Source organism: Gordonia sp. YY1, assembly GCF_009872315.1.
GTDB lineage: Bacteria > Actinomycetota > Actinomycetes > Mycobacteriales > Mycobacteriaceae > Gordonia > Gordonia amicalis.
This window is the reverse complement of the sequence record NZ_WXYI01000005.1, coordinates 65,333-180,675: the sequence shown is the minus strand read 5'-3', so window position 1 is coordinate 180,675 and position 115,343 is coordinate 65,333. Positions and strand designations below refer to the sequence as shown.

Annotated in this window: 103 protein-coding genes, 1 tRNA gene and 3 pseudogenes (1 of these 107 cut by a window edge); 49 read left to right on the top strand and 58 right to left on the bottom strand. The window is 67.0% G+C overall.

All coding sequences use genetic code 11. From position 1 onward, the window contains the following. From BPODLACK_RS09450 to BPODLACK_RS09380, 15 genes are all read right to left on the bottom strand, one after another. Positions 1-316, bottom strand: the 5' portion of a protein-coding gene (locus BPODLACK_RS09450; RefSeq protein ID WP_096273531.1) for a HEAT repeat domain-containing protein. 371 nt of this gene lie to the left of the window's left edge; the window shows 316 of its 687 coding nt (coding positions 1-316); it begins with the start codon at positions 314-316; its stop codon lies off the left edge, out of view. Positions 317-391: 75 nt separating this feature from the next. Beyond that, entirely contained in the window at positions 392-2,743 is a 2,352-nt protein-coding gene (locus BPODLACK_RS09445) for a glycoside hydrolase family 65 protein (protein ID WP_159405161.1), read from the bottom strand. Next, positions 2,740-3,462: an HAD family hydrolase gene (locus BPODLACK_RS09440; protein WP_024497880.1), complete on the bottom strand. Its 723-nt coding sequence runs from the start codon at positions 3,460-3,462 to the stop codon at positions 2,740-2,742. Before BPODLACK_RS09440 ends, BPODLACK_RS09445 begins: the two co-directional genes overlap by 4 nt. A 58-nt stretch (positions 3,463-3,520) precedes the next feature. Then, entirely contained in the window at positions 3,521-4,234 is a 714-nt protein-coding gene (locus BPODLACK_RS09435; protein ID WP_006437084.1) for a GntR family transcriptional regulator, read from the bottom strand. Continuing rightward, a complete protein-coding gene (locus BPODLACK_RS09430) occupies positions 4,231-4,857 on the bottom strand; it encodes an oxygenase MpaB family protein (RefSeq protein WP_328721460.1) in 627 nt (208 codons plus the stop codon). The genes BPODLACK_RS09435 and BPODLACK_RS09430 overlap by 4 nt, the downstream gene beginning before the upstream one ends. After that, positions 4,857-5,771, bottom strand: a complete 915-nt coding sequence (locus BPODLACK_RS09425; RefSeq protein ID WP_024497878.1) for an oxygenase MpaB family protein — start codon at positions 5,769-5,771, stop codon at positions 4,857-4,859. Before BPODLACK_RS09425 ends, BPODLACK_RS09430 begins: the two co-directional genes overlap by 1 nt. 28 nt (positions 5,772-5,799) lie before the next feature. Then, positions 5,800-6,417, bottom strand: a complete 618-nt coding sequence (locus BPODLACK_RS09420) for a hypothetical protein (RefSeq protein ID WP_006437081.1) — start codon at positions 6,415-6,417, stop codon at positions 5,800-5,802. Further along, the gene (locus BPODLACK_RS09415) at positions 6,407-7,648 is read right to left on the bottom strand and encodes an MlaD family protein (RefSeq protein ID WP_157228319.1); all 1,242 of its coding nucleotides are present in this window, start codon (positions 7,646-7,648) and stop codon (positions 6,407-6,409) included. The genes BPODLACK_RS09420 and BPODLACK_RS09415 overlap by 11 nt, the downstream gene beginning before the upstream one ends. 29 nt (positions 7,649-7,677) lie before the next feature. Then, positions 7,678-8,835, bottom strand: a complete 1,158-nt coding sequence (locus BPODLACK_RS09410; RefSeq protein ID WP_159405160.1) for an MCE family protein — start codon at positions 8,833-8,835, stop codon at positions 7,678-7,680. Continuing rightward, positions 8,835-9,998, bottom strand: a complete 1,164-nt coding sequence (locus tag BPODLACK_RS09405) for an MCE family protein (protein ID WP_024497875.1) — start codon at positions 9,996-9,998, stop codon at positions 8,835-8,837. The genes BPODLACK_RS09410 and BPODLACK_RS09405 overlap by 1 nt, the downstream gene beginning before the upstream one ends. Continuing rightward, positions 9,998-11,041, bottom strand: a complete 1,044-nt coding sequence (locus tag BPODLACK_RS09400; protein WP_159405159.1) for an MlaD family protein — start codon at positions 11,039-11,041, stop codon at positions 9,998-10,000. The genes BPODLACK_RS09405 and BPODLACK_RS09400 overlap by 1 nt, the downstream gene beginning before the upstream one ends. A 42-nt stretch (positions 11,042-11,083) precedes the next feature. Then, the gene (locus tag BPODLACK_RS09395; protein WP_159405158.1) at positions 11,084-12,103 is read right to left on the bottom strand and encodes an MlaD family protein; all 1,020 of its coding nucleotides are present in this window, start codon (positions 12,101-12,103) and stop codon (positions 11,084-11,086) included. Beyond that, positions 12,100-13,419: an MCE family protein gene (locus tag BPODLACK_RS09390; RefSeq protein WP_159405157.1), complete on the bottom strand. Its 1,320-nt coding sequence runs from the start codon at positions 13,417-13,419 to the stop codon at positions 12,100-12,102. Before BPODLACK_RS09390 ends, BPODLACK_RS09395 begins: the two co-directional genes overlap by 4 nt. A 1-nt stretch (position 13,420) precedes the next feature. Then, a complete protein-coding gene (locus tag BPODLACK_RS09385) occupies positions 13,421-14,284 on the bottom strand; it encodes an MlaE family ABC transporter permease (RefSeq protein WP_410471358.1) in 864 nt (287 codons plus the stop codon). Continuing rightward, the gene (locus BPODLACK_RS09380) at positions 14,284-15,093 is read right to left on the bottom strand and encodes an MlaE family ABC transporter permease (RefSeq protein WP_024497870.1); all 810 of its coding nucleotides are present in this window, start codon (positions 15,091-15,093) and stop codon (positions 14,284-14,286) included. The genes BPODLACK_RS09385 and BPODLACK_RS09380 overlap by 1 nt, the downstream gene beginning before the upstream one ends. 216 nt (positions 15,094-15,309) lie before the next feature. Here BPODLACK_RS09380 and BPODLACK_RS09375 point away from each other — a divergent pair, with 216 nt between their 5' ends. The 4 genes from BPODLACK_RS09375 to rsmA all read left to right on the top strand — a co-directional run bounded on the left by BPODLACK_RS09375 (position 15,310) and on the right by rsmA (position 19,266). Continuing rightward, complete coding sequence (locus BPODLACK_RS09375) at positions 15,310-16,149, top strand: PhzF family phenazine biosynthesis protein (RefSeq protein WP_159405156.1); 840 nt, start codon at positions 15,310-15,312, stop codon at positions 16,147-16,149. A gap of 41 nt (positions 16,150-16,190) precedes the next feature. Continuing rightward, positions 16,191-17,099, top strand: a complete 909-nt coding sequence (locus BPODLACK_RS09370; RefSeq protein WP_159405155.1) for a TatD family hydrolase — start codon at positions 16,191-16,193, stop codon at positions 17,097-17,099. A gap of 173 nt (positions 17,100-17,272) precedes the next feature. Next, positions 17,273-18,400, top strand: coding sequence for a resuscitation-promoting factor (locus BPODLACK_RS09365; RefSeq protein WP_024497867.1), 1,128 nt, complete (start codon positions 17,273-17,275; stop codon positions 18,398-18,400). Then, positions 18,364-19,266 carry a 16S rRNA (adenine(1518)-N(6)/adenine(1519)-N(6))-dimethyltransferase RsmA gene (rsmA, locus tag BPODLACK_RS09360; protein WP_024497866.1) on the top strand — a complete coding sequence of 301 codons (903 nt, stop codon included), beginning with the start codon at positions 18,364-18,366 and terminating at the stop codon, positions 19,264-19,266. Before BPODLACK_RS09365 ends, rsmA begins: the two co-directional genes overlap by 37 nt. A 304-nt stretch (positions 19,267-19,570) precedes the next feature. On the opposite strand, the gene BPODLACK_RS09355 is transcribed toward rsmA, so the two are convergent. Further along, positions 19,571-20,563, bottom strand: a complete 993-nt coding sequence (locus BPODLACK_RS09355) for an LLM class F420-dependent oxidoreductase (RefSeq protein WP_024497865.1) — start codon at positions 20,561-20,563, stop codon at positions 19,571-19,573. Between the two features lie 118 nt (positions 20,564-20,681). Between BPODLACK_RS09355 and BPODLACK_RS09350 the strand changes: the two genes are divergently transcribed. The 3 genes from BPODLACK_RS09350 to BPODLACK_RS09340 are packed head-to-tail and all read left to right on the top strand — an operon-like array spanning position 20,682 to position 23,537. Next, entirely contained in the window at positions 20,682-21,350 is a 669-nt protein-coding gene (locus BPODLACK_RS09350; protein WP_159405154.1) for an HAD family hydrolase, read from the top strand. Positions 21,351-21,386: 36 nt separating this feature from the next. Next, the gene (locus BPODLACK_RS09345; protein WP_159405153.1) at positions 21,387-22,337 is read left to right on the top strand and encodes a 4-(cytidine 5'-diphospho)-2-C-methyl-D-erythritol kinase; all 951 of its coding nucleotides are present in this window, start codon (positions 21,387-21,389) and stop codon (positions 22,335-22,337) included. Between the two features lie 54 nt (positions 22,338-22,391). Then, entirely contained in the window at positions 22,392-23,537 is a 1,146-nt protein-coding gene (locus BPODLACK_RS09340) for an alpha/beta fold hydrolase (protein WP_024497862.1), read from the top strand. A gap of 1 nt (position 23,538) precedes the next feature. Here the strand turns inward: BPODLACK_RS09340 and BPODLACK_RS09335 are convergent, their stop codons facing one another. Both BPODLACK_RS09335 and BPODLACK_RS09330 read right to left on the bottom strand, forming a co-directional pair. Next, on the bottom strand, positions 23,539-25,368 hold the full coding sequence (locus BPODLACK_RS09335; RefSeq protein ID WP_159405152.1) for an ABC-F family ATP-binding cassette domain-containing protein: 1,830 nt from the start codon (positions 25,366-25,368) through the stop codon (positions 23,539-23,541). 32 nt (positions 25,369-25,400) lie between these two features. Continuing rightward, positions 25,401-26,285 carry an SGNH/GDSL hydrolase family protein gene (locus tag BPODLACK_RS09330; protein WP_024497860.1) on the bottom strand — a complete coding sequence of 295 codons (885 nt, stop codon included), beginning with the start codon at positions 26,283-26,285 and terminating at the stop codon, positions 25,401-25,403. Positions 26,286-26,462: 177 nt separating this feature from the next. On the opposite strand from BPODLACK_RS09330, the gene BPODLACK_RS09325 reads away from it, so the two are divergent. Continuing rightward, positions 26,463-27,347: a type IV toxin-antitoxin system AbiEi family antitoxin domain-containing protein gene (locus BPODLACK_RS09325; protein WP_024497859.1), complete on the top strand. Its 885-nt coding sequence runs from the start codon at positions 26,463-26,465 to the stop codon at positions 27,345-27,347. Positions 27,348-27,392: 45 nt separating this feature from the next. Here the strand turns inward: BPODLACK_RS09325 and BPODLACK_RS09320 are convergent, their stop codons facing one another. Then, complete coding sequence (locus BPODLACK_RS09320; RefSeq protein WP_024497858.1) at positions 27,393-28,550, bottom strand: acyl-CoA dehydrogenase family protein; 1,158 nt, start codon at positions 28,548-28,550, stop codon at positions 27,393-27,395. 36 nt (positions 28,551-28,586) lie between these two features. Further along, on the bottom strand, positions 28,587-29,783 hold the full coding sequence (locus BPODLACK_RS09315) for an acyl-CoA dehydrogenase family protein (RefSeq protein WP_024497857.1): 1,197 nt from the start codon (positions 29,781-29,783) through the stop codon (positions 28,587-28,589). A 378-nt stretch (positions 29,784-30,161) separates the two neighbouring features. Here BPODLACK_RS09315 and BPODLACK_RS09310 point away from each other — a divergent pair, with 378 nt between their 5' ends. The 4 genes from BPODLACK_RS09310 (at position 30,162) to BPODLACK_RS09295 (ending at position 35,337) form a co-directional block, all read left to right on the top strand. Next, positions 30,162-31,577, top strand: a complete 1,416-nt coding sequence (locus BPODLACK_RS09310) for an MFS transporter (RefSeq protein WP_024497856.1) — start codon at positions 30,162-30,164, stop codon at positions 31,575-31,577. 170 nt (positions 31,578-31,747) lie between these two features. After that, positions 31,748-32,881 (top strand): thiolase family protein, encoded by a 1,134-nt coding sequence (locus tag BPODLACK_RS09305; protein ID WP_024497855.1) that lies wholly within the window; start codon positions 31,748-31,750, stop codon positions 32,879-32,881. A 48-nt stretch (positions 32,882-32,929) separates the two neighbouring features. Beyond that, a complete protein-coding gene (locus BPODLACK_RS09300) occupies positions 32,930-33,694 on the top strand; it encodes an SDR family NAD(P)-dependent oxidoreductase (RefSeq protein ID WP_024497854.1) in 765 nt (254 codons plus the stop codon). Beyond that, the gene (locus BPODLACK_RS09295; protein WP_024497853.1) at positions 33,691-35,337 is read left to right on the top strand and encodes a class I adenylate-forming enzyme family protein; all 1,647 of its coding nucleotides are present in this window, start codon (positions 33,691-33,693) and stop codon (positions 35,335-35,337) included. The genes BPODLACK_RS09300 and BPODLACK_RS09295 overlap by 4 nt, the downstream gene beginning before the upstream one ends. Positions 35,338-35,522: 185 nt before the next feature. Here BPODLACK_RS09295 and BPODLACK_RS09290 read toward each other — a convergent pair whose 3' ends face one another. Then, positions 35,523-36,722 carry an acyl-CoA dehydrogenase family protein gene (locus BPODLACK_RS09290; RefSeq protein WP_024497852.1) on the bottom strand — a complete coding sequence of 400 codons (1,200 nt, stop codon included), beginning with the start codon at positions 36,720-36,722 and terminating at the stop codon, positions 35,523-35,525. Positions 36,723-36,898: 176 nt separating this feature from the next. On the opposite strand from BPODLACK_RS09290, the gene fabG (BPODLACK_RS09285) reads away from it, so the two are divergent. Beyond that, positions 36,899-37,657, top strand: coding sequence for a 3-oxoacyl-ACP reductase FabG (fabG, locus tag BPODLACK_RS09285; RefSeq protein ID WP_024497851.1), 759 nt, complete (start codon positions 36,899-36,901; stop codon positions 37,655-37,657). Positions 37,658-37,708: 51 nt separating this feature from the next. Next, positions 37,709-38,932, top strand: a complete 1,224-nt coding sequence (locus tag BPODLACK_RS09280) for an acetyl-CoA C-acetyltransferase (protein WP_024497850.1) — start codon at positions 37,709-37,711, stop codon at positions 38,930-38,932. 161 nt (positions 38,933-39,093) lie between these two features. Here BPODLACK_RS09280 and BPODLACK_RS09275 read toward each other — a convergent pair whose 3' ends face one another. The 6 genes from BPODLACK_RS09275 to BPODLACK_RS09250 form a co-directional block, all read right to left on the bottom strand. After that, on the bottom strand, positions 39,094-39,966 hold the full coding sequence (locus tag BPODLACK_RS09275; protein WP_024497849.1) for a LysR family transcriptional regulator: 873 nt from the start codon (positions 39,964-39,966) through the stop codon (positions 39,094-39,096). A 6-nt stretch (positions 39,967-39,972) separates the two neighbouring features. Then, on the bottom strand, positions 39,973-40,875 hold the full coding sequence (locus BPODLACK_RS09270; protein ID WP_024497848.1) for a LysR family transcriptional regulator: 903 nt from the start codon (positions 40,873-40,875) through the stop codon (positions 39,973-39,975). Positions 40,876-40,908: 33 nt separating this feature from the next. Then, positions 40,909-41,670, bottom strand: a complete 762-nt coding sequence (locus tag BPODLACK_RS09265; RefSeq protein ID WP_024497847.1) for a crotonase/enoyl-CoA hydratase family protein — start codon at positions 41,668-41,670, stop codon at positions 40,909-40,911. Positions 41,671-41,727: 57 nt separating this feature from the next. Beyond that, positions 41,728-42,861 (bottom strand): MBL fold metallo-hydrolase, encoded by a 1,134-nt coding sequence (locus BPODLACK_RS09260; protein ID WP_024497846.1) that lies wholly within the window; start codon positions 42,859-42,861, stop codon positions 41,728-41,730. Between the two features lie 136 nt (positions 42,862-42,997). Next, positions 42,998-43,795 (bottom strand): alpha/beta fold hydrolase, encoded by a 798-nt coding sequence (locus tag BPODLACK_RS09255; protein ID WP_024497845.1) that lies wholly within the window; start codon positions 43,793-43,795, stop codon positions 42,998-43,000. A 106-nt stretch (positions 43,796-43,901) separates the two neighbouring features. Further along, positions 43,902-45,503, bottom strand: a complete 1,602-nt coding sequence (locus tag BPODLACK_RS09250; protein WP_159405151.1) for an ABC-F family ATP-binding cassette domain-containing protein — start codon at positions 45,501-45,503, stop codon at positions 43,902-43,904. A gap of 220 nt (positions 45,504-45,723) precedes the next feature. On the opposite strand from BPODLACK_RS09250, the gene BPODLACK_RS09245 reads away from it, so the two are divergent. After that, the gene (locus tag BPODLACK_RS09245) at positions 45,724-46,734 is read left to right on the top strand and encodes an enoyl-CoA hydratase/isomerase family protein (RefSeq protein WP_159405150.1); all 1,011 of its coding nucleotides are present in this window, start codon (positions 45,724-45,726) and stop codon (positions 46,732-46,734) included. Positions 46,735-46,780: 46 nt separating this feature from the next. Here BPODLACK_RS09245 and BPODLACK_RS09240 read toward each other — a convergent pair whose 3' ends face one another. Continuing rightward, positions 46,781-47,539 (bottom strand): hypothetical protein, encoded by a 759-nt coding sequence (locus tag BPODLACK_RS09240; protein ID WP_159405149.1) that lies wholly within the window; start codon positions 47,537-47,539, stop codon positions 46,781-46,783. Positions 47,540-47,543: 4 nt separating this feature from the next. After that, positions 47,544-49,148: a peptide chain release factor 3 gene (locus BPODLACK_RS09235; RefSeq protein ID WP_159405148.1), complete on the bottom strand. Its 1,605-nt coding sequence runs from the start codon at positions 49,146-49,148 to the stop codon at positions 47,544-47,546. Positions 49,149-49,292: 144 nt separating this feature from the next. On the opposite strand from BPODLACK_RS09235, the gene BPODLACK_RS09230 reads away from it, so the two are divergent. Then, positions 49,293-50,162, top strand: coding sequence for a type IV toxin-antitoxin system AbiEi family antitoxin domain-containing protein (locus BPODLACK_RS09230; protein WP_040004819.1), 870 nt, complete (start codon positions 49,293-49,295; stop codon positions 50,160-50,162). Between the two features lie 63 nt (positions 50,163-50,225). Here the strand turns inward: BPODLACK_RS09230 and BPODLACK_RS09225 are convergent, their stop codons facing one another. Next, on the bottom strand, positions 50,226-51,242 hold the full coding sequence (locus tag BPODLACK_RS09225; RefSeq protein ID WP_006437044.1) for a beta-ketoacyl-ACP synthase III: 1,017 nt from the start codon (positions 51,240-51,242) through the stop codon (positions 50,226-50,228). A gap of 274 nt (positions 51,243-51,516) precedes the next feature. Here BPODLACK_RS09225 and BPODLACK_RS09220 point away from each other — a divergent pair, with 274 nt between their 5' ends. Together BPODLACK_RS09220 and BPODLACK_RS09215 are read left to right on the top strand one after the other, a co-directional pair. Then, positions 51,517-52,599 carry an ATP-binding cassette domain-containing protein gene (locus BPODLACK_RS09220; protein WP_159405147.1) on the top strand — a complete coding sequence of 361 codons (1,083 nt, stop codon included), beginning with the start codon at positions 51,517-51,519 and terminating at the stop codon, positions 52,597-52,599. Further along, positions 52,596-53,358: pseudogene (locus tag BPODLACK_RS09215) on the top strand (ABC transporter permease). Before BPODLACK_RS09220 ends, BPODLACK_RS09215 begins: the two are co-directional and overlap by 4 nt. 107 nt (positions 53,359-53,465) lie before the next feature. On the opposite strand, the gene pth reads toward BPODLACK_RS09215, so the two are convergent. Together pth and BPODLACK_RS09205 are read right to left on the bottom strand one after the other, a co-directional pair. Next, positions 53,466-54,032, bottom strand: a complete 567-nt coding sequence (gene pth, locus BPODLACK_RS09210) for an aminoacyl-tRNA hydrolase (RefSeq protein WP_040004825.1) — start codon at positions 54,030-54,032, stop codon at positions 53,466-53,468. 46 nt (positions 54,033-54,078) lie between these two features. Beyond that, positions 54,079-54,702: a 50S ribosomal protein L25/general stress protein Ctc gene (locus tag BPODLACK_RS09205; protein ID WP_006437040.1), complete on the bottom strand. Its 624-nt coding sequence runs from the start codon at positions 54,700-54,702 to the stop codon at positions 54,079-54,081. Positions 54,703-54,943: 241 nt separating this feature from the next. On the opposite strand from BPODLACK_RS09205, the gene BPODLACK_RS09200 reads away from it, so the two are divergent. Further along, the gene (locus tag BPODLACK_RS09200) at positions 54,944-55,405 is read left to right on the top strand and encodes a limonene-1,2-epoxide hydrolase family protein (protein ID WP_159405146.1); all 462 of its coding nucleotides are present in this window, start codon (positions 54,944-54,946) and stop codon (positions 55,403-55,405) included. On the opposite strand, the gene BPODLACK_RS09195 is transcribed toward BPODLACK_RS09200, so the two are convergent. From BPODLACK_RS09195 to BPODLACK_RS09175, 5 genes are all read right to left on the bottom strand, one after another. Continuing rightward, positions 55,384-55,737: a VOC family protein gene (locus BPODLACK_RS09195; RefSeq protein ID WP_159405145.1), complete on the bottom strand. Its 354-nt coding sequence runs from the start codon at positions 55,735-55,737 to the stop codon at positions 55,384-55,386. The two genes, BPODLACK_RS09200 and BPODLACK_RS09195, sit on opposite strands and share 22 nt — an antisense overlap. A 156-nt stretch (positions 55,738-55,893) precedes the next feature. Beyond that, positions 55,894-56,235, bottom strand: a complete 342-nt coding sequence (gene arsC / locus BPODLACK_RS09190; RefSeq protein ID WP_006437037.1) for an arsenate reductase (glutaredoxin) — start codon at positions 56,233-56,235, stop codon at positions 55,894-55,896. A gap of 88 nt (positions 56,236-56,323) precedes the next feature. Beyond that, the gene (gene catA, locus BPODLACK_RS09185) at positions 56,324-57,202 is read right to left on the bottom strand and encodes a catechol 1,2-dioxygenase (RefSeq protein WP_159405144.1); all 879 of its coding nucleotides are present in this window, start codon (positions 57,200-57,202) and stop codon (positions 56,324-56,326) included. A gap of 39 nt (positions 57,203-57,241) precedes the next feature. Continuing rightward, positions 57,242-58,870 carry a 4-hydroxyphenylacetate 3-hydroxylase family protein gene (locus BPODLACK_RS09180; RefSeq protein WP_159405143.1) on the bottom strand — a complete coding sequence of 543 codons (1,629 nt, stop codon included), beginning with the start codon at positions 58,868-58,870 and terminating at the stop codon, positions 57,242-57,244. 60 nt (positions 58,871-58,930) lie between these two features. Further along, positions 58,931-59,500 carry a flavin reductase family protein gene (locus tag BPODLACK_RS09175; protein WP_006437034.1) on the bottom strand — a complete coding sequence of 190 codons (570 nt, stop codon included), beginning with the start codon at positions 59,498-59,500 and terminating at the stop codon, positions 58,931-58,933. Between the two features lie 150 nt (positions 59,501-59,650). Between BPODLACK_RS09175 and BPODLACK_RS09170 the strand changes: the two are divergent. Continuing rightward, positions 59,651-60,687: pseudogene (locus BPODLACK_RS09170) on the top strand (AraC family transcriptional regulator). Positions 60,688-60,854: 167 nt separating this feature from the next. Here the strand turns inward: BPODLACK_RS09170 and BPODLACK_RS09165 are convergent. Together BPODLACK_RS09165 and glmU are read right to left on the bottom strand one after the other, a co-directional pair. Next, positions 60,855-61,832, bottom strand: coding sequence for a ribose-phosphate diphosphokinase (locus BPODLACK_RS09165; RefSeq protein ID WP_006437029.1), 978 nt, complete (start codon positions 61,830-61,832; stop codon positions 60,855-60,857). Positions 61,833-61,908: 76 nt separating this feature from the next. Further along, complete coding sequence (gene glmU / locus BPODLACK_RS09160; RefSeq protein ID WP_024497829.1) at positions 61,909-63,372, bottom strand: bifunctional UDP-N-acetylglucosamine diphosphorylase/glucosamine-1-phosphate N-acetyltransferase GlmU; 1,464 nt, start codon at positions 63,370-63,372, stop codon at positions 61,909-61,911. Between the two features lie 277 nt (positions 63,373-63,649). On the opposite strand from glmU, the gene fabG (BPODLACK_RS09155) reads away from it, so the two are divergent. Both fabG (BPODLACK_RS09155) and BPODLACK_RS09150 read left to right on the top strand, forming a co-directional pair. Further along, positions 63,650-64,405: a 3-oxoacyl-ACP reductase FabG gene (gene fabG, locus BPODLACK_RS09155; protein ID WP_024497828.1), complete on the top strand. Its 756-nt coding sequence runs from the start codon at positions 63,650-63,652 to the stop codon at positions 64,403-64,405. A 121-nt stretch (positions 64,406-64,526) separates the two neighbouring features. Beyond that, positions 64,527-64,598: transfer RNA gene (locus BPODLACK_RS09150), tRNA-Gln, on the top strand. A gap of 316 nt (positions 64,599-64,914) precedes the next feature. On the opposite strand, the gene BPODLACK_RS09145 is transcribed toward BPODLACK_RS09150, so the two are convergent. Both BPODLACK_RS09145 and BPODLACK_RS09140 read right to left on the bottom strand, forming a co-directional pair. Beyond that, a complete protein-coding gene (locus BPODLACK_RS09145; protein ID WP_152528500.1) occupies positions 64,915-66,306 on the bottom strand; it encodes a hypothetical protein in 1,392 nt (463 codons plus the stop codon). Further along, complete coding sequence (locus BPODLACK_RS09140) at positions 66,299-66,619, bottom strand: hypothetical protein (protein ID WP_152528499.1); 321 nt, start codon at positions 66,617-66,619, stop codon at positions 66,299-66,301. Before BPODLACK_RS09140 ends, BPODLACK_RS09145 begins: the two co-directional genes overlap by 8 nt. Positions 66,620-67,437: 818 nt before the next feature. Here BPODLACK_RS09140 and BPODLACK_RS09135 point away from each other — a divergent pair. Beyond that, entirely contained in the window at positions 67,438-69,006 is a 1,569-nt protein-coding gene (locus tag BPODLACK_RS09135; protein WP_024497826.1) for an ATP-dependent nuclease, read from the top strand. 152 nt (positions 69,007-69,158) lie between these two features. Here BPODLACK_RS09135 and BPODLACK_RS09130 read toward each other — a convergent pair whose 3' ends face one another. The 3 genes from BPODLACK_RS09130 to BPODLACK_RS09120 all read right to left on the bottom strand — a co-directional run bounded on the left by BPODLACK_RS09130 (position 69,159) and on the right by BPODLACK_RS09120 (position 72,543). After that, positions 69,159-69,935: a DUF4145 domain-containing protein gene (locus BPODLACK_RS09130; protein WP_024497825.1), complete on the bottom strand. Its 777-nt coding sequence runs from the start codon at positions 69,933-69,935 to the stop codon at positions 69,159-69,161. A 101-nt stretch (positions 69,936-70,036) separates the two neighbouring features. After that, positions 70,037-71,374, bottom strand: a complete 1,338-nt coding sequence (locus tag BPODLACK_RS09125) for an NtaA/DmoA family FMN-dependent monooxygenase (RefSeq protein ID WP_024497824.1) — start codon at positions 71,372-71,374, stop codon at positions 70,037-70,039. After that, complete coding sequence (locus BPODLACK_RS09120; RefSeq protein ID WP_024497823.1) at positions 71,371-72,543, bottom strand: LLM class flavin-dependent oxidoreductase; 1,173 nt, start codon at positions 72,541-72,543, stop codon at positions 71,371-71,373. Before BPODLACK_RS09120 ends, BPODLACK_RS09125 begins: the two co-directional genes overlap by 4 nt. Before the next feature lie 198 nt (positions 72,544-72,741). Here BPODLACK_RS09120 and BPODLACK_RS09115 point away from each other — a divergent pair, with 198 nt between their 5' ends. Both BPODLACK_RS09115 and BPODLACK_RS09110 read left to right on the top strand, forming a co-directional pair. Beyond that, positions 72,742-73,872 carry an LLM class flavin-dependent oxidoreductase gene (locus BPODLACK_RS09115; RefSeq protein WP_159405142.1) on the top strand — a complete coding sequence of 377 codons (1,131 nt, stop codon included), beginning with the start codon at positions 72,742-72,744 and terminating at the stop codon, positions 73,870-73,872. After that, on the top strand, positions 73,869-74,057 hold the full coding sequence (locus BPODLACK_RS09110) for a hypothetical protein (RefSeq protein ID WP_024497821.1): 189 nt from the start codon (positions 73,869-73,871) through the stop codon (positions 74,055-74,057). The genes BPODLACK_RS09115 and BPODLACK_RS09110 overlap by 4 nt, the downstream gene beginning before the upstream one ends. Before the next feature lie 267 nt (positions 74,058-74,324). On the opposite strand, the gene BPODLACK_RS09105 is transcribed toward BPODLACK_RS09110, so the two are convergent. The 4 genes from BPODLACK_RS09105 to BPODLACK_RS09090 are packed head-to-tail and all read right to left on the bottom strand — an operon-like array spanning position 74,325 to position 78,071. Next, positions 74,325-75,293 (bottom strand): glycine betaine ABC transporter substrate-binding protein, encoded by a 969-nt coding sequence (locus BPODLACK_RS09105; protein ID WP_159405141.1) that lies wholly within the window; start codon positions 75,291-75,293, stop codon positions 74,325-74,327. Next, a complete protein-coding gene (locus BPODLACK_RS09100; protein WP_159405140.1) occupies positions 75,290-76,105 on the bottom strand; it encodes an ABC transporter permease in 816 nt (271 codons plus the stop codon). The genes BPODLACK_RS09105 and BPODLACK_RS09100 overlap by 4 nt, the downstream gene beginning before the upstream one ends. Continuing rightward, entirely contained in the window at positions 76,102-77,430 is a 1,329-nt protein-coding gene (locus tag BPODLACK_RS09095) for an ATP-binding cassette domain-containing protein (RefSeq protein WP_159405139.1), read from the bottom strand. The genes BPODLACK_RS09100 and BPODLACK_RS09095 overlap by 4 nt, the downstream gene beginning before the upstream one ends. Further along, on the bottom strand, positions 77,427-78,071 hold the full coding sequence (locus BPODLACK_RS09090) for an ABC transporter permease (RefSeq protein WP_024497817.1): 645 nt from the start codon (positions 78,069-78,071) through the stop codon (positions 77,427-77,429). The genes BPODLACK_RS09095 and BPODLACK_RS09090 overlap by 4 nt, the downstream gene beginning before the upstream one ends. 196 nt (positions 78,072-78,267) lie before the next feature. Between BPODLACK_RS09090 and BPODLACK_RS09085 the strand changes: the two genes are divergently transcribed. Both BPODLACK_RS09085 and BPODLACK_RS09080 read left to right on the top strand, forming a co-directional pair. Then, positions 78,268-78,933, top strand: coding sequence for a vitamin K epoxide reductase family protein (locus tag BPODLACK_RS09085; protein ID WP_024497816.1), 666 nt, complete (start codon positions 78,268-78,270; stop codon positions 78,931-78,933). A 77-nt stretch (positions 78,934-79,010) separates the two neighbouring features. Continuing rightward, a complete protein-coding gene (locus BPODLACK_RS09080) occupies positions 79,011-79,712 on the top strand; it encodes a TetR/AcrR family transcriptional regulator (RefSeq protein ID WP_006434314.1) in 702 nt (233 codons plus the stop codon). Between the two features lie 33 nt (positions 79,713-79,745). On the opposite strand, the gene BPODLACK_RS09075 is transcribed toward BPODLACK_RS09080, so the two are convergent. Next, a complete protein-coding gene (locus BPODLACK_RS09075) occupies positions 79,746-80,540 on the bottom strand; it encodes a dioxygenase family protein (protein ID WP_159405138.1) in 795 nt (264 codons plus the stop codon). Positions 80,541-80,713: 173 nt separating this feature from the next. Here BPODLACK_RS09075 and BPODLACK_RS09070 point away from each other — a divergent pair, with 173 nt between their 5' ends. Then, positions 80,714-82,297: a cation:proton antiporter family protein gene (locus BPODLACK_RS09070; RefSeq protein WP_159405137.1), complete on the top strand. Its 1,584-nt coding sequence runs from the start codon at positions 80,714-80,716 to the stop codon at positions 82,295-82,297. A 5-nt stretch (positions 82,298-82,302) separates the two neighbouring features. On the opposite strand, the gene BPODLACK_RS09065 is transcribed toward BPODLACK_RS09070, so the two are convergent. Then, complete coding sequence (locus BPODLACK_RS09065) at positions 82,303-82,860, bottom strand: GNAT family N-acetyltransferase (protein ID WP_159405136.1); 558 nt, start codon at positions 82,858-82,860, stop codon at positions 82,303-82,305. Positions 82,861-82,943: 83 nt separating this feature from the next. Between BPODLACK_RS09065 and BPODLACK_RS09060 the strand changes: the two genes are divergently transcribed. The 5 genes from BPODLACK_RS09060 to BPODLACK_RS09040 all read left to right on the top strand — a co-directional run bounded on the left by BPODLACK_RS09060 (position 82,944) and on the right by BPODLACK_RS09040 (position 90,038). Next, positions 82,944-83,495, top strand: coding sequence for a hypothetical protein (locus BPODLACK_RS09060; protein WP_159405135.1), 552 nt, complete (start codon positions 82,944-82,946; stop codon positions 83,493-83,495). A gap of 74 nt (positions 83,496-83,569) precedes the next feature. Further along, a complete protein-coding gene (locus BPODLACK_RS09055; protein ID WP_201450604.1) occupies positions 83,570-84,115 on the top strand; it encodes a copper chaperone PCu(A)C in 546 nt (181 codons plus the stop codon). Beyond that, positions 84,108-85,337 carry a Dyp-type peroxidase gene (locus tag BPODLACK_RS09050; RefSeq protein ID WP_159405134.1) on the top strand — a complete coding sequence of 410 codons (1,230 nt, stop codon included), beginning with the start codon at positions 84,108-84,110 and terminating at the stop codon, positions 85,335-85,337. The genes BPODLACK_RS09055 and BPODLACK_RS09050 overlap by 8 nt, the downstream gene beginning before the upstream one ends. Before the next feature lie 47 nt (positions 85,338-85,384). Beyond that, positions 85,385-88,960: a transcription-repair coupling factor gene (gene mfd / locus BPODLACK_RS09045; RefSeq protein ID WP_159405133.1), complete on the top strand. Its 3,576-nt coding sequence runs from the start codon at positions 85,385-85,387 to the stop codon at positions 88,958-88,960. A gap of 172 nt (positions 88,961-89,132) precedes the next feature. Then, the gene (locus BPODLACK_RS09040) at positions 89,133-90,038 is read left to right on the top strand and encodes a MazG family protein (protein WP_159405132.1); all 906 of its coding nucleotides are present in this window, start codon (positions 89,133-89,135) and stop codon (positions 90,036-90,038) included. Between the two features lie 8 nt (positions 90,039-90,046). Here the strand turns inward: BPODLACK_RS09040 and efeB are convergent, their stop codons facing one another. The 3 genes from efeB to efeU are packed head-to-tail and all read right to left on the bottom strand — an operon-like array spanning position 90,047 to position 93,548. After that, complete coding sequence (gene efeB / locus BPODLACK_RS09035; protein ID WP_159405131.1) at positions 90,047-91,372, bottom strand: iron uptake transporter deferrochelatase/peroxidase subunit; 1,326 nt, start codon at positions 91,370-91,372, stop codon at positions 90,047-90,049. After that, on the bottom strand, positions 91,369-92,577 hold the full coding sequence (efeO, locus tag BPODLACK_RS09030) for an iron uptake system protein EfeO (protein WP_159405130.1): 1,209 nt from the start codon (positions 92,575-92,577) through the stop codon (positions 91,369-91,371). Before efeO ends, efeB begins: the two co-directional genes overlap by 4 nt. Further along, entirely contained in the window at positions 92,574-93,548 is a 975-nt protein-coding gene (gene efeU, locus BPODLACK_RS09025) for an iron uptake transporter permease EfeU (RefSeq protein ID WP_201450606.1), read from the bottom strand. The genes efeO and efeU overlap by 4 nt, the downstream gene beginning before the upstream one ends. A gap of 233 nt (positions 93,549-93,781) precedes the next feature. On the opposite strand from efeU, the gene BPODLACK_RS09020 reads away from it, so the two are divergent. From BPODLACK_RS09020 to BPODLACK_RS23290, 11 genes are all read left to right on the top strand, one after another. Beyond that, positions 93,782-95,182, top strand: a complete 1,401-nt coding sequence (locus BPODLACK_RS09020) for a sulfatase family protein (protein ID WP_159405128.1) — start codon at positions 93,782-93,784, stop codon at positions 95,180-95,182. A 119-nt stretch (positions 95,183-95,301) separates the two neighbouring features. Next, positions 95,302-96,111, top strand: coding sequence for a trehalose 2-sulfotransferase (gene stf0 / locus BPODLACK_RS09015; protein ID WP_159405127.1), 810 nt, complete (start codon positions 95,302-95,304; stop codon positions 96,109-96,111). Further along, positions 96,108-97,055, top strand: coding sequence for a sulfate adenylyltransferase subunit CysD (gene cysD / locus BPODLACK_RS09010; protein ID WP_159405126.1), 948 nt, complete (start codon positions 96,108-96,110; stop codon positions 97,053-97,055). Before stf0 ends, cysD begins: the two co-directional genes overlap by 4 nt. Continuing rightward, positions 97,055-98,989 carry an adenylyl-sulfate kinase gene (gene cysC / locus BPODLACK_RS09005; protein WP_159405125.1) on the top strand — a complete coding sequence of 645 codons (1,935 nt, stop codon included), beginning with the start codon at positions 97,055-97,057 and terminating at the stop codon, positions 98,987-98,989. Before cysD ends, cysC begins: the two co-directional genes overlap by 1 nt. 89 nt (positions 98,990-99,078) lie before the next feature. Continuing rightward, entirely contained in the window at positions 99,079-99,918 is an 840-nt protein-coding gene (locus BPODLACK_RS09000) for a formylglycine-generating enzyme family protein (protein WP_268895959.1), read from the top strand. A 166-nt stretch (positions 99,919-100,084) separates the two neighbouring features. Beyond that, positions 100,085-100,855, top strand: a complete 771-nt coding sequence (locus tag BPODLACK_RS08995) for a lytic transglycosylase domain-containing protein (protein WP_159405123.1) — start codon at positions 100,085-100,087, stop codon at positions 100,853-100,855. A 147-nt stretch (positions 100,856-101,002) separates the two neighbouring features. Beyond that, positions 101,003-102,286: a phosphopyruvate hydratase gene (eno, locus tag BPODLACK_RS08990; RefSeq protein ID WP_159405122.1), complete on the top strand. Its 1,284-nt coding sequence runs from the start codon at positions 101,003-101,005 to the stop codon at positions 102,284-102,286. Between the two features lie 12 nt (positions 102,287-102,298). Continuing rightward, positions 102,299-102,991: a septum formation initiator family protein gene (locus BPODLACK_RS08985; protein ID WP_159405121.1), complete on the top strand. Its 693-nt coding sequence runs from the start codon at positions 102,299-102,301 to the stop codon at positions 102,989-102,991. 11 nt (positions 102,992-103,002) lie between these two features. Continuing rightward, positions 103,003-103,533, top strand: a complete 531-nt coding sequence (locus BPODLACK_RS08980; protein ID WP_159405120.1) for a DUF501 domain-containing protein — start codon at positions 103,003-103,005, stop codon at positions 103,531-103,533. Next, positions 103,530-104,477, top strand: a complete 948-nt coding sequence (locus BPODLACK_RS08975; protein WP_159405119.1) for a Ppx/GppA phosphatase family protein — start codon at positions 103,530-103,532, stop codon at positions 104,475-104,477. Before BPODLACK_RS08980 ends, BPODLACK_RS08975 begins: the two co-directional genes overlap by 4 nt. Positions 104,478-104,503: 26 nt before the next feature. Continuing rightward, positions 104,504-104,674, top strand: coding sequence for a hypothetical protein (locus tag BPODLACK_RS23290; protein ID WP_182156268.1), 171 nt, complete (start codon positions 104,504-104,506; stop codon positions 104,672-104,674). A 118-nt stretch (positions 104,675-104,792) separates the two neighbouring features. Here BPODLACK_RS23290 and BPODLACK_RS08970 read toward each other — a convergent pair whose 3' ends face one another. The 4 genes from BPODLACK_RS08970 to BPODLACK_RS08955 form a co-directional block, all read right to left on the bottom strand. Then, on the bottom strand, positions 104,793-105,290 hold the full coding sequence (locus BPODLACK_RS08970) for a DUF4395 domain-containing protein (protein WP_159405118.1): 498 nt from the start codon (positions 105,288-105,290) through the stop codon (positions 104,793-104,795). Positions 105,291-105,395: 105 nt separating this feature from the next. Further along, complete coding sequence (locus BPODLACK_RS08965; RefSeq protein ID WP_159405117.1) at positions 105,396-105,896, bottom strand: hypothetical protein; 501 nt, start codon at positions 105,894-105,896, stop codon at positions 105,396-105,398. Between the two features lie 127 nt (positions 105,897-106,023). Beyond that, a complete protein-coding gene (locus tag BPODLACK_RS08960; protein ID WP_159405116.1) occupies positions 106,024-107,244 on the bottom strand; it encodes a fatty acid desaturase family protein in 1,221 nt (406 codons plus the stop codon). 66 nt (positions 107,245-107,310) lie between these two features. After that, entirely contained in the window at positions 107,311-108,435 is a 1,125-nt protein-coding gene (locus tag BPODLACK_RS08955) for a ferredoxin reductase (protein ID WP_159405115.1), read from the bottom strand. A 158-nt stretch (positions 108,436-108,593) separates the two neighbouring features. Here BPODLACK_RS08955 and BPODLACK_RS08950 point away from each other — a divergent pair, with 158 nt between their 5' ends. The 4 genes and pseudogenes from BPODLACK_RS08950 (at position 108,594) to BPODLACK_RS08935 (ending at position 113,095) form a co-directional block, all read left to right on the top strand. Then, positions 108,594-109,253: a TetR family transcriptional regulator gene (locus BPODLACK_RS08950; protein WP_159405114.1), complete on the top strand. Its 660-nt coding sequence runs from the start codon at positions 108,594-108,596 to the stop codon at positions 109,251-109,253. A 265-nt stretch (positions 109,254-109,518) separates the two neighbouring features. Beyond that, positions 109,519-110,697 (top strand): LLM class flavin-dependent oxidoreductase, encoded by a 1,179-nt coding sequence (locus BPODLACK_RS08945; RefSeq protein WP_024497797.1) that lies wholly within the window; start codon positions 109,519-109,521, stop codon positions 110,695-110,697. A 45-nt stretch (positions 110,698-110,742) separates the two neighbouring features. Next, a pseudogene (gene sfnG / locus BPODLACK_RS08940) lies at positions 110,743-111,854 on the top strand (dimethylsulfone monooxygenase SfnG). Next, positions 111,851-113,095 (top strand): SfnB family sulfur acquisition oxidoreductase, encoded by a 1,245-nt coding sequence (locus tag BPODLACK_RS08935; protein ID WP_006434343.1) that lies wholly within the window; start codon positions 111,851-111,853, stop codon positions 113,093-113,095. The pseudogene sfnG and the gene BPODLACK_RS08935 overlap by 4 nt, the downstream one beginning before the upstream one ends. Positions 113,096-113,104: 9 nt before the next feature. On the opposite strand, the gene BPODLACK_RS08930 is transcribed toward BPODLACK_RS08935, so the two are convergent. Beyond that, entirely contained in the window at positions 113,105-114,304 is a 1,200-nt protein-coding gene (locus BPODLACK_RS08930; RefSeq protein WP_024497794.1) for a TerD family protein, read from the bottom strand. A gap of 93 nt (positions 114,305-114,397) precedes the next feature. On the opposite strand from BPODLACK_RS08930, the gene BPODLACK_RS08925 reads away from it, so the two are divergent. Next, positions 114,398-115,343: serine/threonine-protein kinase (locus BPODLACK_RS08925; protein ID WP_236577644.1), on the top strand; the 946-nt coding region annotated here is incomplete at its 3' end.

The following is a 115,343-nucleotide window of genomic DNA, read 5'->3' as shown; positions in this document are numbered from 1 at the left end:
ACGCCGTCCGATCGCCGATCTTCGACAGCGTGTGCAGCGCCTGGGCACGCGCCTGCGGTGACGCCGAGACCAGCTCACCGATCAGGCGCGGTACCGTCAGCGCCGCCGGAAGTCTGGTCAGCGCCCAGGTCAGCATGTCCCGGACGAAGAAATCCGGTTCGGTGCCGCAGCGTGCGACGAGGTCGTCGACGAGGCGCGGGTCGGGTTCGGTACCCGCCGCCATCGCCGCCCGCAGCCGCGTCGAGGCCTCGGGGGAGTGCAGCGCGGTGGACAGGGCGCTACGGGTGGGGTCGCTGAGTGCGTGCTCGGTTGTCATCGTCGGCACCTCCTACCCCCGCATTGCAGTCCTTGACACAGTGTGAAGGTCAAGCGGTGGACGCGCCGGGCCCGATCAGATCTCGCGTCGGTAGGGCTCGCAGCCCGGAGGCGCCTTGGGTGGCTCGCGGTAGTGGAAGTCGGGGATCTTCATGGTCACCGGCGCCGAGGTGAGCGTGAACTTCTCGCCGTGGTGTGCCAGGTCGATCGGCGGACCCGACAGCAACCGGTAGGTGGTGCTCTCCTTGTCCACCGCGACCACGATCTTCGACTCCCGCACGATCATGCGGAACGACAGGTAGGTCAACCGCCTCGGCAGTCGCGGCGCGAAGGTGATCTGCCCGCCGAAGTCGCGCATGCCGCCGAAACCGGCCACGCAGTCCGTCCACGCCCCGGCGAGCGCAGCGATGTGCAGGCCGCTGTTGACGTTGTTGTGCAGGTCGTGCAGATCGGTGAACACCGACTCGGCGAGCAGGTCGTAGGCGAGGTCGAGGTAACCGACCTCGGCGGCGGTGACCGCCTCACAGCATGCCGACAGCGACGAGTCGCGCACGGTGATGGGGTAGTAGTAGTCGAAGTTGCGGAGCTTCTGTTCGGCGGTGAACGAGTCGCCGAACAGGTAGGTCGCGTACACCAGATCGGCCTGCTTCACGACCTGTTTGCGGTAGAGGTCGTAGTACGGATAGTTCAGCAACAGTGGGTAGCGGCCGACCGAGGACTCGAAATCCCACGCGCTGAGAAGCGTGAAGGACTCGCACTGCTGGTGCACCCCCAGCGCCTCGTCGTAGGGGATCGACATGTCGTCCGCGCACGACTCCCAGTGCGCCGCTTCGGCTGTGGTCACCCCGAACTGCTCGGCGAGATCGGGTCGACGGTGCACCGCCGCCACCGCGTCGCGCAGGTTCTGCTGTGCCGCGAGGTTGGTGAAGACGTTGTTGTTGACCACGGCCGTGTACTCGTCGGGCCCGGTCACGCCGTCGATGCGGAACTTCCCGTTGACATCGTGATGGCCGAGGCCGGCGAACAGCCGGGCGGTCTCGACGAGAAGTTCGACGCCACACTCGGTCTCGAACCGTTCGTCGCCGGTCGCGCGCAGGTACCGGGCGGTGGCGTTGGCGATGTCGGCCGACACGTGCACGCCCGCCGTGCCCGCGGGCCAGTAGCCCGAGCACTCGTCGCCGTTGATCGACCGCCACGGGAACATGGCGCCGCGCTGCCCGAGTTCCGCGGCGCGGGCCTTGGCCTTGTCCATGGTGGCATGGCGCCAGCGGAGTTCCTCCCCGGCCGCCGCGGGCACCGTGTAGGTGAGCATCGGGAGGATGAAACTCTCGGTGTCCCAGAAGGTGTGGCCGTCGTATCCGGGACCGGTGAGTCCCTTGGCCGGGATCGCGCGTGACTGTCCGCGGGCGCCGGCCTGCAGGACGTGGAACAGCGCGAACCGGACCGCCTGCTGGAGTTCGGGATCGCCGTCGAGCTCGATGTCCGCGTCGCGCCAGAAGTCCTCGAGGTATCGGACCTGGTCGGCCTTGAGGGAGTCCCAGCCGGTCTCCATCGCCATCGCCAGCGCGGCGTCGACCTGCGCACGCAACGCCGGGACCGAGCGTCGGGCCGACCAGCCGTACCCCATGTACTTGGTGAGGGTCAGGCTCTTGCCCTTCGGCACATTCGCCGCGATGGTCAGGCGGGCGAGGTCGCCGTCGGCGCGGATGAAGGTGTCGGCCTTGTCCGGGAAGTAGATCTCGTGATCCATGCCGGCCGCGATGTGCAGACCCGACTGCCTGGTGTGGTGGACCAGCATGCCCCAGTAGTTGCGGCAGGTCGCGAGATCCGACACCAGCGGGGCGTCGAGCGCGGCCGCGAGACGCGGGTCGTTGCCCGGGGCCGGGACCGGCTCGTTGGCCAGCAGATCGGACTGGAGAACGAGTTTCATGTCCTCGTCAACGGGCTCCACCTCATAGCGGATGGCTGCGATGGTGCGCTTGGTGAACGAGACGAAACGCTCGGACTTGATCCGCACGGTGCGGCCCGTCGGCGACGTCCACAGGGTGTGCCGGCGCAGCGTGCCGGTACGGAAGTCCAGCGTCCGCTCGTGCTCTTCGGTACGCCCGTACCGAAGATCCATCGGCTCGTCCTCGACGAGCAAACGGATGATCTTGCCGTCGGTCACGTTCACGACCGTCTGGCCGGACTCCGGGTAGCCGTAGCCGCTCTCGGCGTAGGGCAGGCCGCGCAACTCGTAGAAGCCGTTGAGGTAGGTGCCCGGGTGATCGACCGGCTCACCTTCCTCGAAGGTTCCGCGTAAGCCGATGTGCCCGTTGGACAACGCGAACAACGTCTCGGTGCGGCCGAGCATGTCGAGATCGACTCCGCCGCTCCACTTCAGCTGCCACGGGTGGATCTCGAACCCGTGTCCTTGATCCGGGTTCATGCGGGCAGCAATTCGTCGAGATCGTTGACGACGATGTCGGCGCCGGCGGCACGCATCGCCTCGGCCTGGACTCCGCCGACGCGGTCGATGCCGACGACGTAGCCGAACTCGCCTGCGCTAGCGGCCTGTACGCCCGAGATGGCGTCCTCGAAAACCGCGGCAGCGGCCGGCTCGACGCCCATCAGCTCGGCTCCCAGGAGATAGGAGTCGGGAGCCGGTTTGCCGTTGAGTCCACGCGCGGCGATCTCGAGACCGTCGACGCGAACCTCGACGAATCCCGACAGGTCGGCTGCATCGAGCACCGGTCCTCCATTCTTCGACGACGTGACGACTGCGATGCGGAGGCCCGCCTCACGTGCCGCGGTGAGGTACCGCACCGAGCCGGGATAGGCATGCCCACCCTCCTCGGCGAGGCTGACCAGGAACATGTCGTTCTTGCGGCTGCCGATCGCGGTCACGGTCGCCGGGTCCACATCGGTGATCCCGCGCGAGGCGAGGAATGCCCGCACGCCGTCCTCACGGGGACGCCCGTCGACATAGTCGAGGTAGTCCTGGTCGGTGAACTCCACGAACCCGGGGGCATCGACGCCGCCGGCGCGTTCGGCGAGGAAGGCGTCAAAGGTTCTCTTCCATGCCTTGCGGTGGAGCTCCGCGGTCTCGGTGAGGACCCCGTCGAGATCGAAGAGCGCGACAGAGATCACTTCTGGCAATCCCAACACGATGCGCAACGCTACCCGTCCGAGTCGGGGAAGGCGCGACGAAGCGCGATAGCGCGCGTCACGCAGAGCTGGCCGTGCGGGCTTCCTCGGTGGGCGACTGCTCGTCGTCCCAGAAACCGATGGATTCCAGCTGGTCGATCAGGCGGTCACGAGCGTCGTCGAACGCCGCGACGATCTCGGACTTGATGCCCACGGTGTCGCCCTTGCGCAACAGCTCGATGAGTCGCCGGTGGCTGGTCGCGGCCTCCCGGCCCCACCCGGGGTCGTTCGAATACAGCTGCAGCGGGTTGTACTTGCTGGCCGAGTACTGGAACCAGGCCAGCTTCTTGCTCTCGGCCATGAGGTGCACCTTGCGGTGGAAGGCGAACTCCGCGGAGAGCACGCGGTCGGCGCGTCCCGACTCGACCGCGGTCTCGAGATCGTCGACGATCGCGCCCAGCTCATCCAGCTGTTCGGCCAGGTCGGGGTTCTCGGCGGCATGACTGGCCAGACGTGCGGAGAGTTCGGCCTGCATCCAGAAGATGTCGACGATGTCACCGCGGGTCAGCGTCTCCACGATGAATCCCCGGTGCAGGGCCTGTTTCACGAGTCCCTCGCCGCGGAGTGTCGCGAGTGCCTCGCGCACAGGCGTCACGCTGCAACCGAGGGCCGACGCCGTCTCGTCGAGCCGGACGAACTCGCCCGGCCGCAGGACACCGGTCATGATGCGCGTGCGCAGGTAGTCGGCCACCTCGACGGCCAGCTGGGTCCTGTGGAGAGGTCCGGGGGTCATCGGTCGTTCCGTCCGTTGGTGTGGGGGTCCGTCACCGCGGTCCGCCTGAGTCGGGTGGCGCGGCGTATGCGCTGTCGTCTGCCGTGTCGGCGTCGGATCGGTCCGGGGCAGAGACCCTGCCGCAGGCGGACCGTGGGCACCGTCCGGCGGAAACGATGCTCGTGGCCGGCGGACCATTCGACTCCGTAGATCGACCTTAACCGTTCACCGGCCATTCCCCACGTCAGCAGGCGGATGCGGGGGAGGTGTCGGACGTACCGCCAGGGCATCGAATAGGTTGCGAACACCTGCGCGGCGACGTCGCCTGCGGTGACGTGTTCCGGATCGTCCGACGTCGACCGCGGCAGGGTCGCCGGGTAGTCCCCTTCGACGAAGTCGAGGTCCTTGTTCACCTCGCGGACGAGATCACGCACGCTGTCCTCGTCGCCGGCGACCGCGGTCCGCAGGTAGTTCACGGTTCCCGACCAGCGGCCCGCGCCGCGGACCCCGTACACGCCGCTCTCGACCTCGGTCGGGGCCACCCCCGCGTGGGCCAGCTGCATCAGCGCCGCGCGGGGCCACATCAGATAGATCACCGGCTCGTCGAGGACCCGCGCGAGGTCCGGACGTGAACGTCGCGAGATCAGATGATCGCCTTGTCGTGTTTCATCCGGCGTCGCAGGTCCCGCATCAGCATGCGACTGCCACCGAACCGGATCGACTTGGGCAGGAACTTGTTGACCACCGAGACGAAGGTGAACAGGTGCTGGAAGCGCCGACGGTCGTCCTCGGTCCATTCCAGGCCGAGCTGGTCGCGGTAGATCGGCGGCAGCGACCCGATGGTGAGAAAGCGCAGGAGACTCACGAACGGCAGTCGGATCAGCGGGTTGATCATCTTGAGGTCGACGAGATCGTTGAGGAAGTCGCAGGTGGTGTCGTCGATGACGATGCGCTGGCACGCGAGGTTCCAGTACCGGTCGAAGTCCTTGCGCGTCGCCGGCCACATGTCATCGGGTACCTGCAGCGTCGTGCCGAGGGTCTTGGACGACTGGTAGAACTCCTCTGCCTCGTCTTCGGTCATCTGGCCGTGGAGCAGTAGGTGCATGTCCTCGATACCCACGAACAGGCATGCGGCCACCCACATCTGGAGTTCCCGGTTGAACGCGTTGTACTTGACCGGGCTGTTCGCGTCGGACTTCACGTGGCGATGAGCCGAGTTGACCGTTTCCCGGAACGCGGCCTTCTCCTCGTCGGTGCCGAGGATCGCGACCGCGAGGTACTGGCCGGTGGTGCGGGCCCGCTTCCACGGATGCTTGGTCAGCGCGCCGGATTCGACCTTGCTCTCCATGACGCCGTAGGCGACCTCGGGCCAGCCCAGTTGCATGACGACGTTCGCGGCACCGCCGGCGAACGACCAGAAGTCGATGGCCTCCTGGATGCGCGCTGGTTTGCGCAGGCTGGTCGCGCGCCGCTTGCGGGTGGTGATGTGGATGCGGGTGCGCCGGGTCGTCAGTTCCGGCTCGGTGTCCTCGATCGACGGTAGGTAGCTCGCGGCCATGGTGGTCACTCCTCGGATCGGTGTGGGTTCACTTCGTCTCGACGTTGTCGACCAGCCAGCGATCGCCGGAACGATCGAGCGTCACCACCATCCGGTACGGCTGGGTCTTGCCGTCCGGGGAGACGACGTTGCGTGCCTTCTGGTCGGCGAACAGGATCACCGTCGCGGAGGAGCCGTCGATCTTCTCGACGGCCGCGTGCGACACCTCGGCGGTGGACTCACCCTTGCCGTCGGTGACGATCTGACTGAGGGCGGTGACCATCTCGCTGTACTTGGCGGCGAAGTCGTCGGTCGACATCGCGGTGATCGCGTCCCGATTCTTGTTCAGATCGCGGTAGTCGAAGCTGGACAGTTTGATCGCGTAGTCCTTGGCGGTGTCGATCGCCTCGGCGCTCGCCTCGGGCGAGGTGGCCGAGGAATCGGTTGTCGCGTACTGGTAACCGAAGAACCCGGCGAGGGCGGTCGCACCCAGCAGCAGCGACGCGAGTACACCGGTGACGATCGTGCCCCGGCCGGCCGGCTTCCGGGTCAGGGGAGCAGTGCGCGCAGCGGATGCGGTTCCGGTCGAGGAGACGTCCGCGGTCCCGTCGGCATCCGCGGCGGCGGTTCCCGCCGCTGCGGTTCGAGTCGTTGTGTCAGTTGCCATTTCGTGCCCTTTCCAGAAGTTCGTGCCACCACTGCAGCAGCTCCACGCCGTTCGGGATGAGTAGTGGATCGGCGACGGCCGGTGGTCCGGAGACACCGCCGGGGGATGTCCAGGTGCTCGTGCCCAGGTCGTTCGGCCGTGGGGCGTTCACCGCGCCGCGTTGTCCGTAGCCGTTGCCCGCCGGGCAGAAGCGCGCGAGATTCGGTGCCGGGGTGTTGAGATCGCCGACCGGGTAGCGGGGCTGGTCGTAGAACATACAGACGGGTCCCTGGGTGCCGATGAGCGCGAAGTCGGCGCGCCCGTTCTTCACGATCGAACGCAGGTCCAGCAGACCCTGGGGGATCGTCTCCAGGCCGACGGCGAGTGACTGGTCGCGGTCGGAGATGATCGGTTCCACCACCGCGAGATTCGCCATCACACCGCCGAAGGTGCCGCGGTACTTGTCGAACAGCGCCTGTGTGCGGGTCAGCGATTCGGGTGACTTGTCGAGCAGGTAGACGAACACCGGCTGGTTGGCGTCGAGCTGGTCGGTGAATGTCGCGGCGCTGCGCATGCCGGCCTCGAAGGCCGTGGTGGTGTCGTTCATCGCGGACAGCACCTGTAGCCATTCGTCGAAGAGTCCCTGCAGGATCGGTGCATTGCGGTTGACCAGCCCGGCGAGCGCGGTTCCGTTCGACACGATCCCGGCCAGGGCCTTCTCGTCGTGGTCGAAGGCCGCGTAGAACTCGTTGCCCAGCGTGGTGAGGTTGCCGCTGCCGATGCTGCGGAGCACCGACGCGGCGTCGCCGATGATGGCGTCCATCTGCTTGGGCTGTTTGTCGGCCGGCGCGGCGATCGTGTCACCGGACTCGAGATACGGGGGATTGTTGTCGGGCGGGATGATGTCGACGCTCTGGATGCCGGCCATCGAGGCCATCGTGACCTGCATGAAAGAGTCGGCGGGGATGCGGGTGTCCCCGCGCACGACCAGTTCGATGTCCGCGGCGCCACCGGCCGGATCGAGTTCGACGGAACGCACGGTGCCGATGTCGACGCCGCGGAGCGTGACGCCCGTGCCCGAGCTGAGCCCGAACGCGTCGTCCATCCTGGCCGTCAGGACGATCTTGTCGCCGAATCCCTCTGGCCCGGCGATGAAGTTGATGCCGTAGGGGATCACGATCGCCGAGAGGGCGAGGAAGATCAGGAACTGCAGCATCCCAGTGCGCGCCTGTGGCATCCGAACGCGGGGCATCCGAAGGCGCCGGGTCTTCGCCTTGGTGGTCATCGCGGGGCTCCTGGGCGTGGGCTGGGTGTCTGAGGGGTCGTCTTGGGTGGGGTCTTCGTCGCCGGCGCCGCCTTCTTCGCGGCCTTCTTCTCCGGCCTCTTGTTCGCGAGACCGCCGGACAGCACGTTGCGGAGGTCGTCCGGTGTCGGGAGGGGCTGACCGGCGAGCAGAACACCGCCGGTGAGGATCTTGTCGATGCCGCCCGGGATGTCGAGCGAACCGTCGAAGACCAGGTAGTCGCCCGGAATCGCGCGGTCGAAGTTCGTCATGAACGCGTTCATGTTGTCCAGGGTCGAGCCGACCTCGGTGTTGAACGCGGACAAGGACTTCACCATCTGTTCGGCGTCGCCGACGAGGTGGTCGAGCGTCTCCTGACGGCCGCGCGTGATCGCCGCGACGTTGGTCGCCAGTCGCGTGGTCTGCGACATCAGCTTCGCGATCTGATCCCGCTGTGCGGCGAGCACGGTCACCGCCTGCGGGACCTGACCGAGGAAGTCGTCGACGGTCTGCTGCTGCGCGACGAGGAGCTCGCTGACATCCGCGGCCGCCGCCATCGCCGCGTTGAAGTCGTCGGTGTACCTCGACGACCGGGCGAGCAGTCGGTTCAGCGTGTCGATCAGGTCGCCGACCTTGTCGGAGCGGTTCTCGAAGGCGGTGTTGAGGCTCGACATCACCGACTGGAGCTGGCTGACGCCACTGCCGCCGAGGATGTTGCCGAGCGCGGCGAGTGTGCTCTCGATCTGCGGTCCGACACCGGTGTCGGACAGGCTGAGATGCGACCCCTCGGTGAGCCGGCCCTGCGGGTCCGCGGGCTCGGACAGGCGGACGAACGGCGTTCCGAGCGCCGACGGCAGTTCGACGTTGAGCGTCGTGTTCGCCGGGAGGTCGGTGCCGTCGGCGATCGTCATGGTGATCTCCGCATGCCGTTCCTCCAGGCGCATGTCGGTGACCCGTCCGACGATCTGCTGGCCGTGCCGGACGTCGGCGCCCGACACCAGGCCGTCGGCGGTGATGAGTTCGGCGGTCACGTCGAAGGAGTTGCGGCCGCCGGCACCGAGCGGCAGGTCCTGCAGTCCGACCGAGCAGCCCGACAGGCCGACGGTCACCGCGATCGCCGCGGTGGTGATCCGGATCTTTCTGGCACGCACAGTCATCAGTTCCCTCCCTTCGGGGGGAGCTTGCCGCCGGTGATCGCCGAGACGATGCCCAGCGGGTCGGACGCGCTGATCGGGAACGAGATCGGGTTGGTGAGTCCGGCGCCGGTGCACAACGGCATCGGGAACTGGTCGCACAGCGGCTTGAGCGTCTTGAACTGGGTCAGCGTGGTCGAGACGTTCAGGCGGATGCGGCCACGACGGTCGGGGCCGATCGTGCTCGACAGGTTCTGCATCATCAGCGGTGCGAGGTCCATGAACTCGGCGAGTCCGGCCTTGTTGTCGACCAGGGTGTCGCCGAGGACCTTCAGGTTCTCCGCGACGACGCCGACGTCGTTGCCGTGGGCGAGGACGAAGTCGTTGATCTGGTCGAAGACGACCTTGAGATCGTTGACGGGCCCGGCGATGTCCTGGTTGGACGACGCCCACTGGCTGCTCAGCAGACCCATCGACTCGATGAGGCCGTCGAGCGAGACCTGCTTGGCGTGGAAGGTCTGCATCAGCGTGTTGAGACTGTCGATGAGATCCTGCAGGTCCTCGGTGCGGGCGCCGAAGATCCCCGACGCCGACGCGAGCCCGGACATCGTCGTCCCGAAACCGGTGCCGCGGCCGTCCCACGACTTGGCGGTGGCGGCCAGGAGCGCACCCATGTCGTTCGGGTCTTTCGGGGCGCCGGGCGCGGCGTCGGCGGGCCCCATGATCTTCGTCAGCACGCTGATGCTGTCGAGGAGCTGGTCGAAGCTGATCGGGGAGTGGGTGCGCTCGAGTGGGATGGTCGCGCCGTCGGGCAGCTGCGGCCCACCGGTGTAGGCCGGTCCGAGTTCGAGGTGACGGTCGCTGATCACCGACGGGTTGAGCACGTAGGCCGAGACGTCGGCCGGGAGATCGACGTCGCCCGGCATGGTCACGGTGACCTTGACGTGGTCCCCGGCGGGCTCGACGTTCTCGATACGTCCGACCGGAACACCCAGGACGGTGACCTTGGACCCCTCGTACAGGCCGTTGACGAACGCGAAATCGGCGTGGACGGTGCGGATCTGCGGATCGCGGCCGAAGACGTACCACGTGCCCACGATGATCGCGACCACGAGGAGCAGCGCGGTGAAGATCTTGCCGCCGTATCGCTTGCGCGGGCGGACCTCACGTACCTGGCGGAAAGTCATCAGCGGCACCCCTGCATCACGCCGAGCACACAGAGCAACGAGTCGGGGATGACCGCGCTCGGCGACACCACGTCGGTCCAGTTGCCGTTGCCGGTCGCATCGGTGATCGTGCGCATGGCCGGCGGCAACTGCGTCAGGATCCGGTCGATCGACGACACGTTGTCCCGCAGTGTCTTGGTCACCGACTCGATGTTGGTGACCAGCTGACCCATCGGGACCTTCGGGAAGGTCGTGGCCATCTGGTCGAGCACGGCGCGGAGGTTGTCGGTCAGACGGGTCAGCAGGACGCGCCGGACGACGAGGGTCTGCACGATCGCCTGCGTGCTGGACATCGCGCTCGAGATCGAATCACTCTGCTGCACGGTCACTTCGGCGACCCGCTTGGAGATGGCGAGCAGCTGGTCGAGCTGCGTGCCCGTTCCCGTGATGGCGGCCATCGCGCCCGTCGCCCCCTTCATCGAGGCGTCCAGGGTCGAGGTGCGGGGCATGATCTCCTTCATGGTCACGAACATCGCGCGCACGGCCTCCTCGTCGATGTCACGCGAGGCGGTGACCGCGGCGCCGGAGATGTCGTTGAGGCTGTAGGGCACCGTGGTGCGGTCGAGCGGGATCGTGTTGTCGGGACCGACCTTTCCCGATCCGCCCGGGACGATCTCGAGGTAACGCTTGCCCAGGACGGTCCGGAGCCGGACCGATGCGCGCGTCTGGTTGCCCAGCGGCTGACCGTCGTCGAGCCGGAAACCGACGCGAACGCGGTCTCCGGCGAGATCGACCGACTCGATCCGGCCGGCCGGGACACCCGCCACCAGCACCGGATCGGCCGTCGTCAGCCCCGACGCGTTGGCGAGTTCTGCGGTGTACGGGCTGGTGCGGGTGAAGTAACTCAGCTGGGGGATGCCGATCGCGATCAGCATCAGCGCGACCAGGGTGATGATGCCCGCCGTGCCGAGGACCGCGGGTGACGCACCCTGTGCGCGCTTGTCGGACTTGAAGACGAACTCCAAGATGCCGACGAAGACGTCGATGAGCCTGACCAGAAACACGGACTTAGGTTCCTACCTTGCTGGGAGCTGACATGGCTTGTCTCACATGCAGACCGGGGAGTGGAGCGGACCGAAGATGTTGGCGTCGAGGCCGACGGCGCCCAAGGTGAAGTTGCAGAGGTAGAGCATCATGAATCCCCCGTATCGTCCGCTCTTGTTGATCTCCTCGGCCATCACCGGAAGCCGGTCCAGGAATCGGGTGAAGGCCGGCGTGTTCGGAACCCAACTGGCCGTGACCTGTTCGAGTCCGACCATCGACTTCCGGAAGTCGTCGCCCGCGACGGTCATCATGTCGGCGAGCGCCGACACGGCGCGGTCCCCGCTGTCGAGGAGTGCGGCGAGTTGGCCGTTGTCGCCGACCACCGCCGAGGTGAGGTCGGACAATCCGCGGAAGAGTTCGTTCAGCTGCGGGTTGTGCCGGTCGACGGTGCCCATCAGCACGTTGAGGTTGCTCACCAGCCGGGCGAAGACCGCGCTGTTCGCCGAGAGGTTGTTGCCCATCGACGCGATCTGGCCGAGCAGAGTCTGCACCGAACCCGAACGCCCCTCGAAGGTGTCGACGAAGCCACGTGCGAGATCGTTGACCTGGTTGGCGTCGAGCGCGGAGAACAGTGGCTCGAAACCGTTCATCAGGGCGGTGAGGTTCACCGGCGGTGACGTCCCCTCGACGGGGATCCTCGTGCCGTCGCGCGCGGTGCCGTCCGCACCGCTGTCGGTCAGCGCGATGTAGCGGGCACCGAGCATGTCCCCGTAGCGGATCGCCGCGTGAACCTGCAGCGGTAGCTGATGGTCGTCGGAGATCGAGACGGCGACGTCGGCCAGGGCCGAACCGTCGTCCTGCGGTGCGAAGGCGACCGACTCGACGCGGCCCACCCGCACACCGGACATGGTCACCGGGTTGCCCTCGACCAGACCCTCGGCGTCGGTGAACTGGATGTGAAAGGTCGTCGTGGACCCGTGCACCGGGACACGCAGCGTGTTGCTGACGAGCACCGCGGCGATGATGCCGATGAGGACGAACGACCCGGCTTTCAGGATCGTCTTCAGCGAGAGAGTGGTCATGACACCTTCACCTCGTGGCCGCGAACCATCGGGCCGAGCATCAGCGTGGTGGCGGGGTTGGGGCCCGTGCTCTTGGGTCCCGTGCCCTTCGCCGGGGTCGCACCGAGTTCGGACTCCAGGCGGCTCAGCGTCGGGGCCTCACGCGTCCCGTCGATGACGGGGGGACCGACGAAACCGGAAGGGGTGTAGGTGGGTTCACGAGGGGAGAGCACCTTCGGGTTGGGCGCGCCCGGTGGTCGGACCGGTCCGGTGCCCATGCCGGTTCCCTTGCCGAAGCACTGCGAGCCGCGAAGCGATCCGTAGGTCGGGCAGTCGGCGGCCGTGTACGGCATCGGCTGCGAGAACGTGGGAACCGCGGTGATGTCGAAACGGCCGCTCGAGAACAGCATCGCGCCGGCGGCACCGAATTTCTTGGCCTCGGCGAGCGTCTTGCTGACACCCGACGGGTTCTCCGCGACGGTCGAGAGGATGGTGCCGGTGGAGTCGAGCACGGTGATGATGTTCTTGCGCTGGGCGGCGAGGAACGGGTCGACCGCGCCGGCGAAACCGGAGGCGGCGGTGAAGAACGACGCGAGATCGTCCTGGTTCTCGAGGATGCCGCGGGAGATGCTGGTCGTGTTGGCGAGCGTCTCGGTGATCGCCGGGGTGGAGCGTTTGAGACTCTCCATCACGGCGCGGAATTTCGGTGTGGCGTCGATGAACTGGTTGACGGTCGTCTCGAGTGTGCGCGACGCCTGCCACCAGTCGTCGATCATGACGCCGAGGTCGCCGCCACGGTCGCCGATCGCGGTGGCCACCGCGGAGAGCGCGATGTTCATCTTCTCGGGCTGGACCTCGGCGAGGACGTCGGCGAGTTTGGTGTAGATGCTGTAGAGGTTCGTGGCCTCGGCCGACGTGTCGATCCGGATCTCGTCACCGTCGGACAGCGGTGCGGCGCCCGCCGCGGGCTCCGGTTCGGTCAGCTGAACGTAGATGTCGCCGAAGAAGGTTCGCGGCAGGACGCGCATGGTGACGGTGGACGGGATCGCGTCGATGGCGGCGCCGTCGATGGAGATCCTCACCTGTGACGAGACGGTGCCCGGGTCGATGCCGCTGATCTCGCCGACCGTGACTCCGTGATAGCGGACCGGCGCGCCGGTGGTGATGAGGCCGGCCTCGACCGGCACCTCGGCGAACACCTCGGGATCGCTGGTGACGGTGCCGGCGCTGCGGGCCACCATCCACACCGCGAAGGCGGTGATGAGGGCGCCCGCGATCAGGGCGCGGAGGATGTAACCGAATCGGGAGACCGGGTTGCCCGGCAACATGGTCGACACGTCAGATCCCCATTCCCGGGATCTCGGGGACCAGGCCCCACAACCCGAAAGTGAAGATCACGTCGAAGATCCCGATGGCCAGGATCGACGTGCGGAGTGCGCGTCCGGCCGCCTGGCCGACGCCTTCGGGTCCGCCGGAGGCGAAGTACCCGTAGGAGCAGTGGACCAGCGCGACGATACCGGCGAAGACGATCGCCTTGATCGCGGAGTAGAGCAGGTCGGTCGGCGTGAGTGCGAGATGGAAGAAGTAGTCGAAGGTGCCCGAGGATTCGCCGTTGAACCAGACCACGACGAGACGCGTCGCGATGTAGCTCGCGAGCAGGCCGATCATGTAGATCGGCAGGATGCACACCATCGCCGCGATCATGCGGGTCGTGGCGAGGAAGGGGATCGACCGGATCGCCATCGAGTCGAGCGCGGCGATCTCGTCGGAGATGCGCATCGCGCCGACCTGGGCGGTGAACCCGGTTCCGACCTTGGCGGCCAACGCGATTCCGACGACGACGGGCGCGAGTTCGCGGGTGTTGGCGATCGCCGAGAGCATGCCCGACAGCGAGGTCATGCCGACCAGCTGCAGCCCGCGGTAGGTCTCGACGCCGAGCATCATCGCCGCCGCCAGTGACATGGCCAGCACGATGCCGAGCGTTCCTCCGCCGGAGAGAAGGGATTTCGACCCGAAGGTCACCTCGGCGATCTGGTTGAGCACGTGCTTGCGGTAGTGCACGAGGGTGAACGGGATCGCGGCGATCGCACGCACGATGAAGGTGACGAACTCACCGGCCCGGACGATGCCGGAGACCGTCTGGTCGATTCGACGCCCGAGCCGGCGTTCGGTACGCACTGTCACGTCTGCGGAGACCACCATCAGTACGCCCCCACGGCCGGCACCATCACGGTGTAGAGCTGGGACAGGATCGTGTTGAAGACGAACACGAGCGCGAACGCGATCACCACCGCCTCGTTCACCGCGTCGGCCACTCCTCGTGGGCCACCGCGTGCGTGTAATCCCTTGAAGCAGGCCACAATCGTGGACAGCAACGCGAACATGGCCGCCTTCACGAGTGCCATCACGAAGTCCGAGAACCGGCCGTACTGGCTGAAGGTCGCCATGAACGCGCCGGCGGGCAGGTGCTGGACGTAGATGTGGTAGAGGTAGCAGGCTCCGACGCCGGTGACCGTGATGAGTGAGCACAGCACCAGCGAGACGATGATCGCGGCGAGGAGCCGCGGTGCGACGAGGCGCTCGATCACGTTGAGCCCCATGACCTCCATGGCGTCGACCTCTTCACGGATCTTGCGCGATCCGAGATCGGTGCAGATGGCCGAGCCGGCGACACCGGCCATCATCAGTGCCGATACGAGGGCAGAGGCCTGGCCGACGATGATGAACGCGACGACCGCGCCCGAGTAGCCGCCGGCGCCGATGCGTCCGGCGAGTTCGCCGACCGAGACGGCGATGAACACGCCCACCGGGATCATCAGCAGGAGTGACGGTCCGGTGCTGACGCGGCCGATGAAGACGGTCTGGTTCAGGGTCTCGGCGATGGACAGGCGTCGGCGGAACGTCGCAACCACCAGTGCTCCGATGGCCTGCAGCGCGAACCCGAGTGTATGACCGGCCTCGTTGGCCAGGTCGCGCAGCGGCCCCCGGGAGGCGGGCAGCTCGAACGCCATTGGTCCCCCTGTCATCGCGGTGACATCCCGACGCTCGATCGCCGACTGTGACCCGCGTCGCATAGGAAGCTATCCGGTTTTATATATGAAATCAAACGAGACGGATTCTTTAATGCGTCTCTCCTGGTCGCGGAGAAGTCGACCCGAGCTGTGGGGGTCGGGTTGCCCGTGACAGAGCGGTGGCCGACGTCCGCGCCCCGATGAGACGATGGCGCGATGACTCGCCGTTTCGCTCAGGTCGATGTGTTCTCGTCCACCGGTACCGAGGGCAACCCCGTGGCGGTCGTCGTCGACGGGGGTGGTCCCGGCGCTCCCATCGCAGAGGATCGGATGGCCGCCTTCGCCCGCTGGACCAACCTGTCGGAGACCACGTTCGTGCTGCCGCCCACCGACCCGGCGGCCGACTACAAGCTGCGGATCTTCACCCCCGACGGGGAGTTGCCGTTCGCCGGCCACCCGACTCTGGGATCGGCGCACGCGTGGCTGACCTCGGGCGGGCGACCGAAGGGGGACGACGTCGTGCAGGAATGCGGCGTCGGGCTGGTCCGGATCCGGCGGTCGGGTCCGCGACTCTCCTTCGCGGCGCCGCCGTTGCGCCGGTCGGGCCCGGTGGACCCCGGCGTCGTCGACGAGGTCATCGCTGCTCTCGGCGTCGCCCGGGATGAGGTTCGCGCCGCGGAGTGGGTCGACAACGGTCCGGAGTGGATGGTGATCCAGGTGGGATCGGGGGAGCGGGTGCTCGATGTCCGTCCCGACATGCCCGCGCTCGGCGACCACAAGGTCGGCTTGCTCGGGCTCTACGGATCGGGAGATGTCTTCGCCGAGGTCCGGGCGTTCGTCCCGGGTATCGGTGTACCCGAGGATCCGGTGACCGGCAGCCTCAACGCGGGGATCGCGACCTGGCTCCGGGCGACCGGACAGGCGCCGGAGCGTTATGTCGCCGCGCAGGGTGCGGCCATCGGACGGGCCGGCCGCGTCCACATCCACGACGACGGTGACGACATCTGGGTGGGTGGCGACACCGCGACCGTGATCGAGGGCACAGTCGCGCTGTAGCCCGGCGCGAGGTGTCGCCGGTCTGTGTCAGGGTGTTTGCCATGAGCGACGCTGCCGGGTCGGAGACCCTCGGGAACGCCGGGTCGGAGACCCTGAGCAACAAGGCGGCCAGGAAGCGTCGTCGGCGCGAGCCGCCGCCCGATCCGGCTCCGCTGCCGGGTCTCGTGGACGCCCACACCCACCTGGCGGCCTGCGGTGGACGGGACGCCGAGTCGGTACACGCCATCCTCGACCGTGCGCAGGCGGTCGGGGTCGATCAGGTGGTGACGGTCGCCGACGACATGGTCGATGCCCGCTGGGCGGTCGCGGCGGCGGAATGGGACGACCGGGTCTACGCGGCTGTCGCGCTGCATCCGATGCATGCGGGTGATCTCGACGACGACACCGCCGCCGAACTCGAGCGGATGATCCGTCATCCGCGGGTCGTTGCGGTGGGTGAGACGGGCCTCGACTACTACTGGCCCGGCAAGTCCGGCGACTGCGCGTCGCCGGCGGTTCAGCACGAGACGTTCCGCTGGCACATCGATCTCGCCAGGCGAGTCGGTAAGCCGCTGATGATCCACAACCGCGAGGCCGACCGGGATCTGCTCGACATCCTGGCCGCCGAGGACGCCCCGGAGACCGTGATCATGCATTGCTTCTCCGGTGACCGGAATGTTGCCCGCGAGTGTGTCGACCGTGGGTACTTCCTCAGTTTTGCCGGAACTGTGAGCTTCGCCAATGCCGAGGAGTTGCGGGTGGCGGCGGAGCTGGTGCCCGACGAACAGATCCTGGTGGAGACCGACGCCCCTTTCCTGACCCCGCATCCGTACCGTGGCCAGCCGAATCAGTCGTACTGCCTGCCGTACACCGCACGGGCGATCGCCGAGGTCAGGGGGGTGTCCGAGGAGCAGATGGCGCGATTGTTAGGCGCCAATGCGCGGCGCGCCTACAACATCTCTTTGCCATAATCTGGCCGGTTCGTTATCGTACTGTGATCCCGCTCGGCCAGAGCGATTACATCCGGCTACCAGCGGTTCACGACGAGGTGCGTATGCATCCCGGAGTGCGGATGGGTCTTCTGGTCGCGGCGGCGCCCTGTTGCCGACCAGATTGTTGTGCCTTGCCTTCTCTACCTCCTTCAGTGTCACCCAAGTCGGTCTTCTCGAAGATCAACGGGTCCGATTCCCTGCGTGCCCGCCTGGCCGTCGGAGCCGTCTGCGCGACCGTCGCCGCCGGTGGTGTCATGGGTGTCGCGATGCACAAGACCGTGACCATCGATGTCGACGGCAAGACCCGTCAGGTGTCCACGATGGCGATGTCCGTGGAGAGCCTGCTCGAATCCGAGGGCCTCGCACCGGCCGGGGGTGACAAGGTGAGCCCGTCGCTCGACTCCGGTTTCGGCGAGGGGCAGACCATCACGGTGAACCGTCTGAAGAAGCTGACCCTCGACGTCGAGGGCAAGCGCGAGACGGTCATCACCAACGCCTCGACCGTGGACCAGCTCCTCTCCGAACGCGGACTGACGCATGCCGCCGAGCAGGCGGACTTCGCCACCGACAAGCTGCCGGTCGACGGCGGCGAGATCGATGTCGCGCTCCCCAAGCCGGTGAACCTCGTCGACGGCCCGGCCAAGAAGCGGCCGACGGTCGCGGCCCACACCGTCGGCGAACTGCTCGAGGCCCTCGGAACGCCCCTCGGGCCCGAGGACAAGGTCGTCCCCGCCGCCGACACCGAGGTCACCCCCGACCTGAAGGTCATCGTCACGCGCATCAAGACCGAGGACGTCACCGTCAACGAGCCGGTCGCCCCGCCGGAGATCAAGAAGGAAGACCCGACACTCGTCCGTGACCGCAAGGTCGTCGAGAAGAAGGGCACTCCCGGTGAGGCGCGCGTGACGTATAAGGTCACCACCGTGAACGGCAAGGTGGTCAAGCGCGACAAGCTGACGAGTGACGTGCTCACCGAGCCCGTCGCCGCCACCGTCCGCATCGGCACCAAGCCGGGCGCGCCGTTCGTGCCGCCGGGCTCGGTGTGGGACGCCCTGGCCCAGTGTGAGGCCACCGGCAACTGGGCCATCAACACCGGCAACGGTTTCTACGGCGGTGTCCAGTTCGACCAGAACACGTGGGAACGATGGGGCGGACTCGAGTTCGCGCCGCGCGCGGACCTCGCCACCCGCGAAGAGCAGATCGCGGTCGCCTCGAAGACCCAGGCCGTCCAGGGTTGGGGCGCATGGCCGTCGTGCTCGTCCAAGTTGGGCCTGCGCTGATCGACGACCCGCCAGGCGACGCACCGCGGCTCCTCGGACCCGCGCAGATCCGCGAACTCGCCGCCGAAGTCGGTGTCCGGCCGACCAAGACTCTCGGGCAGAACTTCGTCCACGACGCCAACACCGTCCGACGCATCGTCGCGGCTTCCGGGGTCGGCGCCGACGATGTGGTCCTGGAGGTCGGCCCCGGCCTGGGGTCGCTGACCCTCGCGCTGCTCGGGACCGCCGGCCGGGTCGTCGCAGTCGAGATCGATCCGGTTCTTGCGCAACGGATTCCGCAGACAGTCGCCGAGTACGCGCCGGCGCGGAGCGGCGACTTCGACGTCGTGCTCGCCGACGCGCTGCAGATCACCCGTGACGACCTGCCCGTCGTGCCGACCGCGCTCGTCGCCAATCTCCCGTACAACGTGTCGGTTCCGGTACTGCTGCATCTGCTCGGGCTGTTCCCCGAGATCACGACCGCCTTGGTGATGGTCCAGGCAGAGGTGGCCGACCGGCTCGCCGCCCCGCCCGGTAGCCGCACCTACGGTGTGCCGAGTGTGAAGGCCCGGTACCACGGCCGAGTGAGTCGAGCAGGTGCGGTGGGGCGCAACGTGTTCTGGCCCGAACCCAAGGTCGAGTCCGGTCTCGTGCGCATCGAGCGCACCGACGACCACCCCACCGACCCGGAGTTCCGGCAGGCGGTGTTCGCCGCGATCGACGCAGCATTCGCCCAGCGCCGCAAGACGATGCGGTCGGCACTGGCCGGCTGGGCGGGCTCCCCGGCGGAGGCCGAACGACGCTTGCGCGCTGCCGGCATCGACCCGGGTATCCGTGGCGAGAAACTCGACGTCGACGACTTCGTGCGGCTGGCCCGCACCGTCTGACGCATCGCTCCGATCCGGAAGAGCGAGACGCACCCCTCCGCCTCTGCCGCCTGAGGTGCGAGGAGCGCAAGCGACGGGACGGCCTCTGCCGCCTGAGGTGCGAGGAGCGCAAGCGACGGGACCGCCTCTGCCGCCTGAGGTGCGAGGAGCGCAAGCGACGGGACTGCCTCTGCCGCCTGAGGTGCGAGGAGCGCAAGCGACGAGCCTCGAAGGCCTGGTGAGTTGACCTAGCCGAGCCGAGAAGTACGTGGCCTCAGCCTGTCTGGCGGCGTCGACCGGATTCCGTTACACGAATGAGCAGTTCTCAGCTCGACGCCGCGCGCAGCTTATCCAGGAGCTCCGGTGCGGCGTCGCGCAGGAACTCGTCCTGCGTCTCACCGCCGATCTGCACGAGCGCGATGTCGGTGAATCCGGCTTCCCAGAACGGTTTCACGGCCTCGACGATCTGGTCGAGGTCGGGTCCGCACGGGATGTTGCCCGCGACATCGTCCGGGGTGACGTACTGGGTCGCGGCGGCGAAGCCCGCGGTGGTCCGGAGATCGGCGTTGACATCCCAGCCGCCGGCGAACCAGCGGAACTGGTCGTGGGCACGTTCGACGGCGGCATCGCGGTCGGGGCCCCAGCTGATCGGGATCTGACCGATGGCGCGGGTGCCCTTGCCGTCGATCGTCGAGGTGGCGGCCTGGGCGTTCCACGCCGAGATCAGGTCCGGGTCGGGTTCCACGGCGATCAGATGATCGGCCAGCGGGCCGAACGTGTCGATACCGGATTCGCCGGCCACGGCGACGCCGATCGGCACCGGCTGGTCGGGGAGGTCCCAGACGCGCGCGGCGTCGACCTGGAAGAACTCGCCACGGAAGTCGACGAGTTCGCCGGTGTGCAATGTGCGGATGATCTCGATGGCCTCGGCGAGCATGTCCTGGCGATCGGCGACCGCAGGCCAGCCCATGCCGACGACGTGCTCGTTGAGGTTCTCGCCCGAACCCAGTCCGAGTGTGAAGCGACCGTCGGCGAGGATCTGCAGGGTCGCGGCCTTCTGCGCGATGACGGCCGGGTGATAGCGGATCGTCGGGCAGGTCACGTAGGTCATCAGCTCGACGCGCTCGGTCGCGTGTGCCACCGCACCCAGGACCGACCACGCGTAGGGGGCGTGGCCCTGGGCGGACAGCCACGGGAAGTAGTGGTCGCTGCACACCTCGAAGTCGAAGCCGGCCCCCTCGGCGCCGATGGCGTAGCGGACCAGATCCTTGGGGCCGGCCTGCTCGGTCATCAAGGTGTACCCGAATCGGGGTGTCATCAGAACTCCTCTGCACGTCTTTCGTGGGCCGGGATCGGTCGCTTCGGTGTAGCCAGCGAGCCGTTCGGGTAAACGGACCGCCTCACCACGCGTCAACCGACCAGGAAAGAAGGTGCAGATGCCCGACGCAGACGCCGGAGCTTCAGTCGACACCGTTTTGCTCGACGTCGACGGGACCCTGATCGACTCGACCTATCTCCACGCACTCGCCTGGATGCGGGCCTTCACCGCGCACGACCTCACCCCGCAGTGGTGGAAGGTCCACCGTGCCATCGGAATGGGCGGCGACCGGCTCGTCGGCGAGATCTGCGGCGACGAGGTCGAGGCGTCGCTGGGCGATACCCTCCGCGACGACTGGGAGGGTCACTACCGCGAACTGGTGCCCGACCTGCGGCCGTTGCCCGGGGCCGTCGACTTCGTCCGAGGTCTGCTCGATGGGGGATACCGGGTGGCGCTCGCATCGTCGGGCAAGGCCGAATTCACCGACGCCGCACTGAAAGTGCTGGGTTTCGGTCACGACGACCTGGCCGCGGTCACCTCGTCGGACGACGCGGACGATTCGAAGCCGGCACCCGACATCCTGGAGGTCGCCCTGACGCAGGCGGGGGGTGGCCGGGCGGTCGTCGTCGGAGACACGGTGTGGGACGTCGCGTCCGCGCATCGGCTTCCCGCCGAGTGCGTCGCGGTCCGGTCCGGTGGTTTCGCCGAAGCCGAGTTACGCGACGCGGGGGCGGTACTCGTCGTCGACCACGTGGGCGAACTGTCGCGCCGCGGGTGGCGGCCCTGAGCGCATATGCGAAGCGGCCGACTAGTCTGAATCACTGTGTCGCGAACGTCGCTGTCGGTGGTAACCGATTCCGTCACCGCGCGTGCCCCGTCGAAGGTGAACCTCCACCTGGGTGTGGGCCCGCGCCGGGCTGACGGGTACCACGATCTGGTCACCGTCTTCCAGGCGCTCTCGCTGCACGATGACGTCCGGGTCGCGCGCGCCCACGAGCTGACCGTCGCCGTCCGAGGTGAGGGTGCCGGTTCGGTGCCCGCCGATGCCTCCAATCTCGCGGCCCGCGCGGCGCAATCGCTGGCCGAGTGGGCGGACCGTTCGGCACACGTCGCCATCGAGATCGAGAAGACGATCCCGGTCGCCGGCGGCATGGCCGGCGGCAGCGCCGACGCCGCCGGAGCGCTCGTGGCGCTCGCGCATCTGTGGAAGCTCGACATCTCGCGTGACGAACTCGCCGAGATCGCCGCCGACCTCGGGAGCGACGTCCCGTTCGCGCTCCACGGCAACACCGCGCTGGGCACCGGACGCGGTGAGCAGCTGATGCAGGTGCTCTCCCGAGGCGAGTTCCACTGGGTGCTCGCCCTTGCGCGAGAAGGCCTGTCGACGCCGGCGGTGTACCGGGAACTGGACCGGCTGCGGGAGAGTCGTTCCGACGAGACCGATGACGACAGCGACTTCCTGCGTCGCCCCGACGATCTCATGCAGGCGCTCGCGTCGGGCAGCCCCCGCGCGGTGGCGCCGTTGCTGCACAACGACCTCCAGCCCGCCGCCCTCAGCCTGCAGCCGACGCTGCGCCGCACCCTCCGGGCCGGGGTGGATGCGGGAGCCCTCAAGGGGATCGTGTCGGGGTCGGGTCCGACGTGTGCGTTCCTGTGCGCGGACGAGCAGTCCGCCGTGAACGTGGCCGCCGAACTGTCGGGAGCCGGTGTCGCCCGTGCGGTCCGCACCGCGAGCGGCCCCGCACCGGGAACCCGCATCCAGGGCACCGACTGAAACCATCGCGTTGCGCTGACCTGGTCTTTCTCGGAGGTCATTACAGTTGTGCGGGTGCTCCGCAGACCACTGACCGCCGTGCTGACATCCGCCGTCGCCGTGCTCGTCGGCATCGGGTCGCTCACGTCGACGCCGCCGTCGACGGCCGCGGCCCCCGCCAACGGATTCGTGTTCACCACCCGCGACGTTCCCGACGACCAGCTACCGTCGGCCGCGGCCGCCGGTACCCGGCTTACCTATGCCACGCGGGACCAGCGTGGACGCCCGGCGATGGCGAGCGGCGTCTACTGGGTCCCGCGCGGCACACCGCCGCCGGGCGGATGGCCGGTGGTGTCCTGGGCGCATGGGACCGTCGGTATCGCCGACGAGTGCGCACCCACGAAGCACCGGTTGGGTGACGGGGTCGAAGCACCCGTGCGGGCCGCGCTGGAAGCCGGCTACGCGGTGACGGCCACCGACTACGCCGGACTCGGATCCGCCGGGGAGACCGACTATCTCGGCGGCGCGGCCGCGGCGTACTCGGTCATCGACATGATCCGCGCGGCCCGGTCGGTCGACGCCGCCCTCGGTGGCTCCTGGGTGTCGGTCGGGCATTCCCAGGGCGGACACGCGGCACTGCATGCGGCGCACCGCGCACCGTCGTACGCTCCGGAATTGCCGGTCAAGGGGGCGGTCGCGATCGCTCCGGTGTCGTCGTTGGAGAACCTGTTCGGTCTCTTCGGACCGCGCGTACCCGGACTCGGCACCCTCAACGTTCTGAGCGCCCCGTTTCTCTACACCCTGGCAGGTCTGGACCATTCGCAGCCCGAACTCGGGGTCGGGGACTTCCTCACCGACAGCGGCAAGCGGTTCCTGGACCGGTCGCGCGCCCGCTGCAACGGTGATGTCGTCGACGCGCTGCGGTCGGTGTCGCCGGGATCGCTTGTCGCATCGTCGTTCACGAAGGACCAGAAGTTCCGCGACGCCCTGCGGGCCTACGCCGAGGTTCCGACCGCCGGCTACCCGGCGAAGGTGACCATCGCGCACGGACTCCTCGACCCGGTGCTGCCGTATCCACTGAGCCGTTCACTGCGGTCGGCGATGAGCCGCGACGGCACCGACGTCGACCTGAAGACCTACGCGCGCGCCGACCACAGCAGCGTCGTCGACGGCTCGCTACCCGACGTCATGACCGCCATCCGGGAGGCGTTCGCGCGGTAGGTCACTCGATGGCCTCGCCGAGCTCCATCCAGCGCTCCTCGAGTTCGGCGAGTTCGGACTCCATCTCCCGGATGCGTTCGGTCTCGGCGGACAGGCCCTGGTAGTCGGCCTGGTCGTGGTCGGCGAGGGCGGTGCGTGCCTCGTCGATCTTGCTGTGCAGCTTGTCGATCCGGCGTTCCAGCGACGCCAGCTCCTTGTTCGCGGCCCGCAGTTCGGCCCCGCTGAGCGCGGAGGTGGGCGCGGAGGTGGGCGCGGAGTGCGCCGATGCAGACGACTCGCCGGAGTTCGACGCCGTGGCGGAAGCCGATGCCTTCTGCTGTGCCGCACGGAGTTTCAGGAACTCGTCGACGCCACCGGGTAGATGGCGCAATTTGCCGTTCATCACGGCGAACTGCTGGTCGGTGACGCGCTCGAGGAAGTACCGGTCGTGTGAGACGACGATGAGGGTGCCGGGCCAGGAGTCCAGAAGATCCTCGAGGGCGGCGAGCATGTCGGTGTCGAGGTCGTTGGTCGGCTCGTCGAGGATGAGCACGTTGGGGGCGTCGAGCAGGATGAGCAGCAGCTGCAGACGACGCTTCTGACCACCGGACAGGTCGCGCACCGGGGTGGAGAGCTGGGCGCTGTCGAAACCGAGACGCTCGAGCAGCTGCGACGGGGAGAGTTCCTGCGCCTTCGATCCCGAACCGAATGTGTAGGTGGTCTGCAGCTGTGAGATGACCACGCGCACCGGGTCGTCGAGGTAGCGGTTCAGGTCGTCGAGCCGCTGGGTGAGGGTGGCGACCTTGACGGTCTTGCCGCGCTTGACCCTTCCCCCGGTCGCCGCGACCGTCCCGGCGATGAGCCCGAGCAGGGTCGATTTGCCCGCACCGTTGACGCCGAGGATGCCGGTGCGTTCGCCCGGCGCCAGTCGCCATTCGACGCCGTCGAGGACGTTCCGGTCGCCGTAGGAGACCGACACGTCGAGCAGGTCGACGACGTCCTTGCCGAGGCGCGCGGTGGCCAGCGACTTCAGGGCGACGGTGTCGCGGACCGGCGGGACGTCGGCGATGAGGGCGTTGGCCGCGTCGATGCGGAACTTCGGCTTGGAGGTGCGGGCGGGCGCACCGCGGCGCAGCCAGGCGAGTTCCTTGCGGGCCAGGTTCTGACGGCGCGCTTCGATCGCCGCGGCCTGCCGGTCACGCTCGACGCGCTGCAGGATGTAGGCGGCGTACCCGCCCTCGAACGGTTCGACGATCCGGTCGTGGACCTCCCAGGTCATGGTGCAGACCTCGTCGAGGAACCAGCGGTCGTGGGTGACGACCAGCAGCCCGCCGGCATTGGCGGGCCAGCGGCGCTTGAGGTGATCGGCGAGCCAGGTGATGGCCTCGACGTCGAGGTGGTTGGTCGGCTCGTCGAGCGCGAGGACGTCGTACTCGCCGGCCAGGAGCCGGGCCAGCGACACCCGGCGGCGCTGACCGCCGGACAGCGAACCCGTGGTGGCCGTCCACTCGACGTCGCCGAGCAGTCCGCCGATGACGTCCCGGACACGCGGGTCGCCGGCCCATTCGTGTTCGGGCCGGTCCCCGACGACGGCATGACCGACGGTTTCGTCGTCGTCGAACCGGTCGACCTGGTCCAGGACCCCCACACGCACTCCGCCACGCACCGTGACGCGTCCGGAATCGGGTTGTTTGCGACCGGCGAGCATCGCGAGCAGGCTCGACTTGCCGTCGCCGTTGCGTCCGACGATGCCGATACGGTCGCCCTCGTTGACGCCGAGGGACACCGAGTCGAAGACCTTGGTCGTCGGGTATTCCAGGCCTAGGGTTTCCGCGCCGAGAAGATGAGCCACGCCGACCAGGTTAGTGACCGGCCCGGCGCGGGTTACCGGCGGATCGCGCCGTTGATCATCATGGCGATCGCGAGCGCCCCCGCCTGGTTGACGTGATAGGGAAGCGCGATCCGATTCGACAACGCGCTCTCGTACCAGGGATTGATCAGATTGCACGGGTCATGACCGAGCGACCCGCGATTGGCGTCGACGAAAGCACCGCCGACCTTGGTCGTCGCGCGCAGGAGAGCGTCGTTGGCGCGGTAGAACACCTGACGCATCCATCGAGCGTCGGGGTCGCTGAGCGGGATCAACGGCCAGCACCCGCTGTTACCGATGAACCCGCCGAGACCGACGACGATGATCTGCGCGCGGGGAGCCTTCTGGCGGATCGCCCGCAGCGCCGGGGTGACACGGTTCTCCATGAGCTGGACGCGCCACCGCACCTCGTTCTCGAGCCGCGGGTTGTGCCGGCAACGTCGATCCGTGAGCGGCTGGCGGATCGCGCACTGCGCGAGGATCGCGGCCCACTGCATGTCGTTGCCGCCGATGCTGACGGTGATGAGTTGGGCGTCGCGGGGGACCAGGTTCAGCTGGACCGCCTTCGCCCCGCGCGAGGTGTGCTGTGCGGCGCGATAGAGGTGCGCCGACTGCGCCCCGGCGCACGACGTGTCGACGAAACGCCGTGGCAGCGTCATCGCCGCCACGTATTTCGGATAGTTGAGCGCCGACCGCTTACAACCGTCGAAGTACTCGGGTGTCGGCGTGAAGAATCCGCCCGAGGCCCGCGAATCACCCATCGCGATGTACGGGCCGCCGGTGTAGCGCACGGGCGCAGCCTGCGCGGGGGATGCCGTCGCGGCCACCAATGCTGTCACGAACGCGGTGATCAAGACCGCTGCCAGGGCGCGCACCCCGCGCCGATACTCCCGCACCAAAGATCCCCGCACTTTCCACGTCCCGACCCCGCTGCTTTGCTCAGCGAATATTAAGGCAAGCAGATCACGCGTGTGCACGGAGTGCGTTTTCGGTGCTGCTTCTCGGCACTGATGTCGCACTCGGCGGGAGCAGCGTTACGGCGGAACCAAGAAGGGAGTCGATGCGTCCAAGAATGCATGGTGATTTCGACCGCGCTCCGCACCCTCGCTCTCTCGCACGACGGCGTGGTCACCATCGATGAGGCGCGCGAGCACGGCCTCAGCAACGGTGCCGTCGGGCGTCGGGTGAAGTCCGGAGAATGGGTGCGCGAGGCGCACGGGATCTATCGTCTGGCCGATCACCCGGTCACCAGCCGTACGCGAACTCGGATCGCGACACAATCGGTGTCTCGCGATGCGGTACTCAGCGGACTTGCAGCAGCGTGGTGGCACGGTGTCGCGACCAAACGGCCCGCCGTTGTCACCGTTACCGGTCCCAAGAGTTGGAAGGGCGCGACGGTGAAAGGCAGAAAAGTCATCCGCCGAACACTCGACTCCGCTGACGTCGTCGACCACAAGGGCTTGCGCGTGACGGCGCTCCCACTGTCGGTCCTCGAAGGCGCCGTCGAGGGGAACATGGATGTCCTCGACCGCGCAGTGCAACGCGAGAAGGTGACCGTCGACGCGCTCGTCGAGACGTTCCAGCGTCGTCGTAAACGCAAGGGCGCCGCCGAGATGGCGAAGATGCTGGTGCTCGTCGGGTCGGGTGCACGGTCTGCCGCGGAGCGGCTGGCGGTCGACGCGTTCGAGCAGCACGGAATCACCGGCTGGATCGCCAACCATCCTGCAGCGGGCTATGTCATAGATTTCGCCTTCACCGAGAAGAAGGTGGCCGTCGAGATCGACGGCATGGCCTATCACCGCGACGCCGAGGTCTTCCGTTCGGACCGGGCACGGCGCAACGCGCTGATCACCGCTGGGTGGACGGTCCTCAACTTCACCTGGGCAGACCTGCTGGAAAGGCCGGGTTACGTTGCAGCGCAGGTCGAGTACACCTTACGCCGAACGCAGAGTGCGGGATGAGTGCCGGAAAACAGCACGCATCCCGCACTCTGCGGAAGCGGGAACCTAGAGCCCCAGATCCTTGGCGATGATCGTCTTCATGACCTCGCTGGTGCCGCCGTAGATGCGCGAGACGCGGGTGTCGGCGTACAGGCGGGCGATCGGGTACTCGAGGACGTAACCGTAACCGCCGTGCAGCTGCAGGCACTTGTCGATGACCTTGCCGGCGGTCTCGGTGGCGAACAGCTTGGCGCGGGCGGCGTCCGGGACGGTCAGCTCGCCCGCGTTGTGCAGCTCGAGAGCGCGGTCGACGATCGCGCGGATCGCCTCGACCTCGGCCGAGCACTCGGCGAGCACGAACTTGGTGTTCTGGAAGGCCGCGACCGGTTTGCCGAAGACGTCGCGTTCCTTCGTGTAGGCGATCGCGTGCTGTACGGCCGCGGCGGCGGTGGCCGACGCCCCGATCGCGATGGTGAGGCGTTCCTGGGCGAGGTTGTGGCTCAGGTACTTGAAGCCCGCGCCCTCGTCGCCGAGGAGGTCCTCGACCGGCACCTTCACCGAGTCGAAGGACAGTTCGGCCGTGTCGGAGGCCTTCAGTCCGATCTTCTCGATCTTGCGGCCGACCGAGAACCCCTCGGACTTGGTGTCGACCACCAGGATCGACAGTCCCGCACGACGATTCTCGGGATCGAAGGGGGTGGTGCGGGCGACGACGAGGATGCGGTCGGCGAGCGCGCCACCGGTGATGAAGGTCTTGGCGCCGTCGAGCACGTAATGCGAGCCGTCCTCGGACAGCTTCGCGGTGGTCGCGATGTTCGCGAGGTCCGAGCCGGTGCCGGGTTCGGTCATCGCGATCGCGAACATGATCTCGCCGGAACAGAATCCGGGGATCCAACGCTCCTTCTGCTCCTGCGTCCCGTACTCCATCAGGTAGGGGAGGATCAGGTTCGAGTGCACCGAGTAGCTGCCGAAGGTGACGCCCGCCGCGGAGGTCTCCTCGGCGATCACCAGGGAGTAGGTGAAGTCGGTGACGCCACCGCCGCCGAACTCCTCGGGGGCCTCGATGCCCAGGACGCCGAGATCGCCGAGCCGGTTGTAGAACTCGCGCGGCGGATGGCCCTGCTTCTCCCAGTCGTGGTAGACGGGTACGACTTCCTTGGCGATGAAGTCCCGGATCGTCTTGCGGAAGGCCTCGTGGTCCTCGGTGAAGATGCGACGCTGCATGGTGATTCCTAAAGTGTTGGGGAAGTGAAGGATTGGTTACTGCTCGCGGTACTCGCGCAGGAGTCCCCTGGAGATGATCTGCTTCTGGATCTCGCTGGTGCCCTCGCCGATGAGCAGGAAGGGCGCATCACGCATCAGGCGTTCGATCTCGAACTCCTTGGAGTAGCCGTAGCCACCGTGGATGCGGAAGGACGCCTGGGTGACCTCGGCGCAGTACTCGCTGCACAGGTATTTGGCCATACCCGCGGCGACGTCGTTGCGTTCCCCGGAGTCCTTCAGCCGGGCGGCGTTGACCATCATCAGGTGCGCGGCCTCGACCTTGGTCGCCATCTCGGCCAGCGAGAAGGCGATAACCTGATGTTCGGCGATGGGCTTGCCGAACGTGGAACGCTGCTGGGCGTACTTGACGCCGAGTTCGAAGGCGCGCTGGGCGATTCCGCACGCACGCGCGGACACGTTGACGCGACCGACCTCGACGCCGTCCATCATGTGCGCGAAGCCCTTGCCCGGCACCCCGCCCAGGATGTCGGTGGCCGGTGCGCGGTAGCCGTCGAAGACGAGCTCGGTGGTGTCGATTCCCTTGTAGCCCATCTTGTCCAGCTTGCGCGGGATGGTCACGCCCGGGACCACCTCACCGAAGCCGGCCGGCTTCTCGACCAGGAAGGTGGTCAGGTTCTTGTGCGGCTTCTCCTCGCCCTCCTCGGTACGGACAAGTGCCGCAACCAGAGTCGACGATCCGCCGTTGGTCAGCCACATCTTCTGTCCGTTGATGACGTAGCTGTCGTCACCGTCGCGCTTGGCGGTCGTCTTGATCGCCGCGACGTCGGAGCCGAGTTCGGGTTCGGACATGGAGAACGCACCCCGGACCTCGCCGGTGGCCATTCGCGGGAGGAACCGCTGCTTCTGCTCGTCGGTGCCGTGCTGACGCAGCATGTAGGCGACGATGAAGTGGGTGTTGATGACGCCCGAGACGCTCATCCAGCCACGTGCCAGCTCCTCGACGCAGAGGGCGTACGTCAGCAGCGATTCACCGAGGCCGCCGTACTCCTCGGGGATCATCAGGCCGAACAGTCCCATCTCGCCCATGCCGTCGACGATGGCCTGCGGGTATTCGTCCGCATGCTCGAGCTCCTGCGCATTGGGGATGATCTGTTTGTCGACGAAGGAGCGCACGTTGGCGACGATCTCCGTCTGGATCTCGGTGAGGCCCAGGGTCTGCGCGAGGCGGGTCATGGTGGTGGGTTCTCTCCCATGAGTAAGCGGTGCAGGTCGCACCGGCTGGCGGATGTGAGACGCAACGTACCCAAGCATGCCGTCCCACGACACTTGGAAGTAGACGCGATGCGCTAAGGGTGCGATAGCGCGAGCCAATGGTCGTCATGGAACAGCCGCGGCGGATTGTTCCGTGCCTAACTCTCGGATAGGGCCAGCCAATGGTGCCTGTTCGCAGCGCTGTGGTCCTCGACACATAGGCAGCTGCAGTCGGACCGTTCGCCGAGCGAACGTTGTGCCTCACATTGACGGCAGTTTCAATCGAACGCAGATGTGATCCGCCCCACTGAATTCCCGGTCCATCTATTCTCAGACCATTCGCCTGAAAGAGGTTCCCCCATGACGGTCACGACCGCCTCCGGATCAGGCTCCGGCAAAGACCCCGCGGCAGCCCCCACCGCGCCCGACACCACCGAATTCGAGGTGACGCCCGGACGTTTCGGCGGCCTCGGCCCGCTCGGCGAATCCCGGCTCACCGCATGGGGTCTCACGTCGCTGCTGGTCAGCCTGTATGTGATCAACTACGCCGACAAGGCCGTACTGGGCATCATCGCCAAGCCGCTGCGCGAAGAACTGGGTCTCAGCGCGTCCCAGATCGGACTCGTCGGAAGCCTGTTCTTCCTCACCTTCACCATCGGCGGCTTCTTCGCCGGCCTGCTCAACCGCTGGATGACGTTGCGCTGGTCGCTGGTCCTCCTCGGCCTGTGCTGGGCGGCGGCGATGTTGCCGATGATCGCGGTGGCCGGTTTCGCGGTCCTGCTCATCAGCCGGCTCCTGCTGGGCCTGTCCGAAGGACCCACGTCGGCGCTGTTGCACACCGCCGCGTACGCATGGCATCCGCCGGCGCGTCGTGCGCTGCCCGGCGCTCTGCTCGCCGGTGCCGCGTCGATCGCCAAGATCGCTATCGCCCCGCTCCTGACGGTCATCACCGTCAGCTTCGGCTGGCGCTGGGCGCTGTTCGCGCTCGCCGCCGCCGGCGCTGTCTGGGCCGTGGTGTGGCTGTCGACCTGGCGCCCGGGCCCCTACATCGCCAGCGGCAAGACCAAGAAGGTCGACGAGACGGCGACGGGCGAGACCTCGCCGGCCGACGCCGAGCCGGCCACCCCGTGGGTGAAGATCTTCCTCGCGCCGACCTTCATCACCGGTGCATTGCTGGTCATGAGCGTCTACGCCCTGGTCTCGGTGGTGCTCACCTGGCTGCCGTCGTACTTCGAGGACGGCCTGGGCTACAGCCAGCTGCAGTCCGGTTCGATGTTCGCCTTCCCGTCGATCGTCGGTCTCGTACTGATGCTGCTCAGCTCGATCACCAGCGACCGGATGATCACCAAGGGTGCGTCGCCGCGGGTGCTCCGCGTCGTCGTCCCGTCGGTGGGCGTCCTGATCTCCGGTGTCCTGCTGTTCCTGCTGCCGTCGATCAGTACCCCGATGGTGTGTGTCCTGATCCTGTCGGTCGGCTATGGCTTCGCCGCCATGGTGTTCCCGCTGCTCAACGCCGCGATCGCAGAGATCTGCCCGCCGCGTCAGACCGCCGGCACCCTCGGTGTCTTCCTGGCGATCATGGCCATCGGCGGCCTCGTCGCGCCGTACGCCACCGGCGTCATCGTCGACGCCGCGGCGACGCCCGCCGAGGGTTACGCCACCGCGTTCCAGGTCCTCGGACTGGTCGCATCGGTCTGCGCCGTGCTGGCGCTGATCTTCGCCAACCCGGCGCGCGACCGCACACGCCTGCGTCCGCATGCGGTGCTCACCGCCTGAGGCGACGCTTCTCTCATAGGCAGCACCTCATCGTCCGTGAGCGGGAATCGACTTGTCCGCCAGACCCCTTCGTGGTCGGCTCGACAGGACGGGTGATTTCCGCTCACGGACGTCCTCGGTTCCACAACTGAAACTCCCTCATCCACTGCCCGACATCTTTAGGAGACCTCATGCGCGATGCAGTGATCGTCGACGCCGTCCGCGCCCCGATCGGACGCCGCCGCGGAGCCCTGTCCGGAATCCATCCGGCCGACCTGTCCGCCCACGTCCTCGAGGCTCTCGTCGAGCGGACCGGCGTCGATCCCGCGATCGTCGACGACGTCGTGTGGGGTTGCGTCAGCCAGTCGTCGGAGCAGGCCGGCAACATCGCCCGCACCGCGATCCTCGCGGCCGGATGGCCGGAGTCCGTACCCGGCACCACGGTCACCCGCGCCTGCGGGTCGAGCCAGCAGGCCGTCAGCATGGCTGCCGCCGCGGTCATCTCGGGCCAGCAGGATGTCGTCATCGCCGGTGGCGTGGAGTCGATGAGCCGGGTCGCGATGGGCAGCTCGGCCCCCAACGGCGAACACCAGCCCGCCACCGTCCTCGACCGCTACGGCATCGACAAGTTCAGCCAGGGTCTCGGCGCGGAGACGATCGCCGCGAAGTGGGGATTCGACCGCACCCGCGTCGACGAATATTCCCTGCGCTCACACGAACTCGCGGCCGCCGCCGTCGACCGCGGTGCGTTCGACGGTCAGCTGGCCCCCATCTCCGGTGTGCTCGAAGGTGACGAGGGAATCCGCCGCGGTGGCACCCTGGAGTCGCTCGGCAAGCTCAAGCCCGCGTTCGCCGAGGACGGCGTCATCCACGCCGGCAACTCCTCGCAGATCTCCGACGGCTCGGGTGCACTCCTGATCATGTCGTCGGAGACGGCGAAATCGCATGGCCTGACCCCGATCGCGCGCATCCACACCGCGGTGGTCGCGGCCGACGACCCGGTCGTCATGCTGACCGGCCCGATCCCGTCGACCGCCAAGGCGCTCAAGCGTTCCGGTCTGTCGATCGACGACATCGGCGCTTTCGAGATCAACGAGGCGTTCGCGCCCGTACCGTTGGCCTGGCAGGCCGAGACCGGCGCCGACATCGAACGGCTCAACCCGCTCGGCGGCGCGATCGCCGTGGGCCACCCGCTCGGCGGCTCGGGCGCGATCCTGATGACCCGCCTCGTGCACCACATGCGCGACAACGGGATCCGCTACGGCCTGCAGTCGATGTGTGAGGCCGGCGGCATGGCCAACACCACCATCCTGGAACTCCTCTGATCCCGCCCCCATCCGACGCCAGACAACACTGAAAGGCACATCAGCACAATGGAACTCAAGGGACTCTCCGTCGCGATCACCGGTGGCGCCTCCGGCCTGGGGCTCGCCACCGCCAAGCGCGTCATCGACGCCGGCGGCCTGGTCACCCTGATCGATCTGCCCACGTCCGACGGACAGGCCGTCGCCGACGGCCTGGGTTCGGCGGCGAACTTCGCCGCCGCCGACATCACCGATGCCGAACAGTTCGCGGCCGCCCTCGATGTCGCCGACGAGCGCGGCGGCCTGCGCGGACTCGTGCACTGCGCCGGCGCGGGCCGGCGCATGCGGATCCTCGACAAGGACGGCAAGGCCGGGTCGGCGGAGGACTTCGAGTTCGTCATCAAGCTGAACCTCGTCGGGTCGTTCCACGCACTGTCGCTGGGTGCCGAGCGCATCGCGCGCCTCGAACCCATCGACGGCGAGCGTGGCGCCATCATCATGACGGCTTCCGTCGCGGCCTTCGAGGGGCAGATCGGCCAGATCAACTACTCGGCCTCCAAGGCGGGCATCGTCGGCATGACCCTCGTGGCCGCACGCGACCTGGCCAGCAAGCTGATCCGCGTCAACACCATCGCGCCCGGCACCATGGACACCCCGCTGCTCGCTCGCCTGCGCGATGACGTGCGGGCCTCGCTCGCGGCCAGCATCCCCAACCCGTCGCGCCTCGGTCGTCCCGAAGAGTTCGGGCAGCTTGCCGCGAACATCCTGGAGAACGCCTACCTCAACGGCGAGACCATCCGCCTCGACGGTGCTATCCGCATGGCACCGCGATGAGCGGCGTGTCGCCGACGACGCTCACCTATCCGGACACGAGCATGGCGGTGCTGCCGGCAAGCATGGCAGCGCTGTACGGCGACCGCGCAGCGGTCGTCGACGGAGACACGACGCTGACCTACGCCGAACTCGACGCGCGTTCGGCGGCGGTGGCGTCGGCCCTTCGGTCGGCGGGCGTCGCCGAACGTGACGTGGTGCTGATCTATCTCACCAACAGCATCGAATTCGTTGTCGCCTACTACGGTTCGCTGCGAGCCGGTGCCACCGTCACGCTCGTCAATCCGTTGCAGCCGGTGCCCGGTCTGCATCGCCAGATCGTCGAAACCGGTGCGGTCGCGGGCTTCACGCAGGCCGAACAATCCGAGCGGCTGCTGTCGGCCGCGGTCGATTCACCACTGACCACCGTGGTGGTCGTCGACGGTGGCGCGGCGGCGGTCGACGGCGTGCGGATCACCTCGCTCGAGGAGTTCACCGCCGGACACAGTGAGGCTCCGGCGGTCACCGTGTCGTCCGACGACGTCGCCCATCTGGCGTTCACCGGTGGGACGACGGGCGTTTCGAAGGGCGTTCGGGTGCTGCACCGCAACGTCCTCGGCAACGTCACGCAGATGATCGGTTGGCGTGCGGGGCACGCGATCGAGGTCGGCGACGACGGTCTGCTGCGGTTGACGCCGCGCGAGGGTTCCGACCGTGGAGTGGTCCCGGGCGATGCCGCGACCGTCGTCGTGTCGCCGCTGTTCCACGCGCACGCGCTGATCAACATGTCGTTCCTGTTGCTCTGTGGCGCAACCCATGTGTTCGCCGGACGGTTCGAACCCGGCCGTATGCTCGCCCTGATCGAGCGGTACCGGGCGTCGTATGTGACCGGCAGCCCGGCGATGTGGCATGCGCTGGCAGTCCACCCCGACGTCGAGTCGCGTGATCTGACGTCGGTGCGGGTGGTCTCGTCGGGCGCTGCTCCGATCGACCTCGTGACGCTCGGAGAACTCGAGAAGGCTTTCCCCGCAGCGGCGATCGTCGAAGGCTACGGACTCACCGAGGCGACCTGCCTGGTGTCCTCGGCACCGCTCACCGCCGAGGGTCAGTACCGGCTCGGCAGCGTCGGACTGCCGACCTTCGACACCGAGGTCGAGATCCGCGCCGCCCACGACCCGGCCGTCGTCCTGCCGGCGGGGGAGAGGGGACAGCTCTGGGTTCGCGGGCCGCAGGTCACCGACGGTTATCTCGGTCATCCCGAACAGACCGCGGAACAGTTCGTCGACGGGTGGCTCGACACCGGCGACATCGCGTACCGCGACGCCGACGGCTACATCTACATCTGCGACCGTGCCAAGGACATGCTGATCTACAAGGGCTACAACGTGTATCCGCGGGAGCTCGAGGAGATCCTGGTGACCCACACCGATGTCGCGGCCGCCGCGGTGGTCGGTCGTGAGGCCGGGCCCGTCGGCCAGGAGCCGGTGGCGTTCCTCGTCGCCAAGGACGGACACGACATCGACGAGGACGCGGTGGCCGCGTTCGTCGCCGAACAGGTGTTGCCCTACAAGAAGATCCGCGACGTCTTCGTCGTCGACGAGCTACCGACCTCGGCGGCCGGCAAGATCCAGAAGGTCGCCCTGCGGGAGCGTCTGACACACGCCTGACCCCTCTTCGGTGGTTGAGCCCCGTCTCCGCCGGTTGAGCCCCGTCTCCGCCGGTTGAGCCCCGTCGAATCCCCATAGCCCGAAACCGCGCTCACCGCGGTTTCGGGCTATGTCGTTCGGGGCTGAGCTACGACGAAAAAGGGCCGTCCCCACCGAAGTTGGGACGGTCCCTTTCTCGTCGTAGCTCAGCGCTGGGCGTTCTTGGCGCCCTGCTTGTAGAGGTTGCGGCCGATGATGAGGCGCTGGATCTCGCTGGTGCCCTCGTACAGTCGGAGCAGACGGACCTCGCGGTAGATGCGTTCCACCGGGACGTCGCGCATGTAGCCGCTGCCACCGTGGATCTGGACGGCGAGGTCGGCGACCTTGCCCACCATCTCGGTGCAGTAGAGCTTCGCAGCCGAGGGCGCGAGACGACGGTCGGTGTTGTCGACCCAGGCGCGGGCGGCGTCGCGGACCAGGGCCCGCCCGGCCATCACGCCCGTCTGCTGATCGGCGAGCATGGCCTGCACCAATTGGAACTCACCGATCGGTTTCCCACCCTGGGTGGACGTGGCCGCCCAGGCGATCGACTCGTCGAGTGCGCGCTGAGCGGTACCGACGGACAGTGCGGCGATGTGCACGCGACCGCGGGCGAGGGACATCATCGCGGCCTTGTAACCGACGTCCTCGCTGCCGCCGACGAGGGCAGAGTTCGGGACGCGGACGCCGTCGAAGTGCACGTCGGCGGTCCAGGCGCCCTCCTGACCCATCTTGCGGTCCTTCGCGCCGACGGTCAGACCGGCGGAGTCGGCCGGGACGAGGAACACCGCGATGCCGGTGCCGTTCTCGTCGGCCGGGCGGGTGCGCGCGAACACCACGAACAGGTCGGCCAGCGGAGCATTGGTGATGAAACGCTTTTCGCCGCTGATGACCCAGTCGTCGCCGTCGCGGACGGCCTTGGTGCGCAGGCCGGCGGGATCCGACCCGGCGCCCGGTTCGGTCAGCGCGAACGACGCGACGACCTCGCCGGAGGCGATCTTCTCCAGCCAGGCAGCCTTCTGCTCGTCGGTGCCGAAGTTCACCAGCACCTGACCGGCGATGCCGTTGTTGGTACCGAACATCGACCGGAGCGCGAGGGAGGTGTAACCGAGTTCCATCGCCAGTTCGACGTCTTGGGTCAGGTCGAGTCCGAGTCCGCCCCACTCCTGGGGGATCGCGTATCCGAAAAGACCCATGTCCTTGGCGGTTTGGCGGATGTCCTCGGGAATCGCGTCGGTGTCCAGGATCTCCTGCTCGCGCGGTACGACGACCTCCCGAACGAACTCTCGGGTCGCCGCCAGGATGTCGGCGAAGTCTTCCGCGCTCACCTGGGAGGTCGCGGTTGCTGGTTGCATCACTCCGGTCATGCTGCCACTCTTGCGCGTCCACGGTGAGGGGTCCAATACGAAAGCGGGATCGCTCCGATAGCCGTTGCGTATGAAACGGAGGCGTTCGACGCCGGAAATGCGGGTTAGATTACTCGCATCACCCGGCGCCTCACGCCGTCGGCGTTTGCACCAGAACCCCATGGGAAGGACCGAAGATGTCATCCACCACCCCCCAGCCGCTGCTCGAAGGGCGCACCGCCGTCGTGACCGGCGGTGCCCAGGGCATCGGCTTCGAGATCGCCCGGTCCTTCGTGGACGCGGGCGCCAAGGTGGTCCTGGGTGACCTCAACCTCGACGCCGCCCAGGCGGCCGCCGACAAGCTCGGTGGTCGCGACGTCGCCCGTGCGGTGAAGTGCAACGTGGTGAACGGCGACGAGGTCGACGCTCTGCTCGCCGAGGCGGTCGACGGCTTCGGTTCGCTCGACGTCCTGGTCAACAACGCCGGCATCACCCGCGACGCAACGATGCGCACCATGACCGAAGAGGACTTCGACCTGGTGATCTCGGTGCACCTCAAGGGCACCTGGAACGGCACCCGCAAGGCAGCCGCGATCATGCGCGAGGCCAAGCGCGGTGCGATCGTGAACATCTCCTCGCTGTCGGGCAAGGTCGGCATGGTCGGCCAGACCAACTACTCCGCCGCCAAGGCCGGCATCGTCGGCATGACGAAGGCCGCCGCCAAGGAGATGGCGCATCACGGCGTGCGGGTCAACGCGATCCAGCCCGGCCTGATCCGCTCGGCGATGACCGAGGCGATGCCGCAGAAGGCCTGGGATCAGAAGATGTCGGAGATCCCCATGCACCGTGCCGGTGAGGTCGGCGAGGTCGCGAGCGTCGCCCTGTTCCTCGCCTCGGACATGTCGTCGTACATGACCGGCACTGTGCTCGAGGTGACCGGCGGCCGCTTCATGTGAGAGCTGTTCTCACCCATACTCTTCCACCCGAGATTCTGCGAAAGGTCAACCATGCGAGACGTCGTCATCTGTGAGCCGGTACGTACCCCGATCGGCCGGTACGGCGGGATGTTCAAGAGCCTCACGGCGGTCGACCTGGGCGTGACCGCGCTCAAGGGTCTGCTGGAGCGCACCGGACTGGACCCGGAGAAGGTCGAGGACGTGATCCTCGGGCACTGCAACGGCAACAGCGAGGCCCCGGCCATCGGCCGCGTCGTCGCCCTCGACGCCGGGCTCCCGATCACGGTTGGCGGCATGCACATCGATCGCCGATGCGGCTCGGGTCTGCAGGCCGTCATCCAGGCCGCCTACCAGGTGTCCTCGGGCGACAACGACCTCGTCGTCGCCGGTGGCACCGAGTCGATGAGCAACGCCTCGTTCTACTCCGTCGACATGCGCTGGGGTGGTGCGCGTACCGGAATCGCCATGCACGACAGCCTCGTCCGCGCTCGCTCGACCGCCGGTGGTAAGCACTACCCGGTCCCCGGCGGGATGATCGAGACCGCCGAGAATCTCCGCAAGGAGTACGAGATCTCGCGCGCCGAGCAAGACGAGCTCGCGGTCGAATCCCACACGCGCGCAGTGCGTGCACAGAAGGACGGTGTGCTGGCCGAGGAGATCATCCCGGTCACCGTCCCGGGCCGTGCCGGCGATCAGATCATCGACACCGACGAGCATCCGCGCCCCGACGTCTCCGTCGAGTCCCTGGCCAAGCTGAAGCCGATCATGGGCAAGTCCGACCCCGAGGCCACTGTGACCGCGGGCAACGCCAGCGGACAGAACGACGCGGCGTCGATGGCGATCGTGACGACCAGCGAGGTCGCCGAGAAGCTCGGCCTGCGTCCGCTCGTCAGGCTCGTCTCATGGGGTCTCGCGGGTGTCCCGCCGCGCACCATGGGCATCGGACCGGTGCCGGCCACCGAGAAGGCACTGGCCAAGGCCGGTCTGACCCTGGCCGACATCGACCTCATCGAACTCAACGAGGCCTTCGCCGCCCAGGCGCTCGCCGTGACCCGTGAATGGGGCTTCGGCCGTTTCGGTTCCGGAGGCGACTTCGACCGCACCAACGTGCACGGTTCGGGCATCTCGCTGGGCCACCCGGTCGGCGCGACCGGTGGCCGCATGCTGGCCTCGCTGGCCCGTGAACTGCAGCGCCGGGAGGGTCGCTATGGTCTCGAGACGATGTGCATCGGCGGCGGTCAGGGACTGGCCGCGATCTTCGAACGGGTTGCCTGAGCGACCTCGATACGCGGCGTCCTCGCTCCGCTCGGTCGACGCTACTCGGCCGGCGGGTGGGGGCGCCGCGCTGCGTTGCGGTTGAGGCCACTCGGCCGGCGGGTGGGGGCGCCGCGCTGTGTTGCGGTTGAGGCTACTCGGCCGGCGGGTGGGGCGATCCCTCAATCCACCTGCGACCGAACGAGTTCGACGAAGGCATGACCCACGGGCGACAGGGACGCGGGGTCGAAGGCGATCGCGAACGGCCGGACGAAGCGCGGTTCGGTCTCACGGATGACGACGCGGTCCGCGGCCGTCTCGGCCATCGAACGTTCCAGCAGGGTGCCGCCGATACCGGCCAGCACCATCGGGAGTCGTTCCTCCCGATGCTCGGAGAGCACGGCGAGTGGTGGCCGGACCCCGCCGACGCGGATGGCCTCCTCGAATTCGTCGGCCACCGAGTGCCCGCGCGGGACGAACACCATCGGCACCGCGGGGAGATTTCCCAATGGGATCGGTCCGTCGGGAACCACGGCGTCCTCGGGATAGACGAGGACGTACTCCTGCTCACCGAGAACGATGACCTCGAGCGCGTCGCCGGCGATGGGCAGGTGGGCGACGGCGAATTCGCAGTGACCGTCCTCGATGGACGACGCCGCCCGCGTTTCATCACGTAATTCGCCGAGCCGCACCGACACTCGCGGATACGCGGCGCGGAAGCGGGCGATGAGGTCGACGACCGGACCGACCGCCGTCGCCGGCGAGGCGAGCAGGTCGAGATGACCGGTGAGTTCATCCTCCTCGGCCGCGAGGAGATCGCCCACGGCGTCGACGTCGCGGATGATCTGGCGCGCCGGACCGACCATCGTGCGGCCGGCCGCCGACAGGACCATGCCACGACCGATGCGGTGGAACAGCTGCACGCCGAGTTCGCGTTCGAGGGCGCGCAATGCCTGCGAGACCGTCGGCTGCGCGACGCCCAGCGCGGTGGCGGCACCGCCGATGCCCTGGTTCTCGACCACGGCGAGGAAGTATTCGACCTGGCGTAATTCCATGGTGGCCTACCAGTCCCGGGTCTCGGTCGGCTCCGGGCTCAGGCCGGAGTGGGCCCGGGCTGCGGAGATGAAGGCGAGGGCCGCCGGCGAGGGGAGTCCCGAGCGCAGGACGAGTCCCCACGGCCGCGTCAGCGGCGGATCGAGCGCGAGTTGCCGGACACCGGCGAGTTGTTTGTCGGCGACGATGCGCGGCACAACCGTTGCGGCTGTGCCGCGTTCCACGAGATTCCAGATCGCCGCCGGCAGTGGACAGTCGACGACCACGTTGCGCGCGGCGTCGTCGATGAGGTCGGCGAACAGGGTCGCGGTGTGCTGGTCGCTGTGGTCGATGACCAGCGGCACCGAGCGGATGGCACTGCGCGACACGGTGTCCGGGAGTCCTGCCGCCAGCGCGTCGGGTGCGGCCACCACCAGTTCCTGCTGCGTCATCGGGATGGCGGAGAACGTCGCATGCTCGGCGGATGAGTCGATGACGCCGATCTCGGCAGCGCCGGATCGCAACGCGGAGAGCACACCCGCCGGACCGTCTGCGGCGAGGACTCGCACCGCGAGACTCGGGAAGCGCTCCCGGAACAGGCGGACGACGTCGACGAGGGGATCGATGCTGAATGCCGCATACGTCACCACGTCGACACGCCCGGCCTGTAGTTCGCGCACCGCGTCGACCTTCTGCTTCGCACGATCGACGTCGGCGAGGATGCGCCTCGCCGCGTCGTCGAGCTTGCGTCCGGCCTCGGTGAGTTCGAGGCGTCGTCCGGTCCGGTCGAACAGGGTCACACCCAGACGCTTCTCGAGCGTCCGGATGGCCTGCGACAACGAGGGCTGCGAGATGTAGAGCGACTGGGCGGCCTTCGTGATCCCACCGTGGTCGACGACTGCGACGAAGTAGGTCACGAGGTGCAGGTCCACCTCAGCCACTCTAGTGATAGGCCTTTACCGCGATCAGCGGCCCTTCCACTGGGGTGCGCGCTTCTCGGCGAACGCCTTGGCACCCTCCTGTGCGTCCTCGGACTTGAAGACCGGGGTGAGGTACTCCCACTGCTGCTTGATCAGGTCGGTGTCGGTGTACTTGATGGCCATCGAGGTGACCTGCTTGGTTGCACGCACCGCGAGCGGACCGTTGGCCGCGATCTTCGCGGCGAGTTCGCGCGCACCGTCGAGGGCCTCGCCGGGCTTGGTGATCTTGTTGACCAGTCCGAACTGGTGGGCGCGCTCGGCGGTGAGCGGGTCACCGGTCAGGGCGAGCTCCATCGCGACCTGGTACGGGAGGATCTTGGGCAGGCGCAGGAGGCCGCCGGCGGCTGCGGCGAGACCGCGCTTGACCTCGGGGATGCCGAACTTGGAGTTCTCGGCGGCGACGACGAGATCGGCGGACAGTGCGAGCTCGCAACCACCGGCGAGGGCCCAGCCCTCGACCGCGGCGATCAGCGGCTTGCTCGGCGGGGCCTCGGTGAGGCCACCGAAACCGCGACCCTTCAACGAGACCTGCTCGCCGCGGGAGAACGCCTTGAGATCCATACCCGCACAGAACGTACCGCCGGCGCCGGTGAGGATGCCGATGGTGAGATCGTCGCGCGACTCGAGTTCGTCGATGGCCGCGGCGATGCCCTCGGACACCTCGAGGTTGACGGCGTTCTTCGCCTCGGGGCGGTTGATCGTGATGACGGCGACGCCGTCGGCGAACTCGGTGAGCACGGCACTCATGGTGACTCTTTCCTGTTGTGGGTGGACGGTGCGTTGAAGAGAAGTTGCGATGTGCGCCTACGGCGTGGGAACGGACGTGCCCGGTGACCTCGGGTGCTCGGACATGGTCGCGGGCGACCAGCGGATCGGATCGACGGCGCGTGGCTCCGATGTTCCCGGATCGTCCCCTGCAGCCGGCGTGGTGCAGGTCAGGATTCCGCGCTCGCGCAACACGAGTAGGTGGGCGTCGGTCTCCCGCAGTGCAAGTCGGCTCAGCGTGAGGGTGAGGTCCTCGAATGGCCGTGACCACGTCACGGCCCGGGTGATCTCCCACGCGGTGCTCTCCGGTCGGGCTGCGACCGCCTCGGCGATCTCGGTCAGTCGCTCCTCGTGGTGGGTGAGCAGCCCGGTCACGCGGTTGCCGAGACCGCGGAAGCGGTACTCGTGCGAGGGCAACGCCTCGTGGTCCCGCATCTTCTCGGTGTTGGCCAGGGAGACGAGATAGTCGGCGAGGGGGTTCAGGGGCTGCATCGGGCTGGTGGAGATGTTCGGGCTGATGCGCGGCAGCAGGTGGTCGCCGGTGAAGATGATGCCCGCGGAGTCGTCGGCGAAGCACAGATGGCCGGCGGTATGGCCGGGTGTCCAGATCGCGCGGATGTCCCATCCCGGTATGTCGAGCGGCGCGTCGCCGGTCAGTTCGCGGTCGACGGTCCGGCCGTCGGGCATGCGGATGAAGTCGACGAGACCCTCGTCGGCGACGTCCGGCGGCGCCCCGATCAGGCGCAGCTCGGCACGCGCCTGAGCGAGTTGCCGTTCGACCTCCTCGGCGCTGTGATGGCGCAGGAAACGCGCATCGTCGCGATGCATCCACAGCTCGACGTCGACCTTTTCGAGAAGCCGCGGAACGAGACCGAAGTGATCGGGATGCAGATGGGTCACGGCGACGGACCGGACGTCGGTGATGTCGCGGCCCGTGGCTCGGACACCGGCGACGAGGGCGTCCCACGACTCGTCCGACGGCCAGCCGGCGTCGATCAGGGCGAGCCCGCCGTCGGGAAGTCCGAGGGCGTAGACGAGCACGTAGCGAAGTGGGTTGGGGCCCATCGGGACCGGGATGGACCACAGGTCGGGCCGGACCTGTTCGACGGGCGGCAGCACCTTGTCGGCCCAGGCCTGTTTCTGGAGCGGGCCGGTCACCTCGATCGTCGTCATCGCTAGACCTCCCAGTCGGCGTGCGTGGAAACCCGGCGGCACCACGGCGCGGATGTGCGGTGGTCCAACAATCATCCGACCATGAGACGACGATCACCCTCAAACTGGGTGCGACTCAGACACCCTGAGGGAGTACCTATCTGTCGAGGTCGCCCGGCACGGGGTGAACAATGTCACTGCTGCGAGGGCCGACTGCGTCGCATGACGCCGCGACGTCGCGAACCAGACGTCCGGCGAGGGCCGGCTGGATGAGCGGGAACAGGTGACTCGCCCCGGGCACCACGGTCAGCGACGCATTCGCCGCGGCGTCGACGAACTTCTTCTCGTGGACTCGGAACTGGTCCTGCGAGCCGTTGATGAAGACGATCGGCCCCGGGTATCGGGCCACCGCGCCGAGCGCGTCGAAGCGCTTCAGCTCGGCGACGACGTCGGCGATCGAGCCCAGGGCCAGTCCGCCGATCTCCATGTCCTCCGACACCTGCCGGCCGGCGACGAGGCGGGTGAGCAGCTGGCTGATGACCGCCGCCTGGCGGGGAAGGAATGCGGTGACGGCTCCGAAGATCTCGAACGGTGCCGCGAAGAGCGGGCCGGGTTGCGCGGTCGCGCACATCGGCACGAGCCCGGCGACACGATCTGCGTGACGGCTCGCCGCCGCCATCGCCACGTATCCGCCCATCGACATACCGGCCACCACCGCCGGCTGCCCGAACCGGTCGACCTCGGCGAGAACAGTGTCGACGGCGCCGGCCATGGTGAACGTCTCGTCCCGGCGGCGGCCATGGCCGGGAAGGTCGGGCGTGGAGACCGGCCGGTCGTCGACGGCGGCCGCGATGCGGTGCAGTGAAGCGCCACTGACCCGCAGACCGTGGACGAGTACGACCGGGGTTCGCCCGGGTACGCCGAGCAGTTGGTCGCAAGCACTGAGAGCGGACATCGCCCGAAGTATGCAGGCTTCCCGGCACCGGCGCGGACCGCGTCACCGAGTGTTCGTCAGCGGTCTGTCCCCCGTCATCCTGGATCCCCGTCATCCTGGATCCCCGTCATGCAGGACCACTGTCGGTGTCGCCCGGCATCGGCACAACCTGTCGGCCGATGCCGATCCGGCCGAGGAAACCGGTGTCGTGCGATACGACGAGGAGGGCGCCGGACCACGTGACGAGCGCGTCGACGAGTTGCGTGACGGTGTCGAGATCGAGATTGTTGGTCGGCTCGTCGAGGATCAGCAGCTTCGGGGTCGGGTCACCGAGCAGCGCGTCGGCGAGAGCGACCCGAAGACGTTCGCCGCCGGAGAGTTCCGCGAGCGCACGGTCGGCTCGCGCTCCGCGGAACAGGAACCGCGCCAGATGAGAACGCACCTCCTGCGTGCTGATGTCCGGGTGATGCGCCGACACCTGACCGGCGATCGTCGCCGCCGGGTCGTCGAAGACGATCTGCTGCGGCACATATGCATACGGGACGACGACGGCCTCGCTGGCGATGAGGTCCGCGATAAACGTCGACTTCCCGGAACCGTTGGACCCCACCAGAGCGATCCGTTCCGGACCGTCGATGCGCAGTCGATCGTCGGTGATGACCTGGGTGCGCGGCGCCAACTCGACCTCCGGCACCACGATCCGCGCGCTGCGGTCCTTCCGGATCTCCTCGCGTGCGCTGTCGAGACGAGAGGCGGCCGATGCCACGTCGTCGCGATGGGCGTTGCGCAGCTTCCCGGCCGAGATCTGGGCCTCGCCACGTCGCTTGTGCGCGATGATCTTCGGCACCCGCTTCTCGCGTTCGGCGGTGGCCGCGGTGCGGGCGCGGCGATCGAGTTTGATCTGGGCGTCGATCAGTTCGCGACGCTGCTTGCGCAGATCGCCCGCCGCGGTCGCGACCGCGGCCTCAGCGGCGTCCTGCTCGGCGTCCACGATCTCGCGGTAGTGCGAGTACGGACCGCCGAACACGCGGACCCGACCCCGGTACAACTCGAGTGTCGCATCGACGCGCTCGAGCAGTTCGAGATCGTGACTCACCACGACCACCGTGCCGGCGAAGGTGTCGATGGCATCGAAAAGCCTTGTTCGCGAGCTGGTGTCGAGGTTGTTCGTCGGTTCGTCGAGGAGCAGTACCGACGGTCGGCGCATGAGCGCGGCGACGATCGACAACAGCGTCGCCTCGCCACCGGACAGGGCGCCGACCCGCCGATCGAGATCGGCGGGCAGACTCATCTGTTCGAGGAGTCCGATCGCCCGTTCGTCGACGTCCCAGTCGTCGCCGACGGCATCGAAGTCGGCGGGGTCGACAGACCCGCCCTCGATGCGGCGGATCGCGTCGCGGATGCCGTCGATACCGAGCGCTGCGGACACGGTCGACCCCGGGTCCGACTGCGGGTCCTGCGGAACGATCCCGACCTCCGGCGCGGGCCCGGTGCCGGCGATGCCGACACTGCCCGACGCCGGGCGCAGACGCTGCGCGATCAAGCCGAGCAACGTCGATTTGCCCGCACCGTTGGCGCCGATCAACGAATACGTCGACGCACCCAGCGTGAGGTTGAGGTGATCGAAGACGACGGTGCCGTCGGGCCAGCTGAACGAGACGTCGGACAACACGATCGACGACCCCGGAGAAGACGGGGATTGCGCAGAAGAGGGCAGGGCAGTGGACACGAGAACTCCTGAAGTGGTTCGGATTCACCGACGGGTGTCGCATCGACATCGCGCGTCGGCGGGGGCCACTTCAGTTCTTCATCGGGTGGGATCACTCCTCGTGTCGCCGGCAACTGCGGAGTTCACCGTAGTAGATGTACTCGGGTCTGCCAACGCGATTTTTCCCGGTCTCATTCCGGTGCGATGAACCCGGACCTCCGGCACCGCTACGGTTGAGGGCATGTCCTTCATTCGCACCTCGGTGTCCAACGGCGTCGGTGAGATCGTCCTCGACCGGCCGAAAGCTCTGAACGCGCTGGACCAGACCATGATCGACGACATGTACGCCACGCTCGGCGAGTGGGGTGACGACGACTCGATCGAGACGGTGCTCGTCACCTCGGCCGGCGACCGCGCGTTCTGCGCGGGCGGTGACATCCGTGCGATACGCGATTATTCGCTCGACGGGGACACCACGGCGATCACGCGTTACTTCATCAGCGAGTACCGCCTCGACCAGATGGTCGCCGACTACCCCAAGCCCTACGTCAGCCTGATCGACGGCGCGGCCATGGGCGGCGGCCTCGGCATCAGCGTCCACGGCGAGATCCGGGTGGTGACCGAGAAGGCGATGATCGCGATGCCCGAGACCGCGATCGGATTCTTCCCCGACATCGGCTCCACCTACTTCCTCCCGCGGCTGCCCGAGGGCGTCGGCATGTGGCTGGGCCTCACCGGGGCCCGTATCCGCGGGATCGACGCGGTGGCCGTCGGCCTGGCAACGCATTTCGTCGCGTCCGCCGATCTGGCCGGAGTCGCCGAATCGATCCGTTCCGGCGATCCCCTTGCCGATGCGCTGGCGTCGTCGGGGACCACCGAGACCAGCGACGTCCCGCTGCGCAAGATCGGGGAGTACTTCGCCGACGACAACGTCAACGCGATCGTCGGCGGCCTGCGCGGTGCGATCGGCGACGACTGGGCCGCGGAGATGATCGGCCTGCTGGAGAAGGCCTCACCCACCAGCCTGTGGGTGACGGCCGCGATGATCAACGCCGGCGCGCAGTCGGGGATCGACGAGTGCTTCGATCGGGAACTGCATGCGGCGCAACAGATCACGGCGACCAACGACTTCCTCGAGGGAGTGCGCGCGGTGCTGGTGGACAAGGACCGCAACCCGTCCTTCGACCCCGCCGCCATCGACGATGTCGACCCGGCGGTGGTCGCGCGGATCGTGGGTGACTCGGTCGGTTGAGCAGGGGGGAGCCTGCGACGAGCCGTATCGGCGCCGGCCCCGACGACTACGGAGTGACCTGGAACCGTCCGGACAGGACGACCGTCGACGGGGTGCCGGCGTCGGGTCTCCGGCTCGTCGACGACTCGTCGGTGTCGTAGGCGACGTCGTCGTCGGGCGCGAACGGATTGGCGTCGACGCGGGAGGCCTCCGGGCACGTGAACGAACCCGCGGCGAGTTTGCCCGACATCCCGCTGATGCTGAGCCGGCACGCCGAGGACTGGTGGTAGACACCGTCGACCGAGACCCCGATCTGGGCATTGATCGGTGTGGTCAGGGGGCCGGCGGTGGGGCGTGGTCCGCCACCGGCGGGCGGGACGGTGCCACCGGTCAATTCGCTGACGGGGAACTCGATCTGGGCGCCGTCGGTCCCGGTTCCCTTGAACACGAACAACAGCGAATCCGGCGGGACATCGGGCCGCGCCGGACCCCACCGCGCGAACTCGTAGCAGGTGGTCGCTTCCTCGGAGGTCTCGCGGTTGCCGGCTGCCGGGAGACCGGCCGTCGTGGCTGCCTGTTCGGTGATCGCGATCCGGATGTCGCCGGAACGGAAGTCGAGGCCGTGGCCGCCGCGGTCGACATTGCCCTGTAGCGGTTTCTCGGCGCATTTCGCGGGATCGATCGGCCGTGCGGTCGGGGTGGGTGCGACGCTCGTCGACGTCGCGGCCGGCGGCTGACCGCCGGCGCAGCCCGAGATCAGGAGCGCCGTCGCGGACACCACGATCAGCGCCCCGACACCACGGGTGCGTACGAGGTGACGCCTCATCGGGTCAATCCGCCGCGGCGACAAGGGGTTGCAGCGTCAGGTCGGGATGTTCCTTCTCGATGTACTGCAGGCGCCACTTGTCGCTGAAGAGCGCCAGGATCGCGCCGTCGGTGCGCGTGAACACCTCGACGCCGCGCTGGCGGTCGAGCTCGGGTGCACTCTCGGCGTCGGTGCGTCGGGCCAGCGTGTACCCGAGCGGCTCGATGATGGTGTCGACGTTGAACTCGGCCTTCATCCGCGCGGTCACGACCTCGAACTGCATGGGGCCCACCGCGGCGAGGACCGGCGACATGTCGCCGCGGGTGTCGTTGCGCAGCACCTGCACGACGCCCTCGCTGTCGAGTTGGTCCATCGCCTTGCGGAACTGCTTGTACTTGTCGGCCGTCGTCGCGCGCAGCGTCGAGAAGTGTTCGGGTGCGAACGAGGGGATCGGCGGGAACTGGACCCTCGGGCCGTCGAAGAGGGTGTCGCCTGGGGCCAGTGCGGTCGCGTTCACCAGTCCGACCACGTCGCCCGGATATGCGGTGTCGACCGTGGAGCGATCCCGGCCGAACACGGCCTGGGCGTACTTGGTGGCGAACGGTTTTCCGGTCTGCGCGTGCGTGACGACCATGCCGCGTTCGAACTCGCCGGACACGATCCGCATGTACGCCAACCGATCTCGGTGGCTCGAGTCCATGCCGGCCTGCACCTTGAAGACGACGGCGCTGAAGGGGTCGGTCACCGGGCGCTCGTTGCCCTCGATGTCGAGGCGACCGGCCGGCGGCGGAGCGAGCTCGACGAGCACCTCGAGCAGTTGCCGCACCCCGAAGTTCAGCATCGCCGAGGCGAAGATCATCGGCGAGGTCTGGCCGGCGAGGAACAGCTCCTGGTCGTGGTCCTGACCCATCTCGGAGAGCAGTTCGCTCTCCTCGACGGCGGCGGTCCATTCGTCGCCTTCGCGCGCCGCCGCGTCGTCGGCGCTCATGATCTCCTCGGGGGCGATCTTCGCCCCGCCGGCCGTGCGCGTGAAGTGCACATACTCGCCGGTGCGACGGTCGAGCAGACCGCGGAAGTCGCCGGCGATGCCGACCGGGAAGAACAGCGGGGTCGGGGTGAGGCCGATGCGCTCGGTGATCTCGTCGATCAGCTCCAGCGGGGTCTGGCCGGGACGGTCCCACTTGTTGATGACGGTGATCACCGGGATACCGCGGTGGCGACACACCTGGAAGAGCTTCAGGGTCTGCGGTTCGAGGCCCTTGGCGGCGTCGATGAGCATCACCGCCGCATCGACCGCCGTCAGCACGCGGTAGGTGTCCTCGGAGAAGTCGGCGTGACCGGGGGTGTCGACCAGGTTGATCACGCTCGGAATGTGCGCGTCGCTGTGCTCGGCGGCATAGTTGAACTGCAGCGCGGTGGAGCTGACCGAGATGCCACGGGCCTTCTCCATCTCCATCCAGTCGGAGACGGTGGACTTGCGTCCCGCCTTGCCGTGGATCGCACCCGCCTCGCTGATCATGCGCGCATGCAAGGCCAACGCCTCGGTCATCGTCGACTTGCCGGCGTCCGGATGGGAGATGATCGCGAAGGTACGTCGACGCTTGACCTCGGTTGCGACGTCAGAACTCACGAGATTCGAGGCTACTCGGCTGGTCGGGGGCCACCAAACTGGCGCCTCCGATGACGATGCGGCAGATGGTGCCGCTATCCGGGACTGGTTGCCGCAATCTCATATGCTGGGAACCCGGCGACGGGTTGGATGCGTCCAAGAGGCGTGCAGACACCATCCCGCCTTCGTCAACATGCGCTCGCTCGGGACGGGGTCGTGACATTCGCCGACGCCGTGGAGTTCGGGCTGACCAAGTCGGGGGTCCATAGGCGAGTCGGGTCCGGTCTGTGGACGCCGCAATCGCGAGGGGTGTACACCCTGGCCGATCATCCGGTGACGCCGCGGACCCGCGCCCGGCTCGCAGTCGCTGCAGTCGGCATCGACGCCGCTCTGTCCGGGCTCGGGGCTGCGTGGTGGCACGGAATCGTCGACGACCCGCCGAAGAAGTTCACGGTGACCGCGCCACGATCCCGGCACGGATCGCCGGTCGACGGGGTGCGGGTGCGGTACCGGCCGCTCGTAGACGCCGAGACGGTCACCCGCGACCATCTACTCGTCACTTCGTTGCCGCTGTCTGTGCTGGAGGCTTCCGTCGAGAGCGACAGCAGTGTCCTCGACGCCGCGCTGTTGCTCCGCCGCGTGTCGATGGAACAGCTGCGGACCGCAGCGGCGCGACGGCGGGGGAAGGCGGACTCTGCCGAGATCGCGCCGTTGATGGCGGGGGTCGAGACAGGAGCCCGGTCCGCGGCCGAACGACTGGCCGTCGATCTTCTCCGCGACGGCGGGGTGGAGGGCTGGGTCTGCAATCACCCGGTCGGCGGCTACTTCGTCGATGTGGCGTTCCCGGACAGGATGCTCGCCGTCGAGATCGACGGCATGGCATTCCATCGCGATGCCGAGACCTTCCAGCGCGACCGGCGTCGTCGCAACGACCTCATCGCGCTGGGCTGGACGGTCCTCAACTACACCTGGGCGGATCTCACGGAACGTCCGGGGTACGTCGTCGAACGCGTACGTCAGGCGCTCGCTGCCTGAGAACAGATGCGGCAGTTGGTTCCGGAATCCGGGACCAACTGCCGCATCTGGAAGAGGGGCGTCCTACTCGAACGGCACCGGCGGAAGCTTGACGACCTGCGAGGCGTACGAGAGTCCGGCACCGTAGCCGAGGAGGAGGGCGGTCTGGCCCGGCTGCGCCTTGCCGGTGGAGAGGAGGTCTTCCATGGCGAGCGGGATCGAGGCGGCGGAGGTGTTGCCGGTGTACTCGATGTCGTTGGCGACGACGGCGTCCTCGCGCAGCTTGAGGTTCTTGGCGAGCAGCTCGTTGATGCGTGCGTTGGCCTGGTGCGGGACGAAGACGTCGAGGTCCTCGGAGCCGATCTTCGCGGCCTCGAGGGCGCGGACGGCGACCTTGCCCATCTCGAAGGCGGCCCAGCGGAACACCGCGGTGCCCTCCATGCGGAGGTAGGGGCGCTGGACGCGGTCACCGTCGAGGAAGGTCACCCAGTCGAAGTCCTGGCGGATGGCGTTGAACTGCGAGCCGTCCGAACCCCAGACGACCGGTCCGAGTTCCTGTTCCTCGGTCGGGCCGACGACCACGGCGCCGGCGCCGTCGCCGAAGATGAAGCAGTTGGTGCGGTCGGTCATGTCCAGGGCGATCGACAGCTGCTCGGCGCCGATGACCAGCACGTTGGTGGCGCTGCCGCCGCGGATCATGTCCGACGCGAGGGCCATGCCGTAGCCGAAGCCGGCACAGCCGACGGTGACGTCGAAGGCGGGGACGCCGTTGCAGCCGAGTTCGGTGGCGACCTTGGTTGCCCCGGCCGGGGTCAGGAGCAGATGCGTGTTGGTGGCGAGGATGACGGCGTCGATGTCGGAGCCGTGCAGGAGGGCGTTCGCGATCGCCTTGCGTCCGGCGTTGACGGACATCTCCATGACGCTCTCGTCGCGGCGGGCGAAGCGGCGGGTCTTGATGCCGGTACGGGTGTAGATCCACTCGTCGGAGGAGTCGATGTGCTCGCAGATCTCGTCGTTGGTGACCACACGCTCGGGGCGATAGGCGCCGATACCGAGCATGCCGATGTTGTTGATCCCTGAGGTGTCCGCGATGACTGCCATGGTCTTCCTTCCGAATATGTGACCCGCCATACGACGGTACTCACCGGGTCACTTACTGGGAAGTACCACCTCCCCTTCGCACATCGTTACCGGCCGATTCCGATCTCCACCGCCGAAGAGGACCGAATGTGTCCTCATTGCGATGAAAACTGAGGCGCAGATCGGTCGATACCTCACGTCAGCGTCGGAAATCGGCCGCTCGATACGACGATCAGCACACGACGAGGTGCGCGTCCGGCACGACAGGCAGCCAAGTGGGAGAAGGAGAGTCCGCATGATTCATGCGCGCGGTTTGGTCCAGGTGTTCCATACCGGGAAAGGAAAGAAGAAGCGCGAGGTACGAGCCGTCGACGGCGTCGACCTCGACGTGGCCGAGGGGGAGGTGGTCGGCTTCCTCGGGCCCAACGGAGCGGGCAAGACGACCACACTGAGGATGCTGACGACACTGCTGCGGCCCACCGCGGGCACCGCGACGGTCAACGGCTACGACGTCGTCGAAGATCCGGTTTCGGTGCGTCGCAGTATCGGGTACGTGTCCCAGGCCGGTGGCACGTTCAGCCAGGCGCAGGCGGGCGACGAGATCGTCGACCACGGGATGCTGTACGGGTTGTCGAGAGCCGAGGCGACCCGGCGAGGCCAGGCGTTGTTCTCGGAACTGCAGCTCGACGGCCTGTGGGAACGGATGCCCAAGAACATGTCCGGGGGGCAGAAGCGGCGCCTCGACATCGTGATGGGCCTCGTCCACGAACCGTCGCTGGTCTTCCTCGATGAGCCGACGACGGGCCTCGACCCGCAGGCCCGGGCCAACCTGTGGGAGCACATCCGCAGGCTGCGCAGCGAGCGCGGCGCGACGGTGTTCCTCACGACGCACTATCTCGACGAGGCGGACGAACTCTCGGACCGGATCCTCATCATCGACAACGGACGGATCGTCGCCGCCGACACCCCCGACAACCTCAAGGCCCAGGTCTCCGGCGATCTGGTGTCGCTCGAGGTCGCCGACGCGGCGGCGGTCACCACGGCCGCAGAGAAACTCGCGTCGGTCACCGGGGGTGACGGCGACGGAAGGATCGAGATGGCCGGCCGCCACGTTCGCGGCCGGGTGCCGCGCGCGGGCCGGGCCGTGCCCGGACTGCTCCGTGACCTCGACGCGTCGGGAATCTCGCTCGATTCCATCGAGGTCATCCGCCCGATCCTCGACGACGTCTTCCTCACCCTCACGGGCAGGTCCCTGCGCGACGCGGAGACCGCCGGCGATCCCGTCGGTGACGTGCCCGGGGTCGACCCCGATGCAGTCTCTCCCGCAACCGTTTCCGACGACGCAACCCGCCGCACCGAGCAGGAGGTCGCCCGATGAACAGTTTCGTCCGTGACAGCACCATCGTGTTCCGGCGTCAGATCCGGATGAACCTGCGTAATCCCGCCTGGTCCTGATCGGTGTCATGCAGCCGATCCTGTATCTGCTGTTGTTCGGGCCGTTGCTCAAACCGCTGGTCGCCCAGTTCCCCGGTGGCGCCGACAATCCGTACACCTTCCGGTGCCGGGTCTGCTCGTGCAGCTGGGACTGTTCGGGGCGCTGTTCGCCGGCTTCAGCCTGATCGGGGAATGGCGCGAGGGGGTCATCGAGGCAGAGCGGGTGACTCCGGCGAGCCGGACCGCACTGCTCACCGGTCGCCTGATGCGCGACATGCTGCAGTTGCTGGTGCAGGCCCTGATCCTGGTCACTCTCGGATTCGCCATGGGCATGCGCGGATCGATGATCGGCGTGATCCTCGGCATCCTCATCACACTGCTCATCGGTGGTGCGTGCGCCGCGGCGTCGAATGCCCTGGCACTGACCACCAAGAGCGAGGACGTGATGGCCCCGCTCATCAACATGGTGATGATGCCGGTGCTGTTGTTGTCGGGAATCCTGCTGCCGATGACGCTCGGACCGGAATGGTTGCAGGGACTGAGCGATTTCATGCCGTTCCGCTGGATCGTCGACGCCGTGCGCGACACGTTCGGCGGCGACCTCGCAAGCGCTCAGGTGGGATGGGGGGTCTTCGCGGCGCTCATCCTGGCGGGCCTCGGAACCTGGTGGGGCACTTCGGTGTTCCGCAAGGAGAACGCGTGACCCTTCGAGACGGCCCTTCGCAGGCTCCGGGCCTCCTCAGGGAGCAGGGGGACTGTCCCTTCGCAGGCTCCGGGCCTCCTCAGGGAGCAGGGGAACACCGTGCACGCCTACCAGGCGTGCACGGTGTTCTGTGCGCTCTCCAGATCCTGGGAGACGAGCAGTTCGACGGCGTCGCATCCGTTGCGGATCATCAGCTCGACCTCGGCCCGGTCCGCGGACGGGAACGGCTTCAGCACGAAGTCGGCGGGGTCCTGCCGGCCGGGTGGACGGCCGATGCCCATGCGTACGCGCAGGTAGTCGCGGGTGCCCATCACCTGGCTGATCGAACGCAGCCCGTTGTGGCCGCCTTCGCCACCGCCGCGTTTGAGACGCACCGCGCCGAAATCGATGTCGAGTTCGTCATGCACGACGATGAGGTCGGCCGGCGTGACCGAATAGAACTTGGCCAGCGGACCGATCTGCCGGCCGGACTCGTTCATGTAGACGCGTGACTTGGCCACGAGAACAGACTGGCCGCCGAGGCGTACCTCGGCGACCTCAGCACCGGACTTCTTGTGAACCTTCCAGCGCTCGCCTGCCGAGTCGACGAGGGCGTCGGCGACCATCGCGCCGACGTTGTGCCTCGTCTTCTCGTACTTGGACCCGGGATTACCGAGTCCGACAATCAATTTCACCACTGGGGCAGTTTCACCACTCGAGTCGAGCAGTCTCGGGGTCGGATTACTCCGACTCCGCGGGAGCCTCGGCAGCAGCCTCTTCCTCGGCACCTTCGGTGGCCTCGGACTCGGTGGCGACGGCCTGGGCCTCGTTCACGGCGACGATCAGGGTCTCCGGATCGGCGGTCAGGGTGACGCCCTCCGGCAGGTCCAGATCGGAGGCGTGGATCGAGGTGCCTGCCTCGGCATCCTCGACGTTGACGACGATCTGCTCGGGGATCGACAGGGCGTCGGCCTCGACCTCGACGACGCTGGCGTCCTGGACGACCAGGGTGCCCGGCGCCGCGTCACCCTCGACGACGATGGCGACCTCGACGGTCACCTTCTCACCGCGGCGAACGATGAGCAGGTCGGCGTGCTCGATGTAGTTGCGGATCGGGTGAACGTCGACCTGCTTGGTGAGCGCGAGCTGGCTGGAGCCCTCGATGTCGAGATCGATGATGGCGTTGAGGCCGTTGTTACGCAGGATCGCGGCGAAGTCGCGGGCCGGGAGGTGCAGGTGCTGCGGGTCGGTGCCGTGGCCGTAGAGCACGGCGGGAACCTTGCCCTCACGACGAGCGCGACGAGCGGCGCCCTTGCCCTTTTCGGTGCGGGTGCTGACGGACAGCTTGGAGGCCTGAGTTGCCATGATGATCTCCTCTGATCAGTGGTTGCGGTCGTTCGTCCGTCGCGACGAGCAACGGGCACGGATTCCGACCGCGGACACCCACCGGGCCGCATGCGGGCACCCGAGGAGACTGCGATGGTCGCGCCGATCACGGTGACTGGATCACCCTCGCCGAGACAACGTCGGTCAGGATAGTCGATGACCTGCCGGGATGTCACATCACGGCGCCTCGGCGGCCGGTGGCAGGGCATACTTGGCTGCCATGACCTCACAAACCCCGATCGAGATCGTGACGGCATTCCTCGACGCGTTCGTCCGTAACGACACCGCAGGTGCGCTGGCGTGCGTCGACGACGACATCGCCTACACCAACGTGTCGCTGCCGACCATCCACGGCAAGCGGAAGGTCGCCGGGGTGCTGGGCGGCGTCGCGAAGAAATCGTGGATCGGCTTCAACTACCGCATGGTCAACGTGAGCTCCGACGATGCGGGTGTCGTGCTCACCGAGCGTGTCGACGAGCTGCGTTTCGGGCGGCTGCATCTGCAGTTCTGGGTGTGCGGCCGCTTCGAGATCCGCGAAGGCCGGATCGCGGTGTGGCGCGACTACTTCGACTACTTCGCCATGACGAAGGGGCTGGTGCGAGGCGTTGCCGCGCTCGCCCTGCCCGCGGTGCAGAAGCCGTTACCCGCGCCGAACCGGGACTACCTGGCCAGCGGGCTGTAGAAGACCAGGCCGTTGCCCTGGTTGTCGTACACCACGGCACGGCGTTCGTGCGCGTCGTCGTAGGGGCCCTTCACGATGGCGCCGCCGCCGGCCTCGATCGCCTTCGCGGCGGCGTCGACGTCGGCGGTCTTGATTCCGACGACGACCTTGCCCGGGATGGGGTGGTCGACGGAGGTGGCGAGGGCGAGCGTGACCGCGCCGGCGTCGAGTGTGGCGAAGTGGGCGCCGTCGCGGAACTTCAGCGACATGCCCAGGGTCTCGGTGTAGAAGGTGATCGACTCGTCCAGGTTCTCGGTGGACAGGATGATCATCTTTGCTTCGTGGTCGCTCACGGCACCTCCAAAGGGAGAGGGATCAACGGTCGACGGCCGGCGTCGTGAGCCACGCTACTCGCGATCGAGGGTGCCTGGAACAGCTGAATCGCGTTCTGGCACAAAGATGTACGAATCGCTGACCAAAGTCCCGATCCGTTCGGGACCGACGCCCCTTCAGAGAATCTCGTCGAGCTTCTCGATCGGCCGGGGGATGCGGGTTCCCTTGTCGGTCACGACGATCGGCCGCTCGACGAGGATGGGGTGTTCGACCATCGCGTCGAGGATCTGATCATCGGTGGCCGACGCGAGGTCGAGCTCTTTGTAGAGAGTCTCGCGTTTGCGTACGGCCTGCGCGGGGGTGACCCCGGCGTCGGCGAACAGCGCTACGAGCTGTTCGCGCGTGTAGGGCTCGTCGAGGTACTTGACGACAGCCGGCTCGATGCCGGCGTCGCGGAGGGCCTGCAGCGCTTTGCGCGAGGTCGAGCACTTCGGGTTGTGATAGATCGTCGCGTCCACGAAATACACCGTACCCAGCCGAAAGCGGCCCGGGCTCCAGAGGGGGAGAACCCGGACCGCTCGCGAACCCGTTCTGCGGGCGTGCTCGCTACTCGGGATCGAGTGCGAAGTCATACTGCACGACGTTCCGTCCGTCCGCATCGGGTTTCGGGTCGAGGAGCAGCTCCGGCTTGGTCGCCGAGGCGACGTCGCTGTCGAGCCAGTCACCACCCGCGAAGTACAGCTGGGTGACGATCGGATGCCGCCCCTTGGCCGACACCCGCAGATGCAGATGAGCCGGACGCCACGGGTGCCATCCGGCGGCCTCGATGAACTTGCCGGTCGGTCCGTCGGTCGGGATCTGATACGGCGCGGGCTGGATCGTGGTGATCTCGTAGCGGCCGTGACCATCCGTCACGACCGTGCCGCGCAGGTTCCAGTCCGGGATATGCGGTGCGAATCCCGAGTAGTAGCCCTCGGCGTCGGCGTGCCAGATCTCGATCGTGGCACCCGCCATCGGATTGCCGTCGAGGTCGGTGACCTGACCGTGCATCACAAGCGGTGTCTCGCGGGCGTCGGTGCTGCGCATCGGGAGGGTGCAACGGGCGGGCAACAGCGGGGAATCGGGGAGGTAGTACGGGCCTTCGATACTTCCCTTGGTGCCCTTGAACTTCCGCGAGTTGACCTCTTCGATGTCGTGTTCGACGAACACGTCGAGCAGAAGCGGCCACTCACCGCCCTCGCCGACGTCGATGAGCCACTGCTTGAGGACCCGGTACTCGTCGTAGGTGATCTCGTATTTGTCGATCAGTGCGCTGAAACCGGCGAAGGCCTCGGATGCGATGGCCGACAGACGTTCCGGTGAGGTGTCGGCGGTGAACCGATGGCCCGCGAAGGCCGCGGTCGCGGCGCTTCCGGAGCCGGCCGCGGTCGGTGATTCGACGGCGGCCGGGTTGTCGACGGCAGTCGGCCGTTCGATGGTGGTCATGATGTCTCCTCGTTTGGATGGGCTGTGCGAGAGGGAGGTTCAGCGGTTGGTGAAGTAGCTGACGTCGTCGTTGCCGATGAGGTCCGGCACGGTCCAGCCGTCGAGGTCGTACTCGGACATGCACTGCTCGGCGAGACCCTTCATCTCCCCGACGGTGCCGCGTGCGTCGGCGAACATGAGGAGTTCGGCCTTGACGCCCTCGTGGTTCCCGGCGTAGTTGCGCTCGTAGAGCTCGTGGCGGCCGCCGAACTCGCTGCCGATCGAATCCCACAGCGCCTTCATGACCTTCACGCGATCGACGGCGAGGATGCCGTCGGAGCCGCGGACGTACTTGTCGAGGTACGGGCGGACGTCGGGGCTCTTGAAGTCCGCCGAGCTCGACGGCAGGTAGATCAGACCGGAGGCGACGTCCTGCTCGATGATCTCCTTCACGCGGGGATAACCCTGCTGGGCGAACATGCGGTAGGTCAGGCCGTACTCGAGCTTCGGGATGACGGTGTCACCGATCCACGGCTCGGGGTTGTTGACCATGGCATCGCTCAACGACCAGAACAGGTTTCGCCATCCGATGACCTCACCGACGCGGGTCTGCACGCCGCGGAACCCGCCGGCGCCGGTGCAGTCGAGGGCCTTGAGGAGCAGGCCGGCGATGAAGTCGAGCTTGACCGCGAGACGGGTGCAACCCTGGAGGGTGAAGCGAGGCAGGAAGCCGGACTGCGGGAAGAAGGCGTTGATCTTGTCGCCGTCGCCGTACATGAAGACGTTCTCCCACGGGACGAGCACCTTGTCGAAGACGAAGATGGTGTCGTTCTCGTCCATGCGGCTCGACAGCGGGTAGTCGAACGGGGTGCCCATGACCGCGGCCTGCTGGGTATAGGAGGAGCGGCAGATCAGCTTCACCCCCGGGGCGTCCATCGGGACGGTGCAGATCAGGGCGAACTGCTTCTTCTTGATCGGCAGACCGTAATGGGAGATGAAGTTGTAGTTGGTGATGGCCGAACCGGTCGCGACGACCTTGGCGCCGGAGACGATGAGGCCGGCGTCGGTCTCCTTCTCCACCTTCATGAACACGTCACCGACCTCGTCCGGCGGGAGCTGGCGGTCGACCGGCGGGTTGATGATGGCGTGGTTCCAGTACAGGACCTTCTCCTGCGACTCCTTGTACCAGCGCTCGGCGTTGGCCTGGAACGGCGCGTACAGCTCGGAGTTGGCGTGCAGGGTGCCGAGGAAGCTGGCCTTGTAGTCGGGGCTGCGGCCCATCCAGCCGTAGGTCATCCGCGCCCAGGTGGCGATGGCGTCGCGGTCGGCGCGCAGGTCGTCGGCCGATTTCGGTGCGCGGAAGAACGGCATGGTCACGCCGCCGTTGCCGGTGTCGGTGGGTGCGGTGACCTTGTCCTTGGTCGCCGGGTCGTGCATGGCGTCGTAGAGGCGCGCGGTCATCCGGATGGGGTTGCGGAAGGCCTCGTGGGTCGTCACGTCCTTCACCCGCTCGCCGTTGAGCCAGATCTCGCGGTCGTCACGCAGTGACTCGATGTACTCGTCGCCGGTCATGGGCCTAGTGGCGAAGTTCTCGGTGCGGTTGGCCTCGGAGTCGGCGGCGACGTTCACCTTCGACCGGTCCACGTTGTTGGTCGTCTCGGTGTCGGGGGCGATGTCGGTTGCGGTCATGATGGTCCTCACTTGTGTTGTGTGACGGTCGATGTCGTTGACAGCCGGGATGGGGTGGGGTCAGGCGGGTGCGCCGACCGGTACGCAGGTCGGGTGGAAGCGGGCGGTCGCGTCGAACCACCGGCTGTGCGGGTCGTCGAGACTACCGCAGTAGGCGGCCGCCCCGGAGGTGTCGCCGAGCTCGTGGAACTTGCTGCGGTAGAAGAGAAGCGGTTCGGCCTCGGTGTCCACGCGGGCGTCGACGATCTCGCCGATGTAGATGATGTGGTCGCCCCCGTCGTAGGACGCCCAGGGCGAGCAGATCAAGGTGGCGGCCGTGTCGGCGAGGGCGGGAACCAGCCACTGGTTGTTCCATTCGGGACCGGGGTCCTGCGGCTTGCCGGCGAAGTGCATGGCGGTGTCGAGCTGATCCGATTTCAGGATGTTCACCGCGAACGGGGCGTCGTCGAGGAAGCCGCACGCCTTGGACTTGCGGGTGAGAGTCACCTGGCACAGGCGGGGTTCGATCGAGATCGGGGTGAACGCGGTGACCGTCGCGCCGTGCGGCGTGCCCTCGTCGTTCGCGCAGGTGATGACGGTGACGCCGGTGGCGAACTGGCCGAAGATGTTGCGCATCGTGCGTTGGTCCATGGGGATCGGCTCCTTCGTGCTCGAACAGTGTCTGGTCTGGCGGTGCGACCCAACGTATGACCGCGATCACATCCCGTCGATCCGCATTGCGAAGGGTCGATCCGATGTGCGCAAGCGTGCGATCTGGATCGCTTCCGATCACCGGAAGTGATGGCAGTCATAGTTACGCTGGACCGTGTGAGGGCAGAGCCGCCCCTTTCGGGGGCACACCGCGCGGGGGTGTCGGCGTCGCAGGAAGCGCCTACGCCGCGTCGCGTCGTGGGTTCGGGTATCGCGGACTGGGACGAGGTCCACGAGGTCGTCGCGGATGCCTATTTCCCTCATGAGTTGCGGCCGCTGTCCCGCGACGACGCCTCCCGCTATCGCCTGGAGTCGACGCCGATCGCTGCGACGGTGCTCGCGCGGATCGGTTTCGGCGCGGATGTGTCGATCGACACCGACCATCCGGGGGCCTGGGCCATCAACATTCCGCTGTCCGGCAGCATCGCGTCGGTCACCGATGGGCGGGAGATCGTCTCCGAACCAGGTCAGGCGACACTGAACCCGCCAGACACCCCGACGGTCATCACCAACTGGAGCAAGAGCTGCGAGATCATCGGCTTCAAGGTCGAGCGCGACTACCTGCAGCGTGAGATCGACCGGATCGCCGGCCGCCCCGGCAGGTCACTGACCCGCCAGCTCGTCTGCGCACCGGCGCCGGCGCGGAATGGCTCGGGCTGCTGAGGTCGGCGCGTCAGCAGGTCGCGCAGTGCGAGGGCATCCTGTTGCGCAACCCGCGGATGGCCGAACAGCTGGGCGGCATGCTCACCACCGCCCTGGTGCTGGCGGCGCTACCCGACACCGACGAACCGATGGCCGGTACCCGTCCTCGTATGGTCAAGCGCGTCATCGACGCCATCCATGCCGACCCGGCCCGGCCCTGGACCGTGGGTGAGCTGGCGGAGATCGGGACCGTCAGCGCCCGGCGCCTGCAGCAGAGCTTCCGCGAATGCGTCGGGATGAGTCCCATGGAGTACGTGCTCGACGTCCGGCTCGAGTGCATCCACAACGACCTGATGACCTACGGCGGAACCTCGACCGTCACCGACATCGCGACACGTTGGGGCGTCATGCACACCGGCCGGTTCGCCGCCGCCTACCGGCGTAAGTACGGGGTCTCGCCGTCGGAGACCCGGCGGAGGTCGTAGGCCCTTCGAGGCTCGCTGCGCTCGCACCTCAGGGAGCGGGAGGGCGTGCTGCGCTCGCACCTCAGGGAGCGGGAGGGCGTGCTGCGCGCGCACCTCAGGGAGCTGTAAACACCGCGCCCGGATGTTCGTGAGAACATCCGGGCGCGGCGGTGAGAGGGACTGAAAGACTAGGCGATGCCGTCGAAGAGGCTTGTGACCGAACCGTTTTCGAAGACCTCACGAATCGTCTGTGCGAGCAGCGGGGCGATCGACAGGACGGTGAGGTTCTCGAAGCGCTTGTCGTCCGGGATGGGCAGCGTGTCGGTCGCGATGACCTCCTTGGCGCCGCATCCGGCGAGGCGCTCGGCAGCGGGATCGGAGAAGACGCCGTGGGTGGTGGCGATGATGACGTCGCCTGCACCGGCGTCCTTGAGGACGCGGACCGCCCCGGCGATGGTGCCGCCGGTGTCGATCATGTCGTCGATCAGGACGCAGGTGCGTCCCTCGACCTCACCGACCACGCGGTTGGACTTGACCTGGTTGGGGACCAGCGGGTCGCGGGTCTTGTGGATGAAAGCCAGGGGAGCGCCGTTGAGGGCGTCGGCCCACTTCTCGGCGACGCGCACACGACCGGAGTCCGGCGACACGACGGTGATGTTGTCGGTCCCGTAGTTGTCGCAGACGTAGCCGGCGAGCTGGCCGAGGGCGTGCATGTGGTCGACCGGGCCGTCGAAGAATCCCTGGATCTGGTCGGTGTGCAGGTCGACGGTGATGATGCGGTCGGCACCCGCGGTCTTGAGCAGGTCGGCGATCAGGCGGGCCGAGATGGGCTCGCGTCCGCGGTGCTTCTTGTCCTGGCGGGCGTAGGGGTAGAACGGCAGGATCACGCTGATGCGCTTGGCCGAACCGCGCTTGAGCGCGTCGATCATGATCAGCGCTTCCATGACCCACTGGTTCAGGGGGTAGGGGCAGCTCTGCAACACGAAGGCGTCCGAGCCGCGCACGGACTCCTCGAAACGGACGAACAGCTCGCCGTTGGCGAAGTCGCGTGCAGTCTGTGGGGTCACCTTGATGCCCAGTTCGGTGGCGACTGCTTCAGCCAGTTCGGGATGGGCACGACCAGAGAACAGCATCAGGTTCTTCTGGTTGTCGGTGGTCCAGGTCATGAAAACTCTTCTGTCCGTTTCGATGTCGATCTTCTGGGCTGCCTGCCGCGAACGGCAGACCGTGGTCGGGACCGCCTCAGGCGGACCCGAGGTCCTTGTCGTGCGCCTCGATGGCCGCGCGCGCCGCCGCGGTGTCGGGCCGCTTGGTGACGACCCAGTCCTCGATGACACGCTGTGCTCCCGCCGAGACCGCGAGGGCTCCCGGCGGTACATTTTGCCGCACGACGGTTCCGGCGCCGGTGTATGCCCCGTCGCCGACGGTCACCGGGGCGACGAACATGTTGTCCGAACCGGTGCGGCAATGGTCGCCGATCACGGTGCGGTGCTTGTTCACGCCGTCGTAGTTGACGAAGACGCTCGACGCCCCGATGTTGGAGTGTTCGCCGATGGTCGCGTCGCCGACATAGGTGAGGTGCGGGACCTTCGAGCCGTCGCCGATCGTGGCGTTCTTCGTCTCGACGAAGGTGCCGATCTTGCCCGCGACGCCGAGCACGGTGCCCGGTCGCAGGTAGGCGAACGGACCGACGGAGGCGTCGCCGCCGATGACGGCGTCGCTGCCGTGGGTGCGGATGACGTGCGCGCCTTCGCCGACCGTCACGTCGGTCAGCGTGGTGTCGGGCCCGACGACCGCGTCGGCGGCGATGTGGGTGCGGCCGTACAGCTGTGTGCCGGGTTCGATCCGCGCATCCGCCTCGATCGTCACGTCGACGTCGATCCAGGTGGTCGCCGGGTCGACGACGGTGACACCGTCGATCTGGTGGCGGCGGATGATGCGGCGGTTGAGCTCGGCCCCGAGGTCGGCGAGCTGGGCGCGGTCGTTGCAGCCGGCGACGAGGACGGGGTCGGCGACGGTGAAACCGCGGACTGCCTGACCGGCGTCGCGGGCGATCTCCACGATGTCGGTGAGGTAGAACTCGCCCTGGACGTTGTCGGTGGACAGCTTCGAGAGCGCGTCCCGCAGCGCGGCGGCATCGACCGCGTAGACACCCGCGTTGACCTCGGTGATCGCGCGCTGCTCGGCGGTCGCGTCCTTGTGTTCGACGATTGCGCGGACAGCGTTGTCGTCGGCGCGGATGATGCGTCCGTAACCGGTCGGGTCGTCGGCGATGAAGCTGGTCAGTGTGACCGCGGCACCACCGTCGGCGGTGTGGGTGTCGATGAGGCCGCGCAGGGTGTCGGCGTCGAGGAGTGGGACGTCGGCGGCGGTCACGACGACCGTGCCGTCGAAGTCGGCGGGAAGACCGGTCAAACCGACGCGGGCGGCGTCGCCGGTGCCGCGCGGCTCGTCCTGCTCGGCGATCGCGATCTCGCGGCCCAGTGTGGCGGCGATGTCGGCGACGGCGGCGGAGACCCGTTCACGCTCGTGGCTGACCACGACGACGAGGTGCTCGGGATCGATACCCGACGTGCCGTGCAGGGCGTGGCCCAAGAGTGAGCGGCCGGCAATCGTGTGGAGGATTTTGGGGGTCTTGGACTTCATGCGGGTACCGGCACCCGCGGCCAGCACGATCACGGCCACAGATGACGACGTTCCCGACATCGAATGCCCACCCTCTTCCTTCATCGGTGTTCACGTCGGGTGCGATCCTACGCACCGGTAGAACCGTGCAATAACGCGCCGCACCGATTTTCGGTGGATACGGGCTCCGACGTGATGCACCACACGTCCTCCGACCGCACCTGATAGAACACAAGGGACCGTCTCACCCGAGCGATCGATCGGCGCCCCCGGCGCTCGGTGTCGATGCGCAGGCGGGGAGCGGACGACATACGTGCGCCGGGCGTCCCGGTGCGCACACCGACCAACGGAGGTATGAATGAGCACGCAGAAGACCGCGATCGTCACCGGCGCGGCACGGGGCATCGGTGCTGCCGTGGCCAAGCGACTCGCCGACGACGGCCTGGCCGTCGCCGTCCTGGACCTCGACGCCGATGCCTGCGCCGACACCGTCAAGGCCATCACCGACAAGGGCGGCAAGGCGCTGGCCGTCGGCGCGAACGTCGCCGACGAGGCGTCGGTGCAGGCCGCCGTCGAGAAGGTCGCCAATGAGCTCGGCGCGCCGACCGTCGTCGTCAACAACGCCGGCATCACCCGCGACAACCTGCTGTTCAAGATGACTGTCGACGACTGGGACGCGGTCATGGCCGTCCACCTGCGCGGTGCTTTCAACGTCACCAAGGCCGCCCAGAAGTACATGGTCGACGCCGGTTGGGGCCGCGTCGTCAACCTGTCGAGCACCTCGGCTCTCGGCAACCGCGGTCAGGTCAACTACTCCGCCGCCAAGGCCGGCATGCAGGGCTTCACCAAGACCCTGGCCATCGAACTCGGCAAGTTCGGCGTCACCGCCAACGCCATCGCCCCCGGTTTCATCGAGACCGAGATGACCGCCGCCACCGCCGAGCGCGTCGGCGTGCCCTTCGAGGACTTCAAGAAGGCCGCCGCCAGCCAGATCCCGGTGAACCGCGTCGGCGTCCCCGAGGACATCGCCCACACCGCGTCGTTCTTCATCAGCGAGGGTGCGGGCTTCGTCTCGGGTCAGGTCGTCTACGTCGCCGGCGGCCCGAAGGACTGACTCGACTGACAGACCTCGTCTCGACTCCTGGACTTCGATCGAAGTCCGGGAGTCGAGACGAAGTCGACCGGTGGCGTCACGTCGTCGCCGGGGCGCTGTGGCACAATCGTCAGCGCAGTATTCCCCCATGGTGTAATCGGCAACACTTCTGATTTTGGTTCAGGCATTCCAGGTTCGAGTCCTGGTGGGGGAGCTTCAGTAAACAGTCAGCTCAGGGCTGGTTTTCGTCCACGCTCGCAGATCCTGATGTCGATATCGCACGCGAGAACCCCAGGAGACGAAAACGACCCCGACCTCCCAGCGTTCGCACCCGATGAAGGAGGGCCGGTGGTGGCGAGCGTTGGCGCCATGCCAGCCATACAGAGCCTGCCTTCCTTGCCGGAACGACTGTGCCGAACCCCGGTAGGGTCGGCGGCTTCAGTTGCAGTTGGACGATGCCGGAGCGAGAACTGCATTGTGGACGGCTCCGCAATTCCGGTGTGGTGAGGCCGAGAACAATCAGTTAAGTGCTAGCTCAGCAGGAGTTGTGCAATCTCGTCACTTAGAGACTCCTTGCTGGCGAGCTCGCGAAATTCTTCACTGGCGGCGCCGACATTGATGTACCAGAGGTCTGTCTCGAGTGCACAACGGGAAATAGACTCACTGTGCGCTGCCGTATTGTCGAATATATCCTGAAGCGCGTTAAGAGTTGTTGATAGATGGAGTTCTCTCGCGTTAAACTGCGCGTTGTCAGGTCTACTATCACGCTGCCGAGAGCGGCTTATGTCCGCATCTGCTGCGGCCTGGTTTTGTGTCTTGAAAATAACTGCAGTCCATATGGCAGAGAACTTAGTCCTCAACCAGGTTTCCTCGTAAGTTGCCCATATGTTGTCGAGGCTGTCCGCCTTGTCCTCGAATGACGTAGCCGCTAGCAAGGAACCCGATCTACCTGAGGGTTTCAAAGCTAGGTCGACTTTCCTTATGAATTGGTTTGCACGCGCCGCCATATGGCACGCCATGAATGTCTCGTCCCGGTTGAGGATCTTATCTCCAAGAAGAATTGTGGTTAGTACAATTGCGAGAGCGTCGCAAATAACCTCTTCTCCTATGCCCTCGAGATTTGACATGATCGAGTCTAGCCGCTCCTCGAGGGTGATTTTTGCTCCGTATCTAGGAACTATTTTTGTTTCGAGGATCTTGCGAATGTCCTCGTCCTCGGTTGCGGCAACGTATTGAATGCCCGACTCCGTAATTCGGGGTATCTGCATCGTTTCTAGAGGTCCGAACGTCATGTTTCCTAGTAGGTCGATGGGACTATTGCTGTCAAGGTATCGAACTGCTTCAAGTATTGCCTTCTCGTAATCGCTGGCGTACGCCCGTGCGATCACGTCGGCCGTATCACGGATGGTGCAGTGTGCCAATTCGTGCGCAATTGAATACGCAGACATGACCGCAGTCCAGCTGCCAACCAAATCTGGATTATGCATGCCCGGGGGTTGCTGCTGCTTCTTTTCGTATGCATGGAATGCGTTAAATGCAGCCTTTTCTCTCTGTCCGCCGGCTAAGTACCGAGCGGCGTGGATCGCGTGAACCCAGCCAGGAATTTCGAACATGGGACGATATGACAGAGACGGCGCGGCCTCGTTGAAGAGTGCGGAGAGTAGTGCAAAGTGAATACTGCGGAGGCGAGAATCATATATTATATGGGAACCCGTGCTTGTATGGATTGTCTCAACATCGCCGACATGAGATGATATCTGGGACATTCTCACGTGCGATGCATCGAATCCATAGCGCGATAGGGCGGCCACACAGTTGTTGAAGAAAGTTGGCAACATGGGGTTGTCGTAGTTCGAGTGCGTCCCGCGAGTTGCACTGATGTATCGAGAGACAGCATCGGGGGCTGTTCCGTAGTCAAGCATTCGAGCCATCAATTGGAATGTTCTTGTTGATCTCGCTGTATATTCTTACCGCGTCGTTTGCCGAGTAACCATCAATTTTCACACCGTTAATGCTCACACTTGTATCTTTTCTTGCTGCGACACGAGCGTTCAGCCACGCTTCAAAGTAAGGAAATGTCACCGTGCTTAAGGTGACAATAATTGTCATAACTGTTTCGCCGTCAAGAGATCGGGTCTCGAAGGGGGCCTCGGGCCTCTGAAGAGACTTGCCGAGGTCGTCCAGGTCAGTGCGGTCTTCTGCAGGGAGGCTGATCGCCAGGTCAACGGTGCTCATCGTTTGAGCTTATCGGGGCGGTGCGGTGTTGACATGCCCAATATCCCAGTTAGCCGAACCCCGCCAATGCTCGGACAAGTCGAAAGTCGTTCACCAAGGGTTCTTTTGAGCGTGCCGAGTCTCTCGCCGAACCGCTCTACGAAGTCGCGTCGCAGAAGAATCTTGAGGTGGCGGCCAGTCGGAAGCTGGTTTGAGACTGAGGCATGGCCAGGGTGACATCACCGGGTTCCGGGTCGACGTGGAGTTGCACGTACTGCGGTCAGTAGGGAAGTGGTGTCAGGCGGCTGGTGTCATCTACTCAGTATGATGACGCGTTGAGTGCGCTCTCGGGCAAACAAGGTGCTCGACCGTCAGCGCAACTCGAGGGCGACCAGCCGGCTTGTCGCCGGCGGCGGCAGGTGTCGCTCGGCGGCCTTGCGGTGGGCACGGCTCCGTTCCAGGGGCGGAGCGATCGGAGGCCATGGCATGCACTGAAGCCGCGAGTTCATGCGCTAGTGCAGCATCGGCATGTCCTATAGCTGCGCGGACTCGTGTGCAGTGACGGCGCGCTCTATCGACTCCTGGGCATGTTCCGCAGGCGCCGCGGGTTTTTCCGTGACCGGCTCGCCGGCGGCCAGCTGTCGACTCCGCGGATACCGCGAGTGCGATCCGCTCAAGACTGGTCGTGCCAATGATCTGCGCCGGGAATGTCGCGAGGGCGACCGGTCCAGACGGCGGGCTTTGGCCACTGCGGCGTCGAGTAGGGTGTCGACGTCTTTGCGGGCAGCCAATCCTCGCTGTGCTCACTGTATGGTCACCGGCAGGCTGAAGGAGATGAGTTGAGGTCAGAGATTCGCGACAGTACGATCCACCACCTGTCAGAGCGCGTGCGCAGGCGGAACTACACTAAGTATCTGACGGGTATGCGTGTGGTAAAGCTGCGGGGGTTCACCGACGTCGAGGTCCGCTTCGACTTTCCCGTTACCGCGCTTATAGGCCCCAACGGAGCGGGAAAGACCACCATCCTCGGCGCAGCTGGACTGATCTACGACTCCGTTCCACCTCGGAGGTTCTTCGCCAAGAGCGGCACCTACGACGGGTCGATGCGCGGTTGGAAGATCGAGTACGAACTCATCGACAAGACCCGCCACGGCTCGCCCTCCATCAACAGAACCGCGAGCTACCTGCAGGCGAAGTGGAACCGCGACGCCGTTAACCGTGTCGTCGTGATCTCTGGGATCGGCCGTACGCTCCCTGCGAGTGAGCGGAAGGACACGTACCGATTCATCAAGGGGGACTTCGAAGGCGCACGCGAAGTCACCTTCTCTCCGGAAGTGGTCAACGCGGTGGAGAACATTCTCGGCAAGGCAGCCGCAAACTATCTCCAAGTTGACGCGGACGCCGAAGGGAAGAATTCGATCTACGCCGTGCGCGGCGCCACCGCCGACGAAGATAGCTACAGTGAGTTCCACTTCGGTGCAGGAGAGGCGAGCATCATTCGCATCGTTTCCCGCATCGAGGAGGCCCCCGACGACTCGCTGCTCCTGATTGAGGAGATCGAGAATGGTCTCCATCCCGTCGCCACCCGCCGCCTCGTCGAGTACCTGATCGACGTTGCTCGCCGGAAGTCCTGCCAGGTCATCTTCACCACTCACTCGAACGACGCGCTCGCGCCGCTACCGACAGAAGCAGTGTGGTCCACCTACCGTGGCAGGGTCACTCAGGGCAAGTTGGACGTTGCAGCGCTCCGCACGCTAACAGGACAAGTGGAAGCACAGTTGGCGGTCTTCACCGAGGATGCTTTTGCTGCGATGTTCGCAGAGGTTTCACTACGGGCGTACTGCCAGGCGAACAGCTATGAACTCGCGGGCATCGAGATCCACAGTCTTGGCGGTGCCGCACCCGCGAGAGATCACACTCGCTTCCACAACGAAAATCCGTTGCGCCGCTTCCTCGCGATTGCCCTCCTCGACGGAGACAAGCGGGCCGAGGGCGGGTTTGCCGATCGACAAATCACGGAATCGGCTGACGCGGATGGCGTGGATGACGCGCCGAAGGCTGGCCGCGCGGACATTGTCTATGGCCCCGGCGATGGTCACCCTGAGGCTGCTGTATTCGAGGACATCCATGACAACTTCGACGTCGTCGGCAACCTACTCGGCAAGCTGACAATCGCGTTACAGCTCGACACGCCAATGCAATCGAGGGTGCGCGGCTCCGTCGAGGAGCGACGGCGCACGAACCGCGACATCCACATCATCTTCGCGCAGATCGGCGAAGACCTCGACTTCCTCTCCGAGTCGCTGGTCCAGCGCGCGTTCCTCAGCACGTGGGCGAACACTTTTCCTGAGAAGGTCGCCGCCGTGTGGGACCCCTGTCGCGAGCTATTTAGTCGCAAGGCGGAGTAGTCCGCCGCGGACATCCAAGGCTGAAGGAGGGGCTGAGAGTATCAATGCCTTAGCGCGCCTCAGAGGCTGACCGGGCACAAGGCCGACGTAGCTAGGGATACGGACGGGTGTAGTTCCCCTAACGCCGCCACTACAGGCTGGGCGGGTTCCTCTCACCTAACGAGTGCCTTGCTGGCGATAATCCTTTTCGCCCGCGCCAAGGCCGCGGCGTTGTTAGGCGCGTACAGCATCTTGAGTGCGATCTCAATAAACTCGGCTATTTCAAGGACATCGGCCGCGGTAATAGGTGTTGAGCCAGTGTGGGTTCCGTCGTTGCCGACCCATTTGACCGCTTCCAGGAGATCGGAGGCCTCCACGCGTGTCGCGGCGTCAGTGGTGCCGGCGGCGGCGCCTGTTCGAAAGTCGACGAGGCGCTGGTGTAGCGACAGGTGACGGCCAACCTTGTTGCGCGCGGGAACACCCTGCGCATCCATTAGGCGCTCGAGACCTGTGCGCAGCGCCGTTATGGCCGATCTCGGATCTGCCCACACGACCGCTGCGGCCCGATCGAGTTCGGTAACGACGGCATCGGGCACGTCATCAGGTAGCTCGAATAGTGGCAACGCTGGATAAAGCATCCGAACCTTGAGAACCTCGTAGAGGTCAGTGCGGCCAGTTGGGCCAGTATCCCAGTTCGTGCCATAGTCGCCCAGGACAGCGACGACTTCTAGGCAGGCAGTGTTGGCGCACACGAGACGGCCACTGAAAACGCCGGTGATCTCGTCGGGGTCCAGGCCGAGAGCGTTCCAGTTCTGCATCCTGAGGCTGAGACGGTCGAAGTGAATATCGCCGGCGAGCGCGGTCAGTGTTGAGTCACACTTTGGGCACGGCAGAGCTGGCCATTTGTCGACGGGGAAATACTGTTGCAATGCTGCGACCTGACGTTTCATGTCAGATCGATCCGCGCGCCGTCAGGAGGCGCTGAACTGATGTTGTCATATCTTGAGATCAAACCAGACTCAACGGCACAGAATCACTCACGGATCACCGCTCAAGCGGGTCGTGAGAGACCCAGGTTGTCCCGCAGCGTCGTCCCCTCGTACTCAGCCCGATGCACGCCCAACGCTTGCAGCACCGGCACCACCTCGTCGACGAAGCGGTCGAGTCCGCCGGGCACGATGTGCGGGACCAGGATGAAGCCGTCGGCGACGTCGTTCTGGACGAAGTCGTTGATGGTGTGCGCGATCGTCTCGGGTGATCCGACGAAGGACTGGCGTCCGGTGACCTCGATGATGAGTTCGCGGGTGGTGAGGTTCTTGGCCTCGGCGAGGTCGCGCCATTCGCGGGCGGTGGCGACGGGGTCGCGATGCATCCTCACGCTGGCCCGCCCCTTGGCGACGGTGTTCTCGCCGGGGATCGGATCCACTTGTGGCAGTGGACCGTCTGGGTCGTGATCGGAGAGGTCGCGGTTCCACAGTTGTTCGAGGAACTTGATCGCGGTCTGGCCGCTCACCTGCTGCAACCGGACCTCGTGGGCGAGTTCGGCGGCCTGCGAGTCGGTGTCGCCGACGACGAACGTCGCCGCGGGCAACACGAGCAACTCCTCGGGTCGACGACCGTACGCGGACAGTCGCCGCTTCACGTCGGCGTAGAACGCGCGACCGGCGTCGTAGGTGGCGTGCCGGGAGAAGATGGCGTCGGCCGTGGCCGCCGCGAACTCTCGTCCCTCGTCGGAGTCGCCGGCCTGGAAGATGACCGGACGACCCTGCGGCGGTCGTGGTGCGGCGAAGTGTCCGCGGATGTCGAATTGCGAACTCCGGAACTCGAATTCGCCGGCGCCGTCGCGTGCCAGGAAACGGCCGGAGGTCTTGTCGGCGACGATGTCGTCGTCGAGCCACGAATCCCACAGCACGGCTGCCGCGTCGAGGAACTCCTTGGCGCGGGCATAGCGCTGGTCCTCCGGTAGGTACCCGCCGCGGCGGAAGTTCTCGCCGGTGAACTCATCCCACGAGGTCACGACGTTCCATGCGGCGCGACCGCCGGACAGATGGTCGAGGGTCGCGAATTGCCGTGCGACGTTGACGGGTTCATTGAACGTGGAGTTGATGGTACCGGTGAGACCGAGGTGTTCGGTGACCGCCGCAAGGGCGGAGAGGACGGTGAACGTGTCGGGTCGGCCGACGACGTCGAGGTCGTAGATCAGTCCGTTCTGCTCCCGCAGCCGGAGGCCCTCGGCGAGGAAGAAGAAGTCGAACCTGCCGCGTTCCGCAGTCTGCGCGAGATGCACGAACGAGTCGAACTCGATCTGGCTGCCGGAGGCGGGATCGCTCCAGACCGTGGTGTTGTTGACGCCGGGGAAGTGGGCGGCGAGATGAACCTGCTTGGTCATGCGACTCCGGCCTTTCCGGTGGTGAAACGGTTGAGCGGTTGGGGCAGGCCGAAGCGATCGCGAAGGTTCCGATCGTCGTATCGGTTGCGGAACAGATTGCGGCGCTGCAGTTCCGGGACCACCGCTCGGGTGATGGAGTGCAGATCATCCGGCAGGACCGCGGGATGCAGACGGACGCCGCGGATGCCGTCGACGGACAACCACTGTTCGATCTCGTCGGCGAGATCTGCCGCGGTCCCGACGACGGGGACGATGTCGGGCGTGAACGATGTCCCAGCCCACTGGTCGAGCTGCGCGAGACGCTCGGCCGCAGCCCGGCGCGTCTCGCCGAGGACGACGAACAGGTCGACGAGCACGAGAACCGGATCATCGGGAGAACGTCCCGCGGCGCTGTGCGCCTTGGTGATCGCGGTGACCGCACGACCGGCGTCGTCGACGTCCCGCGGCGCGATGAAGCCGAGGTCGGCGACGCGACCGATCACCTGCAGATCGGCGGCATGTGCGGCGGTCGTTGCGACGATCGGCTGGCCCTGGGGCGGCCGCGGCGTGATCGACGGGCCGCGCACAGAGAACTGCGCCCCACGGAAGTCGATGTAGTGCAGTTTGTCCCGGTCGACGAACCGTCCCGTTGCGACATCGCGGATCTCCGCATCGTCCTCCCACGAATCCCACAGCAGCCGCAGGACAGTCACGAAGTCGGTTGCCTCGTCGGCGAGCTCGGCCAGAACGGCTGGGTCGTCGGGAAATCGGCGTTGGCCGAATAGTGCTGCCTCATCGGGGTCGGGGGTCGTGCGAAGGACGACACCCGCGCGACCGCCGCTGATGTAGTCGAGTGTGGCGATCGCCTTCGACACGTGGAACGGCTCGGTGTGCGTCGCGGTCGCGGTCGGGAGGAGTCCGATGTGCCGCGTCCCCGGTGCCAGTCGCGATGCCAGCAGAAGCGAGTCGAGTCGGCCCACCGCCCGGTCGGTTCGCGGTCGTCCGGAATGCAGTTCGAACGCGTCGGCGAACGTGACCAGATCGAGGAGCCCCGCTTCGGCGTCGGCGATGAGCGACTGCCAGTACTCAACTGTGGTGAGCGTGTCGGGTCGTGCGCCGGGCGCGCGCCACGAACCGGGATGGGACCCGGTCTGATCCAGGGCGACTGCCACGTGCAAGGGGTCGCTCATCGGTTCCTCCGTGTGGTTCGTATGCACCGTCTGGTCGGTCCTGCTCGATGCGGCAGATGCCGTCCTCGCCACCAACGGACGGTCGACGAGGAGGATTCCGGGACGACGCCATCCGATCCGGCTGGGTCAAACCCTTCCGTGAGCGGTGATCACCAGGCTTCCTGGTGGGGTCGGCGTCACGGCCAGTGGAGGAGAGCCATGTCATCAGTCGCGGCGATCCCGCTGTCGGTGCTGGATCTCGTGCCCGTCGTCGACGGTTCGGACGCGCCGACCGCCATCCGTCGGAGCGTCGAACTCGCACGTCACGTCGAACGGCTGGGTTATCGGCGGTACTGGCTGGCCGAACATCATTTCGTCGCGGTTGCCAGTTCGTCGTCGATGACGCTGATCGGTTTGATCGCGGCCGCCACCGAGTCGATCCGGGTCGGATCGGCGGCCGTTCAGATCGGACTGCACACCCCGGTCTCGATCGTCGAGGCCTTCGGCACCATCGACGCGCTGTATCCCGGTCGCCTCGACCTCGGGCTCGGGAGGTCGGCGCAGCGACGCACCGAGATCGCCTCGGGGAGTCGTCCACCCACCACACCGCAACCCGACGAAATCGTCGACGGTCTGCTGATCCCGTCGCCGTTCCCGGTCGAGAAGCTCCTCGGGTCGCCGCGCGTCGTCGCGGCCTACGAGGCCTCACAGTTCGAGGGGGCACAACCGCCGGACTTCGACGACGCCGTCAGCGACCTGATCGCGTTGCTGGAAGGCCGGTTTCGCCACGGCGAGATCCCGCTGACCGCGGTGCCGGGTACCGGCGCCGATGTCCAGGTCTGGATCTTCGGCAGCAGCAAGCGGCAGAGCGCACAGACCGCGGGAGCGCTGGGACTGCCGTTCGTCGCCAACTATCACGTCAGTCCCAGCACCGTCCTCGAGGCGGCCGAGGCCTATCGCGGTGCATTCCGTCCGTCGGCCGAGCTCGCCGAACCCTATGTCGTCGTGTCCGCAGATGTGGTTGTCGCCGATGATGATGCGACCGCGCAGCATCGCGCATCGACGTACGGGCACTGGGTCCACAGCATCCGCAGCGGTGCGGGCGCGGCTCCCTACCTCGATCCTGACACCGCACCCGCGCTCGACGATGAGCAGCGCGCGATCGTCGACGACCGGATTCGCACACAATTCGTCGGATCGCCCGGCACCGTCGTCGACGGGTTGCGCACCCTTGCCCGTGTCACCGGCGCCGACGAGCTCGTGATCACGAGCGTCACCCATGATTTCGACCATCGCTTGCAGTCGCACGAACTACTCGCTCGCGCATGGGGATTGGAGGGTGCACGATGACTGATCACGCAGCGTGGTTCGCCGGCGCCTCGCGGGGTCGCCTTCGCCAGTCGCTCGCCGCACTGTTCGAGGACTTCCTGTGCCGGCTCGACGCTGACACGCTTGCTGCCGCAGCTGCGCTGCATCCCGAGGCCCCGCGAACGCCGATGCCGCTCGACGAGGGTGCCGCGCGGCGGAGCTATTGAGCCAGCGACACGCTCCGAGGTCGCCGATACGGAGTGAGAGCGCATGCGACATCATTCCTGCGGGCGGAGTGAGGAATTCGGGTCACCGGCCCTTCGAGGCTCGTCGCTTGCGCTCCTCGCACCTCAGGGAGCAATGGGGGGCGCGCGGGCGTTTGGTCGAGCTTCAGGGAGCAATGGGGGGCGCGCTTGCGCTCCTCGCACCTCAGGGAGCAATGGGGGGCGCGTGCGTTTGGTCGAGCTTCAGGGAGTGAGAAGGTCGGGTGTGCCCTAGGCGATGAAGCCCTCCGCCTTCAACCAGTCGTAGGCGACGTCGGCGGGGTCCTCGCCGTCGATGTCGATGCGGCCGTTGAGTTCCTGCATCACCGCGTCGGTGAGCTTCGCCGACACCGGCGCCATCAGTTCGGCGATCTGGGGTGCTTCCTTGTTGAGTCTCGTGCTCAAGACCACACAACCGCTGTACGGCAGGAAGAACTTCCGGTCGTCGGTGAGCACCGTGAGATCGAGGTTCTTGATCCGGCCGTCGGTGGAGTACACCATGCCGAAGTTGCAGGGTGCGCTGCGTGCCGTCGAGGTGTAGACGACACCGGAGTCCATGGTCGTGACGTTGTCCTTCGGCACACCGTCGGGCTGCCCCAGCGGGATGTCATATGCCTTCAGCATCGGGATCAAACCGTCGGCACGACTCAGGAACTCGTCGTTGACGCAGAACGTCCGCTCCGACACCGGCAGTTTCGCGATGTCCGACATCGTCGTCACGTTGAGACGTTTCGCCGTCGGCGCCGACGCCGCGAATGCGTAGGTGTTGTTGAAGGCGGCCGGCGGAAGCCATTCGGCCCCGTTGGCGCGATCGGCGTCGCGGACGCGTTGCCACAGCTCGTTCGGGTCGGAGATGGTCTCGGTCTCGCCGAGGTAGGTCTGCCAGGCGGTCCCCGTGTACTCCCAGAGGATGTCGGCGTCGCCGTTGAGGAGTGCCTGGCGCGAGGACATGGAACCCGGTGCGTTCGTCAGATCCTTGACGGCCGCCCCCGCCGCGCCGAGGTAGGTCGCGGTGATCTTGCCCAGCAGAACGGACTCGCTGAAGTTCTTCGACGTCACCCGGATCTCGGTGCCCGCCAAGGGCGTCGACCCGTCGGCCAGGAACGCCTCGCGAAAGGTGCCCGACGAGCTGACCAGCCCACAACCGGCGACCACGATCATGAGCATCGCCGTGACGAAGGCCGGGGCAGTCTTTCTCATGAGACCCCCCGCGGTGTCGCGACCAGTTCGACGAGTCGCCCGAGCCAGTCGATCGTCATCGCCAGCAGCGCGACGAGGACCGCGCCGGCGACGAGCAGTTTCGGTAGGAACAGGGTGATACCGGTCGTGATGAGCGTGCCGAGGCTCGTCGCGCCGATGAACGTACTCAGCGTCGCGGTGCCGACCAGGATGACCAGCGCGGTGCGCACACCGTTCAAGATGACGGGGACCGCGAGTGGCAACTCGACCTGGAAGAGTGTGCGCACTCCGGACAATCCGATTCCGCGCGCCGCCTCGACCGTCCGCTGATCGACCTGTCGCAGACCGACGATCGTGTTCTGCAGGATCGGCAGCACCGCGTAGACGACGAGACCGACGACCGCCGTGTTGAATCCGGTGCCGAGCCAGAACGTGAACAGCACGAGCAGGCCGATCGCCGGAGCCGCCTGCCCGATGTTGGCGATGTTGATCGCAATCGGGTTGAGCCACTTCAGAGATGGACGGGTGAGGGCGATCCCGAGCGGGATGGCGATACACACGACGATCACGGTCGCCACGAGCGTGAGCTGAATGTGATCGAGAATCGTCGACCGCAACGCCGGCCACGACATCGATGCACTCTCGGTCTCGGTGAACGTCGTGCGCTGATACCAGATCACGAACCCGACGCCGATGACGATGATGACCAGCGGTTCGAACCAGACGTCGACGGGTACCTTCGCGAACCGTCGTCGGAAACCGCCCCGGGGTGGCTGAACAGGCTCTTCGGCGGCCGCGGCGACCCGCGCGGATTCGTCGGCGACGGTGGTCATCGTTCGGCGCTCGGCTCGGATGTTTCTGTGCCGGCGGGCGACGACTCGTCGTCGGCTGCGACGACCGGGGTCTCGGCCGGCGCGGACCCCTCGGTGTGGTCGAGGTAGCCGAGGTGGTCGTCGTCGCGGACATCCGCGAGTTGCCCGCGGATCGCCTCCATCACCGACGCGATGTTCAGTGCGCCGATCACCGCGCCTCGGCCATCGGTGACGAGGACGCCGCCCTGGCTGGTCGCGAGCATCGAGTCGAGTGCGTCGTTGAGCGTCGAGGACTGTGCGACGACCGGGAGCCGCGGGTCGAGGTAATCGGACACCTCGGGTTTGGCGGCGACCTCGTCGACGGAGGGCCAGGACCGTGGACGCCCGTGTTCGTCGACGACGACCAGCCAATCCTCACCGGCCGCTCTGGCACGGTTGACGACGCTGCCCGACGGTTCGCCGACACGAGCGGTGACCACCTGTCTGATCTCGACGTCGCGCACGCGGGTGAGGGTCAGGTGGGCCAGTGTCGCACCCGAACCGACGAATTCCTCGACGAACGGGCTGGCGGGGTTGGCGAGGATCTCTTCCGGCGGGGCGAACTGTTCGATGTGCCCGCCCTCGGAGAGGATCAGGACCTTGTCGCCGAGTTTGGTGGCCTCTTCGAAGTCGTGGGTGACGATGACGATCGTCTTGCCGAGTTCGTGCTGGATGGCGATCAGCTTGTCCTGCAGGCGTGCTCGCGTGATGGGGTCGACGGCGCCGAACGGCTCGTCCATCAGCAGGACGGGCGGGTCGGCGGCGAGGGCCAGCGCCACGCCGACACGCTGCTGCTGGCCACCGGACATGTCCTTGGGCAGGCGGTCGGCGAACGTCGCGGCGTCGAGTCCGACCAGGTCCATCAGGTATTCGGTCCGCTCGGCGATGCGCTTCTTGTCCCACTTGAGGATTCGCGGGATGGTGCCGATGTTCTTGCTCACCGACCAGTGCGGGAAGAGTCCGCCGGACTGGATCACGTAACCGATGGACTGACGCAACCGATCCGGGTTCTCCGCAGTCACATCTCGGCCGCCGATGTAGATGCGTCCCTCGGTGGGCTCGATGAGCCGGTTGATCATCTTGAGGGTCGTGGTCTTGCCGCAGCCCGACGGGCCGACGAAGGCGACGATGTCACCGGCTTCGATCTCCAGATCGAGTCGGGCGACCGCGGGCTTGGTCTGGCCCCGATAACGCTTGACGACGCCTTCGAGCCGGATCGATTCGCCGGTGACGACGCGGTCCGTCGCGCCGGACGACGGTTGGCGGGCCGGGGATTTCGACGACGGGGCGGTGGTGGAGTCGGTCATGAGAGTCCCTTGGAGATGGTGAGTCGGCCGAGCAGTACCAGGAGAGCGTCGAAGACGAGCGCGATGATGACAATGAGAATGGTTCCGGCCAGCGCAGATTCGAGGGCGTTGGCGCCGCCGAGTCGGGCGAGACCGTTGAAGATGAGCGATCCGAGACCCGGGCCGAGGACGTAGGCGACGATCGCCGCGACGCCGACGATCATCTGCGTGGACACCCGGATTCCGGTCAGGATCACCGGCCACGCGATCGGCAACTCGACCGTCAGCAGGATGCGCCAGCGCGAAAGGCCGATGCCGCGGGCGGATTCGACGACCGAGGACGGAACCGAGCGTAAGCCGACCACTGCGTTGCCGATCACCGGCAGCATCGCGAAGAACGCGAGCATCAGGAAGGACGGCGTCACACCGAGCCCGAACGGGACGATCAACAGTGCGAGCAGGGCCAGCGACGGAATCGTCAGTGCCACACGACTAGACGTCAGCGTGAGTGCGGACGCCAGCGGAAGCCGGTAGACCAGCGCGGCGACCGCGATGGCGACCAGGGTGCCGACCAGCACGGTCTGAAACGACAGCGACGCATGTTGATAGGTCAAGAACGTGAGGGAGCGAGCATTGTCGCCGATGTAATCCCACAATTGCACGGTTGTGTTCCCATCCCCGGTGGTTAATCCGACATTACGCATCGTCGAGTGACGGTGGCGACATTTGGCGGATCGCGCGCGTCATTACACTCACGGCGGGCGAATCGCCCGCCACGGTTTGCGCCGTATGCGGAGTCGGCACGATTCCGCGCACATCGGGAACCGATGACCACCCGGACGGTGTCATCCTGGATGGGTGAGTGAGAGCGCCCCAGTCGACACGACAACCACCAGCACCGAGATCGAACCCGACGACGACCAGGCACTTCTGGCGGAGGCCGTCCATTCGTGGACGCGGATCGCCGCCTGGGTGCTGACCGTCGGCGGCGTGATCGGTTTCGTGGCGTCGTTCGTGCTCACGGTCGAGCGGATCGAACTGTTCAAGAACCCGGACTATGTGCCGACGTGCAACTTCAATCCGGTGCTGAGCTGCGGTTCGGTGATGGCCAAGCCGCAGGCCGCGCTGTTCGGATTCCCGAACCCGCTGCTCGGTATCGCCGGGTTCGCGGTGGTGATCACCACCGGTGTGGCGATCTTCGCCGGCGCACGCCTGGCGGGCTGGTACTGGGCGGGTCTGCAGGTGGGCGTGACCGCGGCGATGACCTTCATATGCTGGCTGATCTACTCGAGCCTGTACTCGATCGGCGCGCTGTGCCCGTACTGCATGGTGGTGTGGGCGGTGACGCTGCCGATCTTCGTCTTCGTCAGCGTGCGCAACGCCCACGCGAGCGGACTGACCTCGCGGTCGGGTGTCGCGCTCGCGGTGGCGCGCAGTCATGCCCTGATCCTGGTGCTCGCCGTGACGCTGGTCGTCGTGCTCATCGCGGTGCGGTTCTGGTCGTACTGGTCGAGCCTGTACTGACCCTTCGGGAGCGAGGGCGGGAGCGGGAGTTCACGCAACATTCGTGATTCGACGGCGTCTCGTCCTAGGCTTGGCGCATGGCGATCGGACGTCCGGCGGAGGGTTCGGCCGAGGTGCAGCGCGCACCGCGGGCGCGGATGACCGGCGCCCAGCGGCGGCTGCAACTGATCGAGGTGGCGCGCGGACTGTTCGCGGAACGCGGATACGAGGGCACGTCCATCGAGGAGATCGCGCAACGCGCCGGCGTTTCCAAGCCGATCGTCTACGAGCACTTCGGCGGTAAGGAAGGCCTCTACGCGGTCGTCGTCGACCGTGAGATGGAAACCCTGCTGGAGATGGTGACGGCATCGCTGTCGAAGAACCGGTCGCTGTACCGCATCCAGCAGGTCGCCCTCGCGTTGCTCACCTACATGGAGGAACGCACGGACGGTTTCCGCATCCTGGTGCGCGGCGACAGCACCGCGTCGACCGGCGAGACGGCCACCTACTCGAGTCTTCTCAACGACGCGGTGAGTCAGGTCGAGCACATCCTGGCCGGCGACTTCGAGCGCCGCGGGTTCGACCCCGCACTCGCCCCGCTCTACGCGCAGGCCCTGGTGGGCATGGTGTCGTCGACCGCCCAGTGGTGGCTCGACGTCCGCGAGCCGTCGAAGGAGGTCGTGGCCGCCCACCTGGTGAACCTGTGCTGGAACGGACTCACACGCCTCGACCCGTCGCCGGCGCTCGTCGGTCCCGACTACGTCGAACCGCTCGAGCGCACCACCGCCGAGGACAGTTGAGCCCCGGCGCTCGGGCCGACGTCTGAACGATGGTCAGGCCAGCACCAGACTCCGCTTCGAGAGTCCCATCCAGAACCCGTCGATCACCTGATCCGGCCGCTGTTCGGCATCGTCGCTGGCGCCGAGTGCGACGAACAGCGGCGCGAAGTGTTCGACCGTGGGGTGGGCATACGGCATGCCGGGCGCGGTCTGACGGAATCTGATGAGCGACTCCACATCTCCGGCGGTGAACCGCTCGGCGGCCCACGCGTCGAATTCGGCCGACCAGCTCGGCGGGGTGGCCTCCGGGCGCCAGTCGCGCAGGAACGGCAGGCCGTGCGTGGTGAATCCGGACCCGATGACGAGCACACCCTCGTCGCGCAGCGGCTTGAGTCGACGGCCGAGTTCGAGCAGCCGCTCGGGGTCGAGGGTCGGCAGTGAGATCTGCAGTACCGGGATGTCTGCCTCGGGATACATGACCGTCATCGGCACGTATGCGCCGTGGTCGAGGCGGCGGGTGGGGTCGTGGGCGATCGGTTCGCCGTCGGGCATCATCGCGGCGACCCGGCGGGCCAGGTCAGGGGCCCCTGGCGACCGGTACTGGACGCGGTAGTACTTCTCGGGGAATCCGCCGAAGTCGTAGGTCAGCGGTGTCCGCGAATCGGTGGAGCCGATGGTGAGGGGTGCGGCCTCCCAGTGCGCGGAGACGATGAGGATCGCCGTCGGCCGATCGAGTCCGCGGGCGAGTGTCTTCAGCTGTCGGACCCAGGTGGGGCTGTCGACGAGGGGTGGGGCGCCGTGGGACAGAAAGAGTGCGGGTTGACGCGTGGGGGAGCTCGAGCCGGTCATGCTGGTACTAACCGGACTGTGGTCCGTTTTGTTCCGCGGCCGTGCAGCGTTCAGTTCCGTGCCGCCGGGGTGGGCGCACGGCGTGGCCACCGCGCCTCCCGTCGCGGGTGGGCGATAACGTTCCAGGCATCTCCGGCCGCGCGGCGGCCCAGAGTGAAAGGAACTCCCGGCGCGTGGAGACAGTCGGCATCTACCTCGTGGTCATCTTCGGATGTGGATTTCTCGCGCGGTTGATTCGCCTGCCCACTCTCGTCGGGTACCTCGCGGCCGGGTTCATCCTGCACGCGCCCGGGATCGAACAGTTGCCGATCATCGACACCCTCGCCGAACTGGGCGTGACGATCCTGCTGTTCACCATCGGCCTCAAGCTGGACCTCCGGATGCTGTTCCGGCGCGAGGTCTTGCTCACCACTGCTCTGAATCTCGCGGTCATACTGGGTCTCACGACCGGCTTCCTCGGACTGCTCTCGACGATCGGTGTCCGGATGCTGATGGGCGAGAGCTGGCAGACGCTCGCTCTCCTCGGCTTCGCGTTGTCGTTCTCGAGCACCGTGTTCGTGGTGCAGGTGCTCGACGAACGCTCGGAGTCGCGCTCCCTCTACGGCCGCATCGCGATCGGCATCCTCGTCCTGCAGGACGTCGTCGCCGTCGCCTATCTCACGGCGATGAGCGGTGAGCCGCCCAGTCCGTGGGCGTTCGCACTGGTGCTGCTGATTCCCGGTGCATGGGTCGTCCGGCGACTGTGGAACCGGCTGGGGCACGGCGAATTGCAGACACTCTTCGGTGTGACCATGGCACTCGTGCCGGGGTACTGGCTGTTCGAATCCGTCGGCATCAAGGGCGACTTCGGTGCGATGGTCATCGGCGTGCTCCTGGCCTCGCATCCGCGGGCGTCGGAGCTGTCACGCACGCTGTTCGGGCTTCGTGAACTGCTGCTGGTGGGCTTCTTCGTCTCGATCGGCCTGCACGTCACGCCGACTCTCGACACCGTCGTCCTCGGGCTGCTCCTCGTGGTCCTCCTGCCCCTCGAGGCGGCGCTGTTCACCTTCATGCTGGCCATGTTCGGCCTGCGTCGGCGCACCTCGATCCTGGCCGGACTCGCCCTGGCCAACTTCTCCGAGTTCGGGCTCATCGTCATCTCCACCGGCGTCGACGCGGACCTCGTCGACGACGACTGGCTCGTGGTCACCTCGGTCGCGGTCGCCGCGAGTTTCGTGTTCTCCACGCTCGTCAACCGCCGCGGGTCCCGTTGGGTGAGCCGGCTCTCGGCGTACGTCCCGACGCCGGCCGCCGCGCGTGCCCATCCCGAGGACGCGACGATCGACCTCGCACCCGCCCGGGCGGTCGTCTTCGGACTCGGACGGGTGGGCAGTTCGGTCTACAACCGACTCGTCGACGAGTACGGCCTGAGCGTCGTCGGAGTGGAGAACGACCCCCTGAAGGTGGTCGACCTCCGCGCGCGCGGACTGCGGGTGATCGAGGCCGATGCGACCGAGACGGGGTTCTGGGAACGGTGCGAAGGGGTGTCCGACCTCGACATCCTCGTCTTCGCCATGCCGTTCCACGGCTCCAATCTGGTGGCCCTCGATCGGGTGGAGGAGAGAGAGTTCGCCGGCACCATCGCAGTCGTCGCCCAGTACGACGACGAACGCGACGAACTGCTCAGTCGGGGTGCCGACGTGGCCTTCCACATCTACGAGGGGACCGGCGTGGGTCTGGCCGACGCCGCTGCCGAGGCCGCCGGCCTCGACCGGTGACGCCGCTACCGGTCGCGTGACTCCCAGATGTCCTTCTGCATGTAGACGCAATCGATCCACTGGTCGGTCTTGTGGCCGATGGAACGCAGGCGGCCGGCCTCGGTGAACCCGAACCGCGAATGCAGAGCGATCGACCCGTCCCCGCCGGTGGCTGCGATCACCGCGACGATCTGGCGGACGTTCTCGGGGTTCGCACGATCGAGCATCCCGGCCATGAGCGCCGATCCGACGCCGCGGCCGCCGAAGCCGGGCCGGACGTAGATGGAGTCCTCGGTGGACCGGTCGTACGCCGGCATCCCGCGGAACGTGCCCAGATAGGCGTAGCCGACGGTCTGTTCCGTACCGGACTCGTCGACCGCGCGGGCCACCACGAACGGCCGGCCGGCCGCGGTGATCGCGGCGTGCTTGGCGTGCCACTGCTCGAGCGTGGGGACGACGTAGTCGAAGGTTGCGACGGTGTGCTGCACGTAGTGCGCATAGATCTCGGCGACCGCGTCGAGGTCGTCGGCCGTCGCGTCGTCGACGACGATCTGCCGCACCTCGTCTGAGTGGGAACCGTGCATTCCGAAGACGATATCGGCGAGCACCATCCCGGGTGTGACGGCGCACCTACTACTAGTGGTAGTAGGGGCGTAGATTGGCTACCGTGCGCGCGGCTTCCGATTCCGGCTACCAGGGAGTGCATCCCTGGTGGTCGGTCGCTGCCGCAATCGTGTCGGCGGCGCTCGGCGTCGGCGCCCACGGACTGGCGGGCGGGGGCACTCCGACACCGTCGCACGCGGTTCTGCTTCTCGCAATCAGTGCCGGGCTGGGCTGGGTCCTGAACGCCGGGCTCGCCGACCGCGTCCGCGGTCGCGCATCTGCCGCGCTCTCGGTCGGATCGGCACTCGCCACCGCGCAACTCTTCGGGCACCTCGCCATGAGATCCGGCGATCACCACGCGCCGGTGGACGCGGTGACACCCGGCCCGACCATGCTCCTCTGCCACCTCGCGGCGCTCGCCGCTGCAGCGGTGTTGCTGGTCGGCGCCGAGGAGTGCTCGCGACGGGTCGGTTCCCGGATCATCGCCGCGATCTCGGGGGAGCGGTCGATCTCTCCCCGGGCCGTCCTCGTCGTCGCGGCGGCCGACGCCATACCTCTCACACCGACTCGGCTGTCGGAGAATCCGACACGCGGACCACCCATCGCGGTGCGCTGACCCATACTTCCTTTTCCCGCCGCGGCTTGTGCACCGCCGGCGGTGATCCGCGCACCACAAAAGGTGAAAAACTCATGTTCTCAACAACTTTCGTTTCCTCGTCCGTTCGTCGACCGCTGGCGGTCCTGGCCATGGCGACGCTCCCGATCACCCTGCTCGCCGCATGTTCGTCGGACGACGACGCCACCACGCAGGCCCAATCGGTGACCATCAGCGATCAATGGGTGAAGTCGGCCGACACCGGGATGACCGCGGCCTTCGGCACCGTCGCCAACACGTCCGGTACCGAGGTCACCCTCACCGGCGGTACCACCGCTGTGGCCGGGCGCGTCGAGGTGCACGAGATGGCGCCGTCCGATGGCGGCGGCATGGTGATGCGACCCATCGAGGGCGGTCTCGACATCGGCCCCGAACAGACGGTCGAGCTCAGGCCGGGCGGCAACCACATCATGCTGATGGACCTGCGGCAACCGATCAAGGCCGGCGACACCGTCACGCTGACACTGCGATTCGGCGACGGCTCGACGCGCGAGTTCGTGGCACGTGCCCGTGATTTCAACGGGGCACGAGAGGACTACGCACCGGGCCACGGCGCGCCCGCCGCCGGCACCGATGGCTGAGTCCGGGGGCGGCGGCCCCACGCTGAGGCGCCGCACCCTGTTCGTGGGTGCGGCCGGACTCGCCGGGCTCGGCGTGGGTGTGAAGGCGGTCACCGCCCACGCCTCCGACGAGGAACCGACCCATGGACGTGACGTGGTCGAGTTCTACGGGGACCACCAGGCCGGTGTGACGACGCCGCCACCCGCGCACGTGAACTATGTGGGCCTCGACCTCGTGTCGTCGGGCGGCGAACGCGACATGCGGGCGGCTCTCGCCGGCGTACTGCAGGTGTGGACCGAGGACGCAGCCCGCCTCACCGCAGGTGATCCGGCGCTCGCCGACAGCGAACCGGACCTCGCCCGGCTGCCCGCCCGGGTCACCGTGACCGTGGGCCTGGGGCCCGGTGCGTTCACCGGCACGGGACTGGAGAATCGCCGGCCGCGCTGGCTGCATCCGTTGCCGCGATACGTCATCGACCGGCTCGAACAGCGACGCTGGGGGCAGACCGACGTGCTGCTCCAGATCTGTGCGGACGACCCGATCACGATCGCCCACGCGACCCGCGTGCTCACCGCGAATGTCGCGGGCCGTGTGCGTCTGAGATGGGTGCAGCGGGGTTTCCGCAACGCCCGGGGGACGCAGGACGAATCCGTGACGATGAGGAATCTGATGGGTCAGGTCGACGGGACGGTCAACCTGGGACCTGCCGATCACGACAGTCTCGTCTGGGACGACGGTGCCGAGCAGCCCTGGTTCGCCGGCGGCACGTCGATGGTGCTCCGGCGGATCGCGATGAACCTCGACACGTGGCAGGAGCTCGATCCGCGGGACCAGGAACTCTCGGTCGGCCGCAGGATCGCCGACGGGGCGCCCCTGAGCGGCGGGACCGAACACGACGACCCGGACTTCGAGGCGGTCGTCGACGGACTCCCCGCCATCCCGGCGTCGTCGCACATCGCGCGGGCACGCCGCCGCAGTGAGGTGGAGCGGTTCCTCCGGCGCGGATACAACTACGACGACCCGCCGGAACCCGATGCGACGGGCAACGTCCCGACCTCGAACAGCGGGCTGCTCTTCGCCTCCTATCAGCGTGACGTCGACGCGCAGTACGCGCCGGTCCAGGCGCGGCTGGCCGAACACGATGCGCTGAACCGGTGGACGACGCCCATCGGATCGGCGGTCTACGCCATCCTTCCCGGGGCGCGTCGAGGGGAGGTGCTGGGGGCGGGCCTGCTCCGCTGATCCACCGGATGACCGGGCGCGGAGCGCGGCCCCATACAATCGGCGGAGTGTCGACGCTCCGTGCCCTGTCCGGTCTGGCCGCGCTCGCGTGTGCGGACAAGTCCTTCCGCGAGGTCCGCGAACGCCGTGGCGAACGGCGCCTCGACATCACCGCGCCCGATGCGGCGCGGCCGTTCCTCGTCTCCTGCCTGGCCGCCGACGCCGATGCCCCGCTTCTCGTCGTCTCCGCCAACGGTCGGGAAGCCGACGATCTGACCGCCGAGCTCGCGGAGATGCTCGACGACGCCGACGCGGTGGCCCAGTTCCCGTCGTGGGAGACCCTCCCGCACGAGCGGCTGTCGCCCAGCGCGGACACCGTGGGTCAGCGACTCGCGGTGCTGCACCGTCTCGCCGATCCCGGCGACAAGCCGCTGCGGGTCGTGGTCACCACGGTCCGCTCACTCGTGCAGCCGATGGCGCCGGGCCTCGGTGACGTCGCCACGGTCACCCTGCGCGAGGGCATCGAGGTCGACTTCGACGGCTTGCTCGCCCAACTCGTCGAGATGGCCTACGAGCGTGTGGACATGGTCGGACGCCGCGGCGAGTTCGCGGTCCGCGGCGGCATCCTCGACGTCTTCCCGACGACCGCCGACCACCCGGTCCGCGTCGAGTTCTGGGGCGACGAGATCACCGAGATGCGGGCGTTCTCGGTCGCCGACCAGCGCAGCCAGCCGGAGGTCGAAGCGACCGAGGTGCGCATCCACCCGGGACGCGAACTGCTTCTCACCGAGAAGGTCCGTACGCGCGCAAGCGATCTCGCCGCGGAGAACCCGGACGACACCACGCTCACCGAGATGCTCGGCAAGCTGGCCGAGGGCATTCCGGTGGAGGGGATGGAGGCGCTGATCCCGGCGCTCGTCGACGGCGAGATGCAACTGCTGACCGAGGTCGTCCCGGCCGGGACGCGTGTGCTCGTCCTCGATCCGGAGAAGGTCCGGACCCGCGCCGCCGATCTGTCCAAGACCGGTGCGGAGTTCCTCGAGGCGTCGTGGACGGCCGCGGCGATGGGTGCGAATGCACCCATCGACGGCCGCTCGGGTGTCGGCATCGACCTGGAGGCGAGCGCTTACCGTCCACTCGACGACGTGCGCGCCGCGACGCTCGAGGCGGGCCGCCCCTGGTGGACCCTGTCGCCGTTGTCGACGGGGAGTGGGGACGAACTCGAGCTGGACCTGGTCCCCGGGCCCGCGCCACGTGGTGACGAACGCGAGATCGCAGCCACGTTCGCCCAGCTGCGGGCCCACGTGTCCGACGGCAAGACCGCCGCGATCGTCGTCGCCGGCAAGGGCACCGCCCAACGCGTCGGCGAGCGACTGTCCGAGGCCGAGGTGCCGTACGTGATCGCCGAGCCGGGACATCGTCCCGAGCCGGGCGAGGTCGCGGTGTTCGGTGCGACGCTGCGCAACGGCATCGTCTGTGCCGACGCCGGTCTCGTCGTCGTCACCGAAGCGGACCTCACCGGTACCCGCGTGGCGAATGTCCGCGACGGACGCAAGCTCCCGGCCAAGCGTCGCAATCAGGTCGACCCGCTGGCGTTGACCGCCGGTGACCTCGTCGTGCACGACCAGCACGGCATCGGCAAGTTCGTCGAGATGATCGAACGCACCGTCTCGGGTGCGCGTCGCGAATACCTGGTCCTGGAATATGCATCGAGCAAACGCGGCCAGCCCGCCGACCGGTTGTACGTGCCGATGGACGCCCTCGACCAGCTGTCCCGGTACGTCGGTGGCGAGCAGCCCTCGCTGTCCAAGCTCGGCGGGTCGGACTGGCAGAACACGAAGCGCAAGGCGCGCAAGGCCGTTCGCGAGATCGCCGGTGAGCTGGTACAGCTCTACGCCGCTCGTCATGCCGCCCCGGGTCATGCCTTCGGGCCCGACACCCCGTGGCAGCAGGAGATGGAAGACGCCTTCGACTTCACCGAGACGATCGATCAGCTGACCGTCATCGCCGAGGTCAAGGCCGACATGGAGCGTCCGGTCCCGATGGACCGCGTCGTCGTCGGCGACGTCGGCTACGGCAAGACCGAGATCGCCGTGCGTGCCGCGTTCAAGGCCGTCCAGGACGGCAAGCAGGTGGCCGTCCTGGTGCCGACGACCATTCTCGCGCAACAGCATCTGCAGACGTTCACCGAGCGGATGAGCGGATTCCCCGTGCGGGTGCGCGGGCTGTCGCGTTTCACCGACGCCAAGGAATCCCGCGAGATCACCGAGGCGATGGCGAAGGGCGAGGTCGACATCGTCATCGGTACGCATCGTCTCCTGCAGACCGGCATCACCTGGAAAGACCTCGGACTCGTGATCGTCGACGAGGAACAGCGTTTCGGCGTCGAACACAAGGAACACATCAAGTCGCTGCGCACCCACGTCGACGTGCTGACCATGTCGGCGACGCCGATTCCGCGAACGCTGGAGATGTCGATGGCCGGCATCCGCGAGATGTCGACGATCCTCACCCCGCCGGAGGAACGCCATCCGGTGCTCACCTACGTCGGTGCCTACGCGCCGAAACAGGTCGCCGCCGCGATCCGTCGTGAGCTGCTGCGCGACGGTCAGGTGTTCTACGTCCACAATCGTGTCTCGACCATCGACAAGATGGCCAAGGACATCTCCAACATGGTCCCGGAGGCGAGAGTTGTCGTCGCACACGGCCAGATGGGGGAGGACCAGCTCGAGCGCACGGTGTCGGGGTTCTGGAACCGCGAATACGACGTGCTGGTCTGTACGACCATCATCGAGACCGGTCTCGACATCTCCAACGCCAACACGCTCATCGTCGACCGTGCCGAGAACCTCGGCCTCTCGCAGCTTCATCAGTTGCGCGGACGCGTCGGCCGAAGTCGTGAGCGCGGTTACGCCTATCTGCTCTACAGTCCCGATCGTCCGCTGACCGAGACCGCCTACGACCGGCTGGCGACGATCGCCCAGAACAACGAACTGGGTGCCGGAATGGCGGTGGCGCTCAAGGATCTCGAGCTGCGCGGCGCCGGAAACGTGCTCGGCGCAGAGCAATCGGGTCACGTCGCGGGGGTCGGCTTCGATCTCTATGTGCGGCTCGTCGGCGAAGCGGTCGAGGCGTATCGCGCTGCGGCCGACGGCAAGCCGGTCGAGACGCAAGAGACCGGAGAGGTGCGCATCGACCTGCCGGTCGACGCCCACATCCCGGTCGAGTACGTCGACTCCGACCGTCTGCGCCTGGAGGCCTACCGCAAACTGGCGTCGGCCACCGACGACGCCGCGGTCGATGCGGTCCTGGTCGAACTCAACGACCGCTACGGTCCGCCGCCGGTCGAGACCACCCGACTCGCGTCGATCGCACGTCTGCGTCTGCGCTGCCGCGAACGCGGGATCGCCGAGATCGGTCTGGCCGGACAGGGGGTCAAGATCTCGCCGCTGCCTCTGCTCGACAGCGAACAGGTGCGCCTGCGACGGTTGTACTCGTCGGCGACGTACCGGGCGACGACGTCGGTGGTCACGCTCCCGATCCCACGGACGGGGGGAGTCGGCTCGGCACGTCTGCGCGACGACGAGCTGATCGAGTACCTCACCACGTTCCTGACGCAGCTGAAGCCGGAGCCGAGCGGCTGAGACCCGAAACCGCCCGCAGATGCGCCCTCGAAGACGCCGCCGACGACAATATGTCGGCGAGGTACCTGCTCAGGGTCGTTTTCGGGGGCGGTTTCCGGCGAGGCGGGCGGCCTCGGGAAGTCGGGGGATAGGTTGACTGTAAACAGGGGGGTCGAGAAAGGGCGTACGACGAATGACGGTGGTGCTGCTGGACCCGGCACGGCCCGACCTGATCCCCATCCGGGCGCGCGCCTGGCTCACGGGTCCGGTCAAGGTCACCGAGGACGTGCCCGCCGTCCTCCTCTGGGAATTCGACCACGTCGAACCGGTTTTCGACGAGGTGCTCGGTGAGACCCCCATCGACTCCGTGCTGGTGAGCACCGACGCCGATCACCCGCTCGTCCGCGCCCGCGCCGCCCGCGGTGAGCAGGTCATCGCCGCGGCGAAGGTGTCGGGAATGGCGCTGCTCGACTCGGTCGCCCTGATGGACACGTTGCGCCGCAACGGACCGTGGGAGAGCACCCAGACGCATCACTCACTGCGGCGCTACCTGCTCGAGGAGGTCTACGAGCTGCTCGACGCCATCGAGACCGGCGACCAGATCGAGCTGAAGGAAGAACTCGGTGACCTGTTGCTGCAGGTGCTCTTCCATGCGCGCATCGCCGCCGACGACCCGGAGTCGCCGTTCGACATCGACGACGTCGCACTCAGTTTCACCTCCAAGGTCATGGGGCGCACCCCCGGCGTGCTGTCGGGGGCCCACACCGACCTTGAGACCCAGATCCGGGAATGGGAGGAACGCAAGGCCGCCGAGAAGAAGCGCGGTTCCGTCCTCGACGGGGTCGCCACCACACAACCGTCGCTCGCTCTGCTGCAGAAGATCCTCGAACGTCTCACCGCCGCGTCGTATCCGGTGGAGACGATCCCCGCCGAGACCTGGACGGTCACCGTCATCGCAGGCGACGACAGCGCAGAGGCGCAGGCCCGGGACAAGGCTCGGGCACTGATGGCGTCGGTGTACGCCGCCGAGGCACGGGCCCGGGAGCAGGGTGTCGTACTCGATTCACGCGAGGCGTGGGAGAGCGTGCTCGCGGGCTGAGCAGGACCTCACTCGAAAAGTCGCTGCCCCCACCACTCGCCGGGCTCGAGGCCCGGTGGGATGGCGAAGGTCGACGAGCCGTTGGGGATCAGGTACTCGGTCATCGCGTCCTGACGGGACAGGATCTGCTGCATGGGGACGAACTGTTTGCCGGTGTCGCGGTTGAAGGCGATGAAGAACAGGCCGGCGTCGAGGTGACCGAATCCGTCGGAGCCGTCGGTGAAGTTGTAGCCGCGGCGAAGAATCCGCACGCCACCGAGGTTGTCCGGATGCGCCAGCCGCACATGGGAGTTCCGCGCGATGACCGGTGTGCCCCCGGAGGTGATCGCGAAGTCGGGGTCGTCGAACTCGCCGGACTTGCCCAGCGGTGCACCGGACCGTTTGGTGCGGCCGATGATCTGCTCCTGCTCGAAGAGGTTGGCGCGGTCCCACGGTTCGATGTCCATGCGGATGCGGCGGGCGACGAGGTAGGTGCCGCCGGTCATCCACTGCGCCGCCGGTGGATTGTCCTCGGGACCCACCCACACCCAGCGGTCGAGGAGGTCGGTGTCCTCGGCGCGCAGGTTCGCCGTTCCGTCCTTGAATCCGAACAGGTTTCGAGGTGTGTCCTGGGACTGCGTCGTCGACGACGTCCGGCCGAACCCGAGCTGCGACCAGCGGACCGACATGACGCCCACGGCCATCCGCGCCAGGTTGCGGATCGCGTGGACCGCGACCTGCGGATCGTCGGCGCAGGCCTGCACGCAGATGTCGCCGTACGACCGTGCGGGTTCGATCTTCTCGGCCGCGAACATCGGCAGGTCGACGAGCGCCGGCGGTCGACGGTCGGCGAGCCCGAACCGATCGGGACGGTCGGGAGCCGACGCGCTGGGACCGAAGAGTCCGGGTCCGAACCCGATCGTGAGGGTCAGGTGAGAGGCGCTCAGTCCCAACGCTTCTCCGGTGTCTTCCGGTGGCGTGTACTCGCCGAGTCCGGTGGCGCCGTCGGCGACGGTCTCTTCACCACGGGTCATGCGTTCGGCGGCCTCGGTCCAGCGGCGCAGCACGGACACGAGTTCGTCCCGGTTGTCGGTGACCACGTCGAAACTCGCGAAATGCAGACGATCCTGGGCGGCGGTGATGATGCCGGCCTGGCGCGGACCCCGGAACTCGACCACGTGATCGGCTGACGGTGCCGGGGTGGTGGCGCGCCCGACGGCCACCCCGCCCGCGGCGACGAGCAACCCGGCGCCGGTCCCGCCGAGGATCGCACGACGCGACAGACCGCGCCGTGTCGTGCGCCTCACGGGTTCGGTGGTCTGTGCGTCGTCGGGGCGGGGAGCCGGATCATTCATTGCTGCAACACGATTCCTGGTACCTGGGACAGGGTGGCCGACAGTGCGTCGATCTGATTCGACAGTTCCTTGCGCTGCTCCGGGGTGACCTCGGTGTACGACACGTAGCCGTCACCGTCGCGGTAGGAGTTGACCGAGGCGCGCACCGTCGCGAACTGAGCGGTGATCTTGTCCATCAGCGCCGGGTTCTTGGCGGCGATGATCGGCTGCAGCGTCGCGATCGCGGTTTCCGAACCGTCGAGGTTGCCCGCGAAGTCCCAGAGATCGGTGTGGGAGTAGCGGTCCTCCTCGCCGTCGACCTTGGTGGCGGCGACCTCGTCGATCAGCGCCTGCGGGCCCTTCACGAACGAAAGTGTCTCGAACTCGAAGTCGGGTTTGCTGACCTCGTCGCGAAGCTTGGTGACGTTGGCGAGCAGACCGTCGGCGATCCCGGCGATGGCCTGCGGGTTGTCGGTCTCCTTGGCGTTCGCGGCATCCGACGGGGTGATCTGCCCGGGCGCATCGCCGATCTCGGCCGGCTGCGGCGGCCACAGGAAGCGTTCGATGCGATGGAATCCGGTGAACGGCTGGGAGCCGTCTTCGGTGTCGTCCCACCGCATGTCGACGGCGGGATCGAGGTCGGGGAAGGACTCGGCGACCGGCTCGATCCGTTCGTACGGCGTGCGGACGAGGCCGAATTGCGCTCGCGCGGCGTCGAGATCGCCCTTCCTGATGTTGTCGACGAACGTCGTCGTCTGGGCGTGCAGTGTGTTCAGCTGATTGCGGACGTATTCGAGGTACTGCGCCTTGGCGGCCGTCACGTCGGCCGGGGCGCCGGATTTCTCCTTCCGTTCACCGCCGACCTCGAGCTCGGCACGGATGCCGGTGCCGACCATGCCTGGCTTGCAGGCGACGGTGTAGGTGCCGGGTTCGACGATCTCGACGGTCAGGCTCCCCGAGAGTCCGGGGCCGATGTTCTCGACCTCGCCGAGCACGCGGTTGTTGTTTCCGAAGACGTAGAACTCGGTGACCTTGTTGCCCGAGTTGGTGACCGTGAAGTCGACGTTCCCGGTCGTGGCCTGGGTGGAAGCCAGCTCGCAGGCGTCGGCGGTGGAGGTCACCGCGATCGCGCCCTCGGCGCTGCTCTTCTCGGTACAGCCGGTCAGCAAGATGGGGGTGAGCACCACCGCGGCCGCAGATGCGGCCACCACGGTTCTACGGTTCACTGAGGATTCCTTTCGGGGGTGGGCCCCGCAGGTGCGGGGCTCTCGTCGGGGGTTCGGGTCCTCTGGGCGACGGCCCGCCGACCGGCTCGCTGGCGGCCGAAGAAGATCGCGGTCACCACGACCACGTAGACGATCCAGACGAGCACCTGCAGCACCGTCGGATCCGGCCGCACGTTGAAGATGCCGCCCAGGACGGTCCCGTACCACGAGGAGGCGTCGTAGGTGCCGGAGACGTCGAACGCGATGTTGCCGAGACCGGGTAGCCAGCCCACGGTCTGCAGCGCGCGGATTCCGTAGGTGAGGATTCCGGCGGCGACGACGATCAGGAACAGACCTGTGTAGGTGAAGAACACCGAGAGGTTCATCCGGATGGCGCCGCGGTAGATCAGCACCGTCAGCACGACGGCGGCGAGGATTCCGACCACGAGTCCGAGCAGGGGCCACAACCCGCCGGACACACTCTCGGCATAGCCGACCATCAGCAGCGCGGTCTCGAAACCCTCACGTCCGACGGCCAGGAACGCCAGACCCAGCACCGACGCGCCGCCGGCGAGGAGCGCCTTCGACATCCCACTCTTGAGGTCGGCGGAGATGTGGGACGAGGCCTCGCTCATCCACAGCACCATGAACGTCACGATTCCGACCGCCACCAACGATGCGACGCCGGCGATGGTCTCGGCGGCGAGCGGCGTCATCGTCGACGTGCCGAAGTGGATGACGAGGAACACCACGAGGGTCATCGCGATCGCCGCACCCACGCCCGCCCAGATCCACTTCAGGGCGTCCCGGCGGTCGGTCTTGACGACGAACGCGACCAGGACCATGACCACGATGCCGGTCTCGAGACCCTCGCGGAGACCGATGAGGGCGCTGCCGAACATCTGGGTGTAGATCGAAGGGCCCCCGCCGGCAGCGAGGAAAGACGTGCCGCTGGAGGCAAATGCCGATATGTAATCCACTCGGTGGTCCATCTCCTCGGCGCCCTGCGGCACCGATTTGTTCTGTAAGGCTAGCCATAGAGAGAGTAGACCCCGGGTGGGATGCCGCGTAGGGCACATGGCCCTACGAGTGGCTCGCCTCATCGTCCGTGTCCGAATTCGGCGCACGGTGATTTCAATTCTTAGGTCACTGCCGTGTGCGGTATGTCGAGATCGCGGGGCGGTGTGGCGACCGTGCGGCCGACTACCTGCGTCATCATGGGGGCATGGCACGCGAGAACGTCATCTTGATCCACTGGCACGACCTGGGACGCCACCTGACGTGTTACGGAGCGGACGGTGTCGAGTCGCCGTCCCTCGATCAGCTGGCCGCCGACGGCATCCGCTTCGCCGACGCACACTCCACCGCGCCGTTGTGCTCGCCGGCCCGCGGTTCGCTGTTCACCGGACGCTACCCCCATAGCAACGGGCTCGTCGGGCTCGCGCACCACGGGTTCGAGTACCGCGCGGACGTGCGGACACTGCCATCGCTGCTCGCCGACGCGGGCTATCGGTCGGCGCTGTTCGGGATGCAGCACGAGAGCGCGGATCCCCAGCGGCTCGGCTTCGACTCGGTCGACGTCTCGGACTCGCGATGCGATTACGTCGTCGAGCAATCCCAGCACTGGCTCCGACGACGCCACGCCGATGAGGATCGGCCATTCTTCCTGACCGCCGGCTTCTTCGAGACCCATCGGCCGTATCCGGCAGACGAGTACAAGCCGTCCGACACCGGCGGCATCGCCGTCCCGGGGTTCCTGCCCGACACCGATGACGTCCGCGACGACCTCGCGGGTCTGCACGGTTCCATCACCAAGGCCGACGCCGCCGTCGGGCGCCTGCTCGACACCGTCGCCGAGCTGGGACTGGATTCCACGACATGGATCGTGTTCATCACCGACCACGGGCTGGCGTTCCCGCGCGCGAAGTCGACGCTGTACGCCGAGGGCACCGGCGTCGCGCTCATCATGCGGCCGCCGACGGAGCGGCAGATCGAGCCGCAGGTCTACGACGACCTGTTCTCGGGTGTCGACCTGACCCCGACCCTGCTGGACCTGCTCGGAGTCGAGATCCCCGAGGACGTGGACGGCGACTCCCATGCAGCGGCGCTCACCGAATCGCCTGTCGAGATGCCTCGCCGGGACCCGGCCGCCGCCGTGCGGACCGAGGTCTTCACCGAGAAGACCTATCACGACGCCTTCGACCCGATCCGCGCCGTGCGCACCAAGGAGTACAGCTACATCGAGAACTTCGCCGCCCGCCCGGCACTCCTGCTTCCGCTCGACATCGCCGACAGCCTGTCGGCGCGATCACTCGATTCCGAAGCGATTCAACAGGACCGGCCGCGGATCGAGCTCTATGACCTGCGTTCCGATCCGTATGAGCGCAACAATGTCGCCGACGATCCGTCCTATGCCGGGCTGCGTGCGACGCTGTCCGCGTGGCGGGCCGAGACCGGTGACGACCTTCCCGACGAGGCCACCGGTACCGCCATCGCCCGACGGTTCATGGAAGCCTTCCATGCCAAGGCGGCGAAGGTGGAGCCCCGGGAGGAGGCACTGCCCTCCCGTCGTCCACAAGGCTCGCGTCGCGAATTGGCCGGGGAGATCACCTCGGGGGACCGCTGAACCCACGGCCGGGCGGGCGCCGGACATTCACGACAGGTGCCCGGTGTCAAGAGTTTTCGCCTCGCTGCGCCTAAAAACCCAGGTTGCGACGTGTTTTCGGATCTATAGACTCATCGTTCATGTCAGGAACGCCCGCTGCGGTGTCGTCGAACTATCTGGTGTGCGCGAGTCAGCGCAGCGGTAGCACTCTGCTCGTCGAGTCGCTGTCGGCGACCGGCGTCGCGGGAACGCCCGAAGAGTTCTTCCAGTACTTCGCCTCGTCGTCGCAGTCGCCGCAACCACGTGAATGGTTCGCCGGTGTCACCGACCCGACGATCCTCGGACTCCTCGCCCCGATCGATCCCGGCACGGTCGACACCCGCGACGCCGAGACCTGGCGCGCCGATGTCCTCGAGGCCGGCCGTAGCGACAACGGCGTGTGGGGCGGGAAGCTCATGTGGAACCAGACGCCACTGCTGGTCGCGCGCAGCCGGGTGGGTTCGGGATCGTTGCGGACTGCGATTCGATGGATATTCGACGGCGCCGACCCGCTGTACGTCCATGTGTATCGCGATGACGTGGTGCCGCAGGCGGTTTCGATGTGGCGTGCGGTGCAGACCCGGGTGTGGCGCAACGACGGCTCCGACGGAGACGGTGACGACGGCGCGGTGTATCACGCGGAGGGGATCGCGCATCTCGCGGGCATCCTCCGCGAGCAGGAACGTCAGTGGCGCAACTGGTTTGCCGAGGAGGGCATCGAACCCCTCGACATCGAGTTCCGCGACCTCGTGAACGATCCCACCAAAGCCGCCGCGCGGGTGCTCGAGAGAATCGGTCAGGATCCTGGCCTGGCACCGCCGCCACCGCTGAAACCACAGTCCAACTCGCGCTCCAAGGAATGGGCCCAGCGATACCGAGAAGACGCCGAACGGAACGGATACCCGCTGTGACGACAGCCGAGAAGACGACCGACGACATCGATCACGTCACCGCGATCAGGGTCCTGGAGGCCGAGTCGGTGCACATCATCCGGGAGGTGGTGGCCGAACTCGAACGACCGGTGCTGCTGTTCTCCGGTGGCAAGGACTCGATCGTGCTGCTCCGCCTCGCGGAGAAGGCGTTTCGTCCGGCGCCCCTGCCCTTTCCGATCATGCACGTCGACACCGGCCACAACTTCGGTGAGGTCATCGAGTTCCGCGACCGCCGCGTCGCACCCAGCGCCGACAACCCCGACGGCATCGAGCTGATCGTCGCCTCGGTGCAGGAGTCCATCGACTCCGGCCGCGTCGCCGAGTCCACGGACCCGTCGGGATCGCGTAACCGACTGCAGACCCGTACGCTCCTCGATGCACTCGAGAAGGGCGGCTTCGACGCAGCTTTCGGCGGTGCCCGACGTGACGAGGAACGTGCCCGGGCCAAGGAGCGCATCTTCAGCTTTCGCGACGAGTTCGGCCAGTGGGACCCGCGCGCGCAGCGGCCCGAGCCATGGTCGCTGTACAACGGGCGCATCCGACGTGGTGAGTCCGTCCGCGTGTTCCCGCTGTCGAACTGGACCGAGACCGATATCTGGCGCTACATCGAACTCGAGAACCTCGAACTGCCGTCGATCTACTTCGCCGGTGAGCGTGAGGTCTTCGAACGGGACGGGATCCTGCTGTCGGTCTCGGAGTTCTCGCAGCCCCGGGATGGGGAAGAGGTGACCACCGAATGGGTGCGCTACCGCACGGTCGGGGATCTGACGATCACCGGTGCGGTCCGCTCGACGGCGACCACGATCGCCGAGATCATCGCCGAGATCAGCGAGGCGACGGTCTCCGAACGCGGTGAGACCCGCGCCGACGACCGCACGTCGAGTGCCGCCATGGAAGACCGCAAGCGCGAAGGGTACTTCTGATGACCATCACCTATCCGCAGACAGCCGACACCGGCGATCGAATCTCCACCGCGACAAGGCAGTTCCTCCGCATCGCGACCGCAGGCAGCGTCGACGACGGCAAGTCCACGTTGATCGGCCGCATCCTGTACGACACCGGGAGTCTGCCCACCGACCACCTCGAAGCGGTCACCGACGGTGACGGCGACGTCGACCTCGCGGCGCTCTCCGACGGTCTGCGCGCCGAGCGCGAGCAGGGCATCACGATCGACGTCGCCTACCGGTTCTTCTCAACGCCCACACGCAGTTACGTCCTGGCCGACACCCCCGGACACGAGCGCTACACCCGCAACATGTTCACCGGGGCGTCGAACGCCCACGTGGCAGTGCTGCTGGTCGACGCCCGGCACGGCCTGCTTCGGCAGACCCGACGCCATGCGCGCATCGCGACCCTCGTCGGTGTCCCTCACGTGGTCGCGGCGGTCAACAAGATCGACCTGGTCGACTTCTCGCAAAGCCGGTTCGACGAGATCCGCGCCGACCTCGCCGAACTTGCGGTACAACTCGGCATCGACGAGATCATCGCCGTGCCGGTCGCCGCCAAGCACGGCGACAATGTGGTGCACCGCTCGACGAACACCCCGTGGTACGACGGTCCGACGCTCCTCGAGTACCTCGAGAACGTCAAATTGCATGCGCCCGCACCGGTGACCGAGGAACTGCGCCTGCCGATCCAGTGGGTGTCGCGGCCGAGTGAATCCCACCGGCGTACCTACACCGGACGACTGGCGTCGGGGACGCTACAGGTGGGTGACGAGATCGTCGTGTTGCCCTCGGGCAGCCGGTCCACGGTCACCGCACTCGACACTCTCGACGAGACGAGAAAGGTTGCGGTGGCACCGCTCTCGGTGGCCATCCAGATCGCCGACGACATCGACATCGGACGCGGCGACATCGTGGTCAGCGGAGCCGAGGGTGCGCACGATCCGGTGCTCGCCCGCGAGATCGACGCCCACGTGTGCTGGCTGTCGACGTCGCCGCTGCGTGCGGGTGATCGCGTCGCGCTCAAACACGGGCCGTCGACGGTGCGTGCCACCGTCCAGTCGCTGGAACGTCGCCTCGACCCCGACACCCTGATCGAGCATGTGGGCCCGAGTGAGTTGATACTCAACGACATCGGGACGATCACGCTCCGGACGTCGTCGGTGGTCCCGGCGGACCCGTACGAGGCGAACCGCGACACCGGCGCCTTCATCCTCATCGACGAGGCGTCCAACGACACCGTCGGCGCGGGCACGATCCTCGAACCGCGGGAGGTCGTTCCCGGCAAGGCGACTCGCAACGACATCAAGTGGCATCCGAGTTCGCTGGCACGCGCCGAACGCTGGGCGCACACCGGTCAGCGCGGAGCGACGGTATGGCTCACCGGGTTACCCGCGTCGGGCAAGTCGACCGTGGCGGTGGCGCTCGAACGTGCCATCGTCAGCCGCGGCCGGGTCGCCTACCTGCTCGACGGCGACAACATCCGTCACGGCATCTCCGACGACCTCGGGTTCTCGGCCGGCGACCGCGCGGAGAACATCCGCCGCGTCGGTCATGTCGCGCGACTCTTCGCCGATGCAGGGGTCATCTCGATCGCGTCGATGGTGTCGCCGTTGCGGTCGGATCGGGAGATCGCGCGGGAACTCCACCGCGCCGCGGACCTGGAGTTCATCGAGGTGCACATCTCGACCCCGGTCAGCGAATGCGAACGTCGCGACCCCAAGGGGTTGTACGAACGGGCACGTCGGGGGGAATTGCGCGGCCTGACCGGCATCGACGCACCCTACGAGAGCCCGGCGAACCCGGATCTGCGGTTCGACACCACCGGCGCCGACATCGACCGGCTGGCCTCCCTGGTCCTCGGTGCGCTGATGGATCGAGGGATCATCGCGGACGGCATCATGGGGAGGTGAATTGCTGCCACCCACCCGCGCCCGAACCCGCGGGAACTCGTTCGGACGAGAGATGCCGTCCGTCGGCGGGGGAGCGGGGCCGGCACGGGGTGGCGACGGTCGATGTTCCCGCCGGGCGATTCATGATGGGCGACGCGCACGACGAGGGCTATCGCACCGACGGTGAGGTCCCGGTCCACGGCGTCGAGCTCGGCGCGTTCTCGGTGGATGTCACGTCGGTGACCAACGCCGCCTTCGCCGCTTTCGTCGACGCGACCGGATACGCCACCGACGCCGAGCGCACCGGCTTCTCGGCGGTCTTTCGCAGCTACGCCACCGAGCCCGGCGAGGCGGTCGCCGAAACCCCATGGTGGCTGGCCATACCCGGTGCGTCGTGGCGGCATCCCGGGGGACCGGGCAGCGACCTGACCGGCAAGGACACCCATCCCGTCGTGCACGTGAGCCACGACGACTCGCTCGCCTACTGTGAGTGGTCGGGTCGGAGGTTGCCCACCGAGGCACAGTGGGAGTACGCCGCACGCGGCGGCCTGGACGGTGGGCGGTATCCCTGGGGTGACGCTCATCCGAGTCCGGAAAACCTGCGCTGCAACATCTTCCGCGGCGCTTTCCCTGACCGTCCGGTGGGGCACGTCGGCACCGTCGACGTGCGGAGCTTCGAACCCAACGGTTACGGCCTCTTCCAGTGCGTGGGCAACGTCTGGGAGTGGTGCGCCGACCGGTTCAGCGCCCGGTACTATCGGACCTCCGAAGCCATCGACCCGATCGGGCCGGCTCGGGGCACCCTGCGCGTCCTGCGCGGCGGCAGCCATCTCTGCCACGACTCGTACTGCAACCGATATCGCGTCGCCGCACGGTCGTCGAACACCCCGAAATCGACGGCGAGCAACATCGGGTTCCGCACGGTGGGCGACGCCGTGCCGGCATCCTGACGGATCGTCGGGAACCGAACCCGGCCGTCAACAGTTGTTGGGAGTGACCGGTCGCTGTGTGTTGTCGCTGTGTGTTGCGGAGGAGAGCATGCGGCGACATGTGCGATCGTGGTCGCTCGGGCGGGCATCGGCTCGCTCCAGACCTGAGACAGGAGTGGAACGGGGAATGGGTGTGGTGGGTCGGGGGCGGAATCGTCGCTCGTGGAGGAGTGGGCTCGTGGCGGGTGTCGTGGCGATCGCATCGTCGGTGCTGCTCTCCGCGTGCATCGACCTCCCGTCGCTGAACAGGCCGGACATTCCCGAGGGCATCCCGCCCGGCGCCGGGGTGCCGCAGCCCTACATCGACATCAACGCACCCGGCCGGACCGCCGACAAGATGCGCGAGTGGGCCGAGCCCATCTCGAAGTCGACCGGCATCCCGGTCGTGTCCCTGCAGGCCTACGGCAACGCCGCCGAGATCCAGCGCCAGCAGCACCCCGAATGCGGCCTCGCGTGGACGACCCTCGCCGGAATCGCAGGTGTCGAGAGCAAACACGGGCACTACCGTGGTTCCGATGTCGCCGCCAACGGCGACGTCAGCCCGCCGATCCGTGGGGTCAAGCTCGACGGCACCAAGGGCAATATGGAGATCCGTGACTCCGACGGCGGCGGTCTCGACGGCGACTCCACCCACGATCGCGCCATGGGGCCGTTCCAGTTCATCCCCGAGACGTGGAAGCGCTACGGCGTGGACGCCAGCGGGGACGGTGTTCCGGACCCGGACAACATCGACGACGCGGCCCTCTCCGCGGCCCGCTACCTGTGCGTCTCGTCGGGCAACGACATGACCGTCGCCGAAGGGTGGGAGAAGGCCATCCGCCGATACAACAACTCGATGGCATACGTCCTCGACGTACGCGATCACGCCAACGCCTACTCCATCAATGTTCGATTCTGACTCTGTGACGCCCGGCTGGTAACCGGGATCCGGACGGTTGCTGCCGTGGCCCGAGACCTTGTCTCGTGCACCGTGGGGGCAGCCACTACTCTTTGACCTACCGACCGGCATCACAGCCGGCACGTCCACCGAGATCGGAGTTCAGTCGTGGCAATCATCGAGCAGGTAGGTGCGCGCGAGATTCTCGATTCGCGGGGAAACCCGACGGTCGAGGTCGAGGTCGTCCTGGACGACGGCACCTTCACCCGCGCCGCCGTTCCCTCGGGCGCATCCACCGGGGAACACGAGGCCGTCGAGCTCCGTGACGGTGGCGAGCGGTACCTGGGCAAGGGTGTCACCAAGGCCGTCGAGGGCGTCCTCGGCGAGCTGGCCCCCGCGGTGATCGGCATCGAGGCCGAGGAACAGCGTCTCGTCGACCAGGCACTGCTGGATTGCGACGGAACCCCGGACAAGAGCCGCATCGGCGCCAACGCTCTGCTCGGCGTGTCACTCGCGGTCGCCAAGGGCGCCGCCGAGTCGGCCGGTCTGCCCCTGTTCCGTTACATCGGCGGCCCCAACGCCCACATCCTGCCGGTCCCGATGATGAACATCATCAACGGCGGTGAGCACGCCGACAACGGCATCGACTTCCAGGAGTTCATGATCGCCCCGGTCGGCGCTCCCACCTTCAAGGAAGCCCTCCGCTGCGGCGCCGAGGTCTACCACGCGCTCAAGTCGGTGCTGAACAAGCAGGGCCTGAACACCGCGCTCGGTGACGAGGGCGGCTTCGCCCCCGACCTGCCGAACACCGAGGCCGCGATCGCCGTGATCGGTGAGGCCGTCGGCAAGGCCGGCTACAACTTCGGTCGCGACGTCGTCATCGCGCTCGACGCCGCGTCGACCGAGTTCTACTCGAACGGCGCCTACAAGCTCGAGGGCAAGGAGTTCGGTGCCGACGACATGGTGGCGTTCTACGAGAAGCTCATCTCCGACTACCCGATCGTGTCGATCGAGGACGGTCTGTCCGAGGACGACTGGGCCGGCTGGGCCAAGCTGACCGAGTCGATCGGCGACAAGGTGCAGCTGGTCGGTGACGACCTGTTCGTCACCAACCCCGAGCGCCTCGAAGAGGGCATCTCGAAGGGCATCGCCAACGCGCTGCTGGTCAAGGTCAACCAGATCGGCACGCTGACCGAGACCCTCGACGCGGTCGCTCTCGCGCACAACAACGGCTACAAGTCGATGATGAGCCACCGATCGGGCGAGACCGAGGACACCACCATCGCCGACCTGGCCGTCGCCTGCAGTTGCGGCCAGATCAAGACCGGCGCGCCCGCTCGTTCCGAGCGCGTCGCCAAGTACAACCAGCTGCTGCGCATCGAAGAGGGTCTCGGCGATGCGGCACGCTACGCGGGCGACCTCGCCTTCCCGCGTTTCTCGTTTGGTTCGTGATTAGCTGTCTTCATGGCTTCTGATCGACGTCACCGCGGTGACGGGCGTCAGCGTGCGCGGGACCGGAAGGTCGACCCGCGTGTACGCGACGCCCGTCGCACGCGACGACACGATCGGTCCGGCCGGCCGGCCCGACCTGTGTCACCGGTCTCGGTCGTCGAGACCGGTGAGCAGGAGCTGATCAGCGACGACGCGGCGGCCGAGAGCCAGGACAGCGCCGCCGACACCCCGGCCCCGTCCGGGGAGCGAGTCACCACACGACCCCGCCCGACCGCATCCCGCGGGCGGATGCGGTCCGGACTGGGTGCTCGACTCCGCCGGCTCGAGATGACCCCGGCGACGGTCGCAACGCTCGTCATCACCGTCGTCGTGGTCTGCGTGGTGGCCCTCACGCTGGCCATGCCGCTGCGCACCTACTTCAGTCAGCGTTCGGAGTTCCGGCAGCTCACCGCGTCGAACGAACAGCTGCGGCGCGAGGTCGCCGACTACCAGCAGAAGGTCAACGAGCAGAACGACCCCGCTTACATCGAGGCCCAGGCGCGGACGCGTCTGCAATTCGTCAAACCAGGAGAGATTCCGCTCGTGATGTTGTTCCCCGCCGACGAGGCCCGCCGCGAGGCCGCCGAACGAGCCGAGGAGCGCGCGCGTGCGCCCTGGTACGGCAACCTCTGGGACACCCTGTCGACTCCGCCCGCCGCGCAGTGAGGTCAGAGACCGTGAGCGTGTCCGAAGACGACCTCGCCACCGTCGCAGCCCAGCTGGGGCGTGAACCGCGCGGGGTCATCGAGATCAGCTATCGCACTCCCGACGGTCAGCCGGCGGTGGTCAAGACCGCGCCGCGGCTGCCCGACGGCACCCCGTTCCCGACGCTGTACTACCTGACCGATCCGCGGCTGACCGCCGAGGCGAGCCGACAGGAATCGGCCGGGGTCATGAAGGGAATGACGGCGCGGTTGTCGTCGGACCCGGAACTCGCGGCCGCATACCGTCGCGCGCACGAGGACTACCTGGCCGAACGCGACGCCATCGAATCGCTCGGCACCGACTTCACCGGCGGCGGGATGCCGGATCGGGTGAAGTGCCTGCACGTGCTGATCGCGCACTCGTTGGCCAAGGGGCCGGGACTCAACCCATTCGGCGACGAAGCGGTCGCCCTCGCGGCCGCCAACGGGTTGCGCGGCAGCGCGATTCCCGCCGACTGGCCGGAGACCTTGCCGCCGACGGATCCCTCTGGAGACGACGCGTGACGATCGTCGGTGCCGTCGACTGCGGTACCAACTCGATCCGTCTGCTCATCGCTCGGCCGGGGGAGGACGGTCGCCTCGTCGACCTGCATCGCGAAATGCGGATCGTGCGACTCGGTTACGGCGTGGACGCCACGGGACAGTTCGCGCCGGAATCGATCGAACGTACCCGCATCGCGCTCGCCGACTACGTCACGACGATGGAATCGCTGGGCGTCGAGAAGGTCCGGATGGTCGCGACGTCGGCGACCCGCGACGCGTCGAACCGCGACGAGTTCTTCGCGATGACCGCGGATCTGCTGGGCTGTGTGTCCGACGGCGCGATCGCCGAGGTCATCTCGGGTGACGAGGAGGCCCGGCTGTCGTTCCGCGGTGCCGTCGGCGAATTGGACCCCGCCAGTGGACCTTTCGTGGTCACCGATCTCGGCGGAGGGTCGACCGAGGTGGTACTCGGTGACGCCGACGGTGTCCACGCCGCATATTCCGCGGACATCGGGTGTGTGCGCCTGACCGAACGGACCCTGCCGTCGGACCAGCCGACCGTCGACGAGATCGCCGCGGCCCAGGCGTTCGCCGCAGAGCGGTTGGCGGAGGCCTTTGCGCGGGTGCCGGTGGAGTCGGCCCGCACGTGGGTCGGCGTTGCCGGGACGATGACGACGCTCGCCGCGCTCGGCGCCGGACTCACCGAGTACGACTCCGAGAAGATCCACCTCTCGCGCATCTCGCTGCCCGACCTGGACCGCGTGTGCTGGGACCTCATCGGCATGACGCGCGCCGATCGTGCCGCGCTGGGGCCGATGCACCCCGGTCGCGTCGACGTCATCGGCGGGGGATCGCTGGTCACGCTGGAGTTGGCCCGGGTGCTGTCCGAACGCGCGGGTATCGCCGAACTCGTCGTCAGCGAACACGACATCCTCGACGGGATCGCGCTGGGCATTCTGGACTGAGCGGCCGGCCCGATAAGATGTGACGCATGGCATACAACCTGCATTGCCCCTGTGGCGAGTCCATCACCGCACTCGAGGACGACTTCGTCCCCAAGGTCCAGGCCCATCTGGCGGCCGAACATCCCGGCCGGGACTACAGCGAGACCGAGATCATGATGATGGCGATGACCGTGCCCGACCGCGCGGTGAAGGACTAACCCTTCGAGACGCCCTCCGCAAGCTCCGGGCTCCTCAGGGAGCGGATACCCACCCGTTTTCGGCAGAATCACCACCCCGCGGGGTGGTGATTCTGCCGAAAAGAGGTGGGTTTGCGTGTCAGACGGCTGCGGGGTTCCGCAGCGAGATGTTGTTGCACGCCTCGCAGACCGACTCGGGGATGATGCCCGCACGCTGCAGGAAACCGAAGATGGTGCAACCGAGGCAGAATCCGAAGACCGATTCGAGTGTCGCGGCGGCGATCAGGATGCCGGTGGCGAGTTGTGCGGCCAGGCCGAAACCGAACAGGCTGAGCACGAACGCGACGCCGCTGACCACCAGGCCGATGGCCTGGGCGAAACGCTTCGGCGGACCCGGGACGAGCTTCTCCTTGCGGACGATCTTCGGGACGATGAACTTCACCGAGAGCTGACCGAACGGGGAGAGCGTCGGACCCGACACCACGCGCAGCGCGAAGCCGAGGGCCAGTACGCCGTAGACGATCGGTTCGTTGACCGCGACCGCGATGATCGCGAGGACGACAACCAGGCCGGCGGTGGTCCGGGCCGCGTAGTCGTTCACGGGGTTGGGAAAGGTGAGAACCTCACGCACCGACATCGACAGAACCTCCATGAACTAGGAAAACCAGGACCAAGTTACGGGTGAGCCCGCGCTTTGGCAAAGGTTGTATTCACCCAGATCGCAACAGAGGTGAGTTCTGTCTCACAAATGATCGGTGTCAGGTGCGATGCGGGGTTCCTCGGCCGCGATCTCCCGCGGGTCGGCTACGTCGGGTTCGTCCTGATCCGTGACGCCGCCGTCGTTGGCGAGTTCGGCCTCACGGGAGATCTCGCCCTCCTGGTCGATTCCGGTCTGCTCGCCGACGTCGATGCGGTCGGGGGCCTCGTCCATGTCCACTCCTGTCACTTTGCGTGCTTGCTCGGATTCGGAGAACGGCGCCGGCATGTCGGCGTCTTTGATCGCCTCCGCGTAGGCGAACTCGGCGTCGATGATCTCCCAATCGCCGCCTCGGGCCCGCTCGTCGGCCTTTGCCCTGCGTGCGGCCTCACGCATCTCGAACCCGTCGGTGACGATCTCCCCGATCTCGCGGGTGACACCGGCTACGGCGCCGGTGATGATCGTCGCGATCCGGCCGACATGCGTGGCCGTCGACTCGATCAGTTCCTGGAACAGGTCCTTGTTGCGTTCGATGCCGTCGACCATCTCTAACCCCCTGGGTTCTGAAGGGTATGTGTCCCCGCGTGTGAGTGTTCGCGCACGGCCGTACGTGCGGCTGGTCCCGAGGGTACCCCCGGGACCAGCCGATCAAACGACTCCTAAAATGCGCTGGTCAGGCAGCGGAAACGGGCTTCTCGCGCTCGACGATGACGGTCAGATCGTCGTCGTCGCGGGTCATCCAGTTGGGCAGCGACAGCTTTGCGATCTTCTTCCAGGTCGACGCCAGCTGGTGACTGAGCGAGCCGGTGTTGTACGGCAATCCGTAGCGCTCGCAGATCTCTTGGACCTCGGCGGACATCGTCGGGTAGCGGCTCGCCGGGATGTCCGGGAACAGGTGGTGTTCGATCTGGTGGGACAGGTTGCCGCTCATGATGTGGAACAGGGGGCTGCCGGTGATGTTGGCCGAGCCGAGCATCTGCCGCAGGTACCACTGGCCGCGGGTCTCGTTCTGGCATTCCTCCGAGGTGAAAGTCTGTGCCCCGGTGGGGAAGTGGCCGCAGAAGATGATCGAGTACGTCCAGACGTTGCGCACCAGGTTGGCGGCGGCGTTGCCGACGAGCGTCGGAACGAACAGCGGGCCGGTCAGCGCCGGGAAGACGACGTAGTCCTTGAGGACCTGCCGGCCTGCCTTGCGCCACATGCCTTTCACCAGGCCCTTGATGTCACTCCACTTGCGCTTGCCCTGGATCACGTTCTCCGCCTCCAGGTCATGGAGCATGACGCCCCACTCGAAGAGGAGCATGAGGGCGGTCGCATAGCCGAGGTTGCCCAGGTAGTAGGGATTCCACTTCTGGTCACGCGCCATCCGCAGGATGCCGTAACCGATGTCGCGGTCCTCGCCGATGATGTTGGTGAACGTGTGGTGCAGGTAGTTGTGGCTGTGCTTCCACTGGTCGGCCGGACACACGGTGTCCCACTCGAATTCGCGGGAGTTGTAGGTGTCCTCACGCATCCAGTCGTACTGGCCGTGCATGACGTTGTGGCCGATCTCCATGTTGTCGAGGATCTTCGACACCGAGAGTGCGCCGACGGCGGCGACCCACGCCGGAGGGAAGAACCCGAGGTACATCAGTGCGCGACCACCGATCTCGAATCCTCGCTGGGCACGGATGACGGAGTACAGGTAGTCGCGGTCCTTCTGGCCGAGATCGGCGACGATGCGGGAGCGCAGTTCGTCGAGGTCGCGTCCCAGGGCCTCGACCTGCTCATAGGACAGGACCACGGTGTTGGGGTCTGCGGGTGTGTTGTTGTCCGAGGGCTTCTCGGCGGCGCGCAGGGCCGGCAGGTTCTTGGTGGGCGCCTCAGGGGCGGCCTTTTCGATGTCGATGGTCATGGTGTGCCTCCTGCTTGGTAGGAGCGGGATGGGTGGTGGTCAGCGGGATCGGGTGATCGCCGACCGTCAGAGTTCGATGTCGACGGAGCCGACCGGGGCGTTGATGCACAGTTGGATCTGTGTGTCGGACTCGGTGTCGGTCTCGCCGGTTAGCACGTTGCGGGTGCACCCTGACTTCTTGACGGCGGTGCACGAGAAGCAGATCCCCATGCGGCAACCGGACTCCGGGGTGAGCCCGGCGGCCTCGGCCTGGTCGAGGATCGGGCGACCGTCGTTGGTCGCCGTGGTGCCCGACCGGGAGAACGTGAGTTCGCCCTCGACCGAATCCGGGTCGACGGCTGTCGTCGGGGTCAGAGTGAACGCCTCGCTGTGCAGTGGCTGCGAGATGCCGAGCGCGCCATGTACCTCGGCGACGGCATCCATCAGGGCCCGCGGTCCGCAGACGAAGACGTCGGCGTCGACCACACCGGGGACGTCGTCGAGGTGCGCGGCGGTGAAGTGACCGTCGCGATCGTCACGGGTGTGGTGTACCCGCAGGTCGACGTTGGGATGTGCGGAGGCCAGCGCGAGGAGTTCGTCGCGGTAGGCGACCTCCGAGGCCGTGCGAGCGTAATGCACGAAAGTGATCGGTCCGGCGTACCCTCGGGCCACCAGAGTCCTGAACATTGAGAGCACAGGTGTAACGCCGCTGCCGCCGCTGATGAAGACGGCCGAGGTGGGGTCGGTCTCCGGCAATACGAAATCGCCGTCGGCCTGGGACAGTCCGACGACGTCACCCGGACGGGCGTGTGCGACCAGATGCTTGGAGACGAGGCCGTCGTCGTTGGCGGTGATGGTGAGTTCGATGTCGCCGTCGGGGCCGGTGGCGGCGTTTGCCGGAGAGAAGCACCTGGTGTGCCGAACACCGTCGATGACGACGCTGAGCTGCACGAACTGTCCGGCGCGGTGTCCTCGCCACTGGCGGGTCGGACCGATGGTGAGACGCACCGTGCGGGGGGTCGGTTGCTCGGCCCGGACGATCTCGCCGCGCAGGTCGCGCCAGGTGAGCATGGGGTCGAGCAGTTCGAGATAGCGGTCGACCGGATGCGGGGACAGTGCCGCCTCGACGATCGATCCGACCAGGCGGTTCCAGCGGCCGGGGCTGCCGGCGGCGGTGCCCCGGGACGGGGTCTGGGGTGTGCGGATGCTCATGAAAGGGCTCCGTTCGCATGATTCGGTGTACATGTGTACACAAACGAGTGTGACATGTGGCCGCCCGGGAGCGTCAAGCGGAAATCCATGTGATGGCCGTCACTGTCGATGGGAGGTCGCGGTCCGGGCGGCACGCGCGGGCGAATACACTCGACTCTGTGACACGCACGCGGAGTTCGAACCAGCGCGATGCGCAGACGCGTGCGGACAAGAAGAACCAGACGCGCCAGGCGCTCCTCGACACGACGAGGTCCCTGGTCGGTGAGCGCAGCTTCGGCAGCATCAGCCTGCGCGAGGTCGCCCGCGGTGCGGGGATCGTGCCCACGGCGTTCTACCGGCACTTCGCCTCGATGGAGGACCTCGGGGTCACCGTCGTCGAGGATTCGATGCGGGTTCTGCGTCGCGCACTCCGGGAGGGTCGGCGCGATCTCGCGGCTCGCGAGGCGATGCCGACCGCGAAGAACTCCCTCGACATCCTGTTGCGTCACGTTCGCGAGAACGAGTCGCAGTTCCGTTTCCTCATCCGCGAGCAGCACGGCGGCATCGCGGAGATCCGCCGCGCCATCGACACCGAGCTCCGCCTCTTCTCCAAAGAGCTGACCATCGACCTCGCCCGGATTCCGGACCTCGCGCCCTGGCAACCCGAGGACCTCGAGATCGCCGCCGAACTCATCGTCACGATCATGCTGACCGCGGTCGCCGATCTGCTCGACGGCGAGTATCGCGGACGCGGCGTCGAGAAGGAGATCGTCGAGCGCACCGAACGCCAGTTGGTGATGGTCTTCCTCGGCATGGGGCAGTGGCGTCCGTCTGAATAGGGCGTCCCTCTGATTAGGGCGTGACCGGCTCGGTGACGCGCATGCGACCGTCGTCCTGCCCGTGACCTGCGTGAACGCAGTCGTTACCGAACTCTGCGGACCGTTGTCCACTTGGCGTCACAGAGATTTCAACTGTGGCCGGGTGTCTCGCCGGTGTTCGACACTGTGGCCGACATGTGTGTCGCAGCGCGGGTCCTTCGGTCTGCGCTGCCGATCGCACCTGCCGCTCCACCCCTTCTGCTCCACGACGAAAGGTGCCTCCGCGGTGTCTCTGCATTTCCACTGGTTCCTGCCCACCTACGGTGACTCCCGCAACCTGATCGCGGGCGGGCACGGCAGCCAGATGAACGGGGACCGGCCGGCCGACCTTCGATACCTCAAGCAGCTCGCGGCCGCGGCCGAAATCAACGGCTTCGAAGCGGTACTGACCCCGGCGGGACTGTGGTGTGAGGACGCGTGGCTGACCACTGCGGCACTCATCGACGCGACGGAGAGCCTGAAGTTCCTGATCGCCTTCCGTCCCGGACTCATCTCCCCGCTGCTCGCCGCCCAGATGTCGGCGACCTTCCAGTGGCATTCCGAAGGCCGTCTCCTGATCAACGTCGTCACCGGTGGCGAGTCCAGTGAGCAGCGCGCCTTCGGCGATTTCCTGGCCAAGAACGCGCGCTATGAGCGCTGCGCGGAGTACCTGGAGATCATCCGCCGCCTGTGGACCGACGAGGAGCCCGTCGACTTCGTCGGCAAGCACCTGCGTGTCGAGAACGCGCTGCTCGGCCGTCGCCCGACCCCGACCCCGCCGGTCTTCTTCGGCGGCTCATCGCCGGCCGCGGGTGACGTGGCAGCCAGATATGCCGACACCTACCTGACCTGGGGCGAGCGGCCGGAAGCCGTCTCCGAGAAGATCGCTTGGATCAACGGACTCGCCGCTGCGCAGGGCCGGACGCTCGATCACGGCATCCGCTTCCACGTCATCGCCCGGGAGACCTCCGAGCAGGCCTGGGCCGAGGCGGAACGCCTTCTCGACAATCTCGATCCCGCTCAGGTCGCCGCCGCTCAGCGGAACCTCGCGCAGTCGGAGTCGGAAGGTCAGCGTCGTATGTCCGAACTGCATGGTCGCGGAGCAGCTTTCGAGGGTTCGACCGACCCGCGCTCGCTACAGATCCACCCGGGCGTCTGGTCCGGCGTCGGCCTGGTGCGCGGCGGTGCCGGCACCGCGCTCGTCGGTTCCTACGACGAGGTCGCGGAGCTGATCGGCGAGTACGCGGCCCTCGGACTCGACCACTTCATCCTGTCCGGATACCCGCACCTCGAGGAGGCCTACCACTTCGGTGAAGGCGTCCGACCCGCGCTGGCTCGACGCGGTCTGCTCGACGCGGCCGACGCCCGTCCGAGCGAAGAGGTCCGTACCGCGTTCCTGCCGCGCCTGCAGGCCGCATCGTCCTGATCGATCCACGTTCCACCCTGAGAATCCACCTGCGGAGGTAACACCATGTCCACCGAATCCATCGCGGACCAGATCAAGTTCGCCTACTGGGTGCCGAACGTCAGTGGCGGCCTGGTCACCAGCACCATCGAACAGCGCACGAGCTGGGACTATGACTACAACATCAAGCTCGCCAGACCGCGGAGAACAACGGCTTCGAGTACGCCCTCTCGCAGGTACGTTACGAGGCCAGCTACGGCGCCGAATACCAGCACGAGTCGACCAGTTTCAGCCTCGCCCTGCTGCTCGCGACGCAGCGGCTGAAGGTGATCGCCGCCGTGCATCCGGGCCTGTGGCATCCGGCGGTCCTCGCCAAGCTCGGCGCCACCGCCGACCACCTGTCCAAGGGCCGTTTCGCGATCAACGTGGTCAGCGGCTGGTTCAAGGACGAGTTCACCCACCTCGGTGAGCCGTGGCTCGAACACGACGAGCGCTATCGCCGCAGCGGCGAGTTCCTCGAGGTCATCCGCAAGATCTGGACCGAGGACAACGTCGACTACCGCGGGGACTTCTACCGAATCCACGACTTCACGCTGAAGTCGAAACCGCTCAACACCCCCGAGCGTCCGAACCCGGAGCTCTTCCAGGGCGGCAACTCCACCGCGGCCCGCAGCAACGGCGGCCGCTTCGCGGACTGGTACTTCTCCAACGGCAAGGACTTCGACGGCGTCACCGAGCAGCTCGACGACCTGCGCGCCGTCGCGCAGTCCCACAACCGTTCGGTGAAGTTCGGCCTCAACGGCTTCATCATCGCCCGCGACACCGAGAAGGAAGCCCGCGACACCCTGCGCGAGATCGTCGAGAAGGCGAATCGTCCTGCGGTGGAAGGTTTCCGGGATGCCGTACAGCAGGCCGGCAACTCGACCGGTGACAAGAAGGGCATGTGGGCGGACTCGAAGTTCGAGGACCTCGTCCAGTACAACGACGGCTTCAAGACGCAGCTGATCGGTACCCCGGAGCAGATCGCGGAGCGCATCGTCGCCTACAAGCGTCTCGGCGTCGACCTCATTCTCGGCGGCTTCCTGCATTTCCAGGAGGAGATCGAGTACTTCGGCGAGAAGGTGCTCCCGCTCGTGCGCGAACTCGAGGCATCGCTGACCCCCGCAGCAGTTCTGTGACGGCTGTAGGTCAGGCCCGACCCGAATCGGCGAGCCGGATCCAATCGACGGCCGAAGCTCTTTCCGTCGCACGGGAACTCGCTGCGACGTTCGCGGCCGGTGCAGTCGAGCGCGATCGCGACCGCCGCCTGCCGTTCGCCGAGATCGATCGGCTGTCGGCGTCGGGTCTTCTCGCGTTGACGGTGCCCGCACGGTTCGGTGGGCTCGACGTGTCGCCGAGTGTGCTGGCCGAGGTCGTCTCGATACTTGCCGCCGCCGATCCCAGCATTGCGCAGATCCCGCACAGTCATTTCGTCTACCTCAACCTGGTGCGCCTCTCCGCGGGAGATACGTTGGCCGAGCGCATCTTCACCGATGTCCTGGCCGGTGGCCGGGTGGCCAACGCGCAGTCGGAGCGGGGCGGCAAGACCATCGCGGACATCTCGACCCGTCTGACCCCGATCGACGGCGACGGTGGGCGGTACGTCCTCGAGGGTGAGAAGTTCTACTGCACGGGTTCGCTGTTCGCGCACACGCTCGCCGTCCTGGCGAAGCTCGATGTGGCGGCCGGCGACCTCGCACCGGGCGAATATGTGGCCTTCATCCCCGCGGATGCGCCCGGTGTGGAGATCATCGACGACTGGGATGCCGTGGGACAGCGGACGACCGGTTCGGGAACCGTCCGATTCTCGGGTGTCGGAGTGACCGCGGCCGACCTCGTGGCGCGCGCGTCGGCGACGTCGGCACCCACCGCGTACGGCGCGTACGCGCAGTTGCTCCACGTCGCGATCGATGTGGGCATCGCTCGGGGTGCGCTGACCGCGGCGGTCGAGTTCGTGCGGACCAAGGCCCGTCCGTGGTTCGAGGCGGGTGTCGACCGGGCGGTCGACGATCCGTTGGTGGTCCAGCGTTTCGGTGAACTAGAGGTCGACGTCGCGACTGCCGAGGCGATGCTCGTCGCCTCGGGTCGCAAGGTCGACGAGGCCGTCGACGGCTCGGCAGGCGCGCCGCGTGAACTCGTCGCCGAGGCGTCGATCGCGGTGGCGCGTGCCAAGGCCGTGGCCGACCGGGTCGCGACGCCGGTCGCGTCGGCGCTTTTCGAGGTGAGCGGAACCCGCAGTGCCGCGGCCGGGACGGGGCTCGATCGCTACTGGCGTGACGCCCGGACGCACACTCTGCACGATCCGGTCCGGTGGAAGTACCAGCACATCGGGCGCTGGCTGCTCCGTGGGGAGGATCCGCCGCTGCACGGCGTGATCTGATCTGCTCTTCTACAGGTATTTGCCCACGTGTGAGAGCGCCTTCTTCGGTGTCTTGGCGTCGAATCCCTCGCCGATCGCCCGTAGCTTCCATTCATCGCCGTCGCGGCTGATGACCGCCATCGCGACGGCGGTGAACGGCATGCCGCCCTTGAGGGTGTAGCGGGCGAGTTCGGCTGACGTCGTCTCGTCGACGAGACGGCAGTAGGCGTTCTCGATCTTCTCGAAGGTGTGGCCGCGGTAGGACGTGACGATGAACATCAGTGCGTCGATACGGGCCGGAACCGACTGCAGCGCAACGCGGATGACCTCGTCGTCGCCCTCGCCCTCGCCGGTCAGGTTGTCGCCCGAGTGCAGGACCGAACGGTCCTTGCTGTTGAGGTGGCCGTAGTACACGGTCTCGACGCACTGGCCGCCGGAGAACATCAGCACCGACGCGTCGAGGTCGATCGACCCGCCGCGGCTGAATCCTCCGCGTACCGGGTCCCAGCCGAGGCCCATGCGGATGTTGGTGAGCTTGACGCCACCCTCCTTGCGCAGCGTGACCTTCTGGCCCTTGGTGAGGCTGACCGGACGGTCCTTGCTCAGGCTGATCTCCGGTGCCCGAGGTGGAGCGGGTGGCGGCGTGGGAGCAGGCGGGGGAGTCGGCGCAGGTGGGGGAGCGGCGGGCGGCGAATAGGTCGGCGTGGTCTGCACGGGTGCGGGAGTCGGCTCCTCGTCGACGCTGACACCGTGGTCGCGGACGAGATCGGCGAACCCGCCGGCATATCCCTGCCCGACGGCGCGCACCTTCCAGTCGAGGTTGCGCCGGTAGACCTCGAGGGCGATGACGACGGATTCCGACGTGAGGCCGGTGACGGTGAAGTCGTAGAGTTCGCGCCCGCCGCCATCGGTCACCCGTGCGATCGGCGGCGCGAACCGGCCGAACGTGGAGCTCGTGTCGTCGAGCGTGATGACGGCACGGACGGCGTCGATGTCCGCGGGGATCTCGTTGGTCGAGATGTGCAGTCGCGCCGGACCGTTGGGCGCCTGCTGCAACGAAACACCCGGACCGGTGGGCTGGTTGTAGAAGACGAAGTCGTTGTCGCTGCGCACGACGCCGCGGTCGGTCACCAGCAGTGCCGACACGTCGGTGGCGGTCGCGAGTTCGACGGAGACGACGATCTGGGAGGTCGACAGCGGGCCGTTCTGGCCTTTGGTCAGCGAGGGCATGGTGCTCAGCGTAGTCATCGGTCGCCGTCGGCGTCCGAATGCGATCGTCCGGGCGACAGAGAAGTGTCAGTCGGTCGGCTTATGCTGCTCGGTATGTCAGGAAGCCGGGTCGGCACGCAGTTCGGGCCCTATCGTCTCGACGCGCTGTTGGGGCGGGGCGGCATGGGAGAGGTCTACCGGGCATACGACACCGCCAAGGACCGTACCGTCGCGCTGAAGCTGCTCAACCCAGGTCGCGCGGAGAACACCATGTACCAGGAGCGATTCCGCCGGGAGTCGCACGCCGCGGCGCGACTGGGTGAGCCACACGTCATCCCGATCCACGACTGGGGCGAGATCGACGGCGTGCTCTTCATCGACATGCGCCTCGTCGCCGGCGAAGACCTGCGGGCCCTGCTCAGCCGCGAGACGCGGCTCGAGCTGGCACGGGCGGTCTCGATCGTCGAGCAGGTGGCCGCGGCACTCGATGCCGCCCACACCGAGGGGCTGATGCACCGGGACATCAAGCCGGAGAACGTCCTCGTCGATGCCAACGACTTCGCCTACCTCGTCGATTTCGGTATCGCCTACGGCGCCGACGACACGCACCTCACGCAGACGGGTACCGCCGTCGGTTCGATCGCGTACATGGCGCCCGAGCTGTTCGACGCGGCGTCGCCCGGTCCGGCGAGCGACATCTACAGCCTCGCGTGCGTGCTGTTCGAGTGCCTCACCGGCCAGGTGCCGCATCCCGCGAAGACCGTGAGCGCCGCTATCAAGGCAGCGGTCCTGTCGCCCGCGCCGGCGCCGAGCTCGGTCAACGCCGACGTCCCGGGGGCGATGGATGCTGTCCTCCGGACAGGTCTCGCCGCCGAACCGTCCGAACGCTACGGATCGGCGCGAGAGCTGGCTCGTGCTGCCCGCGCGGCGTTGTCCGACGACCCGGACGCCGGCCCCGCAGCAGACTCGGCGACGAGCATCATCAAGGCGCCGTACACCGTCATCGCCCCGGTCGAACCGGCGTACGAGCCGACCCAGATCCGCCAGACGACCGGCCCCG

Coding starts and splice junctions, on each gene's coding strand:
- BPODLACK_RS09310 (WP_024497856.1), top strand. CDS start 30,162: ATGACGGTCACGACCGCCTCCGGATCAGGCTCCGGCAAAGACCCCGCG.
- stf0 (WP_159405127.1), top strand. CDS start 95,302: ATGTCAGGAACGCCCGCTGCGGTGTCGTCGAACTATCTGGTGTGCGCG.
- BPODLACK_RS09055 (WP_201450604.1), top strand. CDS start 83,570: ATGTTCTCAACAACTTTCGTTTCCTCGTCCGTTCGTCGACCGCTGGCG.
- BPODLACK_RS09320 (WP_024497858.1), bottom strand. CDS start 28,550: ATGCAGCGTCGCATCTTCACCGAGGACCACGAGGCCTTCCGCAAGACG.
- BPODLACK_RS09125 (WP_024497824.1), bottom strand. CDS start 71,374: ATGACCAAGCAGGTTCATCTCGCCGCCCACTTCCCCGGCGTCAACAAC.
- BPODLACK_RS09200 (WP_159405146.1), top strand. CDS start 54,944: ATGACCTCACAAACCCCGATCGAGATCGTGACGGCATTCCTCGACGCG.
- BPODLACK_RS09245 (WP_159405150.1), top strand. CDS start 45,724: ATGTCCTTCATTCGCACCTCGGTGTCCAACGGCGTCGGTGAGATCGTC.
- BPODLACK_RS09385 (WP_410471358.1), bottom strand. CDS start 14,284: ATGGTGGTCTCCGCAGACGTGACAGTGCGTACCGAACGCCGGCTCGGG.
- BPODLACK_RS09145 (WP_152528500.1), bottom strand. CDS start 66,306: ATGCTTGACTACGGAACAGCCCCCGATGCTGTCTCTCGATACATCAGT.
- BPODLACK_RS09205 (WP_006437040.1), bottom strand. CDS start 54,702: ATGGCAACTCAGGCCTCCAAGCTGTCCGTCAGCACCCGCACCGAAAAG.
- BPODLACK_RS09020 (WP_159405128.1), top strand. CDS start 93,782: ATGGCACGCGAGAACGTCATCTTGATCCACTGGCACGACCTGGGACGC.
- BPODLACK_RS09220 (WP_159405147.1), top strand. CDS start 51,517: ATGATTCATGCGCGCGGTTTGGTCCAGGTGTTCCATACCGGGAAAGGA.
- glmU (WP_024497829.1), bottom strand. CDS start 63,372: ATGTCGGGAACGTCGTCATCTGTGGCCGTGATCGTGCTGGCCGCGGGT.
- BPODLACK_RS09095 (WP_159405139.1), bottom strand. CDS start 77,430: ATGACCGACTCCACCACCGCCCCGTCGTCGAAATCCCCGGCCCGCCAA.
- BPODLACK_RS09065 (WP_159405136.1), bottom strand. CDS start 82,860: ATGCACGGTTCCCACTCAGACGAGGTGCGGCAGATCGTCGTCGACGAC.
- BPODLACK_RS09180 (WP_159405143.1), bottom strand. CDS start 58,870: ATGACCGCAACCGACATCGCCCCCGACACCGAGACGACCAACAACGTG.
- BPODLACK_RS09420 (WP_006437081.1), bottom strand. CDS start 6,417: ATGGCAACTGACACAACGACTCGAACCGCAGCGGCGGGAACCGCCGCC.
- BPODLACK_RS08970 (WP_159405118.1), bottom strand. CDS start 105,290: ATGTCGGTGCGTGAGGTTCTCACCTTTCCCAACCCCGTGAACGACTAC.
- BPODLACK_RS09255 (WP_024497845.1), bottom strand. CDS start 43,795: ATGTCCGCTCTCAGTGCTTGCGACCAACTGCTCGGCGTACCCGGGCGA.
- BPODLACK_RS09225 (WP_006437044.1), bottom strand. CDS start 51,242: ATGGCAGTCATCGCGGACACCTCAGGGATCAACAACATCGGCATGCTC.
- BPODLACK_RS09425 (WP_024497878.1), bottom strand. CDS start 5,771: ATGGCCGCGAGCTACCTACCGTCGATCGAGGACACCGAGCCGGAACTG.
- BPODLACK_RS09350 (WP_159405154.1), top strand. CDS start 20,682: ATGCCCGACGCAGACGCCGGAGCTTCAGTCGACACCGTTTTGCTCGAC.
- BPODLACK_RS08955 (WP_159405115.1), bottom strand. CDS start 108,435: ATGAGCATCCGCACACCCCAGACCCCGTCCCGGGGCACCGCCGCCGGC.
- BPODLACK_RS08965 (WP_159405117.1), bottom strand. CDS start 105,896: ATGGTCGACGGCATCGAACGCAACAAGGACCTGTTCCAGGAACTGATC.
- BPODLACK_RS09410 (WP_159405160.1), bottom strand. CDS start 8,835: ATGACTGTGCGTGCCAGAAAGATCCGGATCACCACCGCGGCGATCGCG.
- BPODLACK_RS09445 (WP_159405161.1), bottom strand. CDS start 2,743: ATGAACCCGGATCAAGGACACGGGTTCGAGATCCACCCGTGGCAGCTG.
- BPODLACK_RS09105 (WP_159405141.1), bottom strand. CDS start 75,293: ATGAGAAAGACTGCCCCGGCCTTCGTCACGGCGATGCTCATGATCGTG.
- BPODLACK_RS09305 (WP_024497855.1), top strand. CDS start 31,748: ATGCGCGATGCAGTGATCGTCGACGCCGTCCGCGCCCCGATCGGACGC.
- BPODLACK_RS09165 (WP_006437029.1), bottom strand. CDS start 61,832: ATGACCTGGACCACCGACAACCAGAAGAACCTGATGCTGTTCTCTGGT.
- BPODLACK_RS09260 (WP_024497846.1), bottom strand. CDS start 42,861: ATGACGACGATCGAGGTGACCGGCCCGCTCCAGAAACAGGCCTGGGCC.
- BPODLACK_RS09355 (WP_024497865.1), bottom strand. CDS start 20,563: ATGACACCCCGATTCGGGTACACCTTGATGACCGAGCAGGCCGGCCCC.
- BPODLACK_RS09380 (WP_024497870.1), bottom strand. CDS start 15,093: ATGGCGTTCGAGCTGCCCGCCTCCCGGGGGCCGCTGCGCGACCTGGCC.
- BPODLACK_RS08930 (WP_024497794.1), bottom strand. CDS start 114,304: ATGCCCTCGCTGACCAAAGGCCAGAACGGCCCGCTGTCGACCTCCCAG.
- BPODLACK_RS09295 (WP_024497853.1), top strand. CDS start 33,691: ATGAGCGGCGTGTCGCCGACGACGCTCACCTATCCGGACACGAGCATG.
- BPODLACK_RS09275 (WP_024497849.1), bottom strand. CDS start 39,966: ATGGAATTACGCCAGGTCGAATACTTCCTCGCCGTGGTCGAGAACCAG.
- BPODLACK_RS09040 (WP_159405132.1), top strand. CDS start 89,133: ATGACGGTGGTGCTGCTGGACCCGGCACGGCCCGACCTGATCCCCATC.
- BPODLACK_RS08985 (WP_159405121.1), top strand. CDS start 102,299: ATGGCTTCTGATCGACGTCACCGCGGTGACGGGCGTCAGCGTGCGCGG.
- rsmA (WP_024497866.1), top strand. CDS start 18,364: ATGGCCGTCGTGCTCGTCCAAGTTGGGCCTGCGCTGATCGACGACCCG.
- BPODLACK_RS09100 (WP_159405140.1), bottom strand. CDS start 76,105: ATGACCACCGTCGCCGACGAATCCGCGCGGGTCGCCGCGGCCGCCGAA.
- efeU (WP_201450606.1), bottom strand. CDS start 93,548: ATGGACCACCGAGTGGATTACATATCGGCATTTGCCTCCAGCGGCACG.
- BPODLACK_RS09120 (WP_024497823.1), bottom strand. CDS start 72,543: ATGAGCGACCCCTTGCACGTGGCAGTCGCCCTGGATCAGACCGGGTCC.
- BPODLACK_RS09375 (WP_159405156.1), top strand. CDS start 15,310: ATGACTCGCCGTTTCGCTCAGGTCGATGTGTTCTCGTCCACCGGTACC.
- BPODLACK_RS09325 (WP_024497859.1), top strand. CDS start 26,463: ATGGTGATTTCGACCGCGCTCCGCACCCTCGCTCTCTCGCACGACGGC.
- BPODLACK_RS09075 (WP_159405138.1), bottom strand. CDS start 80,540: ATGACCGGCTCGAGCTCCCCCACGCGTCAACCCGCACTCTTTCTGTCC.
- BPODLACK_RS09080 (WP_006434314.1), top strand. CDS start 79,011: ATGGCGATCGGACGTCCGGCGGAGGGTTCGGCCGAGGTGCAGCGCGCA.
- BPODLACK_RS09110 (WP_024497821.1), top strand. CDS start 73,869: ATGACTGATCACGCAGCGTGGTTCGCCGGCGCCTCGCGGGGTCGCCTT.
- BPODLACK_RS09265 (WP_024497847.1), bottom strand. CDS start 41,670: ATGAGTGCCGTGCTCACCGAGTTCGCCGACGGCGTCGCCGTCATCACG.
- BPODLACK_RS08960 (WP_159405116.1), bottom strand. CDS start 107,244: ATGACCATCGACATCGAAAAGGCCGCCCCTGAGGCGCCCACCAAGAAC.
- BPODLACK_RS09405 (WP_024497875.1), bottom strand. CDS start 9,998: ATGACTTTCCGCCAGGTACGTGAGGTCCGCCCGCGCAAGCGATACGGC.
- BPODLACK_RS09300 (WP_024497854.1), top strand. CDS start 32,930: ATGGAACTCAAGGGACTCTCCGTCGCGATCACCGGTGGCGCCTCCGGC.
- BPODLACK_RS09175 (WP_006437034.1), bottom strand. CDS start 59,500: ATGGACCAACGCACGATGCGCAACATCTTCGGCCAGTTCGCCACCGGC.
- BPODLACK_RS09280 (WP_024497850.1), top strand. CDS start 37,709: ATGCGAGACGTCGTCATCTGTGAGCCGGTACGTACCCCGATCGGCCGG.
- BPODLACK_RS09050 (WP_159405134.1), top strand. CDS start 84,108: ATGGCTGAGTCCGGGGGCGGCGGCCCCACGCTGAGGCGCCGCACCCTG.
- BPODLACK_RS09415 (WP_157228319.1), bottom strand. CDS start 7,648: ATGCCCCGCGTTCGGATGCCACAGGCGCGCACTGGGATGCTGCAGTTC.
- catA (WP_159405144.1), bottom strand. CDS start 57,202: ATGACCACCATCGAACGGCCGACTGCCGTCGACAACCCGGCCGCCGTC.
- fabG (WP_024497828.1), top strand. CDS start 63,650: ATGAGCACGCAGAAGACCGCGATCGTCACCGGCGCGGCACGGGGCATC.
- BPODLACK_RS09395 (WP_159405158.1), bottom strand. CDS start 12,103: ATGACCACTCTCTCGCTGAAGACGATCCTGAAAGCCGGGTCGTTCGTC.
- BPODLACK_RS09290 (WP_024497852.1), bottom strand. CDS start 36,722: ATGACCGGAGTGATGCAACCAGCAACCGCGACCTCCCAGGTGAGCGCG.
- BPODLACK_RS23290 (WP_182156268.1), top strand. CDS start 104,504: ATGGCATACAACCTGCATTGCCCCTGTGGCGAGTCCATCACCGCACTC.
- BPODLACK_RS09130 (WP_024497825.1), bottom strand. CDS start 69,935: ATGAAACGTCAGGTCGCAGCATTGCAACAGTATTTCCCCGTCGACAAA.
- efeB (WP_159405131.1), bottom strand. CDS start 91,372: ATGAATGATCCGGCTCCCCGCCCCGACGACGCACAGACCACCGAACCC.
- BPODLACK_RS09140 (WP_152528499.1), bottom strand. CDS start 66,619: ATGAGCACCGTTGACCTGGCGATCAGCCTCCCTGCAGAAGACCGCACT.
- BPODLACK_RS09435 (WP_006437084.1), bottom strand. CDS start 4,234: ATGACCCCCGGACCTCTCCACAGGACCCAGCTGGCCGTCGAGGTGGCC.
- BPODLACK_RS09315 (WP_024497857.1), bottom strand. CDS start 29,783: ATGACCCGCCTCGCGCAGACCCTGGGCCTCACCGAGATCCAGACGGAG.
- BPODLACK_RS09240 (WP_159405149.1), bottom strand. CDS start 47,539: ATGAGGCGTCACCTCGTACGCACCCGTGGTGTCGGGGCGCTGATCGTG.
- fabG (WP_024497851.1), top strand. CDS start 36,899: ATGTCATCCACCACCCCCCAGCCGCTGCTCGAAGGGCGCACCGCCGTC.
- cysC (WP_159405125.1), top strand. CDS start 97,055: ATGACCATCACCTATCCGCAGACAGCCGACACCGGCGATCGAATCTCC.
- BPODLACK_RS09115 (WP_159405142.1), top strand. CDS start 72,742: ATGTCATCAGTCGCGGCGATCCCGCTGTCGGTGCTGGATCTCGTGCCC.
- BPODLACK_RS09370 (WP_159405155.1), top strand. CDS start 16,191: ATGAGCGACGCTGCCGGGTCGGAGACCCTCGGGAACGCCGGGTCGGAG.
- BPODLACK_RS08995 (WP_159405123.1), top strand. CDS start 100,085: ATGGGTGTGGTGGGTCGGGGGCGGAATCGTCGCTCGTGGAGGAGTGGG.